This window comes from Mycolicibacterium sarraceniae (assembly GCF_010731875.1).
Lineage (GTDB): Bacteria > Actinomycetota > Actinomycetes > Mycobacteriales > Mycobacteriaceae > Mycobacterium > Mycobacterium sarraceniae.
The window spans coordinates 280,290-393,322 of the sequence record NZ_AP022595.1 but is presented as its reverse complement, the minus strand read 5'-3'; the positions used below and the strand labels follow the sequence as shown (position 1 = coordinate 393,322).

General features: G+C 66.6%; 108 protein-coding genes and 8 pseudogenes (2 of these 116 cut by a window edge). 65 read left to right on the top strand and 51 right to left on the bottom strand.

All coding sequences use genetic code 11. The features are described 5' to 3' along the window. Positions 1 to 43, bottom strand: partial view of a GtrA family protein gene (locus G6N13_RS02130; protein ID WP_163694611.1) — the 5' portion only. The gene continues 608 nt to the left of window position 1, outside the view; the window shows 43 of its 651 coding nt (coding positions 1-43); it begins with the start codon at positions 41 to 43; the stop codon falls past the left edge of the window. Positions 44 to 142: 99 nt separating this feature from the next. Here G6N13_RS02130 and G6N13_RS02125 point away from each other — a divergent pair, with 99 nt between their 5' ends. Genes G6N13_RS02125 through G6N13_RS02115 form a run of 3 tightly spaced genes read left to right on the top strand, consistent with a single transcriptional unit; the run spans position 143 to position 3,007 of the window. Further along, on the top strand, positions 143 to 1,309 hold the full coding sequence (locus tag G6N13_RS02125; RefSeq protein WP_235678020.1) for a 5-(carboxyamino)imidazole ribonucleotide synthase: 1,167 nt from the start codon (positions 143 to 145) through the stop codon (positions 1,307 to 1,309). Further along, the gene (gene purE, locus G6N13_RS02120; RefSeq protein WP_163694609.1) at positions 1,302 to 1,805 is read left to right on the top strand and encodes a 5-(carboxyamino)imidazole ribonucleotide mutase; all 504 of its coding nucleotides are present in this window, start codon (positions 1,302 to 1,304) and stop codon (positions 1,803 to 1,805) included. Before G6N13_RS02125 ends, purE begins: the two co-directional genes overlap by 8 nt. A 41-nt stretch (positions 1,806 to 1,846) precedes the next feature. Next, positions 1,847 to 3,007: an acyl-CoA dehydrogenase gene (locus G6N13_RS02115; protein WP_163694608.1), complete on the top strand. Its 1,161-nt coding sequence runs from the start codon at positions 1,847 to 1,849 to the stop codon at positions 3,005 to 3,007. Here G6N13_RS02115 and G6N13_RS02110 read toward each other — a convergent pair. From G6N13_RS02110 to G6N13_RS02090, 5 genes and pseudogenes are all read right to left on the bottom strand, one after another. Next, on the bottom strand, positions 3,004 to 3,789 hold the full coding sequence (locus G6N13_RS02110; RefSeq protein WP_163694607.1) for a biotin--[acetyl-CoA-carboxylase] ligase: 786 nt from the start codon (positions 3,787 to 3,789) through the stop codon (positions 3,004 to 3,006). The two genes, G6N13_RS02115 and G6N13_RS02110, sit on opposite strands and share 4 nt — an antisense overlap. A 194-nt stretch (positions 3,790 to 3,983) precedes the next feature. Beyond that, a complete protein-coding gene (istB, locus tag G6N13_RS02105; RefSeq protein ID WP_163694606.1) occupies positions 3,984 to 4,739 on the bottom strand; it encodes an IS21-like element helper ATPase IstB in 756 nt (251 codons plus the stop codon). 50 nt (positions 4,740 to 4,789) lie between these two features. After that, positions 4,790 to 6,323, bottom strand: a pseudogene (gene istA, locus G6N13_RS02100) (IS21 family transposase). Positions 6,324 to 7,000: 677 nt separating this feature from the next. Continuing rightward, on the bottom strand, positions 7,001 to 7,711 hold the full coding sequence (locus G6N13_RS02095; protein WP_163694605.1) for a TIGR03089 family protein: 711 nt from the start codon (positions 7,709 to 7,711) through the stop codon (positions 7,001 to 7,003). Further along, entirely contained in the window at positions 7,711 to 9,207 is a 1,497-nt protein-coding gene (locus tag G6N13_RS02090; protein WP_163694604.1) for an LCP family protein, read from the bottom strand. Before G6N13_RS02090 ends, G6N13_RS02095 begins: the two co-directional genes overlap by 1 nt. Before the next feature lie 67 nt (positions 9,208 to 9,274). Here G6N13_RS02090 and G6N13_RS02085 point away from each other — a divergent pair, with 67 nt between their 5' ends. From G6N13_RS02085 to manB, 3 genes are read left to right on the top strand one after another with little or no spacing between them, the layout of a single operon-like run. Then, positions 9,275 to 9,742, top strand: a complete 468-nt coding sequence (locus G6N13_RS02085) for a sugar nucleotide-binding protein (protein WP_179965060.1) — start codon at positions 9,275 to 9,277, stop codon at positions 9,740 to 9,742. Continuing rightward, positions 9,739 to 10,623, top strand: coding sequence for a glycosyltransferase family 2 protein (locus tag G6N13_RS02080; RefSeq protein ID WP_235677902.1), 885 nt, complete (start codon positions 9,739 to 9,741; stop codon positions 10,621 to 10,623). Before G6N13_RS02085 ends, G6N13_RS02080 begins: the two co-directional genes overlap by 4 nt. Positions 10,624 to 10,633: 10 nt before the next feature. Beyond that, a complete protein-coding gene (gene manB / locus G6N13_RS02075; RefSeq protein WP_163701558.1) occupies positions 10,634 to 11,710 on the top strand; it encodes a mannose-1-phosphate guanylyltransferase ManB in 1,077 nt (358 codons plus the stop codon). Here the strand turns inward: manB and G6N13_RS02070 are convergent. Genes G6N13_RS02070 through cofD form a run of 3 tightly spaced genes read right to left on the bottom strand, consistent with a single transcriptional unit; the run spans position 11,692 to position 14,620 of the window. Beyond that, complete coding sequence (locus tag G6N13_RS02070; protein WP_163694603.1) at positions 11,692 to 12,252, bottom strand: NUDIX hydrolase; 561 nt, start codon at positions 12,250 to 12,252, stop codon at positions 11,692 to 11,694. The genes manB and G6N13_RS02070 overlap by 19 nt on opposite strands. After that, positions 12,249 to 13,598 carry a coenzyme F420-0:L-glutamate ligase gene (locus tag G6N13_RS02065; RefSeq protein ID WP_163694602.1) on the bottom strand — a complete coding sequence of 450 codons (1,350 nt, stop codon included), beginning with the start codon at positions 13,596 to 13,598 and terminating at the stop codon, positions 12,249 to 12,251. The genes G6N13_RS02070 and G6N13_RS02065 overlap by 4 nt, the downstream gene beginning before the upstream one ends. 20 nt (positions 13,599 to 13,618) lie before the next feature. Continuing rightward, on the bottom strand, positions 13,619 to 14,620 hold the full coding sequence (gene cofD / locus G6N13_RS02060; protein WP_163694601.1) for a 2-phospho-L-lactate transferase: 1,002 nt from the start codon (positions 14,618 to 14,620) through the stop codon (positions 13,619 to 13,621). A 372-nt stretch (positions 14,621 to 14,992) separates the two neighbouring features. Here cofD and G6N13_RS02055 point away from each other — a divergent pair, with 372 nt between their 5' ends. Further along, positions 14,993 to 15,280 carry a WhiB family transcriptional regulator gene (locus G6N13_RS02055; protein WP_407663899.1) on the top strand — a complete coding sequence of 96 codons (288 nt, stop codon included), beginning with the start codon at positions 14,993 to 14,995 and terminating at the stop codon, positions 15,278 to 15,280. A 16-nt stretch (positions 15,281 to 15,296) separates the two neighbouring features. On the opposite strand, the gene G6N13_RS02050 is transcribed toward G6N13_RS02055, so the two are convergent. Next, complete coding sequence (locus G6N13_RS02050; RefSeq protein ID WP_163701555.1) at positions 15,297 to 15,719, bottom strand: metallopeptidase family protein; 423 nt, start codon at positions 15,717 to 15,719, stop codon at positions 15,297 to 15,299. Positions 15,720 to 15,881: 162 nt separating this feature from the next. On the opposite strand from G6N13_RS02050, the gene G6N13_RS02045 reads away from it, so the two are divergent. The 5 genes from G6N13_RS02045 (at position 15,882) to G6N13_RS02025 (ending at position 21,019) form a co-directional block, all read left to right on the top strand. Then, positions 15,882 to 16,310, top strand: coding sequence for a DUF3499 domain-containing protein (locus tag G6N13_RS02045; protein ID WP_197746820.1), 429 nt, complete (start codon positions 15,882 to 15,884; stop codon positions 16,308 to 16,310). A 77-nt stretch (positions 16,311 to 16,387) separates the two neighbouring features. Next, positions 16,388 to 17,776, top strand: coding sequence for a phosphomannomutase/phosphoglucomutase (locus G6N13_RS02040; RefSeq protein ID WP_163694598.1), 1,389 nt, complete (start codon positions 16,388 to 16,390; stop codon positions 17,774 to 17,776). A 5-nt stretch (positions 17,777 to 17,781) separates the two neighbouring features. Further along, complete coding sequence (locus G6N13_RS02035; protein ID WP_163694597.1) at positions 17,782 to 18,849, top strand: TobH protein; 1,068 nt, start codon at positions 17,782 to 17,784, stop codon at positions 18,847 to 18,849. 7 nt (positions 18,850 to 18,856) lie between these two features. Beyond that, the gene (gene manA / locus G6N13_RS02030) at positions 18,857 to 20,083 is read left to right on the top strand and encodes a mannose-6-phosphate isomerase, class I (RefSeq protein ID WP_163694596.1); all 1,227 of its coding nucleotides are present in this window, start codon (positions 18,857 to 18,859) and stop codon (positions 20,081 to 20,083) included. Between the two features lie 15 nt (positions 20,084 to 20,098). Further along, positions 20,099 to 21,019, top strand: a complete 921-nt coding sequence (locus tag G6N13_RS02025; protein WP_163694595.1) for a cation diffusion facilitator family transporter — start codon at positions 20,099 to 20,101, stop codon at positions 21,017 to 21,019. A gap of 4 nt (positions 21,020 to 21,023) precedes the next feature. Here the strand turns inward: G6N13_RS02025 and G6N13_RS24750 are convergent. Further along, positions 21,024 to 21,580: pseudogene (locus tag G6N13_RS24750) on the bottom strand (hypothetical protein); the annotation flags it as partial. A 91-nt stretch (positions 21,581 to 21,671) separates the two neighbouring features. Here G6N13_RS24750 and G6N13_RS02015 point away from each other — a divergent pair. The 11 genes from G6N13_RS02015 to G6N13_RS25805 all read left to right on the top strand — a co-directional run bounded on the left by G6N13_RS02015 (position 21,672) and on the right by G6N13_RS25805 (position 32,184). Next, positions 21,672 to 23,150, top strand: coding sequence for an amino acid permease (locus tag G6N13_RS02015; protein WP_163701552.1), 1,479 nt, complete (start codon positions 21,672 to 21,674; stop codon positions 23,148 to 23,150). A gap of 162 nt (positions 23,151 to 23,312) precedes the next feature. Then, entirely contained in the window at positions 23,313 to 24,473 is a 1,161-nt protein-coding gene (locus G6N13_RS02010; RefSeq protein WP_235678018.1) for an alkane 1-monooxygenase, read from the top strand. Next, positions 24,470 to 24,643: a rubredoxin gene (locus G6N13_RS02005; RefSeq protein ID WP_163694593.1), complete on the top strand. Its 174-nt coding sequence runs from the start codon at positions 24,470 to 24,472 to the stop codon at positions 24,641 to 24,643. The genes G6N13_RS02010 and G6N13_RS02005 overlap by 4 nt, the downstream gene beginning before the upstream one ends. After that, positions 24,640 to 24,822, top strand: coding sequence for a rubredoxin (locus tag G6N13_RS02000; RefSeq protein ID WP_163694592.1), 183 nt, complete (start codon positions 24,640 to 24,642; stop codon positions 24,820 to 24,822). Before G6N13_RS02005 ends, G6N13_RS02000 begins: the two co-directional genes overlap by 4 nt. 86 nt (positions 24,823 to 24,908) lie before the next feature. Continuing rightward, positions 24,909 to 25,451 carry a TetR family transcriptional regulator gene (locus G6N13_RS01995; protein ID WP_235678017.1) on the top strand — a complete coding sequence of 181 codons (543 nt, stop codon included), beginning with the start codon at positions 24,909 to 24,911 and terminating at the stop codon, positions 25,449 to 25,451. Positions 25,452 to 25,557: 106 nt separating this feature from the next. After that, positions 25,558 to 27,018, top strand: coding sequence for an adenosylhomocysteinase (gene ahcY, locus G6N13_RS01990; protein WP_163694590.1), 1,461 nt, complete (start codon positions 25,558 to 25,560; stop codon positions 27,016 to 27,018). Between the two features lie 19 nt (positions 27,019 to 27,037). Continuing rightward, positions 27,038 to 27,667, top strand: a complete 630-nt coding sequence (locus G6N13_RS01985; RefSeq protein WP_163694589.1) for a dTMP kinase — start codon at positions 27,038 to 27,040, stop codon at positions 27,665 to 27,667. Between the two features lie 72 nt (positions 27,668 to 27,739). Next, entirely contained in the window at positions 27,740 to 28,426 is a 687-nt protein-coding gene (gene mtrA, locus G6N13_RS01980; protein ID WP_036340245.1) for a two-component system response regulator MtrA, read from the top strand. Between the two features lie 25 nt (positions 28,427 to 28,451). Continuing rightward, positions 28,452 to 30,125, top strand: coding sequence for an MtrAB system histidine kinase MtrB (mtrB, locus tag G6N13_RS01975; RefSeq protein WP_163694588.1), 1,674 nt, complete (start codon positions 28,452 to 28,454; stop codon positions 30,123 to 30,125). A gap of 23 nt (positions 30,126 to 30,148) precedes the next feature. Continuing rightward, positions 30,149 to 31,888, top strand: a complete 1,740-nt coding sequence (lpqB, locus tag G6N13_RS01970) for an MtrAB system accessory lipoprotein LpqB (protein ID WP_163701549.1) — start codon at positions 30,149 to 30,151, stop codon at positions 31,886 to 31,888. 11 nt (positions 31,889 to 31,899) lie between these two features. After that, entirely contained in the window at positions 31,900 to 32,184 is a 285-nt protein-coding gene (locus tag G6N13_RS25805) for a VOC family protein (protein WP_322789292.1), read from the top strand. 101 nt (positions 32,185 to 32,285) lie between these two features. On the opposite strand, the gene G6N13_RS24745 is transcribed toward G6N13_RS25805, so the two are convergent. Next, positions 32,286 to 32,540 (bottom strand): hypothetical protein, encoded by a 255-nt coding sequence (locus G6N13_RS24745; RefSeq protein WP_163694269.1) that lies wholly within the window; start codon positions 32,538 to 32,540, stop codon positions 32,286 to 32,288. Positions 32,541 to 32,573: 33 nt separating this feature from the next. Here G6N13_RS24745 and G6N13_RS24525 point away from each other — a divergent pair, with 33 nt between their 5' ends. Then, positions 32,574 to 32,828, top strand: coding sequence for an SseB family protein (locus G6N13_RS24525; protein ID WP_163701546.1), 255 nt, complete (start codon positions 32,574 to 32,576; stop codon positions 32,826 to 32,828). 60 nt (positions 32,829 to 32,888) lie between these two features. Here G6N13_RS24525 and G6N13_RS01950 read toward each other — a convergent pair whose 3' ends face one another. From G6N13_RS01950 to G6N13_RS01940, 3 genes are all read right to left on the bottom strand, one after another. After that, positions 32,889 to 33,920: an HNH endonuclease signature motif containing protein gene (locus G6N13_RS01950; protein ID WP_163694587.1), complete on the bottom strand. Its 1,032-nt coding sequence runs from the start codon at positions 33,918 to 33,920 to the stop codon at positions 32,889 to 32,891. A gap of 40 nt (positions 33,921 to 33,960) precedes the next feature. Then, positions 33,961 to 34,236 carry an alpha/beta fold hydrolase gene (locus G6N13_RS01945; protein WP_163694586.1) on the bottom strand — a complete coding sequence of 92 codons (276 nt, stop codon included), beginning with the start codon at positions 34,234 to 34,236 and terminating at the stop codon, positions 33,961 to 33,963. A gap of 432 nt (positions 34,237 to 34,668) precedes the next feature. After that, the gene (locus tag G6N13_RS01940; protein WP_163694585.1) at positions 34,669 to 36,171 is read right to left on the bottom strand and encodes an APC family permease; all 1,503 of its coding nucleotides are present in this window, start codon (positions 36,169 to 36,171) and stop codon (positions 34,669 to 34,671) included. 24 nt (positions 36,172 to 36,195) lie between these two features. Here G6N13_RS01940 and G6N13_RS01935 point away from each other — a divergent pair, with 24 nt between their 5' ends. The 9 genes and pseudogenes from G6N13_RS01935 (at position 36,196) to G6N13_RS01895 (ending at position 45,952) form a co-directional block, all read left to right on the top strand. Next, the gene (locus G6N13_RS01935; RefSeq protein WP_163694584.1) at positions 36,196 to 37,053 is read left to right on the top strand and encodes a FadR/GntR family transcriptional regulator; all 858 of its coding nucleotides are present in this window, start codon (positions 36,196 to 36,198) and stop codon (positions 37,051 to 37,053) included. Further along, positions 37,050 to 37,754 (top strand): cache domain-containing protein, encoded by a 705-nt coding sequence (locus G6N13_RS01930; protein ID WP_163694583.1) that lies wholly within the window; start codon positions 37,050 to 37,052, stop codon positions 37,752 to 37,754. The genes G6N13_RS01935 and G6N13_RS01930 overlap by 4 nt, the downstream gene beginning before the upstream one ends. A gap of 120 nt (positions 37,755 to 37,874) precedes the next feature. Continuing rightward, the gene (locus G6N13_RS01925) at positions 37,875 to 39,092 is read left to right on the top strand and encodes a cytochrome P450 (RefSeq protein ID WP_163694582.1); all 1,218 of its coding nucleotides are present in this window, start codon (positions 37,875 to 37,877) and stop codon (positions 39,090 to 39,092) included. Positions 39,093 to 39,101: 9 nt separating this feature from the next. Then, positions 39,102 to 40,487 (top strand): glutamine synthetase family protein, encoded by a 1,386-nt coding sequence (locus G6N13_RS01920; protein ID WP_163694581.1) that lies wholly within the window; start codon positions 39,102 to 39,104, stop codon positions 40,485 to 40,487. Further along, positions 40,484 to 41,188 carry an ABC transporter substrate-binding protein gene (locus G6N13_RS01915; protein WP_163694580.1) on the top strand — a complete coding sequence of 235 codons (705 nt, stop codon included), beginning with the start codon at positions 40,484 to 40,486 and terminating at the stop codon, positions 41,186 to 41,188. Before G6N13_RS01920 ends, G6N13_RS01915 begins: the two co-directional genes overlap by 4 nt. Beyond that, complete coding sequence (locus tag G6N13_RS01910) at positions 41,185 to 41,898, top strand: gamma-glutamyl-gamma-aminobutyrate hydrolase family protein (RefSeq protein WP_163694579.1); 714 nt, start codon at positions 41,185 to 41,187, stop codon at positions 41,896 to 41,898. The genes G6N13_RS01915 and G6N13_RS01910 overlap by 4 nt, the downstream gene beginning before the upstream one ends. Continuing rightward, complete coding sequence (locus tag G6N13_RS01905; protein WP_163694578.1) at positions 41,895 to 42,707, top strand: gamma-glutamyl-gamma-aminobutyrate hydrolase family protein; 813 nt, start codon at positions 41,895 to 41,897, stop codon at positions 42,705 to 42,707. Before G6N13_RS01910 ends, G6N13_RS01905 begins: the two co-directional genes overlap by 4 nt. A 120-nt stretch (positions 42,708 to 42,827) precedes the next feature. Beyond that, a pseudogene (locus G6N13_RS01900) lies at positions 42,828 to 44,231 on the top strand (IS1380 family transposase). Between the two features lie 188 nt (positions 44,232 to 44,419). Beyond that, positions 44,420 to 45,952, top strand: coding sequence for a PucR family transcriptional regulator (locus tag G6N13_RS01895; RefSeq protein ID WP_163694577.1), 1,533 nt, complete (start codon positions 44,420 to 44,422; stop codon positions 45,950 to 45,952). On the opposite strand, the gene G6N13_RS01890 is transcribed toward G6N13_RS01895, so the two are convergent. The 5 genes and pseudogenes from G6N13_RS01890 to gabT form a co-directional block, all read right to left on the bottom strand. Then, positions 45,922 to 47,022, bottom strand: a complete 1,101-nt coding sequence (locus tag G6N13_RS01890; protein ID WP_163694576.1) for a CaiB/BaiF CoA transferase family protein — start codon at positions 47,020 to 47,022, stop codon at positions 45,922 to 45,924. The two genes, G6N13_RS01895 and G6N13_RS01890, sit on opposite strands and share 31 nt — an antisense overlap. Positions 47,023 to 47,064: 42 nt before the next feature. After that, positions 47,065 to 47,568: pseudogene (locus tag G6N13_RS01885) on the bottom strand (aldehyde dehydrogenase family protein); the annotation flags it as partial. Between the two features lie 69 nt (positions 47,569 to 47,637). Continuing rightward, positions 47,638 to 47,749: pseudogene (locus G6N13_RS24740) on the bottom strand (hypothetical protein); the annotation flags it as partial. Positions 47,750 to 47,813: 64 nt separating this feature from the next. After that, positions 47,814 to 48,983 carry an acyl-CoA dehydrogenase family protein gene (locus G6N13_RS01875; RefSeq protein ID WP_163694575.1) on the bottom strand — a complete coding sequence of 390 codons (1,170 nt, stop codon included), beginning with the start codon at positions 48,981 to 48,983 and terminating at the stop codon, positions 47,814 to 47,816. Positions 48,984 to 48,996: 13 nt separating this feature from the next. Beyond that, complete coding sequence (gabT, locus tag G6N13_RS01870) at positions 48,997 to 50,349, bottom strand: 4-aminobutyrate--2-oxoglutarate transaminase (RefSeq protein WP_163694574.1); 1,353 nt, start codon at positions 50,347 to 50,349, stop codon at positions 48,997 to 48,999. Positions 50,350 to 50,511: 162 nt separating this feature from the next. Between gabT and G6N13_RS01865 the strand changes: the two genes are divergently transcribed. The 3 genes from G6N13_RS01865 (at position 50,512) to secA (ending at position 54,968) form a co-directional block, all read left to right on the top strand. Beyond that, positions 50,512 to 51,141 (top strand): ComF family protein, encoded by a 630-nt coding sequence (locus G6N13_RS01865; protein ID WP_163701540.1) that lies wholly within the window; start codon positions 50,512 to 50,514, stop codon positions 51,139 to 51,141. 298 nt (positions 51,142 to 51,439) lie between these two features. Beyond that, the gene (gene hpf, locus G6N13_RS01860; RefSeq protein WP_179965056.1) at positions 51,440 to 52,111 is read left to right on the top strand and encodes a ribosome hibernation-promoting factor, HPF/YfiA family; all 672 of its coding nucleotides are present in this window, start codon (positions 51,440 to 51,442) and stop codon (positions 52,109 to 52,111) included. 73 nt (positions 52,112 to 52,184) lie between these two features. After that, entirely contained in the window at positions 52,185 to 54,968 is a 2,784-nt protein-coding gene (gene secA, locus G6N13_RS01855) for a preprotein translocase subunit SecA (protein WP_163694573.1), read from the top strand. 5 nt (positions 54,969 to 54,973) lie between these two features. Here secA and G6N13_RS01850 read toward each other — a convergent pair whose 3' ends face one another. After that, positions 54,974 to 55,432 (bottom strand): Rv3235 family protein, encoded by a 459-nt coding sequence (locus G6N13_RS01850; protein ID WP_163694572.1) that lies wholly within the window; start codon positions 55,430 to 55,432, stop codon positions 54,974 to 54,976. Positions 55,433 to 55,610: 178 nt separating this feature from the next. Between G6N13_RS01850 and G6N13_RS01845 the strand changes: the two genes are divergently transcribed. From G6N13_RS01845 to G6N13_RS01825, 5 genes are all read left to right on the top strand, one after another. Then, a complete protein-coding gene (locus tag G6N13_RS01845) occupies positions 55,611 to 57,017 on the top strand; it encodes a WS/DGAT/MGAT family O-acyltransferase (protein ID WP_163694571.1) in 1,407 nt (468 codons plus the stop codon). Positions 57,018 to 57,032: 15 nt separating this feature from the next. Further along, complete coding sequence (ppk2, locus tag G6N13_RS01840) at positions 57,033 to 57,869, top strand: polyphosphate kinase 2 (RefSeq protein WP_163694570.1); 837 nt, start codon at positions 57,033 to 57,035, stop codon at positions 57,867 to 57,869. Next, complete coding sequence (locus tag G6N13_RS01835) at positions 57,866 to 58,372, top strand: DUF6912 family protein (RefSeq protein WP_163701534.1); 507 nt, start codon at positions 57,866 to 57,868, stop codon at positions 58,370 to 58,372. Before ppk2 ends, G6N13_RS01835 begins: the two co-directional genes overlap by 4 nt. A gap of 62 nt (positions 58,373 to 58,434) precedes the next feature. Beyond that, the gene (locus G6N13_RS01830; RefSeq protein WP_163694569.1) at positions 58,435 to 59,583 is read left to right on the top strand and encodes a ferredoxin reductase; all 1,149 of its coding nucleotides are present in this window, start codon (positions 58,435 to 58,437) and stop codon (positions 59,581 to 59,583) included. A 71-nt stretch (positions 59,584 to 59,654) separates the two neighbouring features. Continuing rightward, a complete protein-coding gene (locus G6N13_RS01825) occupies positions 59,655 to 60,881 on the top strand; it encodes a fatty acid desaturase family protein (protein WP_163694568.1) in 1,227 nt (408 codons plus the stop codon). A 79-nt stretch (positions 60,882 to 60,960) separates the two neighbouring features. Here the strand turns inward: G6N13_RS01825 and G6N13_RS01820 are convergent, their stop codons facing one another. From G6N13_RS01820 to aroA, 3 genes are read right to left on the bottom strand one after another with little or no spacing between them, the layout of a single operon-like run. Continuing rightward, entirely contained in the window at positions 60,961 to 61,809 is an 849-nt protein-coding gene (locus G6N13_RS01820) for an aldo/keto reductase (protein ID WP_163694567.1), read from the bottom strand. Positions 61,810 to 61,849: 40 nt separating this feature from the next. Continuing rightward, positions 61,850 to 62,839 carry a ribosome small subunit-dependent GTPase A gene (gene rsgA, locus G6N13_RS01815; protein WP_163694566.1) on the bottom strand — a complete coding sequence of 330 codons (990 nt, stop codon included), beginning with the start codon at positions 62,837 to 62,839 and terminating at the stop codon, positions 61,850 to 61,852. Continuing rightward, positions 62,836 to 64,161, bottom strand: a complete 1,326-nt coding sequence (gene aroA, locus G6N13_RS01810) for a 3-phosphoshikimate 1-carboxyvinyltransferase (protein WP_163694565.1) — start codon at positions 64,159 to 64,161, stop codon at positions 62,836 to 62,838. The genes rsgA and aroA overlap by 4 nt, the downstream gene beginning before the upstream one ends. A gap of 6 nt (positions 64,162 to 64,167) precedes the next feature. Between aroA and G6N13_RS01805 the strand changes: the two genes are divergently transcribed. Continuing rightward, a complete protein-coding gene (locus G6N13_RS01805; RefSeq protein WP_163694564.1) occupies positions 64,168 to 64,941 on the top strand; it encodes an SOS response-associated peptidase in 774 nt (257 codons plus the stop codon). A 55-nt stretch (positions 64,942 to 64,996) separates the two neighbouring features. Beyond that, positions 64,997 to 66,532 carry an aldehyde dehydrogenase family protein gene (locus tag G6N13_RS01800; protein ID WP_163694563.1) on the top strand — a complete coding sequence of 512 codons (1,536 nt, stop codon included), beginning with the start codon at positions 64,997 to 64,999 and terminating at the stop codon, positions 66,530 to 66,532. An 83-nt stretch (positions 66,533 to 66,615) separates the two neighbouring features. Here G6N13_RS01800 and G6N13_RS01795 read toward each other — a convergent pair whose 3' ends face one another. Continuing rightward, complete coding sequence (locus G6N13_RS01795) at positions 66,616 to 67,473, bottom strand: SDR family oxidoreductase (protein WP_179965055.1); 858 nt, start codon at positions 67,471 to 67,473, stop codon at positions 66,616 to 66,618. Between G6N13_RS01795 and G6N13_RS01790 the strand changes: the two genes are divergently transcribed. After that, positions 67,472 to 67,903, top strand: coding sequence for a 3-keto-5-aminohexanoate cleavage protein (locus G6N13_RS01790; protein ID WP_163694562.1), 432 nt, complete (start codon positions 67,472 to 67,474; stop codon positions 67,901 to 67,903). The two genes, G6N13_RS01795 and G6N13_RS01790, sit on opposite strands and share 2 nt — an antisense overlap. Here G6N13_RS01790 and G6N13_RS01785 read toward each other — a convergent pair. Continuing rightward, positions 67,900 to 68,394: a YbaK/EbsC family protein gene (locus G6N13_RS01785; protein ID WP_163694561.1), complete on the bottom strand. Its 495-nt coding sequence runs from the start codon at positions 68,392 to 68,394 to the stop codon at positions 67,900 to 67,902. The two genes, G6N13_RS01790 and G6N13_RS01785, sit on opposite strands and share 4 nt — an antisense overlap. 248 nt (positions 68,395 to 68,642) lie before the next feature. On the opposite strand from G6N13_RS01785, the gene G6N13_RS01780 reads away from it, so the two are divergent. Together G6N13_RS01780 and rsrA are read left to right on the top strand one after the other, a co-directional pair. Next, positions 68,643 to 69,278: a sigma-70 family RNA polymerase sigma factor gene (locus tag G6N13_RS01780; protein WP_179965128.1), complete on the top strand. Its 636-nt coding sequence runs from the start codon at positions 68,643 to 68,645 to the stop codon at positions 69,276 to 69,278. Beyond that, positions 69,275 to 69,586 (top strand): mycothiol system anti-sigma-R factor, encoded by a 312-nt coding sequence (gene rsrA, locus G6N13_RS01775; RefSeq protein WP_163694560.1) that lies wholly within the window; start codon positions 69,275 to 69,277, stop codon positions 69,584 to 69,586. Before G6N13_RS01780 ends, rsrA begins: the two co-directional genes overlap by 4 nt. A 61-nt stretch (positions 69,587 to 69,647) precedes the next feature. On the opposite strand, the gene G6N13_RS26035 is transcribed toward rsrA, so the two are convergent. Then, complete coding sequence (locus tag G6N13_RS26035; RefSeq protein WP_085976028.1) at positions 69,648 to 69,722, bottom strand: 50S ribosomal protein bL37; 75 nt, start codon at positions 69,720 to 69,722, stop codon at positions 69,648 to 69,650. Between the two features lie 129 nt (positions 69,723 to 69,851). Between G6N13_RS26035 and G6N13_RS01770 the strand changes: the two genes are divergently transcribed. Then, on the top strand, positions 69,852 to 70,067 hold the full coding sequence (locus G6N13_RS01770) for a biotin/lipoyl-binding carrier protein (protein WP_163694559.1): 216 nt from the start codon (positions 69,852 to 69,854) through the stop codon (positions 70,065 to 70,067). Positions 70,068 to 70,071: 4 nt separating this feature from the next. After that, positions 70,072 to 71,568: a two-component system sensor histidine kinase PdtaS gene (locus G6N13_RS01765; protein ID WP_163694558.1), complete on the top strand. Its 1,497-nt coding sequence runs from the start codon at positions 70,072 to 70,074 to the stop codon at positions 71,566 to 71,568. A gap of 97 nt (positions 71,569 to 71,665) precedes the next feature. Here G6N13_RS01765 and G6N13_RS01760 read toward each other — a convergent pair whose 3' ends face one another. After that, positions 71,666 to 71,920 (bottom strand): WhiB family transcriptional regulator, encoded by a 255-nt coding sequence (locus G6N13_RS01760; protein WP_163694557.1) that lies wholly within the window; start codon positions 71,918 to 71,920, stop codon positions 71,666 to 71,668. 246 nt (positions 71,921 to 72,166) lie between these two features. After that, positions 72,167 to 73,141 carry a diacylglycerol/lipid kinase family protein gene (locus G6N13_RS01755; protein WP_163694556.1) on the bottom strand — a complete coding sequence of 325 codons (975 nt, stop codon included), beginning with the start codon at positions 73,139 to 73,141 and terminating at the stop codon, positions 72,167 to 72,169. Between the two features lie 91 nt (positions 73,142 to 73,232). Between G6N13_RS01755 and G6N13_RS01750 the strand changes: the two genes are divergently transcribed. After that, positions 73,233 to 73,706 carry a GtrA family protein gene (locus G6N13_RS01750; protein ID WP_163694555.1) on the top strand — a complete coding sequence of 158 codons (474 nt, stop codon included), beginning with the start codon at positions 73,233 to 73,235 and terminating at the stop codon, positions 73,704 to 73,706. Here G6N13_RS01750 and G6N13_RS01745 read toward each other — a convergent pair. Continuing rightward, positions 73,678 to 74,277 (bottom strand): TetR/AcrR family transcriptional regulator, encoded by a 600-nt coding sequence (locus G6N13_RS01745; protein WP_163694554.1) that lies wholly within the window; start codon positions 74,275 to 74,277, stop codon positions 73,678 to 73,680. The two genes, G6N13_RS01750 and G6N13_RS01745, sit on opposite strands and share 29 nt — an antisense overlap. Before the next feature lie 55 nt (positions 74,278 to 74,332). On the opposite strand from G6N13_RS01745, the pseudogene G6N13_RS01740 reads away from it, so the two are divergent. Continuing rightward, positions 74,333 to 75,254: pseudogene (locus G6N13_RS01740) on the top strand (lysophospholipid acyltransferase family protein). After that, entirely contained in the window at positions 75,251 to 75,640 is a 390-nt protein-coding gene (locus G6N13_RS01735; protein ID WP_163694553.1) for a hypothetical protein, read from the top strand. Before G6N13_RS01740 ends, G6N13_RS01735 begins: the two are co-directional and overlap by 4 nt. On the opposite strand, the gene G6N13_RS01730 is transcribed toward G6N13_RS01735, so the two are convergent. From G6N13_RS01730 to G6N13_RS01720, 3 genes are read right to left on the bottom strand one after another with little or no spacing between them, the layout of a single operon-like run. Beyond that, entirely contained in the window at positions 75,637 to 76,116 is a 480-nt protein-coding gene (locus G6N13_RS01730; RefSeq protein ID WP_163694552.1) for a GNAT family N-acetyltransferase, read from the bottom strand. The two genes, G6N13_RS01735 and G6N13_RS01730, sit on opposite strands and share 4 nt — an antisense overlap. Beyond that, a complete protein-coding gene (locus tag G6N13_RS01725; RefSeq protein WP_163694551.1) occupies positions 76,113 to 77,207 on the bottom strand; it encodes an isochorismate synthase in 1,095 nt (364 codons plus the stop codon). The genes G6N13_RS01730 and G6N13_RS01725 overlap by 4 nt, the downstream gene beginning before the upstream one ends. Next, on the bottom strand, positions 77,204 to 77,812 hold the full coding sequence (locus G6N13_RS01720) for an acid phosphatase (RefSeq protein ID WP_163694550.1): 609 nt from the start codon (positions 77,810 to 77,812) through the stop codon (positions 77,204 to 77,206). The genes G6N13_RS01725 and G6N13_RS01720 overlap by 4 nt, the downstream gene beginning before the upstream one ends. A gap of 70 nt (positions 77,813 to 77,882) precedes the next feature. Between G6N13_RS01720 and G6N13_RS01715 the strand changes: the two genes are divergently transcribed. Next, the gene (locus G6N13_RS01715) at positions 77,883 to 78,683 is read left to right on the top strand and encodes a ParA family protein (RefSeq protein ID WP_163694549.1); all 801 of its coding nucleotides are present in this window, start codon (positions 77,883 to 77,885) and stop codon (positions 78,681 to 78,683) included. A gap of 134 nt (positions 78,684 to 78,817) precedes the next feature. Here the strand turns inward: G6N13_RS01715 and G6N13_RS01710 are convergent. From G6N13_RS01710 to G6N13_RS01700, 4 genes and pseudogenes are all read right to left on the bottom strand, one after another. Then, positions 78,818 to 80,222 (bottom strand): annotated as a pseudogene (locus G6N13_RS01710) (IS1380 family transposase). Between the two features lie 313 nt (positions 80,223 to 80,535). Further along, a complete protein-coding gene (locus G6N13_RS26030; protein WP_407663898.1) occupies positions 80,536 to 81,033 on the bottom strand; it encodes a DUF6611 family protein in 498 nt (165 codons plus the stop codon). 331 nt (positions 81,034 to 81,364) lie between these two features. Further along, positions 81,365 to 82,828 carry a cation:proton antiporter domain-containing protein gene (locus tag G6N13_RS01705; RefSeq protein WP_163701525.1) on the bottom strand — a complete coding sequence of 488 codons (1,464 nt, stop codon included), beginning with the start codon at positions 82,826 to 82,828 and terminating at the stop codon, positions 81,365 to 81,367. 239 nt (positions 82,829 to 83,067) lie between these two features. Further along, positions 83,068 to 84,471: an alpha/beta hydrolase gene (locus G6N13_RS01700; RefSeq protein WP_163701522.1), complete on the bottom strand. Its 1,404-nt coding sequence runs from the start codon at positions 84,469 to 84,471 to the stop codon at positions 83,068 to 83,070. A gap of 243 nt (positions 84,472 to 84,714) precedes the next feature. On the opposite strand from G6N13_RS01700, the gene G6N13_RS01695 reads away from it, so the two are divergent. After that, complete coding sequence (locus G6N13_RS01695; RefSeq protein WP_163694548.1) at positions 84,715 to 85,257, top strand: MarR family winged helix-turn-helix transcriptional regulator; 543 nt, start codon at positions 84,715 to 84,717, stop codon at positions 85,255 to 85,257. Between the two features lie 426 nt (positions 85,258 to 85,683). Here G6N13_RS01695 and G6N13_RS01690 read toward each other — a convergent pair. From G6N13_RS01690 to G6N13_RS01680, 3 genes and pseudogenes are all read right to left on the bottom strand, one after another. After that, positions 85,684 to 87,087: pseudogene (locus G6N13_RS01690) on the bottom strand (IS1380 family transposase). Between the two features lie 120 nt (positions 87,088 to 87,207). Then, on the bottom strand, positions 87,208 to 88,431 hold the full coding sequence (locus G6N13_RS01685) for an Rv3212 family protein (protein ID WP_163694547.1): 1,224 nt from the start codon (positions 88,429 to 88,431) through the stop codon (positions 87,208 to 87,210). A gap of 20 nt (positions 88,432 to 88,451) precedes the next feature. Then, positions 88,452 to 89,969: a DEAD/DEAH box helicase gene (locus G6N13_RS01680; RefSeq protein ID WP_163694546.1), complete on the bottom strand. Its 1,518-nt coding sequence runs from the start codon at positions 89,967 to 89,969 to the stop codon at positions 88,452 to 88,454. A gap of 249 nt (positions 89,970 to 90,218) precedes the next feature. Here G6N13_RS01680 and G6N13_RS01675 point away from each other — a divergent pair, with 249 nt between their 5' ends. Beyond that, on the top strand, positions 90,219 to 90,902 hold the full coding sequence (locus G6N13_RS01675; protein WP_163694545.1) for a ferritin-like fold-containing protein: 684 nt from the start codon (positions 90,219 to 90,221) through the stop codon (positions 90,900 to 90,902). On the opposite strand, the gene G6N13_RS01670 is transcribed toward G6N13_RS01675, so the two are convergent. Beyond that, the gene (locus tag G6N13_RS01670) at positions 90,899 to 91,471 is read right to left on the bottom strand and encodes an MmpS family transport accessory protein (RefSeq protein WP_163694544.1); all 573 of its coding nucleotides are present in this window, start codon (positions 91,469 to 91,471) and stop codon (positions 90,899 to 90,901) included. The genes G6N13_RS01675 and G6N13_RS01670 overlap by 4 nt on opposite strands. A 174-nt stretch (positions 91,472 to 91,645) precedes the next feature. On the opposite strand from G6N13_RS01670, the gene G6N13_RS01665 reads away from it, so the two are divergent. After that, entirely contained in the window at positions 91,646 to 91,894 is a 249-nt protein-coding gene (locus G6N13_RS01665; RefSeq protein WP_163694543.1) for a DUF3107 domain-containing protein, read from the top strand. 3 nt (positions 91,895 to 91,897) lie between these two features. On the opposite strand, the gene G6N13_RS01660 is transcribed toward G6N13_RS01665, so the two are convergent. Continuing rightward, positions 91,898 to 92,572 carry an HTH-type transcriptional activator FasR gene (locus G6N13_RS01660; protein WP_163694542.1) on the bottom strand — a complete coding sequence of 225 codons (675 nt, stop codon included), beginning with the start codon at positions 92,570 to 92,572 and terminating at the stop codon, positions 91,898 to 91,900. Between the two features lie 163 nt (positions 92,573 to 92,735). On the opposite strand from G6N13_RS01660, the gene G6N13_RS01655 reads away from it, so the two are divergent. The 3 genes from G6N13_RS01655 to G6N13_RS01645 all read left to right on the top strand — a co-directional run bounded on the left by G6N13_RS01655 (position 92,736) and on the right by G6N13_RS01645 (position 95,953). Then, on the top strand, positions 92,736 to 93,779 hold the full coding sequence (locus G6N13_RS01655; protein WP_163694541.1) for a DUF3152 domain-containing protein: 1,044 nt from the start codon (positions 92,736 to 92,738) through the stop codon (positions 93,777 to 93,779). Between the two features lie 107 nt (positions 93,780 to 93,886). Next, a complete protein-coding gene (moeZ, locus tag G6N13_RS01650) occupies positions 93,887 to 95,053 on the top strand; it encodes an adenylyltransferase/sulfurtransferase MoeZ (protein WP_235678015.1) in 1,167 nt (388 codons plus the stop codon). 45 nt (positions 95,054 to 95,098) lie between these two features. Next, positions 95,099 to 95,953 carry a TIGR02569 family protein gene (locus tag G6N13_RS01645; protein WP_163694540.1) on the top strand — a complete coding sequence of 285 codons (855 nt, stop codon included), beginning with the start codon at positions 95,099 to 95,101 and terminating at the stop codon, positions 95,951 to 95,953. Here the strand turns inward: G6N13_RS01645 and G6N13_RS01640 are convergent. Next, a complete protein-coding gene (locus G6N13_RS01640; RefSeq protein WP_163694539.1) occupies positions 95,950 to 96,246 on the bottom strand; it encodes an MGMT family protein in 297 nt (98 codons plus the stop codon). The two genes, G6N13_RS01645 and G6N13_RS01640, sit on opposite strands and share 4 nt — an antisense overlap. A gap of 2 nt (positions 96,247 to 96,248) precedes the next feature. Continuing rightward, entirely contained in the window at positions 96,249 to 97,037 is a 789-nt protein-coding gene (locus G6N13_RS01635) for an alpha/beta fold hydrolase (protein ID WP_163694538.1), read from the bottom strand. Positions 97,038 to 97,084: 47 nt separating this feature from the next. Between G6N13_RS01635 and G6N13_RS01630 the strand changes: the two genes are divergently transcribed. The 3 genes from G6N13_RS01630 to G6N13_RS01620 all read left to right on the top strand — a co-directional run bounded on the left by G6N13_RS01630 (position 97,085) and on the right by G6N13_RS01620 (position 105,037). After that, on the top strand, positions 97,085 to 100,225 hold the full coding sequence (locus G6N13_RS01630) for an ATP-dependent DNA helicase (protein WP_407663861.1): 3,141 nt from the start codon (positions 97,085 to 97,087) through the stop codon (positions 100,223 to 100,225). Next, the gene (locus tag G6N13_RS01625; protein WP_407663860.1) at positions 100,159 to 103,434 is read left to right on the top strand and encodes an ATP-dependent helicase; all 3,276 of its coding nucleotides are present in this window, start codon (positions 100,159 to 100,161) and stop codon (positions 103,432 to 103,434) included. The genes G6N13_RS01630 and G6N13_RS01625 overlap by 67 nt, the downstream gene beginning before the upstream one ends. A 199-nt stretch (positions 103,435 to 103,633) precedes the next feature. Further along, positions 103,634 to 105,037: an IS1380 family transposase gene (locus G6N13_RS01620; RefSeq protein WP_163694535.1), complete on the top strand. Its 1,404-nt coding sequence runs from the start codon at positions 103,634 to 103,636 to the stop codon at positions 105,035 to 105,037. Between the two features lie 134 nt (positions 105,038 to 105,171). Here G6N13_RS01620 and G6N13_RS01615 read toward each other — a convergent pair whose 3' ends face one another. Beyond that, positions 105,172 to 105,582, bottom strand: coding sequence for a DoxX family protein (locus G6N13_RS01615; protein WP_163694534.1), 411 nt, complete (start codon positions 105,580 to 105,582; stop codon positions 105,172 to 105,174). A gap of 77 nt (positions 105,583 to 105,659) precedes the next feature. Here G6N13_RS01615 and G6N13_RS01610 point away from each other — a divergent pair, with 77 nt between their 5' ends. After that, the gene (locus tag G6N13_RS01610; protein WP_163694533.1) at positions 105,660 to 106,733 is read left to right on the top strand and encodes a potassium channel family protein; all 1,074 of its coding nucleotides are present in this window, start codon (positions 105,660 to 105,662) and stop codon (positions 106,731 to 106,733) included. Positions 106,734 to 106,736: 3 nt separating this feature from the next. Further along, positions 106,737 to 107,654, top strand: a complete 918-nt coding sequence (gene nudC, locus G6N13_RS01605; RefSeq protein WP_163694532.1) for an NAD(+) diphosphatase — start codon at positions 106,737 to 106,739, stop codon at positions 107,652 to 107,654. On the opposite strand, the gene G6N13_RS01600 is transcribed toward nudC, so the two are convergent. After that, the gene (locus G6N13_RS01600; RefSeq protein WP_163694531.1) at positions 107,651 to 107,902 is read right to left on the bottom strand and encodes a mycoredoxin; all 252 of its coding nucleotides are present in this window, start codon (positions 107,900 to 107,902) and stop codon (positions 107,651 to 107,653) included. The genes nudC and G6N13_RS01600 overlap by 4 nt on opposite strands. An 83-nt stretch (positions 107,903 to 107,985) precedes the next feature. On the opposite strand from G6N13_RS01600, the gene G6N13_RS01595 reads away from it, so the two are divergent. Next, the gene (locus tag G6N13_RS01595; RefSeq protein ID WP_163694530.1) at positions 107,986 to 110,094 is read left to right on the top strand and encodes an ATP-dependent DNA helicase UvrD2; all 2,109 of its coding nucleotides are present in this window, start codon (positions 107,986 to 107,988) and stop codon (positions 110,092 to 110,094) included. 5 nt (positions 110,095 to 110,099) lie between these two features. Here the strand turns inward: G6N13_RS01595 and G6N13_RS01590 are convergent, their stop codons facing one another. From G6N13_RS01590 to tpx, 4 genes are all read right to left on the bottom strand, one after another. Beyond that, entirely contained in the window at positions 110,100 to 110,540 is a 441-nt protein-coding gene (locus G6N13_RS01590) for a hypothetical protein (protein WP_163694529.1), read from the bottom strand. Between the two features lie 3 nt (positions 110,541 to 110,543). Then, on the bottom strand, positions 110,544 to 110,861 hold the full coding sequence (locus tag G6N13_RS01585; protein ID WP_163694528.1) for a DUF1214 domain-containing protein: 318 nt from the start codon (positions 110,859 to 110,861) through the stop codon (positions 110,544 to 110,546). A gap of 90 nt (positions 110,862 to 110,951) precedes the next feature. After that, a complete protein-coding gene (locus G6N13_RS01580; RefSeq protein ID WP_163694527.1) occupies positions 110,952 to 111,128 on the bottom strand; it encodes a hypothetical protein in 177 nt (58 codons plus the stop codon). Positions 111,129 to 111,248: 120 nt separating this feature from the next. Beyond that, complete coding sequence (gene tpx / locus G6N13_RS01575; protein WP_163694526.1) at positions 111,249 to 111,746, bottom strand: thiol peroxidase; 498 nt, start codon at positions 111,744 to 111,746, stop codon at positions 111,249 to 111,251. A gap of 495 nt (positions 111,747 to 112,241) precedes the next feature. On the opposite strand from tpx, the gene G6N13_RS01570 reads away from it, so the two are divergent. Continuing rightward, positions 112,242 to 112,511, top strand: a complete 270-nt coding sequence (locus G6N13_RS01570; RefSeq protein WP_163694525.1) for a WhiB family transcriptional regulator — start codon at positions 112,242 to 112,244, stop codon at positions 112,509 to 112,511. Positions 112,512 to 112,535: 24 nt separating this feature from the next. Here G6N13_RS01570 and G6N13_RS01565 read toward each other — a convergent pair whose 3' ends face one another. Continuing rightward, positions 112,536 to 113,033, bottom strand: the end of a protein-coding gene (locus G6N13_RS01565) for a macrolide-binding ATPase MABP-1 (RefSeq protein ID WP_163694524.1). 879 nt of this gene lie beyond the right edge of the window; only the last 498 of its 1,377 coding nucleotides appear in the window; its start codon lies beyond the right edge, outside the window; the stop codon is at positions 112,536 to 112,538.

The following is a 113,033-nucleotide window of genomic DNA, read 5'->3' as shown; positions in this document are numbered from 1 at the left end:
TCGGTCGGGGTAGCCGAGCGATCGTGACATCTGCGAAAGACACAAGGGTCAAGTCTACGGAAGTCACCGCACGTGTGCGTACTCGTGCAGGTCTGACACCATGATGGCCGTGTCGAACAGCCCCAGACCTCCTATCGTCGCCATGGTCGGCGGCGGGCAGCTGGCCAGGATGACCCACCAGGCCGCGATCGCGCTCGGCCAGAGCCTGCGGGTACTGGCCGTGAGCCCCGATGACCCGGCCGCCCAGGTGACGCCCGACGTGGTGATCGGTGCCCACACCGACCTCGAGGCGCTGCGCAGCGCGGCCGCGGGCGCCGCCGCGCTGACCTTCGACCACGAGCACGTGCCCACCGAGCTGCTCGACACCCTGGTCGCCGAGGGCGTCACCGTCGCACCGCCGCCGCAGGCCCTGGTGCATGCGCAGGACAAGCTGGTGATGCGGCGCAAGCTGGCGGCTCTCGGCGCGCCGATCCCACGGTTCACCGCCGTGACCAGCGTCGATGACGTCGACACGTTCGCCGCCGAGATCGGCGGACCGCTGGTGATCAAGACCGTCCGGGGCGGATATGACGGCCGCGGCGTGGTGCTCGCGCGGGATCCGGCGCACGCGCGCGAGGCGGTCGCCGGCTATCTGGCCGACGGCGTGGCCGTGATGCTCGAGGAGCGGGTGTCGATGCGCCGCGAGCTCTCGGCGCTGGTGGCCCGGTCGCCGTTCGGTCAGGGTGCGGCGTGGCCGATCGTGGAGACCGTGCAGCGCGATGGGATCTGCGTCACGGTGGTGGCACCCGCACCGGGGTTGGCCGAGGAGCTCGCGGGGGCGGCCGAACAGCTGGGTCTGCGGTTGGCCGCCGAGCTGGGGGTGGTCGGCGTGCTGGCCGTCGAACTGTTCGAGACGACCGAGGGTGCGCTGCTGGTCAACGAATTGGCGATGCGGCCGCACAACTCCGGGCATTGGACCATGGATGGCGCGGTGACCAGCCAGTTCGAGCAGCATCTGCGGGCCGTCCTGGACTACCCGCTGGGCGACACCCGGCCTTTCGCGCCGGTGACGGTGATGGCAAACGTGCTCGGTGCGCCGCAGGCCCCCGCGATGGGTGTCGACGAGCGGCTGCACCACCTTTTCGGCCGGATTCCCGAGGCGAAGGTCCACCTATACGGCAAGGAAGAACGCCCGGGCCGCAAGGTGGGCCATGTCAATATCGTCGGCGCCGCCGATTCCGATGCGAATCAGGTGCGTGAACGTGCCGAGCGGGCGGCACACTGGTTGTCGCACGCAGAGTGGACGGACGGATGGGATGGGCATGCCTGAAGCGGTAGTCGGCTTGATCATGGGCAGCGACAGCGACTGGCCGGTGATGGCAGCCGCAGCCGAGGCGCTGGCCGAGTTCGAGGTGCCCTTCGAGGTGGGCGTCGTGTCGGCGCATCGAACCCCGGGCCGCATGCTCGACTACGCGCGTGGGGCGGCCGCTCGCGACATCAAGGTGATCATCGCCGGAGCCGGTGGTGCGGCACACTTGCCCGGCATGGTGGCCTCGGCCACGTCGCTGCCGGTGATCGGGGTGCCGGTGCCGCTGGCCAAGCTCGACGGGCTGGACTCGCTGCTATCGATCGTCCAGATGCCGGCCGGTGTGCCGGTGGCCACCGTGTCGATCGGTGGTGCCCGCAATGCGGGGCTGCTTGCGGTGCGCATACTGGGTGCGTCGGACACGGCGCTGCGCAAGCGCATGGAGAGCTTTCAGGACGACCTGGAAGCCCAGGTCCTGGAAAAGGATCGGGCATTGCGGGAGCGATTACTCGGTGAGTGAAGTCCCGGGTAACGTTACCTGCGAGTAGCAAGGAGGCTGTGATGGCGGGAAATCCGGATTTCGACGTGTTCAAGTTGCCCGAGGAGCACGACGAGCTGCGGGCTGCGATTCGGGCGTTGGCCGAGAAAGAGATCGCGCCCTATGCGGCCGAGTGTGACGAGAACTCGCGCTTTCCCTCCGAGGCGCTCGATGCGCTGAACGCCTCCGGTTTCAACGCGGTCCACGTGCCTGAGGAGTACGGCGGCCAGGGCGCGGATTCGGTGGCGGCGTGCATCGTGATCGAGGAGGTCGCCCGGGTCGACGCGTCGGCCTCGCTGATCCCCGCCGTGAACAAACTGGGCACGATGGGCCTGATCTTGCGCGGATCAGACGAGCTGAAGCAAAAGGTGCTGCCGGCGATCGCCTCAGGTGAGGCGATGGCGTCCTACGCCCTCTCCGAGCGAGAAGCCGGCAGTGATGCGGCCGGGATGCGGACCCGGGCCAAGGCCGACGGCGACGACTGGATTCTCAACGGGGCCAAGGCGTGGATCACCAACGGCGGCAAGTCAATGTGGTACACGGTGATGGCGGTGACCGATCCGGACAAGGGCGCCAACGGCATCTCGGCGTTCATGGTCCACGTCGACGACGAGGGATTCACGATCGGGCCCAAGGAGCGCAAGCTCGGGATCAAGGGCTCGCCCACCACTGAGTTGTACTTTGAGAACTGTCGCATCCCGGGCGACCGGATCATCGGTGATCCGGGGACCGGATTCAAGACGGCGTTGGCCACCCTGGATCACACCCGTCCGACCATCGGGGCGCAGGCCGTCGGTATCGCACAGGGTGCGCTGGACGCGGCGATCGCATACACCAAGGACCGCAAGCAATTCGGCACATCGATCAGCACCTTCCAAGGTGTCCAGTTCATGCTGGCCGACATGGCGATGAAGGTAGAGGCGGCCCGGTTGATGGTGTACTCGGCCGCCGCCCGGGCCGAGCGCGGTGAACCCAACCTGGGGTTCATCTCGGCGGCCTCGAAGTGCTTCGCCTCCGATGTTGCCATGGAGGTCACCACCGATGCTGTGCAGCTGTTCGGCGGCGCGGGGTACACCGTGGACTTCCCGGTGGAGCGAATGATGCGCGATGCCAAGATCACTCAGATCTACGAGGGCACCAACCAGATTCAGCGGGTCGTGATGAGCCGCGCGCTGCTGCGTTAGCCGGCTGGCCTCAGGTGGGTGATGTCACCCGCCGAGACCGTCGTCACGCCGGTGCCGGTGTCGATGCTCAGCCGACCCAGGGTGTCGATATCGGTTGCGATGCCGGTGATTTCGCGATCTCCGGGCATCAGAGCCCGCACCTGGCTGCCCAGGGTAAGGCTGCGCTGCCGGTAGTCGGCCACCAGTGCGGGGTCGGGGCCTTTCGCGGCCTGCCAGCGTTCGATGCGGGTGGTCAGTTCACGCAGGATCGCCCCGGCCAGGGCGTCGCGGTCGAGCATCGTGGCGCCCAGCATCTGCAGTGAGGTGGCGCGGGGGTCGGGTGCCTCCTCGGCGGTCAGCGCGACATTGAGCCCGAGCCCCACCACGATGACCGGGTCGGGGGCGGCCACCTCGGCCAGGATGCCGGCGAGCTTGCCGGTGCCCACCAGGACGTCGTTCGGCCACTTCACGCCCGCCTCGATACCGGTGCTCTCCCGGACGGCATCGACGAGTGCGATACCGGTGAGCAGGGGCAGCCAGCCCCAGCCGTCGGCGGCGACACCCTCGGCGTCGACCCCGATCGACAGCGTGATCTGGGAACGCGGCGGTGCCGACCAGCTACGCCCATGGCGGCCGCGGCCGGCGCTCTGGTGCTCGGCGAGCAAAACTGTGCCGCGGATGTCCTCGCCTGCGGCATGGCGGGCCAACAGGTCGGCGTTCGTCGAGCCTGTCGTCTCCACGATGTCGATGCGATGTACCGGAAGTTCGGACAGCGGCGGGAGATTCAGCGGAACACGGCTCACGTGGGCAGCCTAGTAGCACAACCAGGTGCACTCTGTGAATGTGGTGTGAGCGAGGGGCCTGTCCGTCGGGCTACCGACATCTTTCATACTCGATCGGATTGTCCACGGTCACGTATTTCCCCAGGGGTTGCCGTCACGTAATTCCCCAGGTTCAGGTGCTGCTGCGGTGAGCGTAGCGAACCGCTAAGTGGGTGTCAGGTGGTCTTGGTGCCGGGTCGTTTCCGGGGTCGGTAGGACGGGCCGTCCATGAGGACTTGGTGGCTGGTGTTGATGAGTCGGTCGAGCAGCGATTCGGCCACGACCGGGTTCGGAAACAGCGGGTACCAGTCCTTCGGGGCCCGGTTGCTGGTCAGGATCAGGGGCTTGGCGGCGATGGCGCGGTCGGAGACAAGGTCGTAGAGGTCGTCGCTTTGGGTGGGGGTGTGCTCACGCATCGCGAAGTCATCGACGATCAGGACCAGGGGGCGGGTGTATTCGCGCATGCGTTGTCCGATGGTGCGGTCGGCGTGGCCGCCGGCGAGGTCGGCGAGCATGCGGGAGCATTTGACGAAGCGGATGTCGCCGCCGCGGAGTGCGACTTGATGCCCGAGTGCCTGTGCCACATGGGTTTTCCCGACTCCGACGGGTCCGTAGAGAATCACTGATTCACCGGCCTCGAGCCAGCGCAACGCGGCCAGGTCGCGCAGCATCGCAGCGGGCAGTTTCGGGCTGACGGTGAAGTCGAAGTCCTCGAAGGTGTTGGGCTGTTCGAAGCGGGCGCGGCGGACCCGTCGGGCCAGGGCGGCGGTCTCCCGGCGGGCGATTTCGTCTTCGCAGAGTACTTGGAGGAATTCCAGGTGTCCGAGTTTCCCGTCGCGGGTTTGAGCCAGGCGGGCATCGAGGGTGTCGAGCATGCCGGTCAGTTTGAGGGTCTTCAGTGCGGCCCGCAGGCTGGGATCGTGAATGGTCATGACTATGTCCTTGGAGTTGAAGTGGTTGCAGTGGAGGTGTTTTCGTGCGCTCAGGCAGTGAGGTCGGTGTCGAACGCGTCAGGTCCTCGCAGCATCGCCGGTGGTGGCGGGACGACGGCGGGCGAGGCATGGTCTGCTTCGGTGCCGGCGACCAGGATGCCTTTGACGGTGCGATAGCCGGGGTCCCCGACCTGCAGTGCTCGAGTGCAGGCCGCGTCCAGTCGGCGATCGCCGTACTTTCGCGCAGGCGGATGATCCCCTGGATGGCGCGGAGCCGGTGGATGGCGTTGACCGTGGACAATTCGGCGACGACCGCGACGGCGCCGGGCCCGATCTGCTCGGCCTGGGTGCGGCACCACGTCACGGTGCGCAGGGTGTGGGCGATCTTGTGGGGCGGGTAGTGCTCGACATTGGTCGAGCGGCCCGCCAGATGCAGCACGTGAGTCGCGACCACGGTCCCGCTGTGGAAGATCTGCACGACGTCACCGGCGGTGCGGGCGGTGACCTGCTGGCCGATCAGCCGCCACGGCACCGAGTACAGCGCCTTGCCGGACTTGACGTGGCAATCCGCGGCGACCCGCCCGATCGAGTAGATAACCGACTCAAACACTCTGGGCGGCAACGCCATCAGCGCATCGCGTTCGATCGCTGCGAACACCGACGCCGGGGTCTGCCCATCCAGACCGCGGTGCTTGTGGACCCCGTATACCTGCGTGGACCACCTGATCGCCTCGGCCTGCATCTGGGCCAGCGAGGTGAACTCGCGGCCGGCGAAGAACGAGTCCCGAATGTAGGGCATCGGCCGCTCGATGCGAGGTTTGTCCTTCGGCTTGCGGGCTCGCGCCGGATCGATCAGGGTGCCGTAGTGCGCGGCGAGCTCGCCGTAGGCCGGATTGATCAGCGGATCGTAGAGGTCGGGTCGCTCGACTCCGGTCTTGAGGTTGTCGCACACCAGCCGCGCCGGCACGCCGCCGAAGAACTCGAACGCCGCGACATGCGAGGCATTCCAGGATGTTTGATCCATCCGCAACACCGGTTGGACGAACAACGCCCGTGAACACGACAGGATCATCGCGAATACCCACACCGCGACGCGGCGCCCGATTGCGGGTCCCACCACATCCCGAGCTTGCCGTAGTCGATCTGCGCTTCACTGCCGGGTTCGACCGCACCGCGGGGTACCGTGACTTTGCCTTCGAGTCGCTCCTCGGCGAAAGCGGTTGCCACGTAACGACGTACCGTCGATTCGGACACATCCACATGATGGTCGTCGCGGAGGCGCTGCGCGATGGTCGCCACTGTCACCGGAACCTTCAGCTGCTCGGCGATCCACTGGTGATGCACGGCGATCTGGGGCCATGTCAGTGCCCGCGCCACCGGATCGATGAGCTCGGGAAACCAACGCCCGATGCGTGCCCGCCATAGCTGCTCGTCAAACTCCTCCGGGCACGGTGCCAGACCCTCGGCCAGCGCCGGGGCCAGATACTTGCGGATGGTCTTGCGGTCGATGCCCAGCGCCTCATTGATCTGCACCTGGGATCGGCCGGCATTCCAGTGCCGGAACATCTCCACGAAATCAGTCACGTCCCACGATCTCCTCGCCACTCAAGGCCCCTTCCAGGACCCCTGGCGGGGCACCTGAACGGAGCGAACCTGAACAGCGCCCCAACCCCCACCGGACACGCCCCACGGGGTGGGGAATTACGTGACCGAGGGTGAGGAATTACGTGACGGACAACCCCTCAGACCTGGGGAATTACGTGACCGCTGACAATCGGATCTCGTCGCCGACGGTTGAGGGGGACAAAGAACATCGGCCGGTGGGCAACAGCACTGCTGCTTGCGAGCCTCCGCTAGACCGCGAACGCCTACTGGTCTGTCGGCTCGTGGGCTTTCGCGCAGTCTGCAGATAGCTCTGGACCCACTGCGCGGCGAAGTTGCCGGCCCATGCGCCGGCCTCACCGACCAATTGGTCCTTTCCGCCAGGGAAACAGTGTTGGAACGAACCGCGCGGTGCGTCGGTCACGCCTTGCTCGCGCCGCAACTGAACCGCGAGCTCGGTCTGCTGGTCGAGGATGAATTCCAGCGGAGTGGAGTAGGAACCGCGTTGTGCGACAGACTGGTTGCCAGATTGCCACGCGGCGCTACGTTGATCGCTGAGGCGCTGTTCGATAACCGTCGTGCGTTGAATCAGTCATCCCGATGCGGGCCGGTGCGCCTGACGCACTACCTGGGTGAGGTGAGCGCCGTGGTCAACGTGCTCAACTCAGGTCGCGGGTGACCCTTTCAGTGACCCTGCGCCGCTCCAGCGCGCCCGCGTCGGGATTGGCCACCTGAACCAACGACGCGCCCACGGCGAAGACCGCCAACAGGTTCGCCACAACCTCGTCGGGGGTGGTCCACGGCGACGACGACATCACCCGGTCACCTGCGGCCAACCCCGATGCGGTCGCAGATGCGACAGCGGACGCCAGCACATCGTCAGCTGACCGGCCGGCCAGTGCCGGCCCGGGGGTGGGCTCGGTGATGAACTGATCGCCGTGCACCCGTACCGCGGTCGCGTAATCGGTGACGCCGATCGGAAGATCGGGCACGGGCTTGCCAAACGGGTCCAGTGACAGCACCGCGACCTCACCGCCGGTCACCGCCTCGTCGGCCTCGTTCAAGCGCTCGGATGTGCACAAAGCGATGTCGGCAGAACCTGACAACGCGACCTCGGCTCCGATCCACCACACGCCCAACAGCACCGCCGCCGTCTGCCAGTGCGGGGGTAGCAGCACCGCGACCCGGCTGCCCGGACCGGCGCAGAGTTCATCGCGTAACAGGTTGGCGGTCTTGGCCGCCCAGTTGGCCAGCGTCACCGTCGACAGCTCGATGCGTTCACCGGTGGCATCGTCGTAGTAGGTGATCCGCGGGCCCATCGGGTCGGCCCTCAGCAGCGGATTGAGCACCGCCGCAGTCAGATTGGCCATCAGTTGACGCACTTGGGGTCATCAGACCCCGCGGTGATGATGGGCGACGGCGGAGGAGCCGTGCCGTCACCGGCTTGGCCGGCGGCCTGGCTGACCGCCGCCGATGTCGGCAGCGATCCCTCCAGGCCCGAACCAGGCCCGGTGTAGTCACTGGACAACACCACTCGCACGGTGCCCGCCGGAATGCCCTCTTGTGCCACCACGGGGAGACCGCCGAGCGCCTTGGCGATGGCCTGGGCGCCGACATCGTCATCCTTGGCGGCCTGCACCTGGCTGCGGATCACGTGATCTTTGTCGTTGTTACTGGTATTACCCGCGTCGAAACCCTTGGTGCTCAGCGCTTCTGACACCGCAGCGGCCAGGCCGTTGATATCGGTGTCGTTGATCACGTCGACCTTGGTCTGTTCCGGCGAATACGCGATCTTCTCGGTCCTGCCCTCGGCCTGGTCGTGCAGCAGGCTGGCCACCCACTCCTGTACCTGGGGCGGATCGACCCGGACCACGGATTGCATACCGTCGTCACTCCAGCCCGCCTCGTCGAGCACCGGGATGGTCGCGAACGCCACGTTGCCGCCGGCGAGGTTCTCGAGCTGCTTGATGAAATCCATGATGTCCCAGCCCGATGAGAGCACTACCGAGCGCTGGATGGCGTCCTGCAGCTTGCTCAGGGTCGACGGACTGGTCAACGTCTTTCCGGAAATCACTTGGTGGGCCAGGGAAGCCATTACCACCTGCTGGCGCACCACCCGGTCGAGGTCGCCGCGCGGCAGGTCGTGACGCTGCCGGACGAAGCTCAATGCTTGGGTGCCGTTGAGTTTCTGCCAGCCGGCCGGAAAGTCGGCGCCGGAAAGTGGTTCGTAGACGGCATCTTTCAGGCAGACATCGACGCCGCCTAGTGCATCCGTAATTAGTGAGAAGCCGAGCAGACCGATCTCGGCGTAATGGTCGACCGTGACACCTGTCAGGTCGGCGACGGTTTTGATCAGCGCCTCGCGACCGGCCTCGACGGCTTTGGGCTCGGCCTCGGCCGGGTCCACGCCCTGCTGCTCGACCAGCTGCTTCATCTTGTCCAGCTTCACCTGGCCGTAGACGCCGTTGATCTTCGTCTTATCCAGCCCCGGGGCCTTGACGTAGGAGTCGCGCGGAATCGAGATCGCCGTCGCCGACTTCCCGTTGTTGGGGATCCGCACCAGGATGATCGTGTCGGTGTTCGTCGACACATCGTCGCCGGCGTGCAGAGCCGCCAGCTCGTCCTCGGACAGCGGGTTGCCGTGCGCGTCAGTGCGGCTGTCCATACCGACCAACAGGATGTCGATGGCACCGTCCTGCCCACCGCCGCCGAGCGCCGCGGTGCTCATGTGGAAGATGCCGTTTTCGAACGAGCGGATCTTGCCCCACGCGACACCGGTGCCGATCATCACCGCTACCGCGATCAACGCGAGCACGGTACGCGCCACCCGCCGGGCGCCCGTGGGTGCTTCGGTGTCAGCAAGCATCCGCCCAGGCTACTGGCGAGATGGGCGCAAGCCGGGTAGCGCAAACCGGCGTGCCAGACTCGTGATCGTGGCGGCAAGGATCGTGATCACGGGTGCCGGCGGGCAGGTTGGGCGGTTTCTCGCAGGTGAGGGGGCCCGTCGGGGCCGTGTGGTCAGCACGCTGACGCATCAGCAATGCGACATTGTCGACCCTGTCGCCGCTGAGCGGTTCATCGCCGAAGACGACCTGGTGGTCAACTGCGCTGCGATCGCCAACGTCGAGCCCGTCAAAGGTCAACGCCACCCATACGAGGTGGGCGACGCGGTCGACGACCAGGCCCGCGCGGTATTCGAAGAACTCGGTGCCGACCCGAACCGGGTCCGGCCGGTCAGCGTCGCGCACACGGGCCGCCGGGCACCCCGACCGGCGTATTCGGCACTGTCGACGGTGTTGTCGGTACAGGCCGGGCTGAGCCCAATGCGGCCGTGGCGCGCGGCGTTGGCCGAGGCGCTGGCTCAGCCTGTCGGCGGCGGACAGTTACCCTCTACGCCGTGACGCCGAGCCGCCCCTTGACCGTGGTGACGGTGACGTACTCCCCGGGCCCACATCTGGATCGCTTTCTGTCGTCGTTGACGGTGGCCACCGATCGTCCGGTGACGGTGGTGCTGGCCGACAACGGATCCACCGACGGAGCGCCCGAGGAGGCCGTCGAGCGTTATCCCGGCACCCAGCTGCTGCGCACCGGCGGGAATCTCGGCTACGGGAGTGCCGTCAACCGAGGCGTCGCCACAGCGCCGGCCGATGACGAGTTCGTGATCGTGGCTAATCCGGATGTGGTGTGGGGGCCCAACAGCATCGACGAACTGCTGGCTGCCGCGGAGCGTTGGCCGCGCGCCGGGACCCTGGGGCCGCTGATCCGCGACCCAGACGGGTCGGTGTACCCGTCGGCACGCCACCTGCCCAGCCTGGTGCGTGGCGGCATGCACGCCGTCGTCGGCTTCGTGTGGAAGAAGAACCCGTGGACGCGGGCCTACCGGCAGGAATACCTGGAGCCCACCGAGCGGCCCGTCGGGTGGTTGTCGGGGGCCTGCCTGCTGATCCGCCGGGCGGCATTCGATCAGGTCAGCGGGTTCGACGAGCGCTACTTCATGTACATGGAAGACGTCGACCTCGGTGACCGAGTTGGCAAGGCGGGCTGGCTCAACGTCTATGTGCCCGCGGCGGAGATCCTGCACGACAAGGGCCACTCGACCGGGCGCGATCCGGCCAGCAACCTGCGCGCGCATCACGAAAGCACCTACATTTATCTATCCGATCGCCATTTTGGCTGGTGGCGTGCACCCCTTCGATGGACGATGAAGGGCGCGCTGAAGGTACGGTCACGCGCGGCGGTACGTAAGTCCCAGCGGGAGCTGGCGGGAAACTGGGGGGCCTGAGTTGAGTGAAATCGATCCGTCGAAGGTCGATGCGGTGGTGCTCGTCGGTGGGAAGGGCACCCGGCTGCGCCCGTTGACCCTGTCGGCCGCCAAGCCGATGCTGCCGACCGCGGGCCTGCCGTTCCTGACCCACTTGCTCTCGCGGATCGCCGCCGCCGGCATCGAGCACGTCATCCTCGGCACATCCTTCAAGGCCGCCACGTTCGAATCCGAGTTCGGCGATGGTTCCAAGCTCGGCCTGCAGATCGAATACGTCGTCGAGGAGCGCCCGCTGGGCACTGGCGGCGGAATCGCCAATGTCGTGCCGAAACTGCGCAACGACACGGTGATGGTCTTCAACGGTGACGTGCTGTCCGGGATGGAGCTGGGGCATATGCTGACCAGCCACCACGAGTCGCAGGCGGACCTGACGCTGCACCTCGTGCGGGTCAGTGATCCGCGGGCGTTCGGCTGCGTGCCCACGGACGCCGATGGCCGGGTACAGGCCTTTCTGGAAAAGACCGAGGACCCGCCGTCCGACCAGATCAACGCCGGCACCTATATCTTCAAACGGGAGATCCTCGATCGGATCCCGCGTGACCGTGAGGTCTCGGTGGAGCGCGAGGTGTTTCCGGCGCTGCTCGCCGACGGGGTGAAGGTGTGTGGCTACGTCGACTCCAGCTATTGGCGTGACATGGGCACCCCGGAGGATTTCGTCCGCGGCTCGGCAGACCTGGTCCGCGGACTGGCACCCTCGCCCGCGCTCGGCGGCCGACGCGGGGAGAGCCTGGTGCACGACGGCGCATCGGTGGCGGCAGGGGCGGTGTTGGTCGGCGGGACGGTGGTCGGCCGGGGTGCCGAGATCGGGCCGGGGGTCCGACTGGACGGCGCGGTCGTTTTCGACGGGGCGTCCATCGAGGCGGGTTCGGTGGTGGAGCGCTCGATCATCGGTGCAGGCGCCCGGATAGGGCCGCGGGCGCTGTTGCGCGACGCCATCATTGGCGACGGTGCCAACGTCGGCGCCCGGTGCGAGCTGCTGCGCGGTGCGCGGGTGTGGCCCGGGGTCGTCATCCCCGACTGCGGTATCCGCTACTCGTCGGATATCTGACGCGAGCAGGCCACCTCGACCAGGTGGGCCACCGCGGCGTCGATACCGTCGGGCAGCGCGTCGACCGGCCACCATCGCAGGTCCAATGACTCGTCGCTGATCGCGATGACGGCGTCGGCCGGAGCCCGCGCGATGAACTGCAGATCCAGATGGCGGGTCGGCACCCCGAGTGAGCAGGTCAGCGCGTGCACGTGAATGGCGCCCAGCGCGGCATCGATACTCAGGCCCTCGATCCCGGATTCCTCGGCTGCCTCCCGCATTGCCGCGGCGACGATGTCCGTGTCCGCCGGCTCGCAGTGCCCACCGAGTTGCACCCAGCGACCCAATCGCGGATGCAGGGTCAACAGAACGTGATCGCCCGAGTCGGAGACCACCAGTGCCGAGGCAGTGATATGGCCCGGGACGCAGGCTCGTTCGCAGGAATCGGTGCGCGCCAACAGAAATCCCAGCACGGCTTGGCGCAAAGCGTCCTGGCCGTCGTCGGGGGCGTCCCATTCCGTCAGCAGCTCGATCGCGGAATCCCGCACACCCGAGTAGGTCACCGCCGCACCAGCAGATCGCCGACCGGCGCCGGATCACGGGGTCCGGACGGGTCGACGGGATAGCCGATCGCGATCGCGCCCAGGGGCTCCCAATCCGTCGGCAGATCAAGGGTTTCGCGGACCAGCTCGGCGGCGAAGATGGTCGAGCCGATCCAGCAGCTACCCACCTCGCGGACTGCCAGCGCGACGAGCAGCGCCTGCACCGCCGCACCGACCGCGACGGTGAACATCGTGTGCTCGGCCTCCGCGCGGGCCGCGTCCGGGTAGCTGTGCGCGCCCTCGGGCACCAGGAACGGGATCACGACCTCCGGTGCGTCATAGAGAATCTGCCCACGCCCGATGCGCCGCTCCACCGCATCGGCCGGTGTACCGTCGGACGTCAGATCCGCGCGCCAGGCGTCTTTCATGGCGTCCAGCAGTGCGACGCGACGGTCGCGATCGGCCAGCCAGACGAACCGCACCGGGCGGGTGTGATGCGGTGCGGGCGCGGTGAGTGCCTCGGCGACCGCCTCCTCGATGAGCTTGTGGTCCACGGGTTCAGCCGCGAACTGGCGCACCGATCGGCGGAGCAGTTGGGCCTGGCGCCGGCCGAGTTCGATTGATTCGGCGGTGCCCAGCCAGAACAGGTCATCCTCACCGCCGCGCAGCAGTCGCGCCGCGGTGGATCCGTCATCGGCGAGTTCGAGGCCGCGTACCACCGCGACGGGGACCGCGGTCAGCTTGCCTTTGACAAGGTCGGCGGCAGCGGCGATTTCGTCGGCGACGGCCACTTCGGTGACCACCAGTTCGTTGCCGTGCCTGTCGACGGCGCCGGCGTAGCCGTACAGCACGGGGAGTCCGGACGAGCCGATCGCGGCGTCAGTCTGCCCGTTTCGCCAGGCGCGCCCCATCGTGTCGGTGACGACTACGGCGACGTCGACCCCGAGACGTTCGCGCAGCGCCGTCCGCAATGCCAACGCACTGCCGTCGGGATCGATGGGCAGCAACGCCAATTCGGTTGCACCGACATTGGAACCGTCGACGCCGGCGGCCGCCTGGACGATGCCGTTGCGGTTCGCGGTGATCAGTGTTTTGCCCTTGCGGGCCAGCACCCGCACCGCCTCGGTGTCGATGAGCATGCGGCGCAGCGCATCCCGCTCGTCGGGATCGGCGGGCGCCGCCACGATGCGGCCCTCGCATTTGGACATCACCTTGCTGGTGACGACGACGATGTCGCCGGCGCGCAGCCAGGGGGCGGCGGTGGCGAGCGCGGCGGCCAGGTCGTGGCCGGGCCGGAATTCGGGAAGTCCGGTGACGGGCAGGATTTCGACGGGCGCCGCGCTGCCATGATCGCCGCTAGGCGGCACCGTTGGACTTGAGCCACTGGTCACAGCGTCACGCCTGCCAGTTCCAGCCCGGCGCGCACCATGTCGGCGGTCGCCGAGGGGTCGGACATCAGCAGGGGTATCGAGTTCACTGTCACGCCGGGGACTTCAGCCTGATCGCCCTCCGAGATCAACCAGTAGTCCAGGATGCCGGTGGCCGACCGCGCGCCGTAGTGCCGGGCGACGGCTTGTGACGACGTTTCCACGCCGATCACCGACAGGCATTCGTCGGCCATGCCACGCAACGGCTTTCCGCCGATGATGGGGGAGTAGCCGATGATCGGCGCCGGCGTAGACCGCAGCGCCGCACGGACGCCGGGGATAGCCAGGATCGCGCCGACGCTGACGACCGGGTTCGACGGCGCCAGCATGACAACATCGGCTTCGGTGATCGCGTCGATGACACCGGGCCCGGCGGTGGCGCTTTCGGAGCCGACGAACGCGAAGCTGTGCGTGGTCACGTGTGCCCGGTAGCGCACCCACCACTCCTGGAAGTGAATGGCTTTGCGGTCACCGGTGTCTGGATCGTCGATCACGACATGGGTTTCGCACCGGTCATCGCTGGCCGGGAGCAGGGTGGCGCCGGGAGTCCAACGACCGCAGAGGGCCTCGGTGACCTGTGACAGCGGATATCCGGCCCGCAGCATTTGACTGCGTACCAAATGAGTGGCCAAATCCCGGTCGCCCAAACCGAACCAATCTGGTTGAACTCCGTAGGCGGCCAATTCCTCTTTGGCATTCCAGGTCTCGTTGCGATGTCCCCAGCCGCGCTCGGGGTCGATACCTCCACCTAAGGTGTACATGCAGGTGTCGAGGTCGGGGCAGATGCGCACGCCGTGCATCCAGGCGTCGTCACCGATGTTGACCACGGCGGTCAGCGCGTGATCAAGATCGCCTGTGGCGGCGGATATCTGGCCGCCGAACTGGCCGAGTCCGAGTAGTCGTTGCACGCCTAACAGGAAGCGGGCACCCCCGACGCCACCAACCAGAACGGTGATCTTCACACCGATCGACACTAGGCGGTCGGGCTTGTGCGTGGCGCACGCGGTCACGATCACGTCACTCTCGGGACACGCCGGTGCATCGACTCGCCGAATTGTCCCAGGGAAATGGTATGAACTTCGGTTCAATCGCTTGCGCGAAGCATCCCAGCCGTGTCTAATCACATCAGTGTCATTTCCCGGTCGGACCTGCCGGTTTCGGTGTCCCATACCGTGATTCGACCAGGTGTTCGAATTGAGTTGGGCACACTTCATAGTGGGCGACATGCGAAAGATCTACGAAACCAGGTGAAGGAGGCGGAAATGTCCTATGAGAACGTAATCGGCGCGATGGGGTTGCCGCAGTCCATTCCCGGATCGCAGACGATGGGGCTAATGGCACGCGCTCACCTGAGTTTGGTGCCAGACGCGATCATCGATGCGATCCCGGATCCGGCCGAAGACGAAGACCAGTGGCAGGAACGTGCGCTGTGCGCGCAGACCGACCCCGAAGCGTTCTTCCCTGAGAAGGGTGGCTCCACTCGCGAAGCCAAGCGCATCTGCTTGGGCTGCGAGGTGAAGGACAAGTGCCTCGACTACGCCCTCGCTCACGATGAGCGCTTCGGCATCTGGGGCGGGCTCTCCGAGCGGGAGCGTCGTCGCCTCAAGCGCGGCATCATCTGACGCGCTCTCGCTGCGTCTAATCCTCTTCCATACTCGGGTCGATGACTGACGGCTCGACCCCGAGATAGGTGGCCACCTGTGCCACCAATATCTCGTGCAGAAGATCAGTCAGATCGATCGAGTCCTTGGCCCGTCGCTCGATCGGCTTGCGAAACAACACTATTCGGGCCCGCGTGGAGTTACCGCGAACATCGACCCCGGCCGGGATCAGTCGGGCCAGCGCGATCGGCCCGTCGGCGATCACTTCGGCCGGCCACTGCACACTGTCTGGATCCTTCGGCGCGATGCGCGGAATCTCGTCGACCGCGACGTCCAATGCGGTGAGCCGCTGTTGCCAGCGCCGTTCGATCGGCTCGTAAGCCTCCAGCACCGCCGTATCAAATCGTTCGGCCCGGCTGCGCCAGCCCGGGACCGTCGGAGGTAGCAGCGGCCCGCGCATCTCGCGGCCTCGGCGTGATCCCGGGGCACCGCCGGACCGGCCACCTCGCCGGGAGCTGCGGGAATCGGCCACGGATGTGATCGTAACGGTTGTGAATCGGCGGACTTGCGGCTGCGCGTGTCCGCCGGTCACCGGTGAATGAACCGGGATAACCTCACGAACGTGAATGCTCCCCGTCGCTGCTGCCGGCCTGGGTGCCCCCATTATGCGGTGGCGACGCTGACGTTCGTCTATTCGGATTCCACCGCCGTGGTCGGCCCGCTGGCCACCTCGCGCGAACCGCATTCGTGGGATCTGTGTGTCGGACATGCCAACCGGATCACCGCACCGATCGGCTGGGACCTGGTCCGCCACGCCGGCCCGCTGCCCGAGTATCCCGACGAGGACGACCTGGTGGCCCTTGCCGACGCGGTCCGCGAGGGCCGCGAGGGCCTGGGTGCTCGGCCGCCGATCGCTGGCTTCTCCGATCCCGGCGGCGCGGCACATGCACCGGCGACCAGTGCGCCGATGATGCCGTCGACAGCGCACCGGCCTGCCACAGCGGGCCGTCGGCGCGGGCACCTGCGGGTACTGCCGGACCCGGCCGACTGACGCGGTAGCTGCCCTTACCGGGGCGCGCAGACAGATAGGCTGGCGGCCAAGAGTCCCTCTCGGTCAGGAGATCCGCCATGTCGAGGCCCGCCGCCGCGGTCCGCAGTGTGATCAAGGCCTACGATGTGCGCGGCCTGGTCGGCAAGGAGATCGATGAGGCGTTCGTCGCCGACGTCGCTGCCGCGTTCGCCCGGCTGATCCGCTCCGAAGGAGGGGATCGGGTGACCATCGGCTACGACATGCGCGAAAGCTCGCCCGCGCTGGCCGATGCCTTCGGGGAGGGCGCGGCCGCACAAGGCCTCGACGTGGTGCGCATCGGACTGGCGTCGACCGATCAGCTGTATTTCGCATCCGGATTTCTGAGCTGTGCGGGCGCGATGTTCACCGCCAGCCACAATCCCGCCGCCTACAACGGCATCAAGCTGTGTCGTGCCGGGGCCAAACCCGTCGGCGAAGACACCGGGTTGGCGCTGATCCGCGACGAGGTGATCGCCGGCGTCCCCGGCTACGACGGTGAGCGCGGGACGGTCCACGATCAGGATGTCTTGCACGACTACGGCCAGTTCCTGCGTTCGCTGGTCGATATGGCCGAGCTGCGTTCGCTGCGGGTGGCCGTCGACGCGGGCAACGGCATGGCCGGGCACACCACGCCAGCGGTGTTGGGGCCGATCGAGGCGCTCACGGTGCTGCCGCTGTTCTTCGAGCTCGACGGCTCGTTCCCCAACCACGAAGCCAACCCGTTGGAGCCGTCAAACCTCGTCGATCTGCAGAAATTCGTGGTGGAGACCGGCGCCGATATCGGGCTCGCGTTCGACGGGGACGCCGACCGCTGCTTTGTCGTCGACGAGTTGGGCGCTCCGGTGTCGCCGTCGGCGGTCACCGCACTGGTCGCGGGCCGCGAGCTCAACCGAGAGATCGGTGCGACCGTGATCCACAACCTGATCACCTCGCGTGCAGTGCCCGAGCTGGTTATCGAGCGCGGGGGTACGCCCGTACGGTCGAGAGTTGGGCATTCCTATATCAAGGCGCTGATGGCCGATACCGGCGCGATCTTCGGCGGCGAGCATTCCGCGCACTATTACTTCCGCGATTTCTGGGGTGCCGACTCCGGCATGCTGGCCGCGCTGCACGTACTGGCCGCGCTCGGCGAACAGGATCATCCGCTGTCGGAACTAATGGCCAACTATGAGCGCTACGAAGCCTCCGGTGAAATCAATTTCCGCGTGGCAGATGCGCCGGCCAGTGTCGATTCGGTGCTGAAAACCTTTGGCGCCCAGGTTGTTGCGCTGGATCATCTGGACGGTGTGACGGTCGACCTCGGTGGAGGCGCCTGGTTCAACCTGCGCACCTCCAACACCGAACCGCTGCTGCGCCTCAACGTCGAAGCCCGCACTGGCGACGAGATCGACGAGATCGTTCGCCGGGTCTCTGAGGACATCGCCGCGCAACCGGACGGGGCGACGTGAGCGCTGTGCACGCCACTATCGATCTCGATGACACCGACGGTCTGCTGGAGGCCGACCGCGACGGACTGCTGCGGGCCGCAGCGATGGCCGGCGCGCAGGTGCGGGCTACGGCGGCTGCCGTCGAGGAAGGCGAATTGGCGACGTTGGCCAGCGGTGACCGGCCCCGGACCGTGATCTGGGTGGGCGGCCGCGGAGCCGCCGAGAGTGCTGGCGCGATGCTGGCCGTCACGCTCGGCGGGGTGGCGAGCGAGCCAATCGTGGTGGCCCCCGAATCTCCGCCGTGGATCGGCCCGCTCGACGTTCTCGTCGTCGCCGGCGACGACCCCGGCGACCCGGCATTGGTGACCTCGGCAGCGACGGCGGTCCGGCGCGGTGCCCGCGTCGTCGTCGCCGCGCCCTACGAAGGACCGCTGCGCGATGCCACCGCCGGACGTGCTGCGGTGCTGGAACCGCGGCTATGGGCGCCCGACGAATTCGGACTTGGCCGCTATCTGGCGGCCGGGCTGGCCGCATTCCAGGCCGTCGACCCGGCCCTGCAGACTGATCTTTCCGCTCTGGCCGACGAACTCGACGCCGAGGCGTTGCGCAACAGTGTGGGCCGCGAAGTGTTCACCAACCCGGCCAAGGGCCTGGCCGAGCGGATGTCCGGCCGGCAGGTGGTGCTCGCCGGTGACGGTGCGGCAACCCTGGTACTGGCTCGGCATGCCGCCGCGCTGCTGCTGCGGCTGGCCGGCAAGGCTGTCGGCGCGGCCGGGTTGTCCGACGTTCTCGTGGCGTTACGGACCGGGGTGACAACTCAATTCGGCGACTCGGTGGACGCGTTGTTCCACGACGAAGAGATCGACGGGCCGCTGTCCAGGGGGCCCAGGGTGCTGGCGCTGACGCTGGCCGCCGAACGTCCCGTGGTCGCGGCCCGGGTCAATGGATACGACGACATCGATCTGGTGGGGGTCGAAGACATCGGGGAAGCGGGTGCGGCGCCCGTTCCCAGCGGTCGCGCCGAGCAGCAGCTCGCGACGCTGGCCGTGCGATTGCAGATGGCCGCGGTTTATTTGAGATTGGTGGGGGGATAACTCCGGCGTGGAATTGCTACGAGGGGCGACACGCACCTACGCGTGGGGATCTCGGACGGCCATAGCGGAATTCACCGGACGGCCTTCACCGACGGCACATCCTGAGGCAGAGCTGTGGTTTGGCGCTCATCCGGGAGATCCGGCGTGGCTGGAGACCCCGGACGGCGAACGGTCACTGCTCGAGGCCGTGCAATCGGATCCCGACGGTCAGCTGGGGCCGGCCGTGCGGGGCCGCTTCGGCGACGTCCTGCCGTTCCTGGTGAAGATGCTGGCGGCCGAGGAGCCGCTGTCGCTGCAAGCCCATCCGAGTGCCGAACAGGCTGTCGAGGGGTATGCGCGGGAAGACCGGGTGGGCGTACCGCTCAACTCGCCGATCCGCAACTACCGGGACCGCAGCCACAAACCCGAATTACTGGTGGCACTAAGCGAATTCGATGCTCTCGGCGGGTTCCGTCCGGCTGCCCGGTCGGTTGCGTTGATGCGCGCGCTGGCGGTCTCGGATCTCGATCCGTTCATCGGTCTGCTGTCCGGCCAGCCCGACGCAGACGGCCTGCGCGCGCTGTTCACCACCTGGATCACCGCACCCCAACCCGACCTGGACGTGCTGATCCCGGCGGTGCTCGACGGCGCGGTGGCTTACGCCCGTTCCGGTGAAACGGAATTCGCTGCCGAAGCCAGGACGCTGCTGGAGCTGGGGGAGCGGTATCCCGGTGACGCCGGCGTGCTGGCCGCCATGCTGCTCAACCGGATCACGCTGGCCCCGGGCGAGGCGATCTTCATGCCGGCCGGCAACCTGCACAGCTACATCCATGGTGTGGGTATGGAGATTATGGCCAACTCCGACAACGTACTTCGCGGTGGTCTGACCCCCAAGCACGTGGACGTCCCCGAGTTGCTGAGGGTGCTGGACTTCACCCCCGCCGACGAGGCGACGCTGCGAACGCCCACCCACCGCGAGGGCATCGAACTGGTCTATGACACCCCGGCGGTCGAATTCGCCACCTGTGTGCTGGTGCTCGACGGAAACAACCTGGGCCACGAGATCGATGCGCCGTCGCGGCATGACGGTCCGCAGATCCTGGTCTGCACCGAGGGCTCGGTGGTGGTGCGTGCCAAGTCCGATGTCGTGGTGTTGGAGCGCGGGTCGGCGGCCTGGGTCGCCGCTGACGACGGCCCGATTCGGCTGGAGGCGGCTGAGCCCGCCAAGCTGTTCCGGGCTACGGTTGGCCTCTAGGCAGGAGGACAACCGATGTCGACCGAGGGCAGTACCAAGGCGATCCTGGCGGCGCTGGCCGCGAACGCGGGCATCGCAGCCGCGAAGTTCGTCGGGTACGTCATCACTGGCAGCTCATCGATGTTGGCCGAGGCGGTGCACTCGGTGGCCGACACGTCGAACCAGGGTCTGCTGCTGTTCGGCCAACGCGAGGCCCGCAAGGAGCCCGACAGCCTGCACCAGTTCGGGTATGGCCGGAGCCGGTACTTCTACTCGTTCGTCGTCGCCCTCGTGCTGTTCAGCCTTGGCGCGATCTTCGCCCTCTACGAGGGTTATCACAAGATCACCCACCCGGAGTCGCTCACCTCGCCGATCGTGGCGATCGTGATCCTGGTGGTGGCAATCGGGTTGGAGTCCTACAGCTTTCGCACCGCGATGGTGGAATCGCGCCCGCTGAAGGGCAACAGTTCGTGGTGGCAATTCATCCGCCGCTCACGCAGCCCCGAGCTGCCGGTGGTGCTGCTCGAAGACACCGGCGCGCTGATCGGCCTGGCGCTGGCGCTCACCGGCATCGGCCTGACGATCCTGACCGGCAATCCGGTCTGGGACGGTATTGGCACCGCATGTATCGGTGTGCTGCTGGGTGTGATCGCGGTGATCCTGATGGTCGAGATGCACAGCCTGCTGATCGGTGAGGGAGCCACGGCCGACGAATGCCAGGCGATTCGAACCGCACTGGAGCAGACCGTCAACGTCGACCGGGTCATTCACTTGCGCACGCAGTACCTCGGGCCGGAGGAGATGCTCGTCGGCGCCAAGATCGCTCTGGGCGCCCACACCGACCTGGCCACCGTGGCCGCCACGATCGACAACGCCGAGGCTGCCGTGCGCGCCGTAGTACCCGCCGCCCGGGTCATCTATCTCGAGCCGGATCTGGATCGCGCGCTGGCGCGATAGCCCCGGATTTCAGCAACCGGCGCAGATGACCGGCCGGCAGAACGGCCACAGTCATGCCCTGGCCGTACGTCGGATTGAGACGTGCCACCGCATCGCCCAGTGGCACGATGCCGCCCAAGGGCTCGCCGTGACGAATCGCGGTGGCCACCGAGGCGGGCAGGACCGCGTCGGCGACGGCGCACATATCGTCGAACGTCTGTGGGGTCGTGGTGTGTCCGACGGTGAACGTCGTCAACTCCCAGGGGCGGTCCTCGTGGAACAGCATGCCCAGTCCTGCGGGCTGGGTCCGCGACACCCGGCCATCATCACCTTCTCGGCGATCAGTCCGTCGGGTCGGGCGAATCCACTGATCCCGCCACGCGGGTAGCCGGGTGCCGCGGCCAGTGGCGTCCACGGCGAGATCAGCACCTCGCGCCATCGGGATGTGCACGTGGCGGTCCTGGGGGCTGCGCTGCGGTGGTCCGGAGTCGCCGGTAACGCGTCGCGGTCACAGACCGTCCCCTGGTCGTAGTGATCGGATAGCACCCGCGCGGCACACGAACCGGCGATGCTGGCACCGATGACGACCGCATGCTGGTTCGGCGGTTGGCCCTCGAGATTGCGCGTACCCGCTCAGTCGTGGGCTAACCGGGGTACAACGACAAACATGCTGATGACCTCGAAGTGGCGGACCAAGTCCGTGGAGCAATCGATCCTGGATACCGATCAGCCGGGCAGCCGGCTCCGCAAGAATCTGACCTGGTGGGATCTGACCGTTTTCGGAGTCTCGGTGGTCGTCGGCGCCGGTATCTTCACCGTCACCGCGTCCACCTTCGGCAATATCACCGGCCCGGCGATCTCGGTGTCGTTCCTCTTCGCGGCGGTGACCTGCGGCCTGGCCGCGCTGTGCTACGCCGAGTTCGCCTCGACGCTGCCGGTCGCGGGTAGTGCCTACACGTTCTCCTATGCGACGTTCGGTGAGTTCGTCGCGTGGATCATCGGTTGGGATCTGATCCTCGAGTTCGCGGTGGGCGCCGCCGTGGTGGCCAAGGGGTGGTCGAGTTACCTGGGCACCGTTTTCGGCTTCTCTGGCGGCGTCGTTGCCATCGGCCCGCTCGACTTCGACTGGGGCGCACTGATCATCATCGCGGTGGTCGCCACCCTGCTCGTGCTGGGCACGAAGCTGTCGTCGAATTTCTCCGCGGTGATCACGGCCATGAAGGTGGCAGTGGTCGCTCTCGTCGTCGTCGTCGGCGCCTTCTACGTTAAGGCGGCCAACTTCTCCCCGTTCATCCCGCCGTCGGAAACCGGCAAAAGCGGCGCGGGCACGGGTGTGAACCAGTCCGTGTTCTCGCTGCTGACCGGCGCCGAGAGCAGTCATTACGGCTGGTATGGCGTGCTGGCCGGCGCCTCGATCGTGTTCTTCGCGTTCATCGGCTTCGATGTGGTGGCCACCACGGCCGAGGAGACCAAGAACCCGCAGCGCGACGTGGCCAGGGGAATCCTTGCGTCGCTGGCCATCGTCACGGTGCTCTATGTGTCGGTCTCGATCGTGTTGTCGGGCATGGTCAACTACGCCGAACTGCGCGACAAGGCCGAGGGCGGGCATGCCAACCTGGCCACCGCGTTCGCGCTCAATGGGGTGGATTGGGCGGCGAAGGTGATCTCGGTCGGGGCGCTGGCCGGCCTGACCACCGTGGTCATGGTGCTGATTCTGGGGCTGTCTCGAGTGCTGTTCGCCATGGCCCGCGACGGTCTGCTGCCGCGCGGCCTCGCCAAAACGGGAAATCGTGGCACCCCGGTGCGGATCACCGTGCTGGTCGCGGTGCTCACTGCGATCGCGGCCACCGTTTTCCCGATCGCCAAGCTCGAGGAGATGGTGAACGTCGGCACCCTGTTCGCGTTCATCCTGGTCTCGGCCGGTGTGATCGTGCTGCGTCGCACGCGCCCCGACCTCGAACGGGGTTTCCGGGCGCCCCTGGTCCCATGGCTGCCCATCCTGTCGATCGCCGCCTGCGGCTGGCTGATGCTCAATCTCGCCGGCCTGACCTGGATCAGGTTCGGTGTTTGGATGGTGATCGGGGTGGCGTTCTACCTGCTCTACAGCCGTCGGCACTCGGTGCTCGCGCAGCGGGAGGCCGCGCACGCCTGATTTTACAAATCATTATTGTTTGTATAGACGGCCGACAAAGTCGCCTCTATAGTCAAGTCATCAACGGACTTGGAGGTAACTGTCGTGACATCTCAGCTGGACGCTCCCGCCGCGGGCGCATCGTCGGCGCACTGGCGTGACAAGAAGCGCTACCTGTGGCTGATGGGCCTGATCGCACCGACCGTGCCGTTCGCGCTGCTGCCGGTCATCTGGGGTCTGAACCAGCTCGGGTGGACTGCGGTGTCGCAGGCGTTCTTCTGGGTCGGGCCGGCCCTGATTTATGTGCTGCTGCCGTCGCTGGACCTGAAGTTCGGCCGTGACGGGCAGAACCCTCCCGACGAACTGACGGCGTACCTGGAGAACGACAAGTACTACCGGTACTGCACCTATGCGTTCATCCCGTTCCAGTTCGTCAGCATCATCGTCGGCGCTTACATGTTCACCGCGTCGAATCTGAGCTGGCTCGGCTATGAGGGCAGCCTGGGCTGGTTCGCCAAGATCGGGGTGGCGCTGTCGGTGGGCGTGCTCGGTGGCACCGGCATCAACACCGCCCACGAGATGGGGCACAAGAAGGAGTCGCTGGAGCGCTGGTTGTCGAAGATCAGTCTGGCCCAGACCTTCTACGGCCACTTCTACATCGAGCACAACCGCGGGCACCACGTTCGCGTCGCCACCCCGGAGGATCCAGCGTCGTCGCGATTCGGTGAGACCTTCTGGGAGTTCTTGCCGCGCAGCGTGTTCGGTAGCGCGCGCTCGGCGGTCACACTCGAAGCCGCGCGCATTCGCCGGCTCGGTAGGAGCCCGTGGGATCCGCGGACTTGGCTCGGCAACGACGTGCTCAACGCCTGGTTGATGTCGGTGGTCCTGTGGGGAGTGCTGATCGCGGTGTTCGGCCCGGCGCTGATTCCGTTCGTCATCATCCAGGCGGTGTTCGGGTTCTCGATGCTGGAGTCGGTGAACTACGTCGAGCACTACGGTCTGCTGCGCCAGAAGAACGAGAACGGCCGCTACGAGCGGTGCTCGCCGCAGCACAGCTGGAACTCCGATCACCTGGTGACCAACCTGTTCCTGTACCACCTGCAGCGGCACAGTGACCACCACGCCAACCCCACTCGGCGCTACCAGACATTGCGCAGCATGTCCGAAGCGCCCGAATTGCCCAGTGGCTACGCAACGTTGATCGGCGTGACCTACGTGCCGTGGCTGTGGCGGCGGATGATGGACCACCGGGTCCTCGAGCACTACGACGGTGACATCACCCGGGTGAACATCGATCCGCGCCGACGCGCGAAGATCCTGGCCCGCTACGGTGCTGCAGCATGAGTGCCTACCAGTGCCCGGTCTGTGACTACGTGTACGACGAGGCGAAAGGTGCTGCGCGGGAGGGTTTCCCGCCCGGCACCGCCTGGGCTGATGTTCCCGACGGCTGGTGCTGCCCTGACTGTGGGGTGCGCGAAAAAGTGGACTTTGACGCGATGGAGATTTCAACATGAGTGACTACAAACTGTTCGTCTGTGTGCAGTGCGGATTCGAGTACGACGAGGCCAAGGGCTGGCCGGAGGACGGCATCGCGCCGGGCACCCGGTGGGACGAGATCCCGAAGGACTGGAGCTGCCCAGATTGCGGCGCGGCAAAATCAGACTTCGAGATGGTGGAGGTTGCGAGGCCGTGACCAGGACTCTCCCGCTTGTGAAGAGGTCTCGGGTTCCCTTTCCCGAAGCTTCTCGTGCGCTGTTGCCGGAAACGGTCCTCGACGCGATGCGCGAAGAACTGCTGACCAAGGACTGGTCGGCGATCACGCTGACCGATGTCGCGCGCACCGCCGGAATCAGCCGCCAGACCATCTACAACGAGTTCGGCTCGCGGCAGGGGCTGGCACAGGGATATGCGCTGCGGCTGGCCGATCGCCTGGTAGACGCCATCGGAGACGCGATCTCCTCCAACGTCGGTGACGTCCCGGCGGCGTTCACCGAGGGATTTCGGGTGTTCTTCACCGAAACGGCCGCCGACCCGCTGGTCATCTCGTTGCTGACCGGCGTCGCCAAGCCCGACTTGCTGCAGATGATCACCACCGACAGCGCGCCGATCATCACCCGCGCGTCGACGCGGCTCACCGAGGCCTTCATGAACAGCTGGGTCAGCGCCAGCGAAGAGGACGCGGGGGTGCTGGCCCGGGCGATCGTCCGGCTGGCGTTGAGTTACGTCTCCATGCCCCCCGAGGCCGACCACGATGTGGCCCTAGACCTGGCCCGATTGATGACGCCCTTCGCCGAACGCTACGGTGTTATCGATATTCCTTAGCTGTCAGAGTGCTTCAAGCGCCTGTCCCGCGAGCCCGCAGGCTGAGGGTGTCGCCCACGCGCGTCTGCGCGTAGAGAAGGCAATGACGAAGGAAAAGGGGCTCTACATGTCTGAATTGACCGTCGATGTCCGCAATGGCATCGACTACAAGGTCGCCGATCTGAATCTGGCCGAGTTCGGCCGCAAGGAGATCCGGCTGGCCGAGCACGAAATGCCCGGACTGATGGCGCTGCGCCGCGAGTACGCCGATGTGCTGCCGCTCAAGGGCGCGCGGATCTCCGGCTCGCTGCACATGACGGTGCAGACCGCGGTGCTCATCGAGACGCTGGTTGCTCTCGGTGCTGAAGTCCGGTGGGCGTCGTGCAACATCTTCTCCACCCAGGACCATGCGGCCGCCGCGACCGTCGTCGGCCCGCACGGAACCGTCGAGGAGCCTCAGGGCGTCCCGATCTTCGCCTGGAAGGGCGAGACACTCGAGGAGTACTGGTGGGCGGCCGAGCAGATGCTGACCTGGCCCGGCGAACCGGCGAACATGATCCTCGACGACGGCGGCGACGCCACCATGCTGGTGCTGCGCGGCGCGCAGTACGAGAAGGCCGGCGTTGTTCCCCCCACCGAGGACGACGACTCCGATGAGTGGAAGGTCTTCCTGGCGCTGGTGCGCAAGCGCTTCGAGACCGACAAGGACAAGTGGACCAAGATTGCCGAGTCGGTTCAGGGCGTCACGGAAGAGACCACGACCGGTGTGCTGCGGCTCTACCAGTTCGCCGCCGCCGGTGAACTCGCGTTCCCGGCTATCAACGTCAACGACTCGGTGACCAAGAGCAAGTTCGACAACAAGTACGGCACCCGGCACTCGCTGATCGACGGCATCAACCGCGGCACCGACGTGCTGATCGGCGGTAAGGCTGCGCTGGTGTGTGGCTACGGCGACGTCGGCAAGGGCTGCGCCGAGGCGCTCAAGGCGCAGGGCGCCCGCGTCGCGGTCACCGAGATCGACCCGATCAACGCGCTCCAGGCGCTGATGGATGGTTTCGAGGTCAAGAGCGTCGAAGAGGCGATCGGCTGGGCCGACATCGTCATCACCGCGACCGGCAACCAGGGCATCATCACCCTCGAGCACATGAAGGCGATGAAGCACCAGGCGATCCTGGGCAACATCGGACACTTCGACGACGAGATCGAGATGGCGCGCCTGGAGCGGTCGGGCGCCACCAGGATCAACATCAAGCCGCAGGTCGATGAGTGGACCTTCGGTGACTCCGGCAAGTCGATCATCGTGCTCTCCGAGGGCCGCCTGCTGAACCTGGGCAACGCAACGGGTCACCCGTCATTCGTGATGAGCAACAGCTTCTCCAACCAGGTGATCGCCCAGATCGAACTGTGGACCAAGAACGACGAGTACGACAACGAGGTCTACCGCCTCGCCAAGCACCTCGATGAGAAGGTCGCCAAGATTCACGTCGAGGCGCTCGGCGGCACGCTGACCAAGCTCACCAAGGAGCAGGCCGAGTACATCGGCGTAGACGTCGACGGCCCGTACAAGCCGGAGCACTACCGCTACTAATCGCGGCTAGGCTGCCCCCGTGCTCATCGTGATCGAGGGATTGGACGGGGCCGGCAAGCGCACGCTGACCGACGGTTTGCAGCGCGCGTTCGAGTCCGACGGTAAATCCGTCACCACACTGGCCTTTCCGCGTTACGGCCAATCGATCCACGCCGACCTCGCCAGTGAGGCGCTGGACGGTCAGCACGGCGACTTGGCCTCCTCGGTGTACGCGATGGCGACGCTGTTCGCGCTCGACCGGGCCGGGGCCAGCGACCAGATCGCCGCGCTGACCGTCGAGCACGACGTCGTCATCCTGGATCGCTACGTCGCCTCCAACGCCGCCTACAGCGCGGCCCGGCTGCACCAGGACGCCGCCGGGGAGGCGGTGTCGTGGGTCGGTGAACTCGAATACGGCCGGTTCGGCTTGCCCAAGCCCGATCGGCAGATCCTGCTCGACGCGTCGGTGGAACTGGCCGCCCAGCGCGCCAAGCAGCGGGCCGAACAGGAGGCCGACCGCGCCCGTGACGCCTACGAGCGCGACGACGGACTGCAGCGGCGGACCGGTGCGGTCTATGCCGAACTGGGCGCTGCCAACTGGGGCGGACCGTGGTCGATCGTCGCCCCGGATGTCGATCCGGCGGCGTTGGCGGCCGCGTTGATCCGTTAGGGCACCCCACGCAGCGGAAATGTCGCAACTCGCCCGTGTGATAGCCGGGGTTTGTCCCAATTCGGTGACACCATGGACTCCATGAGGCAAAGGATTCTCGTAGTCGACGACGACCCATCGCTGGCCGAGATGCTCACCATTGTGTTGCGTGGCGAGGGTTTCGATACCGCGGTCATCGGCGACGGCTCGCAGGCGCTGACCGCTGTGCGTGAACTGCGTCCCGATCTGGTGTTGCTGGACCTCATGTTGCCCGGCATGAACGGTATTGACGTGTGCCGCGTGCTGCGGGCTGACTCCGGTGTGCCGATCGTCATGCTGACGGCCAAGACCGACACCGTGGACGTGGTGCTGGGGCTGGAGTCCGGTGCCGATGACTACGTGATGAAGCCGTTCAAGCCCAAGGAACTGGTGGCGCGCGTCCGTGCCCGGCTGCGGCGCAACGAGGATGAGCCGGCCGAAATGCTGTCGATCGCCGATATCGATATCGATGTGCCGGCGCACAAGGTCACTCGCGAAGGCGAGCAGATTTCGCTGACACCGCTGGAGTTCGACCTGCTGGTGGCGCTGGCACGCAAACCGCGGCAGGTGTTTACTCGAGATGTACTGCTGGAACAGGTGTGGGGTTATCGACACCCCGCGGATACCCGTTTGGTGAACGTGCATGTCCAGCGCTTGCGGGCAAAGGTCGAGAAGGATCCCGAGAACCCGCAAGTGGTGCTGACCGTTCGAGGAGTGGGATACAAGGCCGGACCCCCGTGATCCGCCAGCCGGAGGAGCGCTGTAGGTGATGTTCGGCTCGAAGCAGCGCATCCGCGGCCCGTGGGGACGATCCGGCCCCCTGGTGCGGGGTATGAGTGCGCTGAGCCGAGCGCTGGGGTTGATCTGGCGGCGTTCGCTGCAGTTGCGCGTGGTGGTTCTGACACTGGGCTTGTCGGCGGCGGTCATCGTGGCGCTGGGGTTTATACTCACCAGCCAGATCACCAACCGGGTGCTCGACGTGAAAGTTCATGCGGCGACCGAAGAGTTGGACCGGGCGCGCAATACCGTCAGTGGCACGGTCAGCGGTGAAGAGGCACGCTCGCTGGACAGCAGCCTGCAGCTGGCACGTAATACGTTGATTTCCAAGACCGGTCAGTCTTCGGGCGCGGCGCTGGCCGGCACGTTCGACGCGGTGCTGGTGGTTCCCGGAGACGGCCCGCGGGCTGCCACCGCGGCCGGGCCGGTCGATCAGATTCCGAAGTCGTTGCGCGACTTCGTCAAAGCCGGCCAGGTGAGCTACCAGTACTCGACGGTGCGCACCGAGAGCTTCACCGGTCCGGCCTTGTTGATCGGCACACCGACGCTGTCACATGTGCCGAATCTCGAGCTGTACCTGATCTTCCCGCTGAACAGCGAGGAGAACACGATCACGCTGGTGCGCGGCACGATGGCCACCGGCGGGCTCGTGCTGCTGGTGTTGCTCGCCGGCATCGCGCTACTGGTGTCGCGGCAGGTGGTGCTGCCGGTGCGCTCGGCATCGCGGATCGCCGAACGCTTCGCCGAGGGGCACCTGTCCGAGCGGATGCCGGTGCGCGGTGAGGACGATATGGCCCGGCTGGCGGTGTCATTCAACGATATGGCCGAAAGCCTGCAGCGCCAGATCACCAACCTCGAGGAGTTCGGCAACCTGCAACGCCGGTTCACCTCTGACGTCAGCCACGAGCTGCGCACCCCGCTGACCACGGTGCGGATGGCGGCAGACCTGATTCACGACCATTCCGAACAGCTGGACCCGGCGCTGCGCCGTTCCACCGAGCTGATGGTTAACGAGTTGGACCGGTTCGAGACCTTGCTCAACGACCTGCTGGAGATCTCCCGCCACGATGCGGGCGTCGCCGAATTGTCGGTGGAGGCGGTCGATCTGCGTTCGACGGTCAACAGCGCGCTGGGCAATGTCGGCCACCTGGCCGATGAGGCCGGTATCGAACTGATGGTGAATCTGCCCGATTACGAGGTGATCGCAGAAGTTGATGCCCGCCGCGTCGAGCGCATCCTGCGCAATCTGATCGCCAATGCGATCGACCACGCCGAACACAAGCCGGTGCACATCCGGATGGCGGCCGACGAGGACACCGTAGCGGTAACGGTCCGCGATTACGGGGTCGGATTGCGGCCCGGCGAGGAGAAACTGGTGTTCAGTCGGTTCTGGCGTTCGGATCCGTCACGGGTGCGCCGCTCCGGAGGGACCGGCCTGGGCCTGGCGATCAGCATTGAGGACGCCAGGCTGCACCAGGGCCGGCTGGAGGCGTGGGGCGAACCTGGTAAGGGCGCGTGCTTCCGGCTGACGCTGCCGCTGACACGTGGCCACAAGGTGACCACCAGCCCGCTGCCGCTGAAACCGGTTGCTGCAGAACGCAATGACAACCGCATGGGTCAACGCCAGGTGCGTCATCGGGAGCCGGCGGGGGAGAGCGTGTGACACGCCGGCTGCTGGCTCTCGTGATGGCCGGACTGGTCGCGATGTTGACAGGCGGGTGTGCCGGAGTGCCGAATTCCTCGGCGCCGCAGGCGATCGGTACCGTCGAGCGCCCCCAGCCAAAGAGTCTGCCCAAGCCGACTCCTGGTATGGATCCCGACCAGCTCCTGCGTGAATTCCTCAAGGCCACTGCCGATCCCGCCAACCGGCATCTGGCGGCCCGGCAGTTCCTCACCGCGTCGGCGTCGAATGCGTGGGACGACCAGGGCAGCGCACTGCTGATCGACAATGTCGTATTCATCGAAACCCGCACTCCTGACCGGGTTTCGGTCACCATGAAGGCCGATATGCTCGGGTCGCTGTCGGATGTGGGTGTTTTCGAGACCGCCGGTGGCCAGTTGCCCGATCCGGGTCCGCTCGACATGGTGCAGACTCCGGACGGCTGGCGAATCAACAAGCTGCCCAACGGGGTGTTCCTGGACTGGCAGCAATTCCAGGCGACCTATAAGCGCAACACGTTGTACTTCGTCGACCCGACCGGCAAGACCGTCGTTCCCGATCCGCGCTACGTTGCGGTCTCCGACGCCGATCAGCTGGCGACCGAACTGGTCACCAAACTGATCGCCGGCCCGCGCTCGGAGATGGCGCGAACGGTGCGCAATCTGCTCGGACCGCTGAAGCTGATCGGCCCGGTCACCCGTGCCGACGGCGGCAAGACCGGTATTGGGCGCGGCTATGGAGGCGCGCGCATCGATCTGGAGAACCTGACGACCACGGATCCGCACAGTCGGCAACTGCTTGCCGCGCAGATTATTTGGACGTTGGCCCGGGCCGATATCAAAGGCCCGTACGTGATCAATGCCGACGGCGCGGCTCTGGATGACAGGTTCAAGGACGGCTGGAACACCACGGATGTCGCGGCCACCGATCCGGGTGCGGTCGACGGTGCCTCGGCGGGTGTGCACGCGCTGATCAATGGGGCGATGGTGTCGCTGGACGGCCAGCAGGCCACCCCGGTGCCCGGGATGTTCGGCCAGATGCCCGGCCAGGTGTCGGCGGCACTGTCGCGCACCGGTCAGGACATCGCATCAGTGACGGTCGTGCGACCCGGTGCGCCGGACATGGCGTCGTCGCTGTGGATCGGCCCGAACGGTGGCGCGGCGGCGAAGGCCACCGATGCGCGGTCGTTGACCCGGCCGTCGTGGGCGTTGGACGACGCGGTGTGGGTCGTGGTTGACGGCAACAGCGTGGTGCGGGTCATTCAGGAAGCGGCTTCCGGGCAGCCGGCGCGAATTCCGGTGGATTCCGCGGCAGTGACGTCCCGCTTCCCCGGTGCGGTCACCGAATTGCAGCTTTCCCGTGACAGCACGAGGGCCGCGATGGTGGTCAACGGGCAGGTGATCCTGGCCGGAGTGGAACAGACGCCGGCTGGGGAGTTCTCGCTGACGTATCCACGCAGGCTCGGTTTCGGCCTTGGCTCGTCAGTGGTGTCGCTGTCGTGGCGCACCGGCGACGATATCGTCGTCACCCGCACCGATGCCGCGCATCCGGTGTCCTATGTGAACCTCGACGGTGTGAATTCCGATGGCCCGAGTGCCAACATCGTGATGCCGGTGTCGGCGGTCGCGGCCAACCCGGCCGCCGTCTACGTGTCGGACGTGCGGGGGGTGCTGCAGCTGTCGGGCACCGGTGCCGAAAACAGTCAATCCTGGTCGGATGTGCGGCCTTTCCTGACGCCCGGCGCGGTGCCGGTGCTCCCGGGCTGAGAGGAAATTTGGTGTCTGGACTCGTGCTGCCCGGTGTGATTCGCCAAATCGGTTATATCGTGCGGGATTTCGACAAAGCGCTCGCTGAGTTTCTGGCGTTGGGCGTCGGCCCGTTCTACGTGATGCGCGGCATCGAGCAGACCGGGAACTATCGCGGCCAGGAGTGCACGGTCAAGCTGTCGCTGGCGTTGGCCAACAGTGGCGATCTGCAGATCGAGATCATTCACCAGGACAATGACGCCGAGTCGATCTCTGCGGAGTTCACCTCGGCCGGGGGCGACGGCTTTCACCAGTAGGCGTATTGGGCGCAGGACTATGACACCGCGCTGGCGGCCGGGCAGGCCGCGGGTTGGCCGGTGGTGTGGTCGGGTGGCGATCCGGGCACCGCGCGCTACGCCTATTTCGAACCGCCGGTCGGTAGTGCGGCGACCATCATCGAGTTGATGAAGCTCACTGCGGCGACGATCGGGATGGGTGAACTGGTGCGCTCGACTTCGCCAGGAATCAGCAAGACGCCTGGCTCTACATTGACCCGGAAGGCCCGACCTGTGCGCTGTCTGCAGCGGAAATTGACTTCGCACTGCGTGCTCCGCACAACGAAGGCCGCAAAGGGGCCATCGCCGACCTTGCAGTCGGCCGTATCGACCGACATGCAGTCCTCGCCCTACTCAAACAGGATGGTCCGATGCTGCTTGTGGTCGACGAGACTTCGATTCCGGGCAAGGCCGGATTCCGCGCGACGGTGATGCCGGATGGCTCCCCCGGATTGCTCGCATTCACTAGCGCTCCGGAGGTCGTGGCCTACAACCCAGCGGATGCGGTCTTGAAGGCAACCACTCGCGAAGTTGTCGGAAGGGTTCGCGCGGACGGCTACGGGGGGCTAGTCATCAATCCATCGGGCCCGTATCTTCTGGTGACCTTGGCCGAACTCAACGCCTGACGACCACATCGAGGTCTGTCATCGGTCAGATCGCGGGCACCACGAACAAAGTTCCTTGACCTAACCGATATCGGTGAGTTGTTGTCCGTCGCGGTCGATGACGGTGAGGTGGTCGGCGGGGCCGCCGTTTTCCCAGTGCTGGATGTGGTGGGCGTGCAGTCCCCGGGTGGCGGTGCAGCCCGGTATGGCGCAGGCGGTGTCGCGGTGTTCGAGCGCCCGGCGCAGGCGGCGGTTGATGGTGCGGGTGGTGCGCCCGGCGCCGATGGGCTGGCCGTCGTGTTCGAACCAGACCTCGCAGGTGGCGTCACAGGTCAGATACTGGCGATCGCCGTCGGTGAGCAGCGGGCCCAAATGCAGCGCCGCAACGCGCTGTTCAACATCGACGTGCACGACGACGGTGGTGCGTTGCCCGTGCGCGCGGCGCGCGACGTCGGTGTCCCAGCCGGCTTCGACCAGGCTCATGAACGCATCCACGGTGTTTGGGCACGGTGGCGCATTCTCTGCCGAACCGCTGCCGTGGTCGTTCTGGTACTCGGCGATCAGTGCGTCGCGGTGCGATTGCAGGGCCGCATCGAAGGTCGCAGCTTCGTCCTGGGGCAGGGTGATCTTCCAGCTGGTCGACTCCTCGCCCGACGTTTTATGGATCGAGCGTGGCGGGTCGGGCTGCGGACCAGGCTTGGGTGGGCGTGGCTCCAACTTGACCGCGGTGCGCAGCTGGCTGACCGAGCCCACCGAGGCCAGCTGCGCGTAGTGCTCATCGGATCCCTCGGCGGCGCGGGCGGCGATGACCCCGGCCTGGTCGACCGACAGCCGGCCCTCCCGCAGGGCTGCCACGCAGCGGGGAAACTCCGAGATACGATGCGCCACCGCCGCAATCGTCTTGCCGTTGGCCGATGTGGTGCCCAATTTCCAGGCCACCACCGCGGCCACCGACCGCGCCCCGGTCATGCCACACAGATTGCCGTGGTCCAGCTCAGCGATAAGGTCCACGATCCGCCCATCAATCGCATTGCGCTGACCGGCCAGCTCCGCCAACTCCTCAAACACCCGCTCCAGAAGCTCAATTGGCATCAGCTCGGCGGTCGAGGACATAACAACATCATGGCAGGAAGGTCCGACACGAACGGACCGCTCAAAGATGCCGCAAAACCCACTCCGCGAACACCCCCAGACGCTCCCGATGCATGAAGTGCCCACCAGGAATTTCCTCAATGACATACGAGCCCAGGAACATCCGTGCGGCGCGCAGGTAGTCCGACACCTCGACGACGGGATCGTCGAGCCCGGCGAAGACGACCATCGGCACCGTGATCCGCGCCCTCAACGACGTAGACGGCAACGGCCACAGCTTGCGGTAATAGCCGAACTCCGCGTCGAGACTCCCCGGGCTTGCGAAGCACTCCCGCACAGCATCGAACTCCTCTGGCGGAGGTCTCCACGTCGGTGACCAACGTCGATAGATCGCGGGCAACGCTTCGAAATTGTTGCGGGCGAAGCGTTTCGCAGCACCTGGCAGCTTGTATGCCGAGAACTGTCCTGCGCCCCAAAGCGGAGATCAGGGCGAGCGGATCGCGGGCCAGCGTCTCCTGATCGGCATCCAAAGCAGACACCCCGGTCGGGTGCATGGAGCATCAGCACGAGGGGCCCTGAGCCCCCTCGATATAGGCGAACGTCAGCCCGTTCGCCTCGACGTATCCAGTCGTCGCAGCCGTGCCCGGTGGAGAGTACTCCGGATAGTCAGCCACAGCGGCCACCCTCAGACCATTGTCGCGGTGAGCCGCGCATCGTCACGCCGACGCTGGGATAGCCGACGGGCCACGCTGTTGTGGCCAATGCCGGCTCAGCGCTTGGGGATGGCATCGTCGTAGGGTGCGCTGCTGCGGTCGTGGAGCGGGTGAATGACCATGTATACCAAGCCGATTCCCACCACGATCACTGCGGAGAGCGCGACTATCCAGTTGTCGTACCACGGGGCACCGGGTGTCCGGGGCCAGGCCATGTTGATCATCGCGACGACGCCGTAGATCAGTGCAGCGACGTTGACGGCCACGGCCCACCGTCCCAGCCGGTACTTGCCGCTGGGCACCCAGCCCTTGAGTCGGGCGCGAAGCGCAGCGAACACCACCATCTGGAAAGCCAGGTAGATGCCGAAGGCTGCGAAGCTGATGATCTTGGTGATGGCGTCGGTGGAGAACTTCGAACCAATCACGATCACCGCGGGCGCCAGCGCGGCCAACAGCAGCGCATAGGGCGGGACGTGCCGGGTGGGCGAGAACTTCTTGAGCAACGTGCTTCCCATGATCATGCCGTCGCGGCCGTACGAGTACGCCAGCCGGCTCGCGGCCGCCTGCAAGCTCATCGCGCAGGACAGGAACGAGATGAGCACGATGAACAGCACGATGCGGGCGCCCACGCTGCCGAAGGCGTCGTTGAGCAGGGTGCTGACCGGGTCGGTCTCGGTGCCGGCGATGACGGCTGGGATATCGGTGACGGCCAGCACCAGTGCCAGGCAGACGAACGTCGCGGCCGCACCACCGACGTAGATGGTGCGGCGCATCGCCTTGGGAATCAGGCGGCCAGGGTTGGGAACCTCCTCGGCGACATCGCCGCAGGCCTCGAAACCGTAGTACTGGTAGATGCCGATCAGCGCGGCAGCGGCGAAGGCCCACAGGTAATTGCCGTCCCCGCCGGCGCCCATCCGATCAAAGATCACCGAGAGGCTGTGCTCTCGGTGTGAGACCAGCAGCCAGACACCCACCACCAGAGCGCCGATCAGCTCGGCGCTGAATCCGATGATGGCTGCGCGCGCAAGGACTTTCGTACCCATGAAGTTGATAGTGGTGGCCAGCGCCAGCAGCGCCAATGCGAAGGCGATGGTGTTGTCGACGGTCGCTTCGATGCCGAATGCCGCGGCGATGTAGGGTCCGGCTCCGTACACCACCGACGAGATGGTCACCAATAGCGCGACCATGTAGATCCAGCCGGTCATCCAGGCGTACCTGCGTCCCCACAGCCGTCGAGCCCACGGGTACACGCCGCCGGCCACCGGGAATTGCGCGACGATTTCGCTGAACACCAGGGCCACCAGCAGCTGGCCCAGGCCCACGATAAGGAAGCTCCAAATCATCGGCGGCCCGCCGGTGGCCAGGGCAAAGGCGAACAGCGTGTACACCCCGACAACGGGGGACAGGTAGGTGAAGCCCAGCGAGAAGTTGGCCCACGGGCTCATGTCCCGTTTGAACTCGGACTTATAGCCGAGCGCATGCAGATGCGCCGCGTCGTCCTCGTCGTGGAAGTCGTAGTAGCCCTCGCTGGCCGACGAGGGATTCGATGGTGAGGCCATGGAGCTGCTTTCTGCCGTCGGGGCATGAATTTCGGTGAGCAAAAACTACAGTTCTATTGTTTATCCGGCAACGTGAACGGCAGAATTGATCCAGAATCCGGTAAATTTCCTGCACCGAGCAGGGGCAGGAGGTGGGCGACGGTGTCGTCGTTGTCGCCGCTGGTCGCTGGGGAGGCGCCGATCGGGCGTGCCGACGAGATCGTGCAGCGCATTACCGAAGCGATCCACCTCGGATTGCTCGACGACGCTGAACGGCTGCCAGTGGAAGTCGATCTGGCAGGCCAGTTCGGCGTGGCGCCGATGACCGTCCGCGAAGCGCTGGCCACACTCCGCGATCAGGGCCTGGTCGAGACGCGGCGGGGCCGCAGCGGCGGGTCCTTCGTGTGCCGGCCCGCCGGGCCACCGGTCGAGCAGCTGACCGCCCGGCTGGCCGCCATGAGTATTTCGGATGTGCGCGATCTGTTCGACGAGCACACCGCCATCGCCGGTCAGGCCGCCCGGCTCGCCGCCGAACGGGCGGCACCTTACGCCGTGCGACGCCTGTTCGCCCTCACTGACCAGCTCGGATCGGCGGTGACGCTGGGGGACCGGATCCGCGCCGACAGCCGGTTTCACATCCAGGTCGCGATCGCTTCGCAGTCGGCTCGGCTGGCCCGCCGCGAGGCCAACCTGCAGGCCGACGTTGCCGGGCTGATCTGGCTACCGGTCGAGCCCGTCGTGCAGGTGGACCCCTACGTCGAGGAACTGCATGCGATTTCGGCGGCAGTGGCTGCCGAGAACGCGGCCGAGGCGCGCAGGCTGGCCGAGGCCCACATCATGGGTCAGCTGGCGCGGTTGACGCAGGTCAACGTGAACCTGACTGTCGGGCGAGGTGCGTCGTGACGACCGAGGCGGATCGGCTGGCGCAGCAGGCCTCGGAACGCTTGGAGCCGGCGTACGTGCTGCTGGATCGCATCGCCGGCGAGGTACTTCGCAGCCGCCCGGTCCGCGCCCCGCTCAGCGAGGCGAATCTCAGCGGTCTGCAACGGTTGCTGGCCGATCTGGTTGCCGACGAGCCGCTGGCCTGGGGCATGGGATTCATCGCCGCGCCCTTGATCGTCGACGGCTTGGAGCGCTACCTGGTCTGGTGGCAGCGGCAAAATACCCGGGTGGCGCGCCTGAGGCTGAACTTCGACCCGACCAGTGTTGACGTCTACGACTACCTCCAGATGGACTGGTTCCAGCTACCGCAGCGTGGGCAAGCGCGGGTGGCGTACGGCCCCTACGTCGACTACAGCGGGTCGGATATGTACACCGTCACCGCGGCGGTCCCGGTGGTCGCCGACGGCGTTTTCCTCGGCGTCGCCGGGGCCGATCTGGTGGTCGGGGAGATTGAGCGGCGGCTGCTGGAGGTGCTGCACGGCGCAACGGCCGATGCCGTCATCATCAACACCGAGCGGCGAGTCGTAGCCGCGAACACACCGCGCTGGATCGTGGGGTCGCGGCTGCCCACGATGCCGCAGGCTGGGGATTTTCGTGAGGTCGCCGAGTTGCCGCTCGGTATCGGTTGGGTGCTGGCGCTCGCCGATCCGGCCGCGGGTTGAGCGTCCGTAGCTATCCGGGCTGAAGCCGTCGTTACGGCGAGTTAACGCGAATCGCTTGACAGTAACAATCTAGTTTTAGAGTATTTACAGACTGTTCCTGTGGCTCTGGAGGTAGCGCCCATGTCTTCCGTCTCCGCGACGGCCGCCGACCAGGTGCCTTTTTTCGACGTCGCCGATCCGGCGTTTTCGATCACCTCGCCGGAGGTGCACGCCGCCCGGGAACGTAGCTGGTACGCGACAACGCCGTACGGGATCGCGGTGCTGCGTTACGAACAGATGAACAAGCTGCTCAAGAGCCGCCTGCTGCGGCAGGGCAGCATCGCGTGGCCGGCCCACAACGGCGTTACCGAAGGACCGTTCGCGCGGTGGTGGGCCAGTTGGATCCTCAACAAGGAGGGCGAGGAGCATCGCCGGCTGCGCCGATTGATGACCCCGGCCTTCTCCCAGAAGCTCATCGCCGAGCTGGTGCCCCGGTTCCAGACTTTGGCAGCAGAACTCATCGACAACTTTGCCGAACCGGACCGTTGTGAATTCGTCAGCGAGTTCGCCGAGCCCTACTCGGCCCGAGTCATCGCCATCATGCTCGGTTTCCCCGAAGAGGAATGGCAGGTCATCGCCACCGCGTCCACGACACTCGGCCTGGCAATGGGGGTGACGCTCAAACAAGATCTGCCCGCCATCGAGGCCGCACTGCAGCGGTTGTATGACTACTGCGATGCGCTGGTGGCGGATCGCCGGATCAACCCCCGCGACGATTTCGTCACGGCCCTGGTCAACGCTTCAGAACCCGACGACGGCCGATTGAGTGACGAGGAGCTGCGCGACGGACTGGTGCTGCTGATCTTCGGCGGCTTTGACACCACCCGCAATCAGCTGGGCCTGGCTATGCAGACTTTCCTGGCCCACCCCGATCAGTGGCGACTGCTCGCGCGGCGGCCGGACCTCGGGGGCAAGGCTGTCGAGGAGGTCATGCGACTCAACCCGACGACGCGCTGGGTGACGCGTGAAGTGATCGAGGACTTCGAATACGAGGGCGTGCAGCTTCGGGCCGGAACCACCGTGCACCTCTACGGTGAGTCGGGCGGTACCGACCCGCGGGTCTTTACGCCAGATTTCGATATCACTGCAGAACGCAAGCCGCACTTTGGGTTTGGCGCCGGTGTGCATTACTGCCTCGGCCACTTTGTCGCGCGAGCCGATATGAGCGAAGCCCTGCCCTTGTTGGCCCGCCGGATGGTCGACCCCCGAGAACTGCCCGGCGCGAGCTGGCTGCCGGACTCGGGGAACACCGGCCCCAATCGGCTGCCGATCGGCTTTACCCCCACCCCTGAGTCTTAAGGACCATCCATGAGCACCACACCGCTGGACGCACACCGGCAAGCCAACGCCAACGGCCCGGAACTGGCCGAGGTACTGGCCACCATTGCCGATCGCAATGTCGAACTGGTCTACTTCCAGGCCGTCACCATCACCGGTCGCGTTGTCGGAAAAGTAGTCCCAGCAAGGCATTTCGAGCGGCTAGCGGTCAAAGGGGTGCAACAGCACCAGACGGCGGCGGCCAATCTGCAAGGCACCCGCGACGGCGTACTGCTGGCCGGCGGCGTCAACGCCCCCGAATACACGGCGATGCCCGACCTCGAGACGTTCGCGGTGTTGCCGTGGGACACCAACTTCGCCCGGGTGTTCTGCCGGCTCTACGAACCCGACCATCTGGCCGAGCGGGCCGGTGCCGAATTCGCCTGTGACACCCGCGGATTGCTGCGGCGAATGCACATCGGATTCACCGATCGTACCGGGCTGGAGCTACGTACCGGCTGCGAACCCGAAATGACATGGCGTGGCGAGGGTTTGGAAGCGCACTTTCGGCCCGGCTCCAGCCCGGCCTACAACATCGAGCACCTCGAGCGGAACCGTCCGATCGTCAAGAAGGTGATCGCTTACGCCCAGGAGCTGGGCCTGGACATGGTCGAAGGCGACTACGAGGACGAGTACCAGGTCGAGCTGAACTTCATGTACGACCGCGCCGACCTCACCGCCGACCGGCTGGTCACCTACCGACAGATCTGCAAGCAGGTGGCCCGCGAACTGGGCATTGAAGCCAGCTTTATACCCAAGCCGGCGACCGGGATGATGGGCAACGGCTGTCACCACAACTTCAGCCTGTGGCGCGACGGCGTGAACGTGCTGGCTGATCCGGGGGTTACCGAACTGCATCTGTCCGAGATCGGCAAGCACGCCCTGGGGGGTCTGCTGGCGCATTCGGCGGGTGCCATGCTGATCAACGGTTCCACCGTGAACTCTTACAAGCGATATTGGGACGCCGGACAGTTCGCGCCCTCGCGGATCAACTGGGGTCTGGACAACAAGACCTGCACCGTCCGACTGTCGACTGTCGGTCGGCTCGAATACAAGTTGCCCGATGCCGCCGTCAACCCGTACCTATCGCACGCGGTGATCCTGGCGGCCTGTGAGGACGGGCTGAAGAACTTCACCGATCCCGGCGCACCCACCCAGGGTTCGTCCTACGATGCGCCGGTCGACGACCGCTTCGGTGCCCTGCCACTGACCCTTGGCGAGGCCATCAGCGCGTTTCGCTCCGATGGCGTGCTCGCCGAGGCTCTCGGGCCTGAGCTGTCCGGGCTTCTCGTCGATTTTCACGCCGACGAGTGGGCCCGGTTCTGTGGATATGTGACCGATTGGGAGCGCGATATGTACTGGGATGACCTGCCATGAGCACACCGTTGAGACTGGCCTGCCTGGATGCCGATGCGCCGCCGCTGTTTTCGCTGTGGACTCCGCAGAACGGGCGCACCGGCTATGAACCCGGAGTGGCCGAAGCGCTGGGGGACGAACTCGGCCGTCCGGTCGAGTGGATTCGGGTTCCCTGGGTGGACATGATCCCGGCGGTACAGCGCGGCGACGCCGACGCGGTGCTGTGCGGACAGGGCATCACCGCAGAACGTCAGGCGCAAGTCGACTTCACCCGGCCCTATGCCGTCTTTCATGAGGGCGTGCTGGTACGCCGCAGCTCGGGCATCAACGGGCCGGAGGGTCTCGTCGGCCGCAAGGTAGCGGCCATCGAGAACAGCACCAACATGACGCTGGTCGAAACCTTCACCGGCGCAGTGCCAGTCGCATTCGGGGCCGGTTCCGATGACGTCTACGCCGACATGCTGGCCGCACTATCGGCCGGTGAAGTCGACGCCGTCGTCGACGACGACGTGGTGTTCGTGCCGTTGGGTGCCACTCATCCGGACTACGAGCTGGCATTCACCGTTCAGACCGCCAACCAGTGGGGCATCGCGGTGGCCAAGGACCGTCCCGACACGCTGGCCGAGCTCAACGACGCGCTTGCCCGGCTTGTCGAGTCCGGGCGGTTGCGCAAGGTGTGGGAGCAGTGGTTGCCCACCTTGGACTATCCCTTCGGGACGTGACTCGGCCGCTGGTGGCGGTGGTTGGGCGTCGCGCCGAACAGGTTGCGATCCTGCGCTTCTCGGCCACCCTGGCCGCCGAAGCGCTGTGTGAGGCGGTGTGGGCGGCGGGCGGCGAGCCGGTGGTGCTGCATGGACCTGCCGGCGACCCGGCGATGGAACTTCCGGACCGGCTGGACCGCTTCGACGGTGTGCTGATGCCCGGCGGCGCAGACGTCGACCCGATCCGCTACGGTGCGCAGGCCGACCCCCGGACCCAGGACACCGTGCTGTTCCAGGACGACTATGACCTAGCCGTCAGCCGGGCCGTCATCGACCTGGGGTTGCCGATGCTGGCGATCTGTCGGGGTATGCAAATCCTCAATGTCGCCGCCGGCGGCACCCTGTGCCAGCACATATCAGAGACGACGACGCCACACCACAACGCGATTCACGATGTTCGCGTACTACGCGAGTCGCGGCTGCACCTCATCGTGGGATCCGATCACATCGATGTGTCGTCCTATCATCACCAAGCGATTGACCGGCTGGGCGCCGATCTCGTGGTGACGGCGATGGCCGGCGACGGCGTGGTTGAAGCTGTTGAGCACTGCCGCGCCGACATCATCGCGGTGCAGTGGCATCCCGAAGACCGGCACGGCGGCTGCGCTACCGACACCGCATTATTCGCCGACCTGATTGACCGGGCCGGCAAACGAAAGGACTCTTCGTGACCGACCGTGTCACCCGCGCCGACGTCATCCCGCACCGGCCGCCGCCGGCCCGCCCGCAGGCGCGTATCTGTGTGTTGGCCCCCCTGAATTACCCCGACATCACTGCGGCCGACGTCGAGCTGATCACCAGGTTCACCCGCGTCGCACTGACGACCCTGGTCGAACTGGATGCCGAGTACGAACTGTGGGACGGGTCTGTTCCGATCGAAAAGCCCAGCAGTGCAGCGGAGTTCGATGGACTGCTGCTGCTCGGCGGCGGCGACGTGGACGGCTCCTGCTACGGCGTGAGCGCTCCGAATCCCAAGGCCTACGGTGTGGACGTGCGCGCCGATCGCGACGCACTGGCCGCAATCGCCGCCGCGCAGAACGCCGGCCGGCCGGTGCTCGGGATCTGCCGGGGTTCCCAGCTGCTCAACGTGGCCCGTGGCGGCACCCTGATCGGCGATATCGAGGATTACGCGCTGCACCACGGTGCACCCGGTGAGCCCGAATTCGTCAACGAGCCGATCGATATCGTGGCCGGCACCCGGCTGGCGGAAATCCTGGGCACCGATCGGGTCATCGCCCGGTCCGGACATCATCAGGCCGTCGACACCGTGGGGGAGGGGTTGGTCGTCGCGGCGCGGGCACTGGACGGCATCGTGGAGGCAACCGAGGACCCCAATCGTTGGTACGTCGGGGTGCAGTGGCATCCCGAGGACGAGGACGGCCCGGCGACCGACCGGCAGGCGTTATTCGGTGCGTTCGTCCGGGCCGCGGCGGCAGTGCGCCAAACCCGGGCTGGCACCGCGCGTGTTGGCACGCCTTAGCCTGAATCCACCGACGGGCGGTGGCGTTAGCCGAGTGTCGGAGTGAAGAAAGTGCCCTCTGAACTGGGATGATTGGTGTTCTCAGGCAGCAATCGGGTCCAGTTCGGAAAGGCACTTCCAGTGCAAGTTTCGCATAGGTTCGCCGCGGAGTCAGCGGTGTTCGACGATGACAATCTCGTGTCGTGCGCCGGACTTGTGCCGGTCATGACGTTGGCCGAACAGACCGGGCTGGGCAGGTTGTTTGATGAGAAGGTCCGCATCACGACGCCGCGGATCAAGTCCGGGTCGGCGAACCCCGCCCCGAAACTGGCCACCGTGGTGGCGGGCATGTGCGCGGGCGCGGACTGCATCGACGACCTCGACGTGGTCCGGTCGGGCGGTATGAAGACCCTCTTCGGCGGGGTGTACGCACCGTCGACGGTCGGAACGTTGTTGCGGGAGTTCACCTTCGGGCACGCCCGCCAGTTGGAATCGGTGCTACGCGAGCACCTGGTGGCATTGTGTCAGCGGGTCGAGTTGCTACCCGGCGCCGATGAGCGGGTGTTCATCGACATCGACTCGCTGCTACGCCCGGTCTACGGGCACGCCAAACAAGGCGCCTCCTACGGGCACACCAAGATCGCCGGCAAGCAGATCCTGCGCAAGGGACTGTCCCCGCTGGCCACCACGATCAGCACCGCGGGTGCTGCGCCGGTGATCGCCGGGATGCGGCTACGCGCCGGGCGGGCCAACTCCAGTAAGGGGGCCGGGCGGATGGTCGCCCAGGCGATCGGCACCGCCCGCGCCGCGGGGAGCCAGCGGGCAGATTCTGGTGCGCGGGGATTCGGCCTACGGCTCGCGCGCGGTGATTACCGCCTGCGTGCGCCATGGTGCGCGGTTCTCGATGGTGATGACCCGCAATCCCGCCATCGAACGCGCGCTCGCCGGGATCGACGAGACGGCGTGGACGCCAGTGCGTTATCCCGGCGCCGTCCAAGACCCCGACACCGGTACCTGGATCTCTGATGCCGAGGTCGCCGAAATCGACTACACCGCATTCGCCTCCACCCCGATCGCATCACGGCCCGATTGGTGGTCCGCCGCGTCAAGGACGCCCGTTTCCGTGACACGCTGTTCCCGGTGTGGCGGTATCACCCGTTTCTCACCAACACCGACCTGCCCGTCGATCAGGCCGACATCACCCACCGCCAGCACGCGATCATCGAGACCGTATTCGCCGATCTCATCGACGGACCGCTGGCGCATCTGCCCTCGGGCCGGTTCGGCGCGAACTCGGCCTGGATCTTGTGCTCGGCGATTGCCCACAACCTGCTGCGCGCGGCCGGTGTCCTAGCCGGAGAGCGGCACACCCGAGCACGCGGATCGACACTGCGACGCACCATCGTCAATGTTCCCGCCCGACTGGCCCGTCCCCAGCGCCGCCCGATCCTGCACCTACCCTCCCACTGGCCGTGGTCCAGGTCCTGGCTTGCACTGTGGCACAACACCATCGGACACAGCCCACCACTACCTGCGACAACCTGACCAACCGCCGAAAGGCCCGACCGGAACACACAGGAAAAGCTGGACAGACCAGCAACTACCTCACGCCCACACCCGGAAGACCGACGCCAACGAAGATCAACCCTACTCACCACCACCCGTCGGTGGATTCAGGCTTAGCGCGGCGTGTCGAGGCCGCAAGGACGCGCCCGCGCCAAAAGATTGTCGGCATGGCGATCACTGCGCGGGACCTGGCGCACGTCGAGGCGCTGGGTCTGAGGCTGGCCGCTGGGGCCGGGGCGGCCGACCGCGAGATCACCTGGGCGCACGCCATCGAATTGGCTGACCCCACGCCGTATTTGTCGGGTGGGGAGCTGGTGATGACGACCGGTATCAACATTGGTGCCGACGCAGCTGCGCAGACCGCGTACGTCCGACGGCTGGTCGCGGTGGGGATCGCCGCGCTGGCGGTCGACACCGGTACGACGATCTCCGATGTGCCTGCCGCCGTGCTGGCGGCCGGCGATGAACTGGGTCTGCCAGTGCTGGTGGTCCCGCCGGCGACGCCGTTCATCGCGATCACCCGGGTGGTGATCGATTCGCTGCGCGCCGACGAACTGCGGTCGGTGCAACGCGTGGTCGATCAACAGCGGGTGCTCGCCCGCGCGACATTGCGCGGTGGCATCCCCGGCGCCGTCTCCGCACTGGCCGACTGTCTGCCGGCCGCGGTGGTGGTCACCGATGCCGCCGGCAAGGCCTTGGCTGCGGCCGGCTCCGGACACCTGGAATTAGTTGCTGCACTATCGGATTCGCAACCGGCTGCGTTGCGGCGCACCGGCGGGTACGTCACGTTCGACGGCCAGGCCTACGTATCGGTCACCGGCCTGCGGGCCGCTCGGACCGTGCGAGGCCACCTCGGCGTGCGCACAGCGGAGCCGCTGACCAATTCCGAGCGGCTGCTCGTGGCCCATGCGGTTTCGTTGATCTCGATCGCGGCCGAGAAGCCTGCCCGGGTCGCTGAGGCCGAGCAGCGGCTGCGCACCGCCGTGACGCGCGAGCTGATCTCCGGCTCTGGCAATGTCGACAGCGGGGTGTTGCGCTACTTCGGCTTTGAGCCCGGTGCCGATGTGGTGGTGCTGGTGCTCAACGGACTGGGGCCGGTACTGGATGCCGAACGGAACCTCGGCGCGGTGCTCGATCACGGTGGTCCCTACCTGATGACCCTGCTGGACGACGAGATCGTGGCGATCCTGCCCACCGCGGCGAGCAGGCGGCGGGTTCAGGCAGTGGCCGAGGCACTCGCCGGAGGGTTCCCGCCGGGCTCTGGAGGCGGCGTCAGTTCCACCGTCCGCTTCGCCGGCCTCGGTCTTGGTATGCAGCAGGCGCGAACCGCCGCGCGATGCAGATCAGGTTCGGCGATCGGCAAATATGACGATCTGGGCGCATACGGGGTGCTACTCGCTGGTCGCAGCCCCGATGAACTCCGCGTGCTCGCCGGTCTGCTGCGGCCGCTCACCGACGCCGGCGAGGCGGACGAGAATCTCGCCACATTGACGGCTTTCCTGCAGCATCACGGCCAGATGGCGGGTGCCGCCGCCGAGCTGGGCGTGCATCGCCATACCCTGCGCAACCGGATGCGGCGTATCTGCGCCCTACTGTCCGACGACCTGGAATCGGCTGACAGCCGTGCCCAGTTGTGGCTCGCCCTGCAGGCCCGCCAGTTGATCGAGGATCAGCCCAATGCGGGCGGGGCGCAGCGGTAACTGGCGGGAGTAACCGACATCGTCACCGGGTTGGCTACCTGGGCGGTGGCGCTGCCCGGAACCGCAACGGTGGTGGTGATACCGAGCCGGTCGGCGAACGCGAACGCCTCGGCGACGTCGTTGATCGGTCCCGCGGGCACCCCGGCAGCGGTCAACCGCCGGTACCAATGGTCGGCGCCGGCGGCCTTGAGCGCGGGTTCGATCAGGGCGCACAATGCGTCCCGGTTCGCGACCCGTTGCGGGTTGGTGATGAAACGCGGGTCGTCCGCCAGGTCGGCAAGTCCGAGTACGGTGCAAAATGCCCGGTATTGCTTATCGTTTCCGACGGCCACGGTGATCGGCCGGTCGGCGGTGTCGAACACCTGGTACGGCGCGATGCTGGGATGGCGGTTACCCATGATCGACGGCACCACGCCGGCGCCGAGATAGCCGGAGGCCTGGTTCACCAGCGACGATAACAGCACCGCCATCAAATTGGTGTCGACGCGTTGGCCCAGCCCGGTGCGGTCGCGGTAGGCCAGCGCGGCCAGGATGCCCGCCAGGGCGTGCAGTCCGGCCAGCACATCGACCAATGCCACACCGGCTTTGGTGGGATCACCGGGCTCGGTGCCGGTGACGCTCATCAGACCGCCGACCGCCTGCACCAGCAGGTCGTAGCCCGGCAGTGCGGCACCGCCATCGCGGCCGAAACCGGTGATCGAACAGTAGATCAGGTCGGGTCGCACGGTGCGCAGGTCGTCGTAACCCAGGTGCAGTTTCTCCATCGTGCCAGGCCGGAAGTTCTCCACCACGATGTCGGCGCCGGCCACGAGTTCGCGGGCGACACGCTGCCCATCGGAGTCACTCAGGTCCAGTGCGACAGACCGCTTGTTGCGATTAACGGAGTTGAAATACGTTGCGACACCGTCGGAGTCGTACGGCGGACCCCACTGCCGGGTGTCGTCGCCGACGTCGGGGCGCTCGATCTTGATCACCTCGGCGCCGAAGTCGCCGAGCATCATCGTCGCGTACGGACCGGCGAGTACCCGGCTGAAGTCGACCACGACCAGACCTTCTAGGGCTGCTGCCATGTGTTCACCGCCTCAAGACTCTTCGTCGACCCTTCGGGGCCGTCATACTCCGGCCTGCCCGCCGCGTAGGTACACCGTGGTGGTGTGGGTGAAGAACTCGCGGGCCGCGCCGCCTTGTTCTTTGGGGCCCAGTCCGCTTTTTTTCGCACCGCCGAACGGTACGTGCGGGTCGGCGCCGGCTGATTCGGAGTTTATGTGCAGCACACCGACGTCGATGTGCTCGATGGCGGCGAGTGTGTGGGTCAGGTCCTGGGTGAACACCGCAGTGGACAAGCCGAATTCGCTGTCGTTGGCCAGTGTGAATGCCTGGTCGGCGTCGGTCGCGCGTTTGACGGCGAGCACGGGGCCGAATAGCTCCTCGGACCAGATGTCGGCAGGGCCGGTCAATTCCATGATCGTGGGAGCGACGAAGAATCCCTGGGCCAGTAAGCCTTTGAAGTAGGGCTGGCCGCCGGTCAGCACCTCGACGCCGTGGTTCATTGCGGTGCCGAGACCGCGGTAAATGTTGCGTTGTGCAGCGCCGGTGATGACCGCACCCAGCTGCGTTGCGCTCGACCACGTCGGCGGCCGCCAGCAGCACCGCACCGCGCTGATGTATCGGTTTTCGGGCCCAGCTCGCCGACGCCTCGCCCGCCGCGGCGACCGCGTGGCAGACATCGGCAACCGTCGCGCTGTGTCCCTCGGCGACCACCACATGGGGCCGCGCGGGGTTGACGCTGGTCACCATGTCGCCGGCGCCGACGAGCCACTGTCCGGCGATCAAGTGCCGGAGTTCGTTCGGGCTGGTCATCTCAGCGGAACGCTGCCTGTCCGGTCAGGGCGCGCCCGATTGAGAGTAGGTGCATTTCGGAGGTGCCTTCGTAGGTGAGCACCGATTCGAGATTGTTTGCGTGCCGCAGCGGCGAGTATTCCAGGGTGATCCCGCTGCCGCCCAACAGGGTTCGGCACTCGCGGGCGATGGCCAGCGCCTCGCGGACGTTGTTGAGCTTGCCCAGGCTGATCTGCTCGGGGCGGGTGCCTTCGGCGTCCTTCATCCGGCCGAGGTGCACGGCCAGCAGCATGCCCTTGCCCAGCTCCAGGGTCATATTGGCCAGCTTTTCCTGGGTCAGCTGGAAACTCGACAGTGGCCGGTCGAAGACCTCGCGTTCCCTGGTGTAGGCGATCGCGGTCTCCAGGCTGTCGCGGGCGGCGCCCAGTGCGCCGAACGCGATGCCGAAGCGCGCCTCGTTGAGGCAGGACAGCGGTGCGCCGAGGCTGGTGGCGTGCGGTAGCTGTGCCGAGGCGGGCAGCCGGACGTTGTCGAGCACCAGCTCGGAGGTGACCGAGGCCCGTAGCGACAGCTTCTTGTGGATGACGTTGGCGGTGAATCCCGGGGTGTCGGTGGGGACCAGGAAGCCGCTGATGTCGCCGTCGCCGTCCCCGGTTCTGGCCCACACCGTGGCCACATCGGCGAGGTTGCCGTTGGTGATCCACATCTTGGCACCATCGAGGACCCAGTCACTACCGTCGCGCCGGGCCCGGGTTCGCATCCCGGCCGGATTCGAGCCGAAGTCGGGCTCGGTCAGCCCGAAGCACCCGATCGCGTCGCCGGTGGCCAGCCGGGGCAGCCACTCGTTCTTCTGCTCCTCGGAGCCGTAGCGGTAGATGGAGAACATCGACAGCGAGCCCTGCACCGACACGAAGCTGCGGAAACCGCTGTCACCGGCCTCGAGTTCCATACAGGCCAGCCCATAACTGACCGCGTTGGTGCCCGCGCACCCGTACCCCTGCAGGTGCATACCCAGCAAGCCCAGCGCACCGAACTCTTTACCGAGTTCCTTGGGCAGCGTGGCAGATTCGAACCAGTCCCCGACATTCGGGCGGAGCCGGGTATCGACGAACTTGCGCACGGTTGCCGCGATATCCCGCTCGTCGGCGTCAAGCAGACGATCGGTCGAAAACAGCTCCAGCGGTGCGGTCATATCGGGGTGCCTTTCAGAGGGTGGCAAAGCCGGCGCGCAACACGCCGAAGGCATCGAGCAGCAGCTCGTCGGGGATGGTCAGGGGCGGAAGGAAGCGCAGAACGTTGCCGAAAGTGCCTGCGGTTAAAGTTAATACACCGTTGTCGTGGCAGTGCCGGGACACCGCGGCGACGGCGTCGCGGTTGGGTTCGGTGGTGCCGGGGATGACCAGTTCGGCGGCGATCATGGCGCCGCGGCCGCGGATCTCACCGATCACACCCGAGCTGGCGGCGATGGACTGCAGTTCGCGCACCATCAGCTCGCCGATGTCGCGGGCACGGGCGAGCAGTCCATTGGTTTCGATTTCGTCGAACGCGCCGAGGGCGGCGGCGCAGGCCACCGGGTTGCCGGCATAGGTGCCCCCGATACCGCCGGCGTGTGCGGCGTCCATGACATCGGCGCGCCCGGTGACCGCAGCCAGCGGCAGGCCGCCGGCCAGCCCCTTCGCGGTGGTGATGAGGTCGGGTACCAACTCCTCGTGCTCGCAGGCGAACCAGGCGCCGGTGCGCGCGATGCCGGTCTGCACCTCGTCGGCGACGAGCAGGATGCCACGCTCGCGGCAGAAGTCGGCCACCATCGTCAGAAATCCCGGTGCGGGAACGATGAATCCGCCTTCGCCCTGGATGGGTTCGACCACCACACAGGCCACCGCGTCGGCACCGAGTTGGCTGTCGACCAACTGTGTCAACGCGCCGAATGCTTCTGCGGCGCAGTTGTCGGGTCCAGACGGCCAGCGGTAGGGGTAGGCCATCGGTGTCCGGTACACCTCTGGGGCGAACGGGCCGAATTGGTGCTTATAGGGCTGGTTCTTGGCGGTCATCGTCATCGCCAGCAGGGAGCGGCCGTGGAATGCGTGGTCGAACACCACGACGGCCGGGCGCCCAGTCGCGACGCGGGCGTACTTCACGGCATTCTCGACGGCTTCGGCACCGGTGTTGAACAGTGCGGTGCGCTTGTCGTGGGTGCCGGGGGTGAGGGCGTTGAGGCGTTCGGCGACTGCGATGTAGCCCTCGTAGGGCGTGGCCAGGAAGCATGTGTGGGTGAACTGCGCGAGTTGCTCGGTGGCCCGCCTCACCACCGCAGGTGCGGAGTTGCCGACGGTGGTGACGGCGATGCCGCTGCCCAGGTCGATGAAGGCGTTGTCGTCGACGTCGACTAGGACGCCACCGCCGGCTGCCGCGGCATACACACCGGTGCCGCTGACCAGCCCGTGTGGCAGCGCAGCGGCGCGGCGGGCTGCCAGCTCGCGGGAGCGTGGCCCCGGAATCTCGGTGACCAGGCGTCGCACTTGCGCCAGTTCGGTTCCGGCGATCAGCGGGAATGTCATGCCATCAAGGCTAGGGACTGACCGGCGCACCTACCTGTGGCCGAAGTGTCTAATTTAGGAGGGAAGACTGTCCACTCCGTACATCGGAACGTTCGTGAGGATTCCGCCGGGGGCTATGCGAGCAGGCGTGTCACCCCCTGCGTTCAGACTGTCTCCATGCTCATTGGCGACCTCGTCCTCCCGTTGGAATGCGGAGGTTGCGGCGCACCGTCGACCCCCTGGTGCGACACCTGCGCCGCAAGCCTGAAGGTGCACACCGACGAACCCCACCTCGTCACCCCACGCGTCGACCCGGGCGTGCCCGTCTTCGCCTTGGGCCGCTACGCCGGCTCGCGCCGCCAAGCCATCGTCGCGTTCAAAGAGCACGGCCGCCGAGACCTTGCCGGCCCGCTGGCCCACGCCCTGGCCCTCGGCATCCACCAGCTCCTGAGCTGGGGCATCCTCGACACCCCGTTCACCATCGTCCCGGCCCCGACGCGCGCATTGGCCGCCCGCCGGCGCGGCGGTGATCCCGTCACCCGCATCGCGCAACGAGCCACCCGGAACCACCCGGAGATCGCTGTCGTCAAAGCCCTCACAACCCGCGCTATGGTCCGCGACTCCGTTGGCCTCACGAGTGCCGACCGCGAACGCAACCTCAACGGCCGCATCAAGATCACCAAGCCGGTCGGAGGCGACGTCCTGCTCGTCGACGACATCGTCACCACCGGCGCCACCGCTCGCGAAGCGGTGCGGATGTTGCAAAAAGCCGGCGCGAATGTAACGGCCGTGCTGACCCTCGCGCAGGCCTGACCAGGCCAGGTAGATCGCCGTTGTGACAGAGGTCGAAAGACTTGGAAACGGGGGCGTCGAAAAGGTGGCACCACCCCGTGAACAACGACTACCTTCGGAGCCAACACACCGTGAACACATCGCGGGGCTGGCCTACACAAAATCAGGCCCGCCACTTCGCCGAAAACGGTAGGAGGTGAGGTTTCTCGACCCCTGGCGCCGGCGAGTGAGGCTCGTGCTTAACCTGTCGGCGCAGTTATCGAAGACAGGCCGGCACGCCTGAGTGCGTGCAACCCGTAAGAGAAACGAGTTGTCAAGCATGTCAATCGAATCCGTGAACACCGGTCAATTGCTGACTGACGAAGACGACCTTGCCGAAGCCGAAGCCGAAGTGCAGGTGTGCGGCCGCAACGTCGAGATCCCCGATCACTACCGCGTCTATGTAGCGGAGAAACTCGCTCGCCTCGAACGGTTCGACCGCTCGATCTACCGCTTCGACGTCGAGCTCGAGCACGAACGCAACCGTCGCCAACGCAAGAACTGCCAGCACGTCGAGATCACCGCGCGAGGTCGCGGTCCGGTCGTTCGTGGTGAGGCCTGCGCAGAGAGCTTCTACGGTGCGTTCGAGGCCGCCGTCCGCAAACTCGAGAATCGGCTGCGGCGCACCAAGGACCGGCGCAAGGTTCACTACGGCGACAAGACGCCGGTCTCGCTGCACGAGGCGACCGCGTTGACACCCCTCATCGACGCGACGGCGGCCTTCACACAAGACAAGTCCGCCGTCCAGGAGGCGCCGCTCGACGACCACGAGCCCGGCCGCATCGTGCGCACCAAGGAGCACCCCGCCAAGCCGATGACCGTGGACGACGCCCTCTACGAGATGGAGCTGGTCGGTCACGACTTCTTCTTGTTCCAGGACAAGGAGACCGATCGGCCGTCCGTCGTCTACCGCCGGCATGCCTATGACTACGGGCTGATCCGGCTGGGCTGATCGCCGCGGCCCGGACTCGCCAAGAGCGTCACCTAGGATGGAGAACGCTTAAGCCTCCAAGCTAGGGGAAAATGTGCTGTCGAAGTTGCTGCGCCTTGGTGAAGGCCGCATGGTCAAGCGCCTCAAGGGGGTGGCTGACTATGTCAACACCTTGTCCGACGATGTAGAGAAGCTCTCCGACGGTGAGCTGCGGGCCAAGACCGACGAGTTCAAGAAGCGCGTCGCGGACGGCGAAAGCCTCGATGACCTATTGCCCGAGGCTTTCGCCGTCGCACGTGAGGCGGCCTGGCGGGTGCTGAGCCAGCGCCACTTCGACGTCCAGTTGATGGGCGGCGCGGCCCTGCATTTCGGCAACGTCGCGGAGATGAAGACCGGTGAGGGCAAGACCCTGACCTGTGTGCTTCCGGCCTATCTCAACGCGCTGTCCGGCGATGGCGTCCACGTCGTCACGGTCAACGATTACCTGGCCAAGCGCGACAGCGAGTGGATGGGCCGCGTGCACCGCTTCCTGGGGCTCGAGGTCGGTGTCATCTTGTCCGGGCTGAGCCCCGACGAGCGCCGGGCGGCGTACGCCGCCGACATCACCTACGGCACGAACAACGAGTTCGGCTTCGACTATCTGCGCGACAACATGGCGCATTCGGTCGAGGAGATGGTGCAGCGCGGCCACAACTTCGCCGTCGTCGACGAGGTCGACTCGATCCTGATCGACGAAGCCCGCACCCCGCTGATCATCTCCGGCCCGGCCGATGGCGCCTCGCACTGGTACTCCGAGTTCGCCCGGCTGGCCCCGCTGCTGAAGAAGGACACCCACTACGAGGTCGACATCAAGAAGCGCACGATCGGTGTGCACGAGCTTGGTGTGGAGTTCGTCGAGGATCAGCTCGGCATCGACAACCTCTATGAGGCTGCCAACTCACCGCTGGTGAACTACCTGAACAACTCGCTGAAGGCCAAGGAGCTGTTCGAGCGCGACAAGGAGTACATCGTCCGCAACGGCGAGGTGCTGATCGTCGACGAGTTCACCGGCCGCGTGCTGATCGGGCGCCGCTACAACGAGGGCATGCACCAGGCCATCGAGGCCAAAGAGAACGTCGAGATCAAGGCCGAGAACCAGACGCTGGCCACGATCACCCTGCAGAACTACTTCCGGCTCTACGACAAGCTCGCCGGGATGACCGGTACCGCCGAGACCGAGGCCGCCGAGCTGCACGAGATCTACAAGCTCGGTGTGGTCCCGATCCCGACGAACCGGCCGATGCTCCGCAAGGATCAGACCGACCTGATCTACAAGACCGAGGAAGCCAAGTACATCGCCGTCGTCGACGATGTCACCGAGCGCTACGAGAAGGGTCAGCCGGTCCTGATCGGCACCACCAGCGTGGAGCGTTCGGAGTACCTGTCGCGTCAGTTCACCAAGCGTCGCGTCCCGCACAACGTGCTCAACGCGAAGTTCCACGAGCAGGAGGCCGCCATCATCGCCGGTGCCGGCCGGCGCGGCGCGATCACGGTGGCCACCAACATGGCCGGCCGCGGCACTGACGTCGTGCTGGGCGGCAACGTCGACTTCCTGCTGGATCTCCGGCTGCGTGAGCGGGGCCTGGATCCGGTCGAGACCCCCGACGAGTACGAGGCAGCCTGGCAGGAGGAGCTGCCGAAGATCAAGGCTCAGGCCGCCGAAGAGGCCGAGCACGTCATCGAGGTCGGCGGCCTCTACGTGCTGGGCACCGAGCGCCACGAGTCGCGCCGTATCGACAATCAGCTCCGCGGGCGTTCCGGTCGTCAGGGCGACCCCGGCGAGTCCCGGTTCTACCTGTCGCTGGGTGACGAGCTCATGCGGCGATTCAACGGCGCCACCCTGGAAAGCCTGTTGACCCGGCTCAACCTGCCTGACGACGTGCCGATCGAGGCCAAGATGGTCACCCGCGCCATCAAGAGCGCGCAGACCCAGGTCGAGCAGCAGAACTTCGAGATCCGCAAGAACGTGCTCAAGTACGACGAGGTGATGAACCAGCAGCGCAAGGTCATCTACGAGGAGCGCCGCCGGATTCTGGAGGGCGAGAACCTCGAGCAGCAGGCCCGCGACATGCTGGTCGACGTCATCACCGCCTACGTCGACGGCGCGACCGCCGAGGGCTACGCCGAGGACTGGGATCTTGAGCAGCTATGGACCGCCCTGCGGCAGCTCTATCCGGTGGGCATCGACCATCACGACCTGCTGGACTTCGACGCCGTCGGCGAGCCCGGTGAGCTGACCCGCGAAGAGCTCCTCGATGCACTGGTTGAGGATGCTGAAAAGGCTTATGCCGCACGGGAAGCGGAGATCACCGCGATGGCCGGTGAGGGTGCCATGCGCCAGCTGGAGCGCAACGTGTTGCTCAACGTGATCGACCGCAAGTGGCGTGAGCACCTCTACGAGATGGACTACCTCAAGGAAGGCATCGGCCTGCGGGCCATGGCGCAGCGTGACCCGTTGGTCGAGTACCAGCGCGAGGGCTACGACATGTTCGTCGGCATGCTCGACGGCCTCAAGGAGGAGTCGGTCGGCTTCCTGTTCAACGTCCAGGTGGAGGCGACGCCGCAACCGGCGGTCGGTGCCGTCGACACCCCGCAGGGCTTGGCTGATCTGGCTGGTCAGCAGCAAGAGCCGGCACCGGCCGCCTTGCACGCCAAGGGAATTGACGACGAGAGCTCGCGCCAGCTGACGTACTCCGGCCCTGCAGAAGACGGTTCGGCCGAGGTGCAGCGCAACGGTGGCGGCAAGCATGCGGCAGCCGCCGCCGGCACGACGCGCAAGGAACGTCGCGAGGCGGCCCGTAAGCAGGCCAAGGGCGGCCGGACCCTGCGTCGGGGCTAGCCCCCTCAGCCGAGGTGTAGCGCCACCACCTGCCAGCGCAAGCCGGTTGGGGTGGCCACCTGCTCGACCCGGCAGGCGATGGCGTGGGTGCGGTCGTCTCGGCTGTAGATGGCTGCCACCTCGGCGACCGATCCGTCGGTCCCCACCGGCTGAACCCGCAACCGGCGTAGTCGCGCGGTGCCATGACCTTCGTGGTGGGCTACGGCGGGCAGCAGTGAGTCCACCAGCCCGGCGGCCAGTAGCGGGCGCAGCTGCGCCAGTGAGCGCCTGCGATCGAGCACTTCGAGGACTCGCCTCAGCGCCGCATCGGCGAACCCGGCCGCGGCCCGAACCGGACCGGACTCGACCGGTGGCGGTGGCGGGGGCGGCACGCTGCCACCGCGTGGGCGCAGCAGACGCACCCGCTCGGGTGCGGCGCGCAGGACGGTTGGCTCATAGTCGACGACGGGAACGACGCAGGACATGGACACTCTCCGGTGATCGGTCGATAGGGACCGGCCGCCGGAGAGGGGCGAGCCGTTGGCACCATAGTGGCACACTCGTCGCGTCGGTGTGTGCACCCGCGATGCGGGGGTGGGGGGTTGGCGGCTACCGTGTCGAGACGGAGTCGGGGATTACTTCGGTGAGGGGAATTGCGCGACGATGGTGGCTCGGTTGTCAGCATCGGATGCGTCGTTTTATCACCTGGAGAACACCGCGACCCCGATGTACGTGGGCTCGCTGTCGATCCTGCGCAAGCCTCGATCCGGCCTCAGTTACGAAAGCCTGCTGGAGACCGTCGAACGTCGCCTGCCGCAGATCCCGCGCTACCGGCAGAAAATCCGCGAGGTGACCCTTGGCCTGGCTCGTCCGGTGTGGGTGGACGATCCCGACTTCGACATCACCTACCACGTGCGGCGCTCCGCGCTGCCGTCCCCGGGCAGCGATGCGCAGCTACACGAACTCATCGCCCGGTTGGGTTCGCGCCCGCTGGACCGGTCCCGCCCGCTGTGGGAGATGTACCTCATCGAGGGCCTGGCCAAGAACCGGCAGGCGATCTACACCAAGTCCCATCAGGCCCTGGTCAACGGGATGACGGCACTGGAAGTCGGCCACGTCGTCGCCGACCGCACCCAGAAGCCACCGACGTTCGGTGAGGACATCTGGATCCCGGGCCGCGAGCCCACCAACAATCAGCTCCTGATCGGCGCGGTCGGGGAGTGGCTGGCGCGGCCGCGAGTGCAGCTGCGGGCGGTCCGCTCGGCCATCGAGGAGCTCGCCACCAACAGCGGCGAGCTGGTCGAGATGGCGCGGCGGCTGACCGACGTCGCGCGCACCGTCGCTCGCGGTACCGCACCGAACAGTCCGCTGAACACGAAGGTCTCTCGCAACCGCCGGTTCACCGTCGCCGTCGGCTCGCTGGCCGATTACCGGCTGGTGCGGTCGCGCTATGACTGCGATGTCAACGACGTGGTGCTGGCGGTTATCGCCGGCGCCCTGCGTAACTGGCTGCTCTCGCGCGGTGAGCCGGTCACCAACAGCTCGACGGTGCGGGCGATGGCGCCCACGTCGGTGTATCCCGAGGCTGTCCTGGACTCGTCTCCCGGCCAGGCCATCAGTGAGGTGGCACCGTTTCTCGTCGACCTGCCGGTGGGTGAGGGCAACGCCGTGGTACGGCTGTCCCAGATCGCGCACACCACCGAATCGCATTCGGCGGCGGCCAGTCTGGTTGATGCCCGCACCATCGTCACACTGTCCGGGTTCGCGCCTCCGACACTGCACGCGATGGGTACCCGGGTTGCCACCCAGTTCTCCGCCCGCCAGTTCAACCTGCTGATCACCAATGTGCCCGGTCCGCAGTCACAGATGTACGTGGCCGGGGCCAAGCTGTTGGAGACGTTCGCGGTACCACCGCTATTGCACAATCAGGTGTTGGCCATCGGTGTGACGTCGTATTGCGGCATGTTGTATTTCGGCATCAACGCCGACCGCGACGCCATGAGTGATGTCGATGTATTGCCCACGCTGCTGGCCGAATCGCTCGACGAACTGCTCGAAGCCGCTCAGTAGACGTAGGATTCGGCGATGAGCACGAGCGACTCCGATGGTGACGCTTCGGTCAAGAAGCGCAAGATCCCCAAAGACGTGTACAAAGCCGAATTGTTCCGGCTGCAAACCGAATTGGTGAAGATGCAGGAGTGGGTCAAAGCCACCGGTACGCGGATCGTCGTCCTGTTCGAAGGGCGGGACGCGGCTGGCAAGGGCGGCACCATCAAACGTGTCACCGAATATCTGAGCCCGCGCGCGGTCCGCATCGCCGCGTTGCCCGCGCCCACCGAACGTGAGCGCGGCCAGTGGTACTTCCAGCGCTATATCGAGCACCTGCCGGCTCGCGGTGAGATCGTCCTGTTCGACCGGTCCTGGTACAACCGCGCCGGTGTCGAGCGGGTGATGGGGTTCTGCACGCCCAAGGAGCACGCCCTGTTTCTGCGGCAGTGCCCGATCTTCGAGCAGATGCTGATCGACGACGGGATCATCGTGCGCAAGTACTGGTTCTCGGTCTCCGACGACGAGCAGTTGCGCCGGTTCAAATCTCGCCGCAACGATCCGCTGCGGCGCTGGAAGCTGAGCCCGATGGATCTGGAGTCGGTGTACCGCTGGGAGGACTACTCCCGGGCCAAAGACGAGATGATGGTGCACACCGACCTCCCGACCAGCCCCTGGATTGTCGTGGAGTCCGACGACAAGAAGCATGCCCGGCTCAACATGATGGCCCACCTGCTGGCCGGCATCAATTACGAGGAAGTTCCGCAGCCGCCGGTCGAACTGCCCAAACGACCGCTGATAGGCAACTATCGGCGCCCATCGCGGGAGGTGTCGACCTATGTCGATGACCACGTCTCCACGTTGTTCGGAGACTGATGCGGGTCTATGTCCCGGCCACCTTGGCCATGCTGCAGCAGCTGGTTGCTGACGGATCGCTCCAGCCGCTGAGCGGGACGGCGTTCGCCGTCACGCCGACCCTGCGGGAGTCCTACGCCGAGGGCGACGACGAGGAGCTGGCCGAGGTCGCGATTGGCGAGGCGGCGCTGGCGTCGCTGCGTCTGCTGGCTGCTGAGGCGGGCCACGCCGATGGTGGGTTGCCGCTGCGCCGGGCGGTCGTCATCGCGGACGCCGATGCCACGGTGCGACCGGATCTGGACGACGCGGTGGTGCGGGTGAGCGGCCGGGTGAACCTGGATCAGGTAGTCGCTGCCTACGTGGACAATCCCGACGCCGAACCCGCCGTGAAGGCCGCGATCGCCGTCGTCGACGACGCCGATCTGGGCGACGACGACGCCGAGTTCATCGTGGGCGACGCCCAGGACCACGCCCTGGCCTGGTACGCCACCCAGGAGCTGCCGTTTCTGCTCGATTTGCTCTGAACGCCTAGATACGGGACCGTAAGTTACGGTACCGTAGGTTAACGGCCAGTAGGAGATGCGTGATGGTGAAAAACCAGGTCAAGATCAGTGCGAACGTGGTGGACACGATTCGGCCCACGGTGGTCGGCGAGGGGCGAAACCCCGCGATCGACGCGGTGCGGGCCCTCTTCGGGCGCATCACCACACCGCTGCTGCCCGACGATTACCTGCAGCTGGCCAACCCGTTGTGGTCGGCGCGCGAGATGCGCGGCCGGGTGCTCGAGGTCCGCCGGGAAACCGAGGACTCGGCGACACTGGTGATCAAACCCGGCTGGGGTTTCACCTTCGATTATCAGCCCGGCCAGTACATCGGCATCGGCCTGCTGGTCGACGGCCGCTGGCGGTGGCGGTCGTACTCCCTGACGTCCAGCCCGCACTCCGACGGCACCGGTCGTTCGCGGACGATCACGATCACCGTCAAGGCCATGCCCGAGGGTTTCCTGTCCACCCACCTGGTCGGGGGAGTGACACCCGGCACGATCGTCCGGCTGGCCGCGCCGCAGGGCAACTTCGTGTTGCCCGATCCTGCGCCCGCCTCGGTGCTGTTCCTCACCGGCGGCTCCGGCATCACCCCGGTGATGTCGATGCTGCGGACCCTGACGCGTCGTGGCCAGATCGGCGATATCGTCCACATTCATTCCGCCCCAACTGAATCCGACGTGATGTTCGCCGCCGAGCTGGCCGAGCTGGCCCGCGACCACGACACCTACCGGCTGACTGTGCGCACCACCCGGACCCAGGGGCGCCTGGATCTGCGTCAGCTCGACGGCGTAGCCCCGGACTGGCGGCAGCGCCAGACCTGGGCGTGTGGTCCCGAAGGAATGCTCACCGAGGCCGAGAAGGTATGGCAGGCGGCCGGGATCGGCGACCAGCTGCACCTCGAGCGGTTCGCGGCGTCCCGGGCGGCCGCGCACGGGCAGGGTGGCGCCGTGACGTTCGGCCGCAGTGGCAAGACGGTGGCGGCGGACGCTGCGACATCGTTGATGGAGGCCGGCGAGTCGGCCGGGTTGCGGATGCCCTTCGGCTGCCGCATGGGCATCTGTCAGTCCTGCGTGGTGCCCCTGGTCGAAGGGCATGTCCGTGATCTGCGCACCGGCGTCGAGCACGAGCCGGGTACTCGAATTCAAACCTGTGTTTCGGCTGCTTCGGGCGACTGTGTGATCGACGTCTGAGGTTTACTAGCTAGTAACCTACGGAAACGTAGGTTACGGTAGCGTAGGTTACTAGAAGGGAGGCATGACCAATGGCTGTAACCGAAGTTGATGCCTTTACGCATCTGACCGAAGCTGATATCGACAGCCTGGCGGTCGAGCTCGACTCCATCCGCCAGGACATTGAGGATTCCCTGGGCGCGCGGGATGCGCGCTACATCCGCCGCACGATCGCCGCTCAACGCGGGCTGGAGATCGCCGGGCGGCTGATGCTCACCGCGAGCTCCAAGCGATCCGCGTGGTGGGCCGGCACTGTGACTCTGGGCGTGGCCAAGATCATCGAAAATATGGAGATCGGCCACAACGTCATGCATGGCCAGTGGGATTGGATGAACGATCCCGAGATTCACTCCTCATCGTGGGAGTGGGACATGAGCGGGGCGTCGAAGCACTGGCGGTTCACCCACAATTTCATGCACCACAAGTACACCAACATCTTGGGCATGGACGACGATGTGGGCTACGGCGTCATCCGCGTCACCCGCGATACGAAGTGGAAGCCGTTCAACCTGTACGGCAACCTACTCTTCAACACCCTGCTGGCCATCGGCTTCGAGTGGGGCGTCGGATTGCAGCACTTGGAGCTGGGCAAGATATCCAAAGGTCGCGACGACCGTAAAGCCACCCTGATCCGGGTGCGAGAGTTCGGCGAGAAGGCTAGCCGCCAGCTGCTCAAGGACTACGTCGTCTTTCCGGCGGTCACGTCGTTGTCTCCGGGTGCCAGCTATCGTTCTACGGCCACTGCCAACGCGATTGCCAACGTAATCCGCAATGTGTGGGCCAACGCGGTGATCTTCTGCGGGCACTTCCCTGATGGCGCAGAGAAATTCACCAAGACCGACATGGTGGGCGAGAGCAAGGGCAAGTGGTACCTGCGCCAAATGCTGGGCAGCGCCAATATCGACGGCAGCCGGGCCATGGACTTCATGACCGGCAACCTGTCGTACCAGATCGAGCACCACTTGTTCCCCGACCTGCCCAGCAACCGGTACCACGAGATCTCGGTGCGGGTGCGCCAGGTCTGCGATAAGTACGACCTGCCTTATACCAGCGGGCCGTTCCTGGTGCAGTACGCCAAGACCTGGCGCACGATCGCCAAGCTGTCGCTGCCGGATAAGTACCTGCGCGACACCTCCGACGACGCGCCCGAGACGCGCAGCGAGCGCATGTTCGACGAGCTGGGCGACGAGCCCCGCCGCGGGCTGAAGTCCGCTATCGCGGCCGTGCGGGCCAAGCGGCGCGCAGCCAAGGCTGGCTAAGGCCTACAGCGAAATCGACGCTGGCGAGGGAAGTTCGAGTAACTCCCTCGCCAGCGTCGATTTCGTTTACCCGCGGGGCTTAATCGGGGATCCAGTTGAAGTCGTCCGGGTTGGGGCCCCGGCGTCCGGCTTCGCCCTTGTCGAGTGCGGTGATGGCATCAATGTCCTCATCGCCCAGCTCGAAGTCGAAAATCTCAGTGTTCTCCTTGATCCGCTCCGGGGTAACGGATTTCGGGAACACGATATCGCCGCGTTCGATGTGCCAGCGCAGCACCACCTGAGCCGGGCTCTTGCCGTGGCGTTCGGCGATCGCACCGATCACCGGGTCGCCGAGCACCGCGCCCTGGGCAATCGGTGACCACGCCTCGGTGCGGATGCTGTGGTCGATGCCGTAGCCGCGCAGCGTGTCGTTGGCGAAGTACGGATGCACTTCGATTTGATTGACGGCGGGCACGATCTCAGTGTCGCGGGCGAGCTGCTCGAGGTGGTGGATCTGGAAGTTGGACACCCCGATGCTGCGGGCGCGGCCGTCATTCTTGAACTCCTCCAACACCTTCCAGGTGGAGATGAAGTCGCCGTCGTAGAGCCCCGGCAGCGGCCAGTGGATCAGGAAGAGGTCGACGTAGTCGAAGCCCAACGCCGCTATAGTCCCGTCGAATGCGCGTCGCGCATCGTCGGGCTTGTGGAAACCGTTGCTGAGCTTGCTGGTGATGTACACCTCGCCGCGGTTGATGCCGGAATCCCGGATGCCCTCCCCGACGCCCTTTTCGTTCTGGTACATCTCGGCGGTGTCGATGTGGCGATAGCCGATCTCCAGGGCGGTGCACACCGCTGCCGCGGTCTCATCTGGTGCGATCTGGAAGACACCGAACCCGAGCTGGGGGATCGAAGTGCCATCGTTCAATGTCAAGCTCGGAATAGTGCTCATCTGTTCGGCGTGCCCTTTCCCTTGGTGTTGCAAACAGTCATCAATACGCGGCGGTTTCTGACAACGCCGACAGCAGCCGCCTGGCGGCGGCCACGCGCCGCGCCGGCGCACCGGTCAACGCGTCGAGCGCGCATTCCGGGTCTGCGGGTGGCCCCATGTGGCCACAGCCACGGGGGCATTCTTCGATTACGTCAGCCAGATCCGAAAACGCCCGCATCACGTCGTTGGGCTCGATATGGGCCAGGCCGAATGACCGGATGCCCGGGGTGTCGATCACCCAACCGCCGCCCGGCAACGGAAGCGCCACCGACTGCGTCGAGGTGTGCTTGCCTTTACCGACACCCGACACTTCGCCCGTCGCCCGGCGGGCCTGGGGCACAAGGCGATTCACTAAGGTGGACTTGCCGACCCCCGAGTGGCCGAGCAACACGGTGACCTGCCCGGTCAGCAGCTGCTCCACCTCGTCGATCGAGTCGCCGCGTCCGGCGGTCAGCACGGTGAGATCCAGGTCGCAGAACTGCTCGGCGAACGGCGCGGGCGGCGCCAGGTCGGTTTTCGTCAGGCACAGGATAGGCCTGATCCCGCCGGCATACGCCGCAATCAGCGTGCGGTCCACCAGACCCGTACGCGGCGGGGGGTCGGCCAGCGCCACCACGACGAGTAACTGGTCGGCGTTGGCGACGACCACACGCTCGCTGGGATCGGTGTCATCGGCGGTGCGGCGCAACACCGTTCGCCGATCACTACGGCGCACGATCCGGGCCAGGGTGTCAGACCGCCCGGACAGGTCACCGACGACGTCGACGTGGTCGCCGACGACGATCGGGGTGCGACCCAGTTCGCGAGCGCGCATCGCGGTGACATTCCGGTCCGGGTCGCCCTCCAGTACGCAGCCCCACCTGCCGCGGTCGACGGTGACCACCATCGCCGACACGGCGTCCGCGTGCTCGGGACGGGTCTTGGTTCTCGGCCGCGATCCACCGCCCGACCTGATCTTGACGTCGGACTCGTCGTACTCGCGAGGGCTCAACCGCGGCCCACCATTTCGGTCCACAGTGCCGCGAAGTCCGGCAGCGTCTTGGCGGTGGTCGCGATGTCCTCGATCATCAGGCCGGGTACCCGCAGCCCGACGATAGCCCCGGCCATCGCCATCCGGTGGTCGGCGTAGGAATGCCAGGTGCCGGCCTGCAGGGGTACGGCAGTGATCACCAGGCCGTCGTCGGTTTCGGCGCAATTGCCGCCTAGCCCGTTGATTTCGGTGCTCAGAGCCGCCAGCCGGTCGGTCTCGTGACCGCGCAGATGCGCGATACCGCTCAGCCGCGACACCGAGCCCGGGGCGGCCAGTGCCGCCAGCGCCGCCACCGCCGGGGCCAACTCGCCCACGTCATGCAGGTCCACGTCAAAGCCGCGGTAAGACTGCGGACCCCGCAGCTCGAGGTGCGAGTCTGACTGGTGCACAGTCGATCCGAGCAATTGCAGGATGCCGAGAATGGCGTTGGCGGGTTGCACGCTGGCCGTCGGCCAGCCGGTGATGCGCACGGCTCCGCCGGTCACCACCGCTGCGGCCAGGAACGGTACCGAATTGGACAGGTCCGGCTCGACGTCCCAGTGCCGGGCAATGATCGGGCCTGCGGTCACCCGCCACCTGTTGGGCTTGGTGTCGTCAACGTCGACGCCGGCCTCGCGCATCATCGCCACCGTCATCGCGATATGCGGGGCCGACGGCAGCGACGGGCCGGTGTGCACGACGGTCAGGCCCTGGATGAAAGCGGCGCCGGACAGCAGCAGTCCCGAGACGAACTGCGAGGAGCTGGAGGCGTCGATGTGTACCGTGCCGCCGTCGACCGCGCCGGCGGCACGAACGTCGAACGGTAGCCCGGTGCCGTCGATGTCGACGCCGAGGCCGCGGAGCCCGTCAAGCAGGGGAGTGATCGGCCGGGTTCGAGCTTGCTCGTCACCGTCGAAGGTGACGACCGCGGTGCTCAGCGCCGCCAGGGGTGGAACGAACCGCAGCACCGTGCCGGCCAGCCCGCATTCGATGCGAGTCTGCGGCGTGGGCGCGAGAGTCCCGCCGACCACCACGTCGGTGTCCGCACCGGTGACCTCGATGCCCAGTGCCTGCAGGGCCCCGATCATCAGGTTGGTGTCGCGGCTGCGCAGTGCGCCACTGATCGTGGAGTCGCCCTGCCCCGAAGCGGCGGCCAGCGCCGCGAGGATCAAGGTGCGGTTGGTCTGGGACTTCGAGCCGGGCACCGTCACGGTGGCGTCGACGGCGGTCGCTGTCGAAGGTGCCGTCCACAACTCGGTGCTCACGGCTATACATCCTGCCTTGTCGTTCACGTGCGCCACCATGGAGTCATGTGCGGACGATTCGCGGTGACCACCGACCCGGCGCTGCTCGCCGAAAAGCTCCAGGCCATCGATGAAGTTACAGCGTCTACTTCGGCTTCTGAAGCCCGCGGACCCAACTACAACGTCGCGCCGACAGCCAGTGTCGCCACCGTCGTGAGTCGACACACCGAGCCTGAGGACACCCCGACCAGGCGGGTCAGGCTAATGCGCTGGGGTCTGGTGCCACCGTGGGTGAAGGCGACGGCCGACGGCGCCCCGGAGACCAAGGGTCCTCTGCTGATCAATGCGCGCGCCGAAAAGATCACCAGCTCGCCGGCCTTTCGGGCATCGGCAAAAAGCAAGCGATGCCTGGTGCCGATGGACGGCTATTACGAATGGAAACCCAACCCGGACACTCCGGCCGGTAAGAAGGCCCGCAAGACGCCGTTCTATCTGCACCGCGCCGATGACGAGCCGCTGTTCATGGCCGGGTTGTGGTCGGTATGGACAGCGGGCCAGGAGGACAGCGCTCCCCTGCTGACGTGCACGATCATCACCACCGACGCCGTGGGGGAGCTCGCCGAGATTCATGACCGGATGCCGCTGATCGTCGACGAGCGGGATTGGGACCGCTGGCTGGACCCGGATCGGCCTGCCGATAACGACCTGCTGGCCGCACCGCCCGATATCACCGGGATCGACCTGCGGGAGGTCTCGACTCTGGTCAACAGCGTCGGTAACAACGGACCAGAGCTGCTCGAGCCCGCCGGCCCAGGCAACCAACCGGTTGGCCTGTTCTAGCGCGTCGGCTGAAGTTAGGCTCACAGGCGAGATCCGACCAGCGAGAGGAACCGCTATGACCGCGGTCGAGCCCAAGGCCGATCAGGCCACCATCACCGTGCGTAACCCCGCCGACGGCCGGGTCGCTGGAACTGTGCCGGTGGACGGCGCGGATACCGTGGCCGCCAAGGCCAGCGAACTGCGGCTGTTCCAGACCGAGTGGGAGGCGATCGGCCCGCGCGGACGCAAGGCCTGGATGTACAAGTGGCAGGACTGGATCCTCGACAACGCCGACCACCTCACTGGGGTGTTGATGTCGGAGTCGGGCAAGTCCCGCAACGACGCCAGCCTCGAACCGGTCGCGATCGCCGACTCGATCAAGTACTGGGCGGGCAACGCCGAAGCGTTCCTGGCTGACGCGCACCCCAAGCCGCACACCGTGATTTACAAGGTCAAGAAGCTCACCACGGTGTACCGGCCGTATCAACTGGTCGGCATCATCGAGCCGTGGAATTTCCCGCTCGCCATGCTCGCGCTCGACGTGGTGCCCGCGCTGGCGGCCGGAGCAGCTGTGTTGCTGAAACCCTCTGAGGTGACGCCACTTTCAGCGATCGAGTTCGCTCGCGGGTGGAGCGAGGTCGGCGCTCCGCCGATACTTGGGCTGGCCACCGGATACGGCGCGACGGGCGCGGCTGTGATCGAGAACTCTGATTATCTGCACTTCACCGGGTCGACGGCGACGGGCCGCAAGGTCGCGGTGGCCTGCGCGGAGCGGTTGATCCCGTACAGCCTCGAACTCGGCGGCAAGGACCCAGCGATCGTGCTGGCCGACGCCGATATCGACCGTGCGGCCAACGGCATCGCGTGGGGCGGCATGTTCAACTCCGGGCAGGTGTGCATCTCGGTGGAGCGGGTGTACGTCGAGGCACCCGTCTATGACGAGTTCATCGGCAAGCTCACCGCGAATGTTCGCAATATCGCTCAGGGGCAAGAGGATTCGGGTCACAAATACGACACGGGCGCGATGGCCACCGCCGCTCAGCGTGACATCGTGGACCGTCACGTGCAGGATGCCGTGGCCGCGGGGGCGCGGGTGCTTGCCGGCGGGAAGCCTACCGGAGTCGGCACCTTCTTCCAGCCGACCGTGCTCGCCGATGTCACCCCGACCATGTCGTGTATCGCCGAGGAGACCTTCGGCCCGACGCTGCCCGTGGTCAAGGTGGCTGATGAGGAAGAAGCCATCCGGCTGGCCAATGACTCCAAGTATGGCCTCTCGGCGACGGTGTGGACTGGTGACGTCGAGCGCGGTGAACGGGTGGCACGGCGGCTGGAATGCGGCGCGGTCAACATCAACGATGCGCTGACCAACGTGTTCTGCCCGTCGCTTCCGATGGGCGGCTGGAAGGAGTCCGGTATCGGCTACCGGGCCGGTGGGCCCGGCGGGCTGATCAAGTTCTGCCGTCAAAAGGCGATCACCGCCCCGCGGATCCCGACGCAGAAGTCGGAGTTGGTCTGGTACTCGTCATCGCGGCGGCAGGGCCGGTTTGCGCTGGCGATGATGCGGGCCCTCGCGGGGAACGGTCTGCGGCGCTTCGGGCTGCGCCCGAAGTAGGACACCGCGGAATCCGGGGCCTGGCTGCTGGCCCGCCCCGGTGTCCGGGCCAAGACGACCGGCCGCAACACCGTCGTGCAGGTTTAGGCCTGGCGATAGCCCGGCGGGTTGGGGGTGTCGACCCACAGGTCCACACCCAGCTCGGAGCCCGGAATGCAGTCGTAGACAGACAGGTCGGTGACGCCGAAATCCAGCAGCACGTCTTCGCACAGCAGTGTCTGTCCGGTGTAGTCGCGAGCCGGCCTGCTCAGCACCGCGTAGGCGGCGTCGGCGTAGACCTCGGGCTTGCGGGAGCGGGCCATCGCCTCGTCGCCGCCGAGCAGGTTCTGCACCGCGGCGGTGGCGACCATGGTGCGCGGCCACAGTGTGTTGGAGGCGATCCCGGCGTCGCGCATCTCTTCGGCGATACCCAACGCACACAGCGTCATTCCAAACTTGGCCATCATGTATGGGGTGGGCTTGAGCCACTGGGGCGCCAGCCGGATCGGCGGTGAGAGCGTGAGAATGTGGGGGTTCTCCCGCCCTTTCATATGCGGGATACAGGCCTGCGAGACGGTGTAGGTGCCGCGAACCTGGATGCCGTTCATCAGGTCGAAGCGCTTCAGCGGCACCTCCTCGATCGAGCCGAGGTTGATCGCAGAGGCGTTGTTCACGCAGATGTCGATGCCGCCGAACTGCTCGACAGCCTGGGCGACGGCCGCCGCCACCGAGTCACCGTCGCGGACGTCGCCGACGATCGGCAGGGCCTGGCCGCCGGCCTCTTCGATCTCTGTGGCAGCGGTGTAGATGGTGCCCGGCAGCTTGGGGTGCGGCTCGGTGGTTTTGGCCATCAGCGCGATATTCGCGCCGTCGGCCGCGACGCGCTTGGCGATGGCCAGGCCGATGCCGCGGCTGGCGCCGGAGATGAACATGGTTTTGCCGGAGAAAGGTGTGCCTGCCATGCCTGCCACCCTATTCGCCGCCGCTTCCGAACTACCGGCATCGCGGGTTTTCGATTGCGGCCGCATGGTCGGCGGACGTACACGCTCTACTCCCGCCACCGAACGCGGTTACCTTGGCGCGCCGTTCGGCCTTCCTCCGACCGGACCCGTCTTCGACGCCCAGCTGGAACTGCTGGACGGATGCGATGTGCCGTGGGCGGTTTCCGACGTCGGGGGAGACCTCTGTGCCAGCGACATCGCCATCCGCGCACTCGAACGTAGCGGCAATCTTCACGTTGGGCTTGAGTTCTACGCCGGTGAGCGAACGCCGACAAATGTTGAGCTGGTATCCGAAGCCGTCAGCCTCTGCCACCAGGTCGGGCGTGCGGTCGCGACACCCGATCAGGCGGCGTCGCTTCTGGGTGTCCCCTCAGGCGATCAGGGGGTCTAGGCCGCGCGGATATCGGCGGTCACCGCCTGCGTCAGCCGCACCAGATCCTGTGGGGTCAGCGCCACATCCCAGCCGCGCTTACCGGCGCTGCACAGCACCCGCTCGAAGCTCAGCGCGGACCTGTCGACCACGGTCGGTAGCCGCTTGCGCTGGCCCAGCGGGGAGATGCCGCCCAGCACGTATCCGGTGGCCCGTTCGGCGGCGGCCTGGTCGGCCATCGTCACCCTGGCCAGTCCCAGCGCCGCGGCCGCGGCCTTCAGCGACAGCTTCCACGGCACCGGAATGACGGCCACCGCCAATGTCGGTCCCGCCGCGATGATCAGGGTTTTGAAGATCTGCTCGGGCACCAGGGAATCACCAGCCAGCGCGGCGACCGCCTCATTGCCATATGACTGGTTCCGGGGGTCGTGCTCGTAGCGCAGCACCTCATGGGGTGCACCGGCTGCTACCAGCGCTGCGATCGCCGGGGTTGCTACACGACTCACCGGCATAGTTAACCGTGGGAAATAGCCTGGTGAGAAATCCTGTTGTGGACAGTGATCGCGGCTGTCAGAGCCCCCGATCGGCAACAGCCTCGAAAAGCTGTTGGTCACCGCCTTAGGATCGGAAGGAGAGAAGTCCGGTGTCAGCTGCAGTGTGCATGATGGCCAAAGAGCAGGTACCCGCATTTCTCGTCCGTCCGATACCGCTGCCGGAGCTTGTCTGGAGCGCCGTGGCAGAAGGGACTGTGTCACCCACGATGACCGATATCGACACCGAGGCTCCTGCCCGCGAGGAGTCCGACGCGGAGTTGACCGCGCGTTTTGAGCGCGACGCGATCCCGCTGCTGGACCAGCTCTACGGCGGTGCGCTCCGTATGACGCGCAATCCGGCCGACGCCGAAGACCTGCTGCAAGAAACCATGGTCAAGGCGTATGCCGGCTTCCGGTCGTTCCGCGAGGGCACCAACCTCAAGGCGTGGCTGTACCGGATTCTGACGAACACCTACATCAACAGTTACCGCAAGAAACAGCGCCAGCCGGCTGAGTATCCGACCGAGCAGATCACCGACTGGCAGTTGGCGGCCAACGCCGAGCACACCTCAACGGGTTTGCGCTCTGCCGAGGTCGAAGCACTCGAACTGCTGCCCGACACCGAGATCAAAGAAGCCCTGCAGGCCTTGCCTGAGGAGTTTCGGATGGCGGTGTACTACGCCGATGTCGAGGGCTTTCCCTATAAGGAGATCGCCGAAATCATGGATACCCCGATCGGGACGGTGATGTCCCGGCTGCATCGAGGCAGGCGCCAACTGCGCGCTCTGCTGGCCGACGTCGCCAAGGAGCGTGGGTTCAACCGCGGCCAGACGGAGGACACGCCGGAGGAGGTCGTCTCATGAGCGACGAGAACGTATCGGGCGATATGGATTGGCGTCCGCCGGTCGGACCGGTGGACCCGGATCATCCCGAGTGCGCTGCGGTGATCGCCGAGGTCTGGACACTGCTCGACGGTGAATGCACGGCCGAGACCAAAGACCGCCTGCGCCATCATCTCGAAGAGTGCCCGACGTGCTTGCAGCACTACGGGGTGGAGGAACGCATCAAGAAGCTGGTCGCCTCCAGGTGCAGCGGGGAGACGGCGCCCAGACATCTGTTGGAGCGGGTGCGGCTGCAGATCAGTCAGACCACGATCATCCGGCGCGGATAGCGCGCACAAACAAAAGAGCCCGGCAGATTTGCCGGGCTCTTTTTATCAGGCGCTGGGTCTGTCAGGCGTTGGGACGCCTGCCGTGGTTCGCCTTGCTGTGCTTGCGGTCACGCTTCTTGCGGCCACGCTTAGCCATGTTGTACCTCCGTATGATCTTGACGCTGCATACAGTGTCTCACGGCACCATCCAACCTCTGACCACCCGGTGTTGTGGTTCGATAGAGCCGCATCAGGAGTTTGAGCAGTACCAAGAGTGAGGGTGAAGATGGCCGAGGATGTTCGCGCGGAGATCGTGGCCAGCGTGCTGGAGGTCGTGGTCAGCAAGGGAGACCAGATCGGCGCGGGCGACACCCTGGTGCTTCTGGAGTCGATGAAGATGGAGATCCCGGTGCTGGCCGAAGTCGCGGGCACCATCGCCGAGGTCAACGTGTCGGTGGGCGACGTCATCCAGGCCGGTCACCTCATTGCCGTGATCGACTAGCTTCGTGTCCACCCTCGGTGACCTGCTCGCCGAGCACACGGTGCTGCCGGGCAGCGCCGTGGACCACCTGCATGCGGTGGTCGGCGAATGGCAGCTGCTGGCGGACCTCTCGTTCGCTGACTACTTGATGTGGGTGCGCCGCGATGACGGCGCGCTGGTCTGCGTGGCCCAGTGCCGGCCCAACACCGCACCGACGGTCCTGCTCAAGGACGCCGTCGGAACCGTCGTCACTCATGGCGACCTGCCGCTGGTGACCGCGGCGTTCACCTCGGGGGCGATCGGCCGTGGGGACAGCGATGCCAAGCTACGCGAGCCCGACAGCGATGTGGAGGCCGTTCCGGTCCGCTACAGCACCGATGTGGTGGCCGTTCTGACCCACCAGACCGCGCTGGCCGAGCGGCGCACGTCCTCTCCGCTGGAGCGGGCCTACCTGGACTGTGCGGGCAACCTGCTGCACATGCTGTCCGAGGGCACCTTCCCCAATGTCGGTGATCTGGCGTTGTCCCGGTCGAGCCCCCGGGTCGGCGACGGATTCGTCCGCCTCGACGTCGGCGGCGTCGTCGCCTATGCCAGCCCAAACGCGTTGTCGGCCTACCACCGGATGGGGCTGTCGGCCGAACTCGAAGGGCACAATCTGGTGGCGATCACCCGGCCACTGATCTCCGATCCGTTCGAGGCACTGGAGCTGGCCGAGCATGTGCGTGACTCGCTGACCGGCGGGTCGAGCATGCGGCTGGAGGTCGACGCCGGGGGTGCCGCGATACTGATGCGCACGCTGCCCCTGGTGGTCCACGGCGCAGCTGCGGGGGCGGCGGTGCTGATCCGGGACGTCACCGAGGTCAAGCGCCGGGACAGGGCGCTGCTGTCCAAGGACGCCACCATCCGTGAGATCCACCACCGGGTGAAAAACAACCTGCAGACCGTCGCCGCGCTGCTGCGCCTTCAGTCCCGCCGCACCAGTAACGGCGAGGCCCGCGAGGCGCTGATGGAGTCGGTACGCCGGGTGGCCTCCATCGCCCAGGTGCACGAGGCGCTGTCGATGTCGGTGGACGAGGAGGTCAACCTCGATGAGGTGATCGACCGGATCCTGCCGATCATGAATGACGTCGCCCGCGTCGACACCCCCATCCGCATCAAACGGGTCGGTGCGCTGGGCGTCCTGGACGCCGACCGGGCCACCGCGTTGGTGATGGTGGTGACCGAGCTGGTCCAGAACGCCATCGAGCACGCGTTCGAGCCGTCGGCCAAACAGGGCTGCGTGACCATCAAGGCCGAGCGTTCCGCGCGGTGGCTGGATGTCGTGGTGCACGATGACGGTCGCGGGCTGCCCGACGGTTTCAGCCTGGAGAAATCTGACCGGCTGGGCCTGCAGATCGTACGGACGTTGGTCACCGCCGAGCTCGACGGATCACTCGGAATGCACGACGTTCCCGGCGGCGGGACCGATGTCGTCTTACGTGTGCCACTTGGGCGACGGACAAGCACGCGAGTCCCGCAATAGCGAATAGTGACGAACACTACGTCGACGGGGGTTGCCAAATAAAAATCGCGGCCCTGGCATTCGCCGGGACCGCGATCTTACGAACTGAAAAAGAGGCTTAGACGGTGGTGCGTGCTCGGGTGCGGGCATTGCGACGCTTGAGCGCGCGACGCTCGTCCTCGCTCATGCCGCCCCAAACACCTGCATCCTGGCCAGAGTCCAAAGCCCAGCTCAGGCACTCCGTCGTTACCGGACACCGGTTGCAGACGAGCTTTGCGTCGGCAATCTGGGCAAGGGCCGGACCACTGTTTCCCACCGGGAAGAACAGTTCCGGATCCTCGTCACGACAGATCGCCTTGTGGCGCCAATCCATTTGTCAATACTCCTTAGTAAGTGCGCGATGAAACCGCGCTCGCTTTTTCTTCGGCTGTTAACGCGTGCACACAAATGTTTCTGCGTTGTTGCATCCGATCGTTTCACAGCCTCGACGGATGTCAATAGGACTCAGTTAACACGTGGGCAATCTCACTACAACGTCTTGCTGGGGGTGGGTTAGGAAACCCTCTACCCGTTTGTACTACACTGAGCCCACCTGCGCCCGTAATCAGGCTGCGTGACGTTATTTCCGCTGCTCAGAGGGTGGGGTGATCGGCGGGGCGACAACGCTCAACGCCCCCGGAACCGCACGAAACGTCATTTCCTCGCGCACGCCGAGGAAATCTCCATCGATCTGGCTAGCGACGGGTTCGGCGCTTCTGATCCGAACCCAGGCGACATCGTCATCCCGGACCAGGTGCTTGGCCTTGATGTTGTGTTTCTGGGACACCATGCGTCGCACCAGCATCAGGTTCTTCCAAACGTTCATGCTGGTCACAGCGAAAATCCCGAGGCCGGTCTCAAATGTGGTGTCCGGGTTGGTCCACACCGGCCTGGTGTTGGCGTAGGTCCAGGGGGTCGAGTTGGAGATGAACGCGAAATAAACCCCCGGCAGTGGCTGTCGGCCCGGGAGCTCGAGTGTCAACAGTGGTTCTTTGCGGGCGCTGGCCAGCATCTCCCGCACCGCGACCCGGATGTAGCGGCCCGCAGTCACTTTGCGGCCCTTGGCCCGCTGCGCCTCCACAGCTGCCACAACATCGCCGTCCACGCCCATCCCCGCGGTAAACACCGCCCAGCGCTCACCGCAGTCCATCAGCCCGATCCGCCGCCAGGCGGCGCCGTTGCGACGCGCGGTGAGCAGGTCGACCAGCTGATTGGTGGCCTCGATCGGGTCCGGGCTGATGCCCAGCGCCCGGGCGAAGACGTTCGCCGATCCGCCGGGCACCACAGCCACCGCGGGCATGACGTCCGGCAGAGTCTGGCCGGGCCGCCCCATCAGGCCGTTGACCACCTCATTCACCGTGCCATCGCCGCCGTGGACGATGATCACGTCGGTGCCGTCATGCTGGGCGGCTCCGGCGATCTCGATGGCGTGGCCGCGATGGTCGGTGTGCACGACGGCGAGGTCCACGCGACTCTCCAGCGCGTGGGCGAGCAAATCGCGGCCGGCTGCGGTGGTGGAGGTGGCGTTCGGGTTGACGATCAGGACGGCACGCACGAGCCATCAGCCTAATCGCGTGCCGGACCGGAATCCGAAGTGTTTGCCTGCCCATCGTTCAGGGGTCAGCTGCCGGTGTCATGCTCGCGACGTGGTTGTGGGGTCGGAGCCGGAATCGGACAACGTTGTGGGCTGGTTCCGCCGGGCCGGTGAGGCGGTGGTCGCGCGTCTGCCCTTTGGCCTGAACTCCGTTGTGGCGCCGACCTTTCTGGGCTTCGTGGTGATCAACTCCGGGACCTTCGCGCTGGACCTTGTGGTGCTCACACTGCTGCACGGGGTGCTGCACGCGCCGTTCGGGGTCGCGGTGACGGTGGCGTACGCATGCGCCTTCGCCGCGAGCTACGTGCTCAACCGGGTGGTGAACTTCCAGTCGCACGGCGCAGTCGGGCCGCAGGTGGCCGCCTACGTCGTCGTGGTTGTGATCAACTACCTGGCCTTCATCCTCGGGGTCTCCAGTGCGCTGCGCGCCCTCGGGATCGAGTATCACCTGGCCCGGATGGCGGCAGGGGCCTGCGAGGGGATCTTCATGTACTGCGCTATGCGGTGGGTGGTGTTCCGGCGCTGACGTGCGCGGCGGGGGAGATGACCCGCGTTGCCGCCTCGACCGCAGCGGCGCGACGGTAGGCCAGGATTGCCGGCGAGGTGGTCGCGGCCGCGGGATCAGGAAAGTGGGCCCATGCCAGCGCGATTCCGAACAGCGTGACCAGGAGGTCGTGGGGATCCCAGGACGGATCGACGTACCCCGCGACCTGAGCCTGTGTGATCGTGGCGATGGCCAGTTCGGGCAGCGGCTGACCGTCGGCAGTGGGCTCTTCGAGGGTGAGCCCCTCGAGATGGGCCCACGCGACCATCCGATGGTGCTCCGGCCGGCGCGCATTCACGTCGAAGACGTCGCCGACGAACTCGGGGACGGCGTCGGGCCGCATCTGGACCGCCCCGAAGAACTGGGCGACATCGGTGGCGAGCACCTCGCGGAAGAGTGCCTCCTTGTCGCCGAAGTGCGCGTAGAGCCGTTCCTTGCTCGCGCTGGCCGCCGTGGCAATGCGGTCGATGCGCCCACCCGCGAATCCGTACCGCGCGAACTCGGTACGCGCGGCGGTCAGGATCTCGTCGCGCAGCTCTGAGGTGCTTCTCACACTGTCAGAGTATAAAGAACGAACTAGTTCGTTTGTGAAAACCGAGGAGTTCGCGATGGGCAGCCGAGCAGAACGGGCGCAGGTCGCCGTCATGGACCATCCACCGCGGGTACGGGCGCTCGAGCGGGCGCTCGGAGCCGTTGCCGACGGTATCCGTCCGGTGGTCGACCTGTGGCGCCCCTATCTCGGCGGGTTGAGCAACTTGCCCATCGACGGCCGATTTCTGTTGGTGGGCAACCACACTCAGATGGGCGGCGCTGAGACGTTTCTGATCCCCTATGCGGTGCGCCGCCAGATCGGGGTGCGGGTGCGGCCGCTGGCCGACCGGCAGTTCGGTCAGATTCGCGGGCTGCCCGGCGACCTCCTGGCGGCATACGGCGGTGTCGTCGGCGCCCCGGACACCGCACGTGAACTCATGGACCACGACCAGACCATCCTGGTGTTCCCCGGGGGGCGGTCGCGAGATCCCGAAATTCAAGGGCGAGGAATACACCCTGCGTTGGCAGGGGCGGTCGGGATTCGCCCGAATCGCCATCGAGAAGGGCTATCCGATCGTGCCGGTCGGGCTCGTCGGCGGTGATGACGTCTACCGCAGCCTCACCACCCGCGATAGTGCGTGGGGCCGGTTCAGCCAGGCCCTGAGCAGCCGGTTCGGCGGCCGAGACGATATGGCGATGCCGTTGTTGCGCGGTATCGGCCCGACGCTCATACCTCGGCCGGAGCGGATGTATCTGCGGTTCGGTACGCCTATCGACACCACCACCCCGGTCGGCATCGACGCGGCAGGCTGGGCTGATGACGTGAAGCGGCGCACCCAGGACGAGCTCGAGCGGATTCTGGACGACCTGCTGGTGTTGCGGGAGACCGATCCCTATCGCGGGCTCAACCCGCTGGGTTGGTCTCGCGCCGCTCGCCCGGAGCCGGCATCGGCCGCGGGCGGAATCGGCACAGTGGGACGGGTTACCTTACGGGGGTGACCCAACCTGCTCTCCCGCCTGTGGTCCGCTACGCGGGTTTCGTGGCGGCCGCCGAGGGTGTCGTGGCACTCGTCGTGGCCGTGGTCCTGGTGGTGCGCGCGCTCTCCGGCGCCGACCAACACATCGTCAACGGGTACGGCACGGCCGGCTGGTTCGCCGTGATGGGCGCTGCGGTGTTGGCCGCAGGCTGGGGCCTGATCACCGGGCGCCGGTGGGGCAGGGGTATCGCGATCTTCGCGAACCTGCTGCTGGTGCCGGTCGCCTGGTACATCGTTGCCGCACACCAGCCGGTATATGCGGTCGCGCTCGGCGGGGTGGCCATCGCGGTGCTGGTGCTGTTGTTCAGCCCGCCGGCGCTGCGCTGGGCGTCGGGGGCGCAGGATTAGGCCTCGGCGGCCAGCAAGTCCAGCTCCGGGCCGCTGACCCGGTAGTTGATCCACTCCGACATCTGCTTGCCACCGACGGCGTCATACAGCGCGATGGCGTCGACGTTCCAGTCGAGCACCTCCCACGCCAGACGGGTGTAGCCGTTGTCGACGCATTCGCGAGCCAGGGTCGCCAGCAGCGTCCGAGCCAGCCCGCGCCTGCGGAATTTGTCGCGAACGAACAAGTCCTCCAAGTAGATTCCGGCCACCCCGTCCCACGTGGAGAAGGTGCGAAACCACAGCGCTACCGCGGCGGCTTCGCTGTCGATCTCCGCGACATAGCAGAAACCCACCGGGTTTTCGGTGAAAAGTGCCGCCGTGATCTGGCTTTCGGTCACCGTGCACTGGTCTAACGCGTGTTCGAAGTCCGCGAGCTCGCGGATCATGGTGACGATATCGGCCTCGTCCCCGGGGCGGGCCAGACGGATCTCGGTCATTGCTGCACTCCCAGTGCCGACAGGATTGTCCTGAATTTTGTTGTGGTTTCTGCGACCTCGTCATCGGGATCGGATTCGGCGACGATACCGCCGCCGGCCTGGGCGAGCACCCCGCGCCGGTCAGCGGACAGTTGTGCGCCGCGGATCGCGACCACCCAGCGACCGTCGCCGCGGGTATCGCACCAGCCCACCGCGCCGGCGTAGAAGCCGCGGTTGCCTTCCAGTTCCGCGATCAGATCGACCGCGTCCTGCGTCGGCACCCCCCCCACCGCCGGGGTTGGATGCAGGGCCAGCGCCAAATCGATTGCGGTGAAAGAGGTATCGCGCAGGCGGCCGCGAATCGGGGTGGACAGATGCCACAGGGCGGCCGTGTGGCTCAGCTGCGGTTCGACCGCCACGTCGAGGTCGGTGCACAGCGGCTCCAGCGCGGCACGCATGGTGTCGACGACCAGCTGGTGCTCGTGCCGATTCTTGCCGGACTCGGCCAGGGCGGCGCCGTTGGCGGCGTCGAGCTGCGGGTCGGCCGAGCGCGGTGCCGACCCGGCGAACGGCTGGCAGGTCACCAGCTCCCCGGAGCGGGCCACCAGCAACTCGGGGCTGGCGCCCACCAACGCGGTTCCGGTGTAGTCGCCGCCGGCCGGGGAGAGATCGGCTAGGTACACGCATGCCTCCGCGTCGACGGCCAGCCGGTGCAGAATCGCTCGCTCGTCGAGCGGGCCGTCGGCGATAAGGCGCAGTGCGCGGGCCAAAACGACCTTCTGCAAGGAACTTTCGGGCTCGGTGAGGTGATCCAATGCGGTGCGGATGCGGGCGCGGTGCTCCACGGGGGAGGGCACTGTCGCGGCGATCCGAACCGCGGGCAGCGTCGTCGCCGGCCACGCTGGCAATGCATCGGTGAAGGCCACCGATGCCGGCGACAGCAGCGCCGCCTTACCCCTGATATCGAACGGCAGTGCGCCGACCACCACGTCGGCCGACCCCTCGGCTAGGGCGGCCGCGGCCGTGGCCACGTTGTCGTACCCCGTTCGGATCCCCTCGGCGACGACCGTCCCGGCCGGCCCGCTCAGGACAAAAGAAGGCTGCGCCATCACGTCCCGGTGACCGGCACATGGCTGGTCAACCCCAGCGCCGAGAGCTGCCGCAAGCCGTATTCGAAACCGCAGATCGCGACCGAGGCCGGGCCGAATCCGTAGCGGGCGCCTTCGCGCAACGGCTGCTCCACCCAGCGGGTGACCACCGAGCGCGAGAAATGGCCGTGGCCCACGAACACCACGTCGCGCTCAACCATGTTCTCCAGCGCGTAGGACACCGCCTGGTCGGCGCGCATGCTGACCTGGTCGACGCTTTCGCCGCCGGGGCAGCCGGAGGTCCACAGCAGCCAGCCCGGGGTATTGGTGCGGATGTCGTGGGTGGTCCGGCCCTCGTAGTCGCCGTAGTTCCACTCGGCGAGCAGGGGGGACACCTGGTCGACGGTGAGGCCGGCGAGCTCGGCGGTGGCCAGCGCACGCTTACGCGGGCTGCTGATCACCAATGGGTTGACCAACGCGAGGTGATCGAGGGTCTGGGCGGCCAGCTTGGCCTGCTCGCGCCCATACTCGGTGAGGTCGAGGTCGGTGGTGCTGGTGTGTTGTCCGCTCTTGGACCATTCGGTTTCGCCGTGCCGAAACAGGACCAACCGGTGGGTGCCGACGCTCACGCTCACTGATTCTGCCCGATGACCAGGCGCGCCGTGGCAGCCGGGACGGAACTGCTCAGAACCTGCAAGGATGGTCACTGTGACCCGAGTATTGGCGGTTGCCAACCAAAAGGGTGGGGTAGCCAAAACGACCACGGTCGCGTCTCTGGGTGCGGCTTTCGTAGATGCGGGCAAGCGAGTCTTGCTCATCGACCTCGACCCGCAGGGCTGTCTGACGTTCTCGCTGGGTACCGACCCGGACAAGCTGCCGGTGTCGGTGCACGAGGTGCTGCTCGGCGACGTCGAGCCCAGCGCCGCCCTGGTGGACACGGCCGAAGGCATGACGCTGTTGCCGGCCAATATCGATCTGGCCGGTGCCGAGGCCATGCTGCTGATGCGAGCTGGGCGCGAGTACGCCCTGAAGCGCGCACTGGCCAAGCTGGACCAGTTTGACGTGGTGATCATCGACTGTCCGCCCTCGCTGGGCGTGCTCACCCTCAACGGGCTGACCGCGGCCGACGAGGTGATCGTGCCGCTGCAATGCGAGACCCTGGCCCATCGTGGTGTGGGCCAGTTTCTGCGCACGGTCGACGACGTGCAGCAGATCACCAACCCGAACCTCAAGTTGCTGGGCGCGCTGCCCACGCTCTACGACTCGCGCACCACCCACAGCCGCGACGTGCTGCTCGACGTCGCCGACCGCTACGACCTGCCGGTGCTGGCTCCGCCGATCCCGCGGACCGTGCGCTTTGCCGAGGCCAGTGCGTCCGGATCGTCGGTGCTGGCTGGCCGAAAGAGCAAGGGCGGCACGGCTTATCGCGATCTGGCGGCCTCGTTGCTGACGTACTGGAAGTCCGGCAAGGCGCTGCCGACGTTCGCCCCTGAGGTCTAAGCCTCGATCCACCGATGTTCGTTGGTAGTGGTGGTGGGGTTGAGTTTTGATCGTGGTTGCTGTTGCCGGCAGGGGGTATCTGCTGGTCTGCCCAGCTTTTCCTGTGTTGTTCGGTCGGGCCTTTCGGCGGGTGGTCAAAAGGTCGTGGTGGCTGGCGGGCTGTGGCCGGTGGTGTTGGGCCACAGGGTGAGCCAGTGATCGACCCAGGGCCAGTGGGCTGGTAGGTGCAGGATGGGTCGGCGTTGCGGCCGTGCCAGTCGGGCCGCGATGTTGATGATCTTGCGGCGCAGGGTGGTGCCGCGGGCGGCGGCGTTGGTGCCGCCGGCCAGGACGCCGGTGGCGCGCAGCAGGTTGTGGGCGATCGCGGCGCACAGGATCCAGGCGCTGTTGGCGTCGAAGCGCCCGGAGGGGATGTGGGCCAGTGGGCCGTCGATGAGGTCGGCGAACACGGTTTCGATGATGGCGTGGCGGCGGTGGGTGATATCGGCGGCGTCGATGGGTTCGTCGGTGTCGGTGAAGAACGGGTGATAGCGCCACACCGGGAACAGGGCGTCACGGTAGCGGGCGTCTTTGACGCGGCGCACGATCAACCGGGCAGTCATCGGGTGATCGGTGGAACCGAAAGCGGTGTAGGTGGTTTCAGCGACCTCGGCATCGCAGATCCAGTCCCCGGTATCGGGGTCACGCACCGCGCCGGGGTAGTTGACCGGCCTCCACGCATCATCGGCGATGGTGTCGATGGCTGCCGTCACAGCCCGGGTTTTGGTCAGCACCAGCGAGAACCGGGCCCCGGCCCGTTGGCGGGCCGCCACCACGGTGCTGTTGCCGTAGGCCGAGTCTGCGCGCACCAGGATCTGACCACCGACTCCGGCGGCACGCGCGGTCACCACGGCGTGGGCGATCATGGACGCCGCGCCCCGCCCGGAGTTCGCTCTGCCGGCCCGCAGCCGGGCACCGGTGATCACCGGGGCGCTGTGGTCGGTGCTGATCGTGGTGATCAATGGCGAGAGTCCTTTGCGCAGGATTCTGCGTGCCGGCGATCGTGGTGTGCCCGTAGGAGGCGCCCTGCTTGGCGTGTCCATACACCGGGTGCAGCAGGGAGTCGATGTCGATGAAGGCCCGCTCATCGGCCCCAGGCAACAGTGGCACCCGCTGACACAGAGCCCCCAGGTGTTCACGCAGGACCGATTCGAGTTGCCGTGCATGACCGAAGGTGAACTCCCGCAACAGGGTTCCCACCGTCGAGGGTGCATACACATCCCCGAACAGGGTCTTCATCCCACCGGCACGCACAATATCGAGGTCGTCGATACTGTCCGCGCCAGCGCACATCCCGGCGATCAGCGTGGTCAGCTTCGGTGACGGATTGGCCGCACCGGATTTGATCCACTCGCCGATGAACGCGATCTTGCGCTCCAACAACTCTGACAGCCCGGTTTGAGCGGCCAGCGTCATCACCGGCACCAGCCCGGCGCACGACACGAGATGCTCTTCATCGAACACCGCAGACTCGGCGGCGAACCTATGGGAAACTTGCACTCGAAGTGCCCTTCCGAGTTGGTCCGATTGTTTGTGTAAGAACTTCAATCATCCCAGTTCAAAGGGCACTTTTCTAATACCGACACCCGAACCCTCATCAAGTCAATCGGTGGATCGAGGCTTAGCCATTCAGGTGCTCGACGGTCAGCACGACCGTTTTCGGGAAAGGTCAGCGGCACGAGAAATTGAATTTGGCCAACAACAGAATGCGTAAGATCGACGGCTGTTCGTCGAGGGCCTGGGAATGGTCGGGGCCGAGTCGGTCATAGAGCTGCCACCAGGCGGCTTCGTGGTCGGTCGTTTCGTTTGTCCTTCAGCGCGCATCGAGTCCGCATTTGCGAGCGCGGTGACTAGGATTTTGGTCTCTGCCTAGATCGGCGCGGAGCGCCGATCTAGGCGGTAAACGGCGATCAGGCTCAGCTGAAAGCGTCCGCGCCTGCGGACGTAGCGCTCCGACTCTCCTGATGAGCGCCGCCTCTATCCCGAGATAGACCATTGTCGAGATGCCGAACGCCGCCCAAGGCCGTAGCGCACTGCTCAGACAGACCTCCGACATCAGCCACAGCGCTGCACCCCACACTGGCCAGGCCCGCGACAGCCGCAGCAGGCGACGTTCAGTCCCCGTGATGCTCGGCGGGAAAACCACCAATCTGTGCCGCAGGGTGCCACATTCACCTGGCTGGACGTCGATCGAGCCCCATGAGCGCTCGCCGTCCAGCACCCAAGTCCGCCACCGCACAGGTGTTCTGGTTAGCCGGCTCGAAGGTCGCAGCGTCCTGTCAGCAGCCGGTGTCACGCGCGTATCTTGCATATCTTGAGCGGTCCGCTGCGAACTGGACCTCGGCTGCTCCTCGGGCACTGGCTCGTTACCGGACTGGCCGCGGGCGTCGTTCATGTGTCGAGGTCTACGCCGAACGGACGGCTTCGCCGTTTGTCCACACGCGATCTATACGGAATCCTTGCCGTTCTTTACGGTTCACCGGGATGAGGTGCATCCAGCTATGACATTTCGTGGTATGAGGCGGGGCGGCCGAAGAGTCGGCGAACGCGCGTCGGGATGGCGGTTGTGCAGTGCAGAGGGCCGACCGATCCGGCACCGACCACAGGGGGGCCGCGGCGGCCTGCGAGCGGAAGAATCGGGCTTACGAGCGGACGAAGAGAGCCGTGAGTGTTTCGCGGAGTTCGGGAACGGCGAGTATGACGACCTCGTCGCCGGCGTGCAGTTCGGTGTCCGCGCGCACGGGCACCAGGCCGCTGGTGCGGACCACCATGCTCACCCAGATGTCGCCGGCATGGTCGCCGAGGCTTTCGATGGTCCATCCCTCGGCTGTCGATCCGGGGGCGACGGTGAGCCGGTGGACCCCGTGCGGTTCGTCGCGCAGTCGCACGGCGACTGCCCAGGGCTCGGGGTCGACGGTGCGCATGGGCAGGCGCAGCAGACTTGCAAGGCTGGGTACCGAGCTGCCCTGTACCAGCACCGAGAAGGCGACGACGACCACCACGATGCCGTAGAGGCGTTCGGCGTCAGGGACATGAGCGGCTCGTAGGAACTCGCCGAGCAGGATGGGCACCGCGCCCTTGAGGCCCGCCAGCAGAATGAAGGCGCGTTCATTGTTCTTCAGCCGCACCGGAATCAGGCAGACCCCCACCCCCAACGGCCGGATCGCAATCGTAAGGGCGATGGCGAGCACCAGTCCGGGAATCCACACGTCGGGATGCGCAAGCACGTGCAGGTCGACGGTTAAGCCGAGAACTGCGAAGGCCACGATTTCGGCGAGCCCGGCCATGGCGGCATGGAATCGTTTGACTTCCGACTGGTAGGGCGCGCGGGCGTCGCCGATCACAATGCCGGCGACGAACACGGCGAGGAATCCGGACCCGTGGGCCAGCGTGGCGACGCCGTAGAGCATGAGGCTGCAGGCCAACGTTCGCAGGGGGTAGATGCCCTCGCTGGGCAGCGGTACGCGGCGGATAAAGATGAGCAGTGCGCGCCCGCCGATGACACCAACGCTCGCGCCGATCACCATCTGCTGTGCGAACTCGGTTCCCACGCTGGCGAAGCCGGCGACGCTGAGGCCACCGGCGGCGAGCAGGCTGACCATCAGGGAGATGCCGACCGGATCGTTGGCGCCGGACTCGCCCTCCAGGATGGTGCCACTGCGCCCCGCGATTTGGCGCTTACCCAGCACGGAGAACACCACGGCCGGATCCGTGGGGGCGACAGCGGTGGCCACCAGCACCGCGAGGTACCAGCTGATCCCGCACACGTAGTGCAGCACTAGCGCACCACCGGCGGCGGTGAAGAAGGTCCCGACGACACCGATCGACAGGATCGGGACGATCGCCGAGCGGAAGCGCGACCCGCCGATGTGCATGCCGCCGTCGAACAACACCAACACCAGTGCGAGAGTGATCACTCGCTGCACCGTCTGTGTCGACGGTGCGTGCAGCGCGGGTTGCGCGTTCACGGCCACCGCTGCGCCGACCAGTACCAGCAGGGCCACCGGGATCTTTACCCGCTCGGTGAGTCGGTTCGCCAGCACCGCAACCAATCCGACGGCACTGGAGAATAAAATGATCAGCGCGTAATGGGCAGTGTCGTTCACTACGGGGGCCACCGATCATCCAGCACGCCAAGCCTTTCCACCGGTTGGCAACGACACCGCCGACCAGACTTCCCGGCACACCCTACGAGGAAGTCTAAGCTCTCGGGCGGACTTTCGAACACGAGGCTAACTAACCGCGTGCAGCCTTTCGCGGAAGGCTTACGCGCTGGCGATGAGCGTCATTGCGTAATCAGTGCGAGATCTGACTGCAGCGTTTCTCTCCGTGGATTCCGGCCGGCCTACTTGGCCGCCGGTGGGTCGGCGAGCGATGACACCGCAGTGACCGGGGCTGGTAGGGCTGGCGGCGCGCCCGGCATCGGGATGGCTGGCACAGCAGGGGTTCTCAGCTGGCCGGCGAGCCACTGCAGTGCAGCGTTGAACGCCTGGGCAGCGAACAGCCAATCGTGGTGCCCGGGCAGGCCGAGCACCGAGCACTCGATGCCATGTGCCGAGCCCACTCTGCACAACGTTTGGGCGGCCTGGTCCTGACCTTCGGGGTTGGCGAGATCGGGACCGCCGCCCCTGAGCGGCTGGTCCTTGGTGGCCACGGCGAACAGCCCCGATACGGCGCTGTAGTGGCCATGACGGGTGATCACCGTGGTCGGGTCGAACGCGGCCCACGCGTCGGCGTCACCGCCGAACAATCGCGCGATGGTCTGCGCCTTGGTGCCCGAGTTCGGGCCCAGGTCACCGGCGATGTCGATGAAGGTGCTGAACAATTCCGGACGGCGTACGGCCAGTTCGACGGCGCACGTGCCACCCATCGACCAGCCAACGACACCCCAGTGGCGCCGATCGGCGCTGACACCGAAGTTGGAGATCATAAAGGGCACAACATCTTTGGTGAGGTGGAAGGAGGCGTTCCCGCGGATTCCGTTGACACATTCCGTGTCGTTGTCGAACGCCCCGGTGGCGTCGACGAAAACGAACACCGGCGCGTTTCCGCCGTGCGCGGCCGCGAAGTCGTCGATCGCGTGCACCGCACCTCCGGCACGCAGCCAGTCAGCCGGGGTGTTGAACTGCGCGCCGATCATCATCACCACCGGCAGCCGCGGTGGCGGGTTGGCGGCGAACCACGCCGGCGGCAGATAGACCAGCTCATCGCGATGCTGGAAACGCGATGCCGCGGCACTGATTGTTACGGGTACGACCACGCCACGGCTTGGGCGGATACGGGCGAGCTGCATCGCGGTGACAGTCATTCGGTCGGTCTGATCGGGAAGAGGGCTCACCGTTAACTGGCTCCACGCGGAGTGCACAGTCGGGAAGTACCCGACCCACTGGTTGACCACGAGCGCCGCACAGAGGGCACAGGCCGGCACGCACGCCAGCCCCAGGGTGCGTCGCCACCACCGCGCGTCGCGCCATCCGGCCGCGGCGGTGACGAGTGTGAGGCCGGTCAGCCCGACCCACCACCACAGCCGACGCGGCGCGGGGTCGCCAGCTACGCCGATCGCACCGAGGTAGACGTTGACCGCGACCGCGAATGCGCCGCCAAGGACCGCAGCCGTCGGCAGCCACCGTGTGCGCCATCGCCGCGACCGCCATCCCACTGCCGTCACGACAGCGGTGAGCGTGATGAGTTGGACGAGCGGGGGTAGCCAGCCAGACGTCAGTGACTGCTGCCCGATGAGGTGCTGCACCTCGATCAGGCCTCTCGCGTTGCAGCCCAGCACCTGGGCGACAAACGCTTTGACCGTTGTGTCGTCGGTCGCCCGAGATGTTCCGCACGGCGAGCTGTCGACGCCACTGCCACTCCTTCACAGATTGCAATCGCCCCTAATTTACGTGCAGAGTGCAGGGCATGCAAAACGCACACGCCTATCCGGGCCGCGCGGATATCAGCGTTCGGCACGGTATTCTCCGGCCAGACACGAAAGGACCGCATGGCTGTATCGAAGAAGCGCAGGGGCGGGCTCGCTGCGTCCAGCGCCGTCGCCGATGACTTCCTGATTCAACTCGAGCAGGCCACCCGAGGGCTGCTCGCACTGAACGTTTCAGTGCTCGAGCGGATGGAAAAGCGCATCGGACTGGCGCCACTGCGCGCATTGCAGTCCCTGGAGCGCCTGGGGCCCAGTATGGTCACCGAGCTTGGCGACAACCTTGATCTGCTGTCGTCGACAGCGAGCCGACTCAGCGATCGACTGGCCGAAGCCGGCTACATCACCCGCGCCGTGTCGCCGACGAATCGGCGCGCGACCCTGCTGGAACTCACCGATGCCGGTCGCGCCGTACTCGACGACCTCGAGACCTTGCGGGTGCAGGCCTTCGGTGAGGTCGCTGCGCTCATGAGTGATGTCGACCGAGCGGCGCTCGTCCAGGGCACCCGGGCATTCACCGAAGCCCACCGGGAGCTGTCCGACCGCGCGCGGCAGGACCGCACGGGTCCGGTTCCAACCCGCGCTGAGGATACACGCGGATCTGCTTAACCGAAGGCTGCGGGCACATCAGAGGTCGGCAGTTCTTTGAAATCTCGGTTGGCTGCGCGGCAGAGGAATCCGACCTGCCACGCCCGAGGGTGTCGCCGAGCTACCCGTCTCGCTGCGGATGTTGGAGCGATGACCGGGGGCAGATCGAAGATGATGTGTGAAGGATCCTCAGCAGCAATCAATCACATTGTGTAGTACGGCAATTCGAAGTGATCGACGAGGATGTGTTCGAGCAAGAGATCCGCCACCGGACGGATTCTCAGTGCCCGCATTGCCACATTCCGCGTCCTAAGCCTCGATCCACCGATGTTCGTTGGTAGTGGTGGTGGGGTTGAGTTTTGATCGTGGTTGCTGTTGCCGGCAGGGGGTATCTGCTGGTCTGCCCAGCTTTTCCTGTGTTGTTCGGTCGGGCCTTTCGGCGGGTGGTCAAAAGGTCGTGGTGGCTGGCGGGCTGTGGCCGGTGGTGTTGGGCCACAGGGTGAGCCAGTGATCGACCCAGGGCCAGTGGGCTGGTAGGTGCAGGATGGGTCGGCGTTGCGGCCGTGCCAGTCGGGCCGCGATGTTGATGATCTTGCGGCGCAGGGTGGTGCCGCGGGCGGCGGCGTTGGTGCCGCCGCCAGGACGCCGGTGGCGCGCAGCAGGTTGTGGGCGATCGCGGCGCATAGGATCCAGGCGCTGTTGGCGTCGAAGCGCCCGGAGGGGATGTGGGCCAGTGGGCCGTCGATGAGGTCGGCGAACACGGTTTCGATGATGGCGTGGCGGCGGTGGGTGATATCGGCGGCGTCGATGGGTTCGTCGGTGTCGGTGAAGAACGGGTGATAGCGCCACACCGGGAACAGGGCGTCACGGTAGCGGGCGTCTTTGACGCGGCGCACGATCAACCGGGCAGTCATCGGGTGATCGGTGGAACCGAAAGCGGTGTAGGTGGTTTCAGCGACTTCGGCATCGCAGATCCAGTCCCCGGTATCGGGGTCACGCACCGCGCCGGGGTAGTTGACCGGCCTCCACGCATCATCGGCGATGGTGTCGATGGCTGCCGTCACAGCCCGGGTTTTGGTCAGCACCAGCGAGAACCGGGCCCCGGCCCGTTGGCGGGCCGCCACCACGGTGCTGTTGCCGTAGGCCGAGTCTGCGCGCACCAGGATCTGACCACCGACTCCGGCGGCACGCGCGGTCACCACGGCGTGGGCGATCATGGACGCCGCGCCCCGCCCGGAGTTCGCTCTGCCGGCCCGCAGCCGGGCACCGGTGATCACCGGGGCGCTGTGGTCGGTGCTGATCGTGGTGATCAATGGCGAGAGTCCTTTGCGCAGGATTCTGCGTGCCGGCGATCGTGGTGTGCCCGTAGGAGGCGCCCTGCTTGGCGTGTCCATACACCGGGCGCAGCAGGGAGTCGATGTCGATGAAGGCCCGCTCATCGGCCCCAGGCAACAGTGGCACCCGCTGACACAGCGCCCCCAGGTGTTCGCGCAGGACCGATTCGAGTTGCCGTGCATGACCGAAGGTGAACTCCCGCAACAGGGTTCCGATGATCGAGGGTGCATACACATCCCCGAACAGGGTCTTCATCCCACCGGCACGCACAATATCGAGGTCGTCGATACTGTCCGCGCCAGCGCACATCCCGGCGATCAGCGTGGTCAGCTTCGGTGACGGATTGGCCGCACCGGATTTGATCCGCTCGCCGATGAACGCGATCTTGCGCTCCAACAACTCTGACAGCCCGGTTTGAGCGGCCAGCGTCATCACCGGCACCAGCCCGGCGCACGACACGAGATGCTCTTCATCGAACACCGCAGACTCGGCGGCGAACCTATGGGAAACTTGCACTCGAAGTGCCCTTCCGAGTTGGTCCGATTGTTTGTGTAAGAACTTCAATCATCCCAGTTCAAAGGGCACTTTTCTAATACCGACACCCGAACCCTCATCAAGTCAATCGGTGGATCGAGGCTAAGGGCCGTATGCGACCAGCGCGGCGCCGCGCTGCTCGATCACCTTCGAATCGGTGACGGTGGGGACCACGGGGCCCGAGCCGTCCGGGTGCTCGACGGTGATCACCCGATCTTCGGCGCCGTTGGCCGGGTCGTACACGCCGATGCCGTTGGTCAACGGGATGAGCAGGCGCCCGGCCATCATCGCGCCCGGGCCCAGCGGGGCGACGGCGGCCGATGCGTTGATGCTGTAGCGGTAGGACAGGCGGCTGTCGAAGACCTCGACGCTGTCACCGGTCCACCAGGTGAACATGTCACCGGCGCGGGTGACGGCCTGGGCCGGGTTCACCAACAGCGGAGCCTTTTTCAGCAGCGTGCTGGCGACCATCGTGCCGGTGTCATCGTAGACGGCGATCTCGGGTTGGGGCGTCGGTAAGTACACCGCGGTGGTGGTGCCCGACACGGCCAGCACGCGCGCCTCGGAGTCGGGTGCGACGCCCGGCAGCGGCACGTTCTTGGTGTCGGGTTCGTCTTCTTCTTTGGCCGGCTTGAGCAGGGTCAGCCGCAGGTCCTTCTGGTCCCGGCAGGCTTCCAGAACCGACACCGCCTCATCGCTCGCGGCCGCCGACATCAGGGTGCAGCCGGTGCCGAGTCCCTGGTTGACCGGCTTGACCCGGGCGTCGATCTCGCCGTAGGACAGCATCCGCACCAGATCCGAGCGCCACAGCTCCAGCCGGGTGGGACCGGCCGAGAGAACAGCGCTCCCGTTGGAGCTGAGCACCACGTGTTTGTCGGCGTACGACGTGCGGGTCGCGCCGCGGTGCCCGGTGCCGCCGTTGATCCCGCTGACCTGCCCGCAGCCGCGGATATCGGGGTAGACCGCGACGGCGAGGTCGTAGACGTAGGACACCCCGCACAGCTCGGTGTCGCGGGCGAAGGTCCACCGGGTCTGGCCGGTCCGCGGATCACGGCCCTCGACGGTCGTTCCGTCGGCGGCCAGCACGGTGCCGCCGACCACGATCGGGCTCAGCGTGCGGGCGCTGACCGCGGTCCACAGTGGGTGCAGTGTGTCAGGAACGACCCGTGCCGGAACCGGATTGGGTGCCGGTGAGGTGGCGGGCCGGCTGATCGTGGCCCGCGCCGAGCTGTTCCACCAGAACAGGGCGGAGATGACGGCCACGACAAGCGCGATCGTCGCCGCCGCAACGAGATCGCCCTTGGTGCGGCGCTCAGGTCTGACCATCTAGGCGACGATAGCGGTCGTCAGCCTGCGGTTGCGGGGGCCTCGGCGGCGTTGCGCGGCCGACGCCGGTGCCGGCGCTTGCGAGCCGGGCTGTCGTCACCGCCGTCAGCCGCCGCGGCCTTGTCCCCGGAGGGGGCAGCGGTGCCGTCGGCAGTCGGCTCGACGTGTCCGGCGGCTCCCTCACCACCGCGGGTGCGCCGACGGGATCGATTGCGGGTGGGCCGCTCCCGGTTGGCGTCCTTGTCCTTGGAGCTGATCCGGGTTCCGTCCTGAGCCTTGGCGGCCCGCGGCGACGTGCGCGGGCCGCCGACTGTGCCGCCGGTGCCGGCGGGGATGCTGAGCTCTTCGTGGAAGTGTGGCGAATTAGAGTAGGTCTCCGAGGGGTCGGCGCGGTCGAGCTTGAGCGCGGTGTTGATCATCTCCCAGCGGTCGAGCTCGTCCCAGTCGACGAGGGTGATCGCGATACCGGTCTTACCGGCCCGGCCGGTGCGGCCGATGCGGTGCACGTAGGCCTGTTCGTCTTCGGGGATCTGGTAGTTGATGACGTGGGTGATGTTGTCGATATCGATGCCTCGGGCCGCGACGTCAGTCGCGACCAGGACGTCGACGTCACCCCCGCGGAAGGCCTTGAGTGCCTTCTCGCGGGCGATTTGGCCGAGGTCGCCGTGCACGGCCCCCACTTTGAATCCGCGCTCGGCGAGCTCGTCGGCCACCTTCTGCGCCGTGCGTTTGGTGCGGGTGAAGATCATCGTCGCGCCGCGGCCCTCGGCCTGCAGGATGCGGCTGACCATCTCGACCTTGTCCAGTGCGTGTGCGCGATAGACGAACTGCTCGGTGCTGTCGTGGGTGGCTGCGCCCTGTACGCCCTCGGCCCGGATGTGGGTGGGCTGGTTCATGAACGTCCGCGCCAGCGTGATGATCGGGTCGGGCATCGTCGCCGAGAACAGCATCGCCTGGCGCTGGTCGGGGATCTGCTTGAGGATGCGCTCGATATCGGGCAGGAAGCCCAGGTCGAGCATCTCGTCGGCTTCGTCGAGCACCAGCATGCTCAGACCACCGAGCTGCAGGTGACCCTGCTGGGCGAGATCGAGCAGTCGGCCGGGCGTGCCGATCACAACGTCGACGCCCTTCTGCAGCGCCGCGATCTGTGCCTCGTAGGGCCGCCCGCCGTAGATGGAGGTGACCGACAGTTTGCGGTCGCCGGCGCGCAGATACTTGGCGGCGCTGGCGATGTCCTCGTACACCTGCAGGCAGAGCTCGCGGGTCGGTACGACGACCAGCCCGCGCGGGGTGCCGCTGAGTTCGCGTTCGCTGTCGGTGGTGATGCGCTGAAGCATCGGCACGCCGAAGGCCAGCGTCTTGCCCATGCCGGTGCGTGCCTGACCGATCAGGTCATCGCCGGCCAGGGCCATTGGCAGCGTCAGTTCCTGGATGGCGAATGCGAATTCCTTGCCATCTTCGGCAAGTGCCCGGACGATCTCGTCGCGCACTCCGAGCTGGGCAAAGGAAATCTGGGGATGTGTTGTCAGTGGTGTCATGCTGGTGGCGTTGTGCCTTCCGATGTTGTTCCTCGTGGTGTTGTCCAGCGCGCACGAGTTAACGTCGGAATAGAGTCGGCTTCAACAAGATTCGATGCCGATTCACCGGGCCCTGCACTGAGGGAGGCGGGCCCACTGCATGCACGCACATTTCCTTGACCGCGCCTCACGGCGCGTGTCAGACGCCATTGTAGCTGGTCGCGCTCGCCGGGACTGATCGAAGCCTCGGCCGGGACTACAGTGTCGGCCATGACCGCCCCGCAATCTGCTGCCGAGTCAGCGGCGAACATCTCCGCCGATCACCCCGGCGTCAACGAGTTGTTCGCGCTCCTGGCTTACGGCGAGGTCGCGGCGTTCTACCGACTTACTGACGAGGCGCGGATGGCGCCCGACCTGCGCGGCCGCATCAACATGGCCAGCATGGCCGCCGCCGAGATGGCCCACTACGACCTGCTGCGCGACGCGCTACAGGCACGCGGCGTGGACGTCGTGCCGGCGATGTCGCGATACGCCTCGGCGCTGGAGAACTACCACCGGCTGACCACCCCGAGCACCTGGCTGGAGGCGCTGGTCAAGACGTATGTCGGTGACGCGCTGGCGGCCGATTTCTACCTCGAGATCGCCGACGTGCTGCCCGATGAGGTGGCCGCCGTAGTCCGCGGGGTGCTGTCGGAGACGGGACACTCGCAGTTCGTGGTCGCTGAGGTCCGCGCGGCAGTGACCACCAGCGGACGGCAGCGCAGCCGGCTGGCGCTGTGGTCGCGACGCTTGCTCGGTGAGGCGATCACCCAGGCCCAATACGTGCTGGCCGAACATGATGAACTCGTTGACTTGGTGTTGGCCGGGCCGGGCGGGCTTGGGCAGGTGGCCGACTTCTTCGACCGGCTGCAGCGCACTCACGCCGATCGGATGGCCGAGCTCGGTCTGGATTAGCGGTTGCAGGTCGCCGAGATCGCGTTGTCGGTCTGGGCGGCCACTGTGGCCCCCCGCGCATCGGTGATCCAGCAGTTCAACTGACTTCCGCCGCTGCTGGCCGTCACATAGTTGACCGGCACCGTCGGGACGACCGTCATCCGCCAGGGCAGCGCGACGTTTTCCGAGGTGCGCAACGCCCCTGTCTCGTCGGCGTAGGTGATGGTGACCGGATCATCGGGTCGCTGGTTTCCCGCGACGGTGTAGACGATCTGGCGGGGATCGACCGTCGTCTGGGCCATCGGCGCCGCGGTCGGGGCGGTGGTCGGGGGGATCAGGACGGGAGTCTCCACCGGCAGGCCCGGGACGGTGACGGTGACCGGCGCGAGCGGCGGGGTGGACGTCCGGGGAGCGGGGACGGCCACCACGGTGCGGGTCGGGGTGGCGCCGCCGAAGTCGGGCGTGGTGGTGGCGGCCTCGCCGGTCCGCACGACCAATGTCGTCGCCGACGCGGCGACTAGCACGCCCGCGGTGGTCAGCGCCACCCGGGGCCACTGCACCAGGCGCTGCCGACGCTTCTTGTCGCTCACGAGGAAAGGTTATGGACGCGCGCCGCGCATTCCGGCGCGCCGCGCCCGTCTGTTGCCATGCTGTTATCGCAGCTTGACGCGCTATTTGCTTACCGCGAACGGCTGCCGTCAACCGGGTGCCGCGGCGTCCACTAGCCTTCTGGGTACCGCGTATGTGAGAGGGAAGGGGCCAGTGTGGAGGTCAAGATCGGTGTCACGGACAGCCCACGTGAGCTGGTGTTCACCAGCTCGCAAACGCCGGCAGAGGTCGAAGAGCTGGTGACCTCGGCGTTTTCGAAGGGTGGTTCGGACGTGCTGAGCCTGACCGACGACAAGGGGCGCCGCTTCCTGGTGCAGACCACCAAGATCACTTATGTCGAGATCGGTGTCGCCGACGTGCGGCGGGTCGGCTTCGGGATCGCCGCGAAACCAGCAGAGGCTTAAGCCTCAGCCGCGGGTCAGCGGGACGTGTGACAGACCGCCCCAGGCGAATTGCACCGTCCCGTCGACCGCGACCTCTTTGGTCACCGGGCGGTCGGCGTTCAGCCAGTACCGGGCGCTGTCGACGCTGATGGCCACCAGTCCGACCGCGATCATTCGGGCGCGGTGTGGATCGAGCCCGGAATCCCGGCTGATCAGGTCGAATACCGCGTCGGTACACGATTCGGTGGCGACCTTCACCTGGACGGCGACCTGCGGCTCGGTGATGTAGTCGTTCTCGAAGATCAGCCGGTAACCCTGGCTGTCGTGCTCGATGAAATCGAAGAAGGCCTGCACCGCTGCCCGCAGCCGCTGCCGGTTGTCGGTGGTGGTGCGCAGCGCCTGCCGGACGCCGGACACCAGGTTTTCCACATGCCGGTTCAGGACGGCCAGATACAGCTCGAGCTTGCTTGAGAAATGTTGGTACAGAACGGGTTTGCTCACACCGGCGCGATCGGCGATCTCGTCCATGCCGGCGGCATGGTATCCGCGGTCGACGAAGACTTCGCTGGCTGCCGCGAGCAGTTGGCCCCGGCGCTCATCACGCGGCAGGCGGCTACCGCGTCGGGGCGTGCTGACAGGACGGTCGCCATTGGCTGTTCGAGCGGACTTCCGCTCGGCCGCGTTGGCGAGATCGCTCATCGAGTCCTCAATCTGTGTGTGGCTGGGCGGCAGTGCCCCCGCGCTCGCAGCCTCGTTGACCTGACAGTACTACCCGGGCCTGATTACTCGCCCGTAGCGCGCTGCGGTGATGGTACGGGCGCGCCGGAAGTCTCGTGTTCGGCTGTTGTGCCATCCTGGGTCGGTGACCTACGACCCGGGGCACCGCGGCGGCGGTCGGGTGCCGGTGCTGCGCAACGAGTGGCGTGAGCCGCTGCGTGCACTGCGGGACCCGTTGGCGGGGGAACAGGGCCGGCCAAGATCCAACCGGGATCAGCGGCGGCGATGGCGCAAACAGACCTGGTTGGGCCGTTTCGTCTCGACTTACGGCTGGCGTGCGTATGCGCTTCCGGTGCTGATCGTGGTGACCGGCATAGTGCTGTATCAGACCATCACCGGAACTGCCGCTCCGGCGAGTGAGCCCACCGCTCACGGCAAGGTCGAAGGCCCGCCGACGATCGGATCAAGCGGCACGTCGATCATCGGCGCGCCGCCGCGTGGCCTGACCGAGTTCGATGCCAACCTGCCGACCGGGATCTTGCCCGAGGGCGGGGCGTTCAGCGAAGCGGGAGCCAAGACGTGGCACATCGTGCCGGGCACCACGCCCAAGGTCGGTGAGGGCACCGCGAAGACGTTCACCTACACCGTGGAGATCGAGGACGGTGTGGACACCGGCTCCTTCGGCGGTGACGAGGGTTTCGCCCGGATGGTCACCGAGACGTTGAGCAATCCCAAGAGCTGGATTCACAATCCGCAGTTCGCCTTCCAGCGCGTCGACGCCACCGACGAGGGCGCCAAGCCGGATTTCCGGGTGTCGCTGACGTCGCCGATGACGGTGCGGGAGGGATGCGGGTATGAGATTCCGCTGGAGTCGTCCTGCTATAACCCGGCCTACGGGCCCGATGCCCAGCCGCGGGTGTTCATCAACGAGTCCCGCTGGGTGCGCGGCGCGGTGCCGTTCCAGGGCGATATCGGCTCCTACCGGCAATACCTGATCAATCATGAGGTCGGCCACGCGATCGGGTATCAGCATCACGAGCCGTGCGACGAGAACGGCGGCCTGGCACCGGTGATGATGCAGCAGACGTTCTCCACCGCCGATGACGACGCCTCCAAATTCGACCCCGAATACGTCAAAGCCGACGGGAAGACGTGCCGGTTCAACCCCTGGCCGTATCCGATCGCGTAGTGCTGCGGGAAGCTTTCGCGGCTGTTTGCCGTTGATCTGGCCACCTGCTGAGATGGATGGTGAACGCCCGTCTGGCCATGCCAATTCAAGGAGTGCCGGTGTCTCCGTTGCCGCCGCTGGTCGAACCAGCCGCTGAGCTCACGCGTGACGAAGTGGCGCGCTATAGCCGCCACCTGATCATCCCGGATCTGGGCGTGGACGGGCAGAAACGCTTGAAGAACGCCAAGGTGCTGGTGATCGGTGCCGGCGGTCTGGGGTCGCCGACCCTGTTGTACCTGGCCGCCGCGGGCGTCGGCACCATCGGCATTGTCGAGTTCGACGTCGTCGACGAGTCCAACCTGCAGCGTCAAATCATCCACGGTCAATCCGATATCGGGCGGTCCAAGGCCGAGAGTGCGCGCGACTCTGTCCTCGAGGTCAACCCGCTGATCACCGTGCAGCTGCATGAGCTGCGGCTGGAACCCGCTAACGCGGTGCAGCTGTTCGAGCAGTACGACCTCATCCTGGACGGCACCGACAACTTCGCCACCCGGTACCTGGTCAACGACGCCGCAGCGCTGGCGCACAAGCCGTACGTGTGGGGGTCGATCTACCGGTTCGAGGGGCAGGCGTCGGTGTTCTGGGAGGACGCTCCCGACGGTGTGGGCCTGAACTATCGCGACCTCTACCCCGAGCCGCCGCCGCCTGGCATGGTCCCCTCCTGTGCCGAGGGGGGCGTCCTGGGCATCCTGTGCGCCTCGATCGCCTCGATCATGGGCACCGAGGCCATCAAGCTGATCACCGGCATCGGGGACACCCTGCTGGGCCGGCTGATGATCTATGACGCGCTGGACATGACCTACCGCACGATCCGGATCCGCAAGGACCCCGAGACCCCGAAGATCACCGAGCTCATCGATTACGAGTCGTTCTGCGGTGTGGTGTCGGTTGCCGCGGCCGACGCCGCGCAGGATTCGACGGTCACTCCGCGGGAGCTGCGTGATCTGCTCGATTCGGACACAAAGGTGGCGCTGATCGATGTGCGCGAGCCGGTGGAGTGGGAGATCAACCGCATCAGCGGTGCCGAGCTCATCCCGAAGTCGGCGATCGAGTCCGGTGAGGGTTTGGCAAAGCTGCCGCACGACCGCATCCCGGTGCTCTACTGCAAGAGCGGTGTGCGCTCGGCCGAGGCGCTGGCCGTGGTGAAGAAGGCCGGTTTCGCCGATGCGCTGCACCTTCAGGGCGGCATCCTGGCCTGGGGGAAGCAAATCGATCCCGACATGGTGATGTACTGACGGCTACTTTGCGTTCCGACCACCTAGGCTGTCGGGGTGGACGGGGTGACTGATGAGCGCCCGCCTGATCATGTCCTGGCGACGTTCGGTCTGAAAGGCCAGGATCCCGAACCTCTCGGTGCGGGTTGGGAGGGCGGCTTCAAATGCGGCGAGGTAGTGCTGTCGGTGATTGCCGACCATGCCAGGGCCGCGTGGTCGGCAAAGGCGCGCGAGACATTGTTCATCGACGGGGTGCGGTTGGCCCGGCCGGTGCGCTCGACTGACGGCCGCTATGTGGTGTCGGGTTGGCGGGCAGACACATTCGTCGCCGGTACGCCCGAACCGCGCCACGATGAGGTCGTCTCGGCCGGGGTGCGCCTGCATGAGGCCACCGCGAAGCTGGAACGGCCGCGATTCTTGACCCAGGCGCCGGTCGCGCCGTGGAGCGATGTCGACGTGTTCATCGCCGCGGATCGCGCAGCCTGGGAGGAGCGTCCGCTGCACTCGTTGCCCGCCGGCGCGGTGGTGGCACCCGGATCGGCCGACGGCGAGCGGTCGGTGGATCTGATCAACCAGCTGGCCGGGCTGCGTAAGCCGACCAAGAGCCCTAATCAACTGGTCCATGGCGACCTCTACGGGACCGTCCTTTTCGCGGGGACGGCCGCGCCGGGTATCACCGACATCACCCCGTACTGGCGGCCGGCGTCGTGGGCCGCCGGGGTGGTCGTCGTCGACGCGCTGGCCTGGGGCGAGGCCGACGACGGCTTGATCGAGCGCTGGGACGCGTTGCCGGAGTGGCCGCAGATGTTGTTGCGCGCGTTGATGTTCCGGCTTGCCGTGCACGCCCTGCATCCTCGTTCGACGGCGGCGGCGTTCCCCGGTTTGGCCCGTACCGCCGCGCTGATCCGGCTGGTTCTCTAGAACTCGTGACGGGCTTGTTTGAGGTTGACCCGGCCGTCGTCGGCCAGCACACCTTCGGCCCGCAGACGTTCGAGCTGGCGGGTGACCAGGTGGGTGGCCGGCTGGCCGGACGCGGTGATCACCCGATGCCACGGTAGATCCGAGGAGTCGGTGCGCATGATCCAGCCGACGATACGCGGGCTGGAAAGTTCTGCAGCCCTTGCGATATCACCGTAGGTGGCGACCCGCCCCGCGGGAATCGAGGCCACCAGCCGGCGCACCAGCTCGACCTGTTCGTCGGTAACCGCGGTCATCGCTAGAGGGCCTCGAGCAGGTCGCGGATGACCTTGGCGGTTTCCTCGGGCTTGGCATTGGGGACCATGTGCTGGCAGGCGACGTCGACCAGGGTGAAGTCCGCACCGAGTCGCTCCGAAAGGCCGTCCAGCAGTTCGGTGCCGACGTAGGGCGGATCCGTCCCCAGCGCCCGAACCAGCGTTGTCGGAGTTCCTTTGCGCGGCAACACGATATCGCGAGCCAACTCACTCCAATAGGACATCATCGCCGGCACGCAGATTCGCCAGCCGAAGCGGCCGTTGGGTAATGCGATGAGGTGCTCGTCGAGATCCTCGTCGAGGTCTGCGGGGTCCACATCGGCCCACGAGCCGGTGAACTTCTCGGTGCGGGCCTCGTAGCGGTCGGGGTAGTCCGGCGAGGCGAGCATGGACTCGGAGATCTCGTGCATCCATTCGCCGTCCAGGCCGATCGCGGGGTCGAGCAGGACGATTCCGGACACCAGATCGGGGCATGCCGCGGCCAGATTCAGCGCGATCGCCCCACCGAAGGAGTGACCCACCACCAGGACTGGGCCGTTGGCCTCGTGCTCCACCAGCGTGGCCAGCGCGGCGATATTGGCCTCGATCGTCCACGGCGCGGCGTAGGAGGAACGGCCGTGCCCGATCAGATCGGGCGCGGCCACCGTGATTTCGGGCAGGTGGTGCTCGGCCAGCCGCCGCCAGCGGTAGCCGTGGCCGGTGAGGCCGTGCAGAGCGAGCACCTGGACGGGGCCGGCCGGGCCGAAGCGGTGGACGTGAAGAGGCTGGGTCACGGCGTTCATGCTGCCAGTTCGCAAAGTTGTCGGTGGCCGGTGGTGTTATGACCGGCATGAGCACGCCCGCATATGTCGCCGAGCTGACCGAGCCATCGGACGTGTTGCGGCCGGAGCTGCGTGGCACGGTGCGGGTCGTCGGCGGGCCGGGCACGGGCAAGACCAGCCTGCTGGTGGCGGCCGCCGCCGCACATATCGGCGCCGGGGCCGACCCGGAATCGATTCTGCTGCTGACGGGTTCGGGGCGGCTTGCGGCGACCACCCGCAGCACGCTCACCGCCGAACTGCTCGCGGCCCGCTCGGCCCGGCCGTGCCGCGCGGTGGTACGCGAGCCGCTGGTTCGCTCGGTGCACAGTTACGCGTTCGCGGTGCTGCGGCAGGCCGCAGCCCGGGCGGGTGACCCGCCGCCGCGGCTGGTCACCGGGGCCGAGCAGGACGGCGTCATCCGTGAACTTCTCGCCGGTGACCTCGAGGACTCAGACGCGTCGGCATCGCGATGGCCACACGTGCTGCGTCCCGCGCTGACCACTGCGGGGTTCGCCACCGAACTGCGTGATCTGCTGGCCCGCTGCGCAGAACGCGGAGTGGACCCGCAACAGCTGCAACGCCTCGGGCGGTTGTCCGGGCGGCCCGAATGGGCGTCCGCGGGACGGTTCGCCCAGCAGTACGAACAGGTGATGCTGCTGCGTGCCGCGGTCGGCACCGCCGCACCGCAGGCCACCGTGCCCGCGCTGGGCGCGGCAGAGCTGGTCGGGGCCGCGCTGGAGGCGCTGGCCTGCGACGCCGATCTGTTGGCAGCGGAACGGTCCCGGATCCGCCTTCTGTTCGTCGACGATGCGCAACACCTCGATCCGCAGGCCGCGCGGCTGGTCCGGGTGTTGGCCGCCGGCGCCAAGCTGACCCTGCTGGCCGGTGACCCGAATCAGGCGGTCTTCGGTTTCCGCGGCGCGGACCCGGCCATGCTGACCGCCGCCGACACCCCGGTGGTCGAGCTGACCCGTTCGCACCGCTGCGCGCCCGCCGTGGCTCGCGCGATCAGCGGGATCGCGGCGGGGCTGCCCGGCAACACAGCCTGGCGAGCGCTGGAGAGCAACACCGCCGTTGACGGGCAGGTGCGCGTTCGGGTCGCCGGCTCGGCGCACGCCGAGGCGGCTCTGATCGCTGACACGTTGCGCCGCGCGCATCTCGTTGACGGAGTGCCGTGGTCGCGGCTGGCGGTGATTGTCCGTTCACCCTCGGCGGCCGCGGCGTTGCCCAGGGCGCTGGCCGGTGCTGGTGTTCCAGTCGCCGCGGCGCAGCTGACTGGTTCCCTCGCCGAGCAGCCCGCGGCTGCGGCCCTGCTGTCGGTGCTGGCCGCCACCGCTGACGGTCTGGACGGTGAGCAGGCGGTGTCATTGGTCACCGGGCCGATCGGCCGAGTCGACCCGGTTACCCTGCGCCAGCTGCGGCGTGCGCTGCGCCACAAATCCTCTGGTGATTTCGGCGATCAGCTCGTCGCGGCGCTCACCAGCGGGCCGGTCGACTTGCCGGCGATGCTGGCCCGTCCGGTCAACCGGGTGCGCGCGGTGCTCACGGCGGCCGGTCGTGGGCACCGTCAGCACCGCGATCCGCGCTACACCCTGTGGCAGGCCTGGGAACGCAGCGGGCTGCAGCGGCGCTGGCTGTCGGCGGCCGAGCGCGGCGGCACCGAGGGTGCGCTGGCCGACCGCAACTTGGAAGCCGTCACCGCGCTGTTCGATATCGCCGACGACTACGTCTCCCGCACCACCGGCGCATCCCTTGCTGGTTTGCTCGATCATGTTGCAGGCCTGCAACTTCCACCGGTCAGCACTGACGGCCGGACTGCAAGCGAGACGGTGGCCGTGGTGAGCCCGCACGCCGCGCTGGACCGGGACTGGGATCTGGTAGTCATCGCCGGACTGCAAGATGGGTTGTGGCCCAACACCACACCACGGGGTGGAGTGCTCGGTACCCAGCGATTGCTCGATGTCCTCGACGGCCTCGGCGATGACGTGTCGGCACGGGCTCCGCTCCTGGCCGAGGAGCGCAGACTGCTGATCGCTGCGATGGGCCGCGCACGGCACGGGCTGTTGGTCACCGCCGTCGACAGCGATTCCGGCGACGACGCCGCGCTGCCATCGCCGTTCGTCGCTGAGCTCGCGCAGTACGTGACCGCCGATGCCGCCGAATCGGCTGCGCCGGTCGTCGCGCCACCCGTGCTCGCACAGGCGGCGGTCGTGGGCCGGCTGCGTGCGGTGGTATGTGCCCCGGCCGGCACCGTAACCGACGGTGAACGTTGCACCGCAGCAAAGCAATTGGCGCGATTGGCGGCCGATGGCGTACCCGGCGCCGACCCGGCGCAGTGGTACGGCATGACGGCCGTCAGCACGCTCGAGCCGCTCTGGAGCGGTGCCGAGCACATCGTCACGTTGAGCCCGTCGACGCTGCAGACGCTGGCCGACTGCCCGCTGCGCTGGCTGGCCGAGCGGCACGGCGGCTCCGACCGCCGCGACCTGCGCTCCACCCTGGGGTCGGTGGTGCACGCGCTGATCGCCGAGTCGGCGAGCAGCGCCGAGCAGCTCGTCACGCAGCTAGAAACCCTATGGAGCACACTGCCGTTCGACTCACCCTGGTATGCCGACAACGAGCTCGACCGCCATCGGGCCATGCTCGCGGCGTTCGTCGCGTGGCGATCGGCCACCCGTCATGAGCTGACCGAGATCGGCACCGAGATCGATGTCGACGGGCTGATCGTCACCCCCGGCGACGACGGCCCCGGAGTGCGGGTGCGTGGGCGGGTCGACCGGCTCGAGCGCGATGCCGAGGGCCGCCTGGTGATCGTCGATGTCAAGACCGGCAAGAGCCTGGTGACCAAGGATGACGCGCAGCGGCACGCTCAGCTCGGGCTCTACCAGGTGGCGGTCGCCGAAGGGGCGCTCGCCGACGGCGATCGCCCCGGCGGCGGGCGGCTGGTGTACGTCGCCAAGCCGAATGCGGCGGGGGCGACCGAGCGTGCGCAGTCCGCGCTGACCGCGGACGGCCGAGATGAATGGCGGCAGACTGTGCAGCGGGCCGCCGGCGCGACGGCAGGCCCGCAGTTCCTCGCCCGGGTCAATGACGGGTGCGTGCACTGCCCGATGCGGGCGGCCTGCCCCGCGCACACCGCCCCGCGAACGGAGCCGTCATGACCTACAGTCCCACCGAACTCGCTGAAGCCCTTGGTGTTCCGACACCGACCGACGAGCAGGCCGCCGTCATCGCCGCCCCGCCCGGACCGCTGGTCGTCATCGCGGGCGCCGGCGCGGGCAAGACCGAGACGATGGCCGCGCGGGTGGTGTGGTTAGTGGCCAACGGATTCGCCGATCCGGGGCAGGTGCTGGGTCTGACGTTCACCCGTAAGGCGGCTGGGCAGCTGCTGCGCCGGGTGCGCTCGAGGCTGGCGCGACTGGCCGGTCATCTCGGCGGCAGTGCGCAGCAGGGCGCGACCACGGTCAGCACCTATCACGCGTTCGCCGGTGTGCTGCTGCGCGAGTTCGGGCCGCTGCTCCCAGTCGAGCCCGATGCCCGGCTGCTGAGCGAAACCGAGATGTGGCAGCTGGCTTTCGACGTGGTCAGCAGCTATCCCGGTCCGCTGGACACCACGAAAGATCCCGCCGGTGTCACCGCGATGGTGCTACGGCTGTCCAGCGACCTGGCCGAGCACCTGGTCGACACCAGCCAGCTGCTGGACACCCACGTCGAACTCGAACGCCTGGTGCACCATCTGCCGGCCGGGCGTTACCAGCGTGACCGCGGCCCCAGTCAGTGGCTGCTGTCCATGCTGGCCACCCAGACTGAACGCACCGCGCTAGTGCCGTTGATCGACGCTCTGCACGCACGAATGCGGGCGGACAAGGTGATGGACTTCGGTTCGCAGATGTCGGCGGCGGCGCGGTTGGCCTCGTCCTGCCCGCAGGTGGGGGAGGAACTGCGGAGCCGGTACCGTGTTGTCCTGCTCGACGAGTACCAGGACACCGGGCACGCCCAGCGGATCGCCCTGTCCTCGCTGTTCGGTGCGGGTGCCGACGAGGGGCTGGCGCTGACGGCGGTCGGCGACCCGATCCAGTCCATCTACGGCTGGCGCGGGGCGTCGGCGACGAACCTGCCGCGCTTCACCACCGACTTCCCCCGCCCGGACGGCTCCCCGGCGCCGACCCTCGAGCTGCGGACCAGCTGGCGCAACCCGCCCAGCACACTGCACATCGCGAACGCCATCTCGGCGGAAGCCCGCCGGCGCTCGGTGGCGGTGCGCGCGCTGCGGGCGCGCCCCGGCGCCGAGGCCGGCACGGTGCGCTGCGCCTTGCTGACTGATGTGGCAGGAGAATGCGAGTGGATCGCCGACCACATCGCCGAGCGTTACGCCGCGGCACCGGATCAGCCCCCGACGGCTGCGGTGTTGGTGCGCCGCAACGCCGATGCCGGTCCGATCGCCGAGGCGCTGAGTGCCCGCGGGATTCCGGTGGAGGTCGTCGGCCTGGCCGGGCTGCTGTCCATCCCGGAGGTCGCCGACGTGGTGGCGATGGTGCGGCTGGTCGCCGACCCGGCCGCCGGGGCCGCGGCCATGCGGGTATTGACCGGTCCGCGCTGGCAGCTGGGGGCCCGTGATCTCGCCGCACTGTGGCGGCGCGCCGTCACACTCGACGGAGCGCGTCCGGCCACCGCGACCGCCGATCAGATCATCGCGGCCGCCGCGCCCGACGCCGATACCGCGAGCCTGGCCGATGCTCTGGCCGACCCGGGACCGGCTGCCGCGTATTCCGCCGACGGCTATCAGCGCATTGGCGACCTTGCTGGTGAACTATCAAGATTGAGAACACTTTTGGGACATCCGGTCACCGAACTCGTCGGCGAGGTGCGCCGGACGCTCGGTGTCGATGTGGAGGTGCGCGCAGCCCGTCCGGTCGCCGCCGGCTGGGCCGGCACCGAGCACCTGGACCGCTTCGCCGATGTCGTCGCCGACTATGCGGCCCGGCCGCGGGCGGTCGTGGCGGGTCTATTGGCCTACCTGGATGCCGCCGAGTTCGTTGAGAATGGGCTGGCTCCGGCCGAGGTCGGCGTGGCCGCCGGGCGGGTGCAGGTGTTGACCGTCCACTCCGCCAAAGGGCTGGAGTGGCAGGTCGTGGCCGTCCCGCACTTATCTGCCCGGGTGTTCCCGTCCACCGCCTCCAAGCGCACCTGGCTGACCGATCCGGCCGATCTGCCGCCGCTGCTGCGCGGTGACCGGGCAGCAGCCGGCCTGCATGGCGTGCCGGTACTCGACACCTCCGCCGTTGACGATCGAAAAGCCTTGTCCGACAGCATTATGGCGCACCGCGATCAGCTCGAGCAGCGCCGCCTCGACGAGGAACGCAGGCTGCTCTACGTCGCGATCACCCGGGCCGAGGACACTCTGCTGATCTCGGGCCACCACTGGGGTGCCAGCGAGAACAAACCGCGCGGTCCGTCGGACTTCCTGACCGAGATCAAAGACATCATCGATGAGGCGGCCGCGGCCGGGGAGCCCTGTGGTGAGGTGGAACACTGGGCTCCGCCGCCCGCCGAGGGTGAGCGAAACCCATTGCGGGACAGTGTCCGTGAAGCGATCTGGCCCGCCGATCCGCTCGGGCGGGCCCGCGCCGACGTCGAAGGAGGTGCCGCACTGGTGCGTGCGGCACTGGCCGGCGCGGTCGCCGACACCGGTGTGGACCCGCAGGGCTGGGCCACCGACGTCGACGCACTACTGGCCGAACGAGCCCGCATCGCCGCGCCGGCGCCGGTCGAGTTGCCCGGCCACCTGCCGGTCAGCGCGCTGGTGGAGTTGAACAAAGATCCGGCAGCGCTGCGCCGTTTGGCCAGACGGCTGCCGTCGCGCCCGGACCCGCACGCGATGCTCGGCACCGCATTCCACGAATGGGTGCAGCGGTTCTACGGCGCGGAGCGGCTATTCGACCTCGACGATCTGCCCGGCGCTGTCGATGGCACAGCCGGTGACACCGAGGGGCTTGCCGTCTTGCAGGACGCATTCACTGCGTCCCCATGGGCCCAGCGCACGCCCGTCGACGTGGAGGTGCCCTTCGAGATGGCGATCGGCGACACCGTCGTGCGTGGCCGGATCGACGCGGTGTTCGCCGACGCTGACGGCGGCATGACGGTGGTCGACTGGAAGACTGGCGAACCACCGAAAGACGATGAGACGCAACGGCATGCCGCCGTCCAGCTGGCGGTGTACCGGCTGGCGTGGGCCGCGCTACGGGGTGTTCCGGAGGATAGGGTGCGCGCGGCGTTCCACTACGTGCGCGCGGGCGTCACCATCACCCCGGAGAACCTCTCCGGCCCCGACGAATTGGTGGCACTACTGGCTCACTCCGTAGCATCGTGAACGCCCGCAACCACCCGGGCACTGCGCCCGCCGGGTCGCCGGCGCACTTCTACGTTCTCTGCCACCCCACTAAGCTAATCCTCGATCCACCGATGAACTGCGTGGTGCGCAGGGTGTTGATATGAGGAAAGTGCCCTCTGAGCTGTAATGATTGGTGTTCTCGACGCAACAATCACATCCGGCCAGAAAGGCACTTCCAGTGCAAGTGTCGCATAGCTTCGCCGCGGAATCGGCGGTGTTCGACGATGACCATCTCGTGTCGTGCGCCGGGTTGGTGCCGGTGATGACGCTGGCCAGCCAAACCGGGTTGTCGCAGCTGTTGACCGACAAGGTTCATATCGCCGAACCCAAAATCAAGTCAGGCTCAGCCAACCCAGCACCGAAACTGGCCACATTGATCGCAGCGATGTGCGCCGGCGCCGACTGCATCGACGACGTCGACATCGTGCGCTCGGGCGGAATGAAAACCCTCTTCGACGGCGTGTACGCCCCCTCAACTATCGGAACATTGCTGCGGGAGTTCACCTTCGGGCGCGCCCGCCAACTGGAATCAGTGCTGCGTGAACACCTCGCAGCCTTGAGTCGCCGGGTGGATCTGCTGCCCGGTGCCCAGGAGCGGGTGTTCATCGACATCGACTCGCTACTGCGCCCGGTGTACGGTCACGCCAAACAAGGTGCCAGCTATGGACACACCAAGATCGCTGGCCGTCAGATCCTGCGCAAGGGCCTGTCCCCACTGATCACCACGATCAGCGCCCAGACAGCTGCCCCGGTGATCGCTGGGGCGCGGCTGCGAGCCGGCAAAACCAACTCGGGCAAAGGCGCCGCCCGCATGATCGCCCAAGCCGTGGCGACTGCGCGTGCCACCGGGATCACCGGAGACATTCTGGTGCGCGGCGATTCGGCCTACGGCAACGGTGTCGTCGTGGCGGCCTGCCGCCGCGCAGGGGCCCGATTCTCGTTGGTGCTGACCAAAAACCGCACCGTCGCCGCCGCAATCGCCACCATCGACGACGGCGCCTGGACCCCAGTCCAGTACCCCGGGGCGGTCCGCGACCCTGACACCGGCGAATGGATCTCTGACGCCGAAGTCGCCGAAATTCCCTACACCGCGTTTGCGTCCACGTCCCATGCGGTGACCGCCCGACTGATCGTGCGCCGAGTCAAAGACGCCCGCCACCGCGATGCACTGTTCCCGGTCTGGCGGTATCACCCCTTCTTCACCGACACCGACGAGACCACCGCCGAGGCCGATATCACCCACCGCCGCCACGCCATCATCGAAACCGTGTTGTCCGATCTCATCGACGGGCCGTTGGCCCACATGCCTTCCGGGCGATTCGGCGCGAACTCGGCCTGGATCTTGTGCGCGGCCATCGCCCACAACCTGCTGCGCGCCGTCGGCGTGCTAACCAGCAAGGCTTACGCGGTGGCCCGCGGAGCTACACTGCGCCGCAAGATCGTCATCATCCCGGCCCGTCTCACCCGGCCCCAACGCCGCCCAGTCCTGCACCTACCCAGTCACTGGCCCTGGACTGACCTCTGGCTTGAGCTGTGGCGCAACGTCATCGGCTACAGCCCACCCACAGCTGCCACCACCTGACCAACCGCCAAACAGGCACAACCGGAACGCACAGGAAAAGCTGGGTAGACCAGCAAATAGACCCTGCCCACCACCAGAACGGCGCCAAGAATCAACGTCCGGAAACCTCACCAGGGGTGGTCCACGGATCGAGGCTAATAGCGCGGAGCGTTGCGCCGGATCGCGATGGCCTGGGTGATCATCGGTATCTGCAGCGGCAGCCGGGCGAGAGAGACCAGCTTCATCGGCAAGGGCTTATTCCACCACAGGCGGCACATGTTCACGTTGGCCGGGAGCACCGCCAGGTACAGCAGGATCGCCGCCAGCGCGCCGGCGCGCCGAGTCCGCGGGACGAGCAGCATGGCGCCGATACCGACCTCGGCGACTCCGGAGGCGTAGGTGTAGAACCGCGCATCGCCGGGTAGCTCGGCGGGCACGATGTCGTCGAAGGGCTTCGGGACGGCGAAGTGCCCGACACCGATGCCAATCAGCATCGCGGCGGTTCGGTAGGCAGGCAGCTGGCTTGCGCGGCCTGAGGGTTCGAGTTCGGTAGTCGTCGTCGGCATAGGTACATAATGCTGGAGTGATGGCGCTGAGGCCGACAAACGTGGGGCGAGAGGGTTGGGCACGATGACGGAGTCGCGTGGCCAAGGGTAGGTTGCGGCGCAGGCTCAAGGCGATCGACGAGAACCTGGCCGCCAAGCCGGACAGCGCGCTCGTCGACTATCTGCACATCCCGGACAAGTTCGTCAGCCCGGGCCGTCGCATCGCCCGCCGGCTGTTCTACGGCCTGACCGCGCTGTTCGCCGCGGTGATCATCGTCTACCTCGACCGCGACGGCTATCGCGACGTCCGCGGCGAGTCGATGACGTTCCTGGACTGCCTGTACTACGCCACGGTGTCGCTGTCGACCACCGGGTACGGCGATATCACCCCGTTCACCGAGCAGGCGCGCCTGACCAACGTCCTGGTCATCACCCCACTGCGGGTGGCGTTCCTGATCGTGTTGGTCGGTACCACCGTCGAAACCCTGACCACGGCGTCGCGGCAGGCTCTCAAGATTCAGCGTTGGAGGAACAGCGTGCGCAACCACACCGTCGTCATCGGCTACGGGACGAAGGGCAGGACGGCGGTGGCCGCGATGATCGGTGACGGTGTCGCTCCCGCCGACATCGTCGTCGTCGACACCGACCAACCCTCATTGGATCGGGCGAACGCGGCCGGATTGGTCACCGTGCGCGGTGACGCCAACAAATCCGATGTGCTGCGGCTGGCCGGCGCTCAGCACGCCACCTCGATCATCGTGGCCACCAACAGCGACCCGACCGCGGTGCTGGTCACCCTGACCGCCCGCGAACTCGCCCCCAAGGCCAAGATCATCGCCTCAGTCCGAGAAGCCGAAAACCAGCACCTGCTGCGCCAATCCGGCGCCGACTCGGTGGTGGTGTCGTCGGAGACCGCGGGCCGGCTGCTCGGCATCGCCACCAGCGCTCCGAGCGTGGTGGAAATGATCGAAGACCTGTTGACGCCGGACGCCGGGTTCGCGATCGCTGAGCGGGAGGTCGAGCACAAGGAGGTCGGCGGTTCGCCGCGGCACCTGCCGGACATCGTGCTGGGCGTGATGCGCGACGGCAAGCTGCTGCGGGTCGACGATCCCAGCGTCGACGCGCTGGAAACCACCGACCGGCTGCTCTACGTCCGCACCGCCGGAGACTGAGGAGTGGCTTTCCGACTGCGCAACGTTCCGTTGCTCTCCCGGGTGGGCGCCGACCGTGCCGACCACCTCCGCACCGACATCGACGCCGCGATCGCCGGCTGGTCCGATGCTGCGGTGCTGCGAGTGGATCACCGCAACCAGGTGATGATCGCCGGTGGTCGCGTGCTGCTGGGTTCGGCGGCCACGCTCGGCGACAAACCGCCGGCCGACGCGGTGTTCCTGGGCCGCCTGCCCGACGATCGCCACGTGTGGGCAGTGCGCGCCGCGCTGGAAGCCCCCGAGGACGGCGATGGCGAGGTGTCGGATCTACGCCGCGGGGGGCAGGTGTTCGACGATGTCAGCGCGCAATTGGTGGCCTCGGCACTGGCGCTGCTGAACTGGCATGACCACGCCCGGTACAGCGCGGTCGACGGCTCGCCGACGAAGGCGATCAAGGCCGGCTGGTCGCGGGTCAATCCGATCACCGGCCACCAGGAGTTCCCCCGGATCGATCCGGCCATCATCGTGTTGATCCACGACGGCCACGACCGGGCGGTGCTGGCCCGCCAGACGGTGTGGCCGCAGCGGCTGTTCTCGTTGCTTGCCGGGTTCGTCGAGGCCGGCGAGTCGTTCGAATCGTGCGTGGCGCGTGAGGTCGCCGAGGAAATCGGCCTGGCGGTCACCGACGTCGAATACCTGGGCAGTCAGCCGTGGCCGTTCCCGCGGTCACTCATGGTGGGATTTCATGCCATCGGTGACCCCGAGCAGGAGTTCGTCTTTCATGACGGCGAGATCGCCGAGGCGGCATGGTTCACCAGGGCCGAGGTACGCGAGGCCCTCGGACACGGCGACTGGAACAGTGAGTCGTCGTCGCGGTTACTGCTGCCCGGCTCGATCTCGATCGCCCGCGAGATCATCGAATCATGGGCCGCTCAGGACTAGGACGCGAGTTTTGCCTGTACCTCTTTGAGGCTGGGGTTGGTCAGCGCGCTGCCGTCGGCGAACTTCACCGTCGGCACGGTCTGATTCCCGCCATTGACCGACATGACGAACTGGGCGGCGGCCGGGTCGTGTTCGATATCGACCTCGGCGAAGGTAATGCCCGCCGACTTCAGCGCGGTCTTCAGTCGTTTGCAATAGCCGCACCACACGGTGCAATACATCGTGAGCTGGGGATCGCTGGCACTCATAAGTTCAACAACCTATCTGAGGCCGGACTGATGCTCGCGACCGGCGCGGCGCGCAGCGCGAAATGTCGCCACCCCCTGCAAAGATGGACCACATGCCGGTGACCGTCGATCATGTGACCGGCCTTGACGACGAACAGCGCGAAGCCGTGCTGGCCGCCCGCGGGCCCGTGTGTGTGCTTGCCGGTGCCGGCACCGGCAAGACGCGCACCATCACCCATCGCATCGCGCAGCTGGTCGCTAACGGGCATGTCTCCGCCAGCCAGGTGCTGGCCGTCACGTTCACCTCCCGCGCCGCGGGCGAGATGCGTTCCCGGCTGCGCGCCATGGACGCCGCCGGTGATTCCGGCACCCCGGTCGGTTCGGTGCAGGCGCTGACGTTCCACGCCGCGGCCCGACGCCAGCTGCAGTACTTCTGGCCGCGGGTGGTCGGCGACACCGGCTGGCAGCTGCTGGACACCAAGTTCGCCGTCGTGGCCCAGGCCGCCAGCCGCAGCCGGCTGCAGGTAAGTACCGACGACGTGCGCGATCTAGCCGGCGAAATCGAGTGGGCCAAGGCCTCTTTGATCAGCCCGGAGGGGTACGCGGCTGCGGTCGCCAAAGTCCAGCGCGATATCCCGTTGGACGCGGCGAAAGTCGCGACGGTGTATGCCGCGTACGAAAAGCTCAAAGCCAACCGCGACGGGATCGCGCTGCTCGATTTCGACGATCTGTTACTGCACACCGCCGGCGCGATCGAAAACGACGCGGCGGTGGCCGCTGAATTCCGAGACCGGTACCGGTGTTTCGTGGTCGACGAGTATCAGGACGTCACCCCGTTGCAGCAGCGGGTGCTCGAAGCCTGGCTGGGCAACCGTGACGACCTGACCGTCGTCGGTGATGCCAACCAGACGATCTACTCGTTCACCGGTGCCACGCCGCGCTTCCTGCTCGACTTCTCCCGCCAGTTCCCGGAGGCGACGGTGGTGCGCCTGGAGCGCGACTACCGGTCCACGCCGCAGGTGGTCTCACTGGCCAACCGGGTGATCGCCGCCGCCCGCGGCCGGGTCGCGGGCAGCAAGCTACATCTGATCGGGCAGCGCGAACCCGGCCCGTCGCCGACTTTCCACGAGCACCCCGACGAGGTCGCCGAGGCCACCTCGGTGGCCCGCTCCATTAAGAGACTCGTCGAATCCGGAACTCCCGCAGCCGAAATCGCGGTCCTCTACCGCATCAACGCCCAATCCGAGGCGTACGAGGAAGCGCTGACCGCGGCAGGTATTCCGTTCCAGGTGCGTGGCGGGGAGGGCTTCTTCAGCCGTCAGGAGATCCGTCAGGCGTTGCTTTCGTTGCAGCGGGCAGCCGAGCGGGGCGCCGAAGGCGATCTTTCGGAGATCGTGCGCACTCTGCTGGAACCGCTCGGCCTGACCGCCGAGCCGCCGCAGGGCACGAAAGCCCGCGAGCGGTGGGAGGCGCTGGCCGCCCTCGCCGAATTGGTTGACGACGAGGTCGCCGCCCGCCCGCAACTTGAATTCCCAGCGCTGGTCGCCGAATTGCGGGTCCGTGCCGATGCCCGCCACCCACCGGTGGTGCAGGGTGTAACGCTGGCATCGCTGCACGCCGCCAAGGGATTGGAGTGGGACGCGGTGTTCCTGGTGGGCCTGGCCGACGGCACCCTGCCGATCTCACACGCGCTGGCCCACGGCCCAGACAGTGAGGCGGTGGAGGAGGAGCGTCGCCTGCTGTACGTCGGAATAACCCGGGCCCGAATGCATTTGGAGCTCAGTTGGGCACTGGCCCGCACCCCGGGCGGTCGCCAGGGCCGGCGTCCGTCACGGTTCCTCAACGGCATCGCACCACAGACCCAGGCCGAACCGTCGCCAAACAAGCCGCGCAACCAGAAGGGTGCCACCCCGCGCTGCCGGGTGTGCAATGCGGTGCTCAACACGGCACCGTCAATCATGTTGCGCCGCTGCGAAACCTGCTCGGTCGATATTGACGACGAACTGCTCTCCCAGCTCAAGGACTGGCGGCTGCGCACCGCCAAGGAGCTGAAAGTGCCTGCCTACGTGGTTTTCACTGACAACACGCTGATCGCGATCGCCGAGTGCTTGCCCGCCGATGATGCGGCGCTGGTCGCGATCCCAGGCATCGGCGCCCGCAAGCTCGAGCAGTTCGGCCCGGATGTCCTCGACCTAGTGCGTGGCCGCCACTAACTGCCCTATGGGTGCCGGTGGCCGGGGCCGAAGTTGCCTGTCCTGGTGGTCGGGTTGGTTGCGTTGTGTGCGGTTCCGGAGGTGGCCTGGCCGGTGTAGCTGTTGACGTCTCCGACGCCTTGAGTGGCTGTGCCGCCTGGGTGGTTGGCAGTCGTGCCGCCCGTGTAACTCGACGGCCCGCCCACGCCGACGGTGGCGGTCGAGCAGTTGTGCTGACACTGGGTGGACGTCCCGCCACCGGTATAGCTCGAGGGGCCGCCGACTCCGAGGGTCGGGCCGAAGCCCGCGCCGGTCACCGCTCCCGATTCGCCGCCGGCCGAGGGGTCTGCTGCGGCGACGGGGGAGCCGCTCAGCGCGATCACCCCCGACAGTGCGGCAGTCGCGACGACGAGGCGTCTTCGACGAATGAGACTGTTTTTAGGGCTATTTCGTGTTACCTCATCCATGTTTCAAGCATGGATGCGAAATCCGACCGGGTCACGGGTCTCATACTGAAGACAAATGTTCCCAGGGCGCGCCCGCCAGTAGCTCAGGCTTTCACCAATCTTGGCGGCCGCCAGGTTCGGTCCAGAGCTTCGGGCTTGGGCCAGCACAACCGCAGCGCCGCGACGAACGGTCACCGACCAGAACGAGTCGACGGGCGGGAGCTGTCCGGCCGGGAAACTCAGGGTGTAGTTGTCCGCTCCGGACAGGCGCTGCCCGTCGCGTCGGTAGAGGTCATTGCCCGCCAGCGATTCTTTGGTTCCGAACAATTGGCCCGCCGTCACCTGACCGGTGTCGACTTGGTGTTTCGTGGAGCTGAATTCGGGCCAGGCATCGGCTATTCCGGCCTCGACTGTGGCCCGCAGTCTCCGGCGTCAGAGCCTCGACACGGAAGCCCGCTCCGATGCCGATACTGGCGAAGCGGCGCGCAGGTCTTGTTCGGAGGCCAGGGCGGGGGCGAAGCCCAGCACGAAGTCCATGAGGTCGAAGAACGTCGGCGACGTCTTCTGCTTGTCGGGGCCGAATAGCTGGGTGCGATGGATCACCAGCACGATTTCAGTGTCGGGGCGGATCACCTCGGAGATGCCCTCGGGCTTGTCCCCGGCCCGGTCAGCAGATAGTTGCCGACGGCGTGGCCGGGGAGGCGCCGAACCCGAGTTCTTGGCGATGTACTAGCCGTTTATCGCGGCAAGTGCGGCGTCATAGTTGGGCTCGGTGCCGATCTCGGGCACCAGCTCGGTGTAGGCCACCTTGCCGTCGGCGCCGACCACCACGACGGCCCGGCCGAGCAGGCCGGCCATCGGGCCGTCGGCGATCGTGATGCCGTAGTCCTCGCCGAAGCTGCTGCGGAAGGCCGAGGCCGCCACTACGTTCTCGATGCCCTCGGCGCCGCAGAACCGCTTCTGGGCGAAGGGCAGATCCTTCGACACGTTGACCACGGTGACGCCGCTGGCGCCGACGCGCTCGTTGAAGGTCCGGACGCTGATGCCGCAGACTGGGGTGTCGACCGACGGGAAGATGTTGAGCACCAACGCCTTTCCGTCGAACTGGCCGCTGGCCACTGAGCCGAGGTCGGTGCCGGTGAGGTCGAACGCGGGGGCCTGGGCGCCGACGGCGGGCAGGTCTCCAACGGTGTTGATCGGGTTTCCACGCAGGGTTATCTGTGCCATGGGAAACAAGTCTGTCAGCACGGGTGCGGCGGCTGCTGGCCGGGTCAGCCGGTGCTGACGTCACGCCGCGCGAAATCGCATAAGTGCAGGTCAGAAAATCGCTTGTGGCAAAACGGTGCTAAGGTTTAGCCTCTGGTTCGACATGCCGTGCCACTCGATGGCTACCGGGGCACGCAACGAAAGGAGGGGCCGACGATGATCAGCACTACTGCCGATTTTGGCGTAGCAAGCTTGGCGCATCGCATGTGGCCCCTTCATGCCGCCGCTGCCGCTGCACATGCCGCTATTCCGGCGCAGCCCAAGCGCCGCGCCAACGCCGCCCCGACGATCGCGTCCGTGGACAGGAGCTTCAGCTAGGAAAGCTCCCAGACACAGCCACTGGCCACGGACCCGAAGTCAAAGGATCCGTGGCCTTCGTGTTTCCACCAGAAACCTGTCCCCGGATTCCTCTCACAAGAGATAGAGCCATTCGACCAGGAAGCAGGTGAGCGCGACATGTCGACATCGACAGTCCGCCAGGAGAAGCTGCCGGTGTTGCCCTGCCACGTCGGAAATCCCGACTTGTGGTTCGCCGAGAGTCCCACGGACCTGGAGCACGCCAAGGTGCTCTGCGGGGAATGTCCGATCCGGCGGCAATGCCTGGCCGCCGCGCTCGACCGCGGTGAGCCGTGGGGTGTCTGGGGCGGCGAGATCATCGAACGGGGCAGCGTCGTGGCGCGCAAGCGACCACGTGGCCGTCCCCGCAAGGACGTCATCGCTGCCTGAATGATGTCACGCCCGGACCCGCCCTTATTGCGCGGGTTCGGGCGCGACGAAGCCCGGGACCAGCGCGGCGGCCAACTCCCGCGTCGGCACGTGGGCGTCGAGCTGGCACGAGATCGCCACGGTGGATGCGATCACTCGCAGCGGAATCGCCAGCTTGGCCGGCAGATCCATCGAGCGGGCGGTCCTGATCTGCTCGGCTGACACGTTCATGTTCGCCGCGGCCATCTTCTGCAGCCACCGGCGGGTGTAGTGGAACACCTCGACCTCGATCGGCTCCACGTATTGCCGCAGCATGTCGTCGATTTCGCGGGCTGAGACCTGTTCGCCCTTCTGGATGAAACCGACGCGCTCCATGGTGGGCAGTAGCTCGTCGTACTTCTTGTCGCGGGACAGACAGATGATCTGTCCGATTTCGATGGGCAACCCGTCGGGCAGGGGACCCACCGCGCCGAAGTCGATGACGCCCATCCGGCCGTCGGGCATCATCATGAAGTTTCCGGGATGGGCGTCGCCGTGCATCAT

Bases quoted from the DNA above. Each gene is read 5' to 3' on its own strand.
- G6N13_RS02095 (WP_163694605.1), bottom strand. From the start codon at position 7,711: ATGGCCAATCTGACTGCGGCGGTGCTCAATCCGCTGCTGAGGGCCGAC.
- G6N13_RS02115 (WP_163694608.1), top strand. From the start codon at position 1,847: ATGGCGGGAAATCCGGATTTCGACGTGTTCAAGTTGCCCGAGGAGCAC.
- G6N13_RS01570 (WP_163694525.1), top strand. From the start codon at position 112,242: ATGTCGACATCGACAGTCCGCCAGGAGAAGCTGCCGGTGTTGCCCTGC.
- G6N13_RS01770 (WP_163694559.1), top strand. From the start codon at position 69,852: ATGGCCGAGGATGTTCGCGCGGAGATCGTGGCCAGCGTGCTGGAGGTC.
- G6N13_RS02055 (WP_407663899.1), top strand. From the start codon at position 14,993: ATGGCACGCGCTCACCTGAGTTTGGTGCCAGACGCGATCATCGATGCG.
- G6N13_RS01850 (WP_163694572.1), bottom strand. From the start codon at position 55,432: ATGTCCTGCGTCGTTCCCGTCGTCGACTATGAGCCAACCGTCCTGCGC.
- gabT (WP_163694574.1), bottom strand. From the start codon at position 50,349: ATGACATTCCCGCTGATCGCCGGAACCGAACTGGCGCAAGTGCGACGC.
- G6N13_RS01875 (WP_163694575.1), bottom strand. From the start codon at position 48,983: ATGACCGCACCGCTGGAGCTGTTTTCGACCGATCGTCTGCTTGACGCC.
- G6N13_RS02005 (WP_163694593.1), top strand. From the start codon at position 24,470: ATGAGTGCCTACCAGTGCCCGGTCTGTGACTACGTGTACGACGAGGCG.
- G6N13_RS01915 (WP_163694580.1), top strand. From the start codon at position 40,484: ATGAGCACACCGTTGAGACTGGCCTGCCTGGATGCCGATGCGCCGCCG.
- mtrA (WP_036340245.1), top strand. From the start codon at position 27,740: ATGGACTCCATGAGGCAAAGGATTCTCGTAGTCGACGACGACCCATCG.
- G6N13_RS01790 (WP_163694562.1), top strand. From the start codon at position 67,472: ATGCCTGCCACCCTATTCGCCGCCGCTTCCGAACTACCGGCATCGCGG.
- G6N13_RS24745 (WP_163694269.1), bottom strand. From the start codon at position 32,540: ATGTCGGTCGATACGGCCGACTGCAAGGTCGGCGATGGCCCCTTTGCG.
- rsrA (WP_163694560.1), top strand. From the start codon at position 69,275: ATGAGCGACGAGAACGTATCGGGCGATATGGATTGGCGTCCGCCGGTC.
- tpx (WP_163694526.1), bottom strand. From the start codon at position 111,746: ATGGCACAGATAACCCTGCGTGGAAACCCGATCAACACCGTTGGAGAC.
- G6N13_RS01590 (WP_163694529.1), bottom strand. From the start codon at position 110,540: ATGGATGAGGTAACACGAAATAGCCCTAAAAACAGTCTCATTCGTCGA.
- G6N13_RS01925 (WP_163694582.1), top strand. From the start codon at position 37,875: ATGTCTTCCGTCTCCGCGACGGCCGCCGACCAGGTGCCTTTTTTCGAC.
- G6N13_RS01920 (WP_163694581.1), top strand. From the start codon at position 39,102: ATGAGCACCACACCGCTGGACGCACACCGGCAAGCCAACGCCAACGGC.
- G6N13_RS01805 (WP_163694564.1), top strand. From the start codon at position 64,168: ATGTGCGGACGATTCGCGGTGACCACCGACCCGGCGCTGCTCGCCGAA.
- G6N13_RS01780 (WP_179965128.1), top strand. From the start codon at position 68,643: ATGACCGATATCGACACCGAGGCTCCTGCCCGCGAGGAGTCCGACGCG.
- G6N13_RS02125 (WP_235678020.1), top strand. From the start codon at position 143: ATGGTCGGCGGCGGGCAGCTGGCCAGGATGACCCACCAGGCCGCGATC.
- G6N13_RS02010 (WP_235678018.1), top strand. From the start codon at position 23,313: ATGGGCCTGATCGCACCGACCGTGCCGTTCGCGCTGCTGCCGGTCATC.
- hpf (WP_179965056.1), top strand. From the start codon at position 51,440: ATGTCAATCGAATCCGTGAACACCGGTCAATTGCTGACTGACGAAGAC.
- G6N13_RS01830 (WP_163694569.1), top strand. From the start codon at position 58,435: ATGGTGAAAAACCAGGTCAAGATCAGTGCGAACGTGGTGGACACGATT.
- purE (WP_163694609.1), top strand. From the start codon at position 1,302: ATGCCTGAAGCGGTAGTCGGCTTGATCATGGGCAGCGACAGCGACTGG.
- G6N13_RS01595 (WP_163694530.1), top strand. From the start codon at position 107,986: ATGGACCACATGCCGGTGACCGTCGATCATGTGACCGGCCTTGACGAC.
- G6N13_RS01715 (WP_163694549.1), top strand. From the start codon at position 77,883: ATGGTCACTGTGACCCGAGTATTGGCGGTTGCCAACCAAAAGGGTGGG.
- istB (WP_163694606.1), bottom strand. From the start codon at position 4,739: ATGACCATTCACGATCCCAGCCTGCGGGCCGCACTGAAGACCCTCAAA.
- G6N13_RS01600 (WP_163694531.1), bottom strand. From the start codon at position 107,902: ATGAGTGCCAGCGATCCCCAGCTCACGATGTATTGCACCGTGTGGTGC.
- aroA (WP_163694565.1), bottom strand. From the start codon at position 64,161: ATGGTGGCGCACGTGAACGACAAGGCAGGATGTATAGCCGTGAGCACC.
- G6N13_RS01950 (WP_163694587.1), bottom strand. From the start codon at position 33,920: ATGTCCTCGACCGCCGAGCTGATGCCAATTGAGCTTCTGGAGCGGGTG.
- G6N13_RS01730 (WP_163694552.1), bottom strand. From the start codon at position 76,116: ATGACCGAGATCCGTCTGGCCCGCCCCGGGGACGAGGCCGATATCGTC.
- G6N13_RS01680 (WP_163694546.1), bottom strand. From the start codon at position 89,969: ATGACACCACTGACAACACATCCCCAGATTTCCTTTGCCCAGCTCGGA.
- G6N13_RS01820 (WP_163694567.1), bottom strand. From the start codon at position 61,809: ATGAGCACTATTCCGAGCTTGACATTGAACGATGGCACTTCGATCCCC.
- G6N13_RS26030 (WP_407663898.1), bottom strand. From the start codon at position 81,033: ATGCAAGATACGCGCGTGACACCGGCTGCTGACAGGACGCTGCGACCT.
- G6N13_RS02050 (WP_163701555.1), bottom strand. From the start codon at position 15,719: ATGCGCGGGCCGCTGCTACCTCCGACGGTCCCGGGCTGGCGCAGCCGG.
- G6N13_RS01675 (WP_163694545.1), top strand. From the start codon at position 90,219: ATGACCGCCCCGCAATCTGCTGCCGAGTCAGCGGCGAACATCTCCGCC.
- ppk2 (WP_163694570.1), top strand. From the start codon at position 57,033: ATGAGCACGAGCGACTCCGATGGTGACGCTTCGGTCAAGAAGCGCAAG.
- G6N13_RS01845 (WP_163694571.1), top strand. From the start codon at position 55,611: ATGGTGGCTCGGTTGTCAGCATCGGATGCGTCGTTTTATCACCTGGAG.
- G6N13_RS01785 (WP_163694561.1), bottom strand. From the start codon at position 68,394: ATGCCGGTGAGTCGTGTAGCAACCCCGGCGATCGCAGCGCTGGTAGCA.
- G6N13_RS01695 (WP_163694548.1), top strand. From the start codon at position 84,715: ATGGCTGTATCGAAGAAGCGCAGGGGCGGGCTCGCTGCGTCCAGCGCC.
- G6N13_RS01615 (WP_163694534.1), bottom strand. From the start codon at position 105,582: ATGCCGACGACGACTACCGAACTCGAACCCTCAGGCCGCGCAAGCCAG.
- G6N13_RS01685 (WP_163694547.1), bottom strand. From the start codon at position 88,431: ATGGTCAGACCTGAGCGCCGCACCAAGGGCGATCTCGTTGCGGCGGCG.
- lpqB (WP_163701549.1), top strand. From the start codon at position 30,149: ATGGCCGGACTGGTCGCGATGTTGACAGGCGGGTGTGCCGGAGTGCCG.
- G6N13_RS02025 (WP_163694595.1), top strand. From the start codon at position 20,099: ATGTCGACCGAGGGCAGTACCAAGGCGATCCTGGCGGCGCTGGCCGCG.
- G6N13_RS01800 (WP_163694563.1), top strand. From the start codon at position 64,997: ATGACCGCGGTCGAGCCCAAGGCCGATCAGGCCACCATCACCGTGCGT.
- G6N13_RS02090 (WP_163694604.1), bottom strand. From the start codon at position 9,207: ATGCTTGCTGACACCGAAGCACCCACGGGCGCCCGGCGGGTGGCGCGT.
- G6N13_RS01995 (WP_235678017.1), top strand. From the start codon at position 24,909: ATGCGCGAAGAACTGCTGACCAAGGACTGGTCGGCGATCACGCTGACC.
- G6N13_RS01935 (WP_163694584.1), top strand. From the start codon at position 36,196: ATGAATTTCGGTGAGCAAAAACTACAGTTCTATTGTTTATCCGGCAAC.
- G6N13_RS02000 (WP_163694592.1), top strand. From the start codon at position 24,640: ATGAGTGACTACAAACTGTTCGTCTGTGTGCAGTGCGGATTCGAGTAC.
- G6N13_RS24525 (WP_163701546.1), top strand. From the start codon at position 32,574: ATGCTGCTTGTGGTCGACGAGACTTCGATTCCGGGCAAGGCCGGATTC.
- G6N13_RS01660 (WP_163694542.1), bottom strand. From the start codon at position 92,572: ATGAGCGATCTCGCCAACGCGGCCGAGCGGAAGTCCGCTCGAACAGCC.
- G6N13_RS01795 (WP_179965055.1), bottom strand. From the start codon at position 67,473: ATGGCAGGCACACCTTTCTCCGGCAAAACCATGTTCATCTCCGGCGCC.
- G6N13_RS01640 (WP_163694539.1), bottom strand. From the start codon at position 96,246: ATGACCGCGGTTACCGACGAACAGGTCGAGCTGGTGCGCCGGCTGGTG.
- G6N13_RS01825 (WP_163694568.1), top strand. From the start codon at position 59,655: ATGGCTGTAACCGAAGTTGATGCCTTTACGCATCTGACCGAAGCTGAT.
- G6N13_RS02015 (WP_163701552.1), top strand. From the start codon at position 21,672: ATGACCTCGAAGTGGCGGACCAAGTCCGTGGAGCAATCGATCCTGGAT.
- G6N13_RS02040 (WP_163694598.1), top strand. From the start codon at position 16,388: ATGTCGAGGCCCGCCGCCGCGGTCCGCAGTGTGATCAAGGCCTACGAT.
- G6N13_RS01760 (WP_163694557.1), bottom strand. From the start codon at position 71,920: ATGGATTGGCGCCACAAGGCGATCTGTCGTGACGAGGATCCGGAACTG.
- G6N13_RS01940 (WP_163694585.1), bottom strand. From the start codon at position 36,171: ATGGCCTCACCATCGAATCCCTCGTCGGCCAGCGAGGGCTACTACGAC.
- G6N13_RS01630 (WP_407663861.1), top strand. From the start codon at position 97,085: ATGACCGGCATGAGCACGCCCGCATATGTCGCCGAGCTGACCGAGCCA.
- G6N13_RS01895 (WP_163694577.1), top strand. From the start codon at position 44,420: ATGGCGATCACTGCGCGGGACCTGGCGCACGTCGAGGCGCTGGGTCTG.
- G6N13_RS01890 (WP_163694576.1), bottom strand. From the start codon at position 47,022: ATGGCAGCAGCCCTAGAAGGTCTGGTCGTGGTCGACTTCAGCCGGGTA.
- ahcY (WP_163694590.1), top strand. From the start codon at position 25,558: ATGTCTGAATTGACCGTCGATGTCCGCAATGGCATCGACTACAAGGTC.